General features: G+C 49.5%; 104 protein-coding genes (1 of these 104 running past the window's edge). 83 read left to right on the plus strand and 21 right to left on the minus strand.

Annotated features, from left to right (window positions below):
* Positions 1–324: 324 nt before the first annotated feature.
* Both POF51_RS16300 and POF51_RS16305 read left to right on the plus strand, forming a co-directional pair.
* Positions 325–993 (plus strand): MBL fold metallo-hydrolase, encoded by a 669-nt coding sequence (locus tag POF51_RS16300; protein ID WP_069849101.1) that lies wholly within the window; start codon positions 325–327, stop codon positions 991–993.
* 66 nt (positions 994–1,059) lie between these two features.
* Entirely contained in the window at positions 1,060–1,641 is a 582-nt protein-coding gene (locus POF51_RS16305) for a hypothetical protein (protein WP_069849099.1), read from the plus strand.
* An 83-nt stretch (positions 1,642–1,724) separates the two neighbouring features.
* On the opposite strand, the gene POF51_RS16310 is transcribed toward POF51_RS16305, so the two are convergent.
* Complete coding sequence (locus tag POF51_RS16310) at positions 1,725–3,002, minus strand: erythromycin esterase family protein (protein WP_069849096.1); 1,278 nt, start codon at positions 3,000–3,002, stop codon at positions 1,725–1,727.
* 143 nt (positions 3,003–3,145) lie between these two features.
* Positions 3,146–3,721: a GNAT family N-acetyltransferase gene (locus tag POF51_RS16315; protein ID WP_069849094.1), complete on the minus strand. Its 576-nt coding sequence runs from the start codon at positions 3,719–3,721 to the stop codon at positions 3,146–3,148.
* Between the two features lie 116 nt (positions 3,722–3,837).
* Between POF51_RS16315 and pdxR the strand changes: the two genes are divergently transcribed.
* From pdxR to POF51_RS16400, 17 genes are all read left to right on the plus strand, one after another.
* Positions 3,838–5,259 carry a MocR-like pyridoxine biosynthesis transcription factor PdxR gene (pdxR, locus tag POF51_RS16320; protein WP_069849091.1) on the plus strand — a complete coding sequence of 474 codons (1,422 nt, stop codon included), beginning with the start codon at positions 3,838–3,840 and terminating at the stop codon, positions 5,257–5,259.
* Between the two features lie 91 nt (positions 5,260–5,350).
* Positions 5,351–5,920, plus strand: coding sequence for a TetR/AcrR family transcriptional regulator (locus tag POF51_RS16325; RefSeq protein WP_069849089.1), 570 nt, complete (start codon positions 5,351–5,353; stop codon positions 5,918–5,920).
* 14 nt (positions 5,921–5,934) lie between these two features.
* The gene (locus tag POF51_RS16330; RefSeq protein ID WP_017251610.1) at positions 5,935–6,297 is read left to right on the plus strand and encodes a DMT family transporter; all 363 of its coding nucleotides are present in this window, start codon (positions 5,935–5,937) and stop codon (positions 6,295–6,297) included.
* Positions 6,294–6,716 carry a YvaD family protein gene (locus tag POF51_RS16335; RefSeq protein ID WP_069849087.1) on the plus strand — a complete coding sequence of 141 codons (423 nt, stop codon included), beginning with the start codon at positions 6,294–6,296 and terminating at the stop codon, positions 6,714–6,716. The genes POF51_RS16330 and POF51_RS16335 overlap by 4 nt, the downstream gene beginning before the upstream one ends.
* 216 nt (positions 6,717–6,932) lie before the next feature.
* The gene (locus POF51_RS16340; protein ID WP_069849084.1) at positions 6,933–7,763 is read left to right on the plus strand and encodes an MIP/aquaporin family protein; all 831 of its coding nucleotides are present in this window, start codon (positions 6,933–6,935) and stop codon (positions 7,761–7,763) included.
* A 54-nt stretch (positions 7,764–7,817) separates the two neighbouring features.
* Positions 7,818–9,317 carry a glycerol kinase GlpK gene (glpK, locus tag POF51_RS16345; RefSeq protein ID WP_069849081.1) on the plus strand — a complete coding sequence of 500 codons (1,500 nt, stop codon included), beginning with the start codon at positions 7,818–7,820 and terminating at the stop codon, positions 9,315–9,317.
* A 147-nt stretch (positions 9,318–9,464) separates the two neighbouring features.
* Complete coding sequence (locus tag POF51_RS16350) at positions 9,465–11,135, plus strand: glycerol-3-phosphate dehydrogenase/oxidase (RefSeq protein WP_069849079.1); 1,671 nt, start codon at positions 9,465–9,467, stop codon at positions 11,133–11,135.
* 13 nt (positions 11,136–11,148) lie between these two features.
* Positions 11,149–11,703 carry a glycerol-3-phosphate responsive antiterminator gene (locus POF51_RS16355; protein ID WP_017251605.1) on the plus strand — a complete coding sequence of 185 codons (555 nt, stop codon included), beginning with the start codon at positions 11,149–11,151 and terminating at the stop codon, positions 11,701–11,703.
* A 276-nt stretch (positions 11,704–11,979) separates the two neighbouring features.
* A complete protein-coding gene (locus tag POF51_RS16360) occupies positions 11,980–12,120 on the plus strand; it encodes a hypothetical protein (RefSeq protein ID WP_170831602.1) in 141 nt (46 codons plus the stop codon).
* 348 nt (positions 12,121–12,468) lie between these two features.
* Positions 12,469–14,844 carry a DUF7408 domain-containing protein gene (locus POF51_RS16365; protein WP_271755738.1) on the plus strand — a complete coding sequence of 792 codons (2,376 nt, stop codon included), beginning with the start codon at positions 12,469–12,471 and terminating at the stop codon, positions 14,842–14,844.
* The gene (locus POF51_RS16370; protein ID WP_017251603.1) at positions 14,841–15,767 is read left to right on the plus strand and encodes an ABC transporter ATP-binding protein; all 927 of its coding nucleotides are present in this window, start codon (positions 14,841–14,843) and stop codon (positions 15,765–15,767) included. Before POF51_RS16365 ends, POF51_RS16370 begins: the two co-directional genes overlap by 4 nt.
* Positions 15,764–16,624 carry an ABC transporter permease gene (locus POF51_RS16375; protein WP_069849074.1) on the plus strand — a complete coding sequence of 287 codons (861 nt, stop codon included), beginning with the start codon at positions 15,764–15,766 and terminating at the stop codon, positions 16,622–16,624. Before POF51_RS16370 ends, POF51_RS16375 begins: the two co-directional genes overlap by 4 nt.
* A gap of 3 nt (positions 16,625–16,627) precedes the next feature.
* Positions 16,628–18,367, plus strand: coding sequence for a hypothetical protein (locus tag POF51_RS16380; protein WP_271755739.1), 1,740 nt, complete (start codon positions 16,628–16,630; stop codon positions 18,365–18,367).
* Positions 18,368–18,397: 30 nt separating this feature from the next.
* Positions 18,398–19,381, plus strand: a complete 984-nt coding sequence (locus tag POF51_RS16385) for an AAA family ATPase (RefSeq protein WP_017251600.1) — start codon at positions 18,398–18,400, stop codon at positions 19,379–19,381.
* Complete coding sequence (locus tag POF51_RS16390) at positions 19,378–20,259, plus strand: DUF58 domain-containing protein (RefSeq protein WP_173622833.1); 882 nt, start codon at positions 19,378–19,380, stop codon at positions 20,257–20,259. The genes POF51_RS16385 and POF51_RS16390 overlap by 4 nt, the downstream gene beginning before the upstream one ends.
* Positions 20,260–20,275: 16 nt before the next feature.
* Positions 20,276–22,150: a vWA domain-containing protein gene (locus tag POF51_RS16395; RefSeq protein ID WP_271755740.1), complete on the plus strand. Its 1,875-nt coding sequence runs from the start codon at positions 20,276–20,278 to the stop codon at positions 22,148–22,150.
* Positions 22,140–24,983: a VWA domain-containing protein gene (locus POF51_RS16400; RefSeq protein ID WP_271755742.1), complete on the plus strand. Its 2,844-nt coding sequence runs from the start codon at positions 22,140–22,142 to the stop codon at positions 24,981–24,983. The genes POF51_RS16395 and POF51_RS16400 overlap by 11 nt, the downstream gene beginning before the upstream one ends.
* A 57-nt stretch (positions 24,984–25,040) precedes the next feature.
* Here POF51_RS16400 and POF51_RS16405 read toward each other — a convergent pair whose 3' ends face one another.
* The gene (locus POF51_RS16405; protein WP_069849064.1) at positions 25,041–27,170 is read right to left on the minus strand and encodes a multicopper oxidase family protein; all 2,130 of its coding nucleotides are present in this window, start codon (positions 27,168–27,170) and stop codon (positions 25,041–25,043) included.
* A 292-nt stretch (positions 27,171–27,462) separates the two neighbouring features.
* On the opposite strand from POF51_RS16405, the gene POF51_RS16410 reads away from it, so the two are divergent.
* Both POF51_RS16410 and POF51_RS16415 read left to right on the plus strand, forming a co-directional pair.
* On the plus strand, positions 27,463–28,227 hold the full coding sequence (locus POF51_RS16410; RefSeq protein WP_069849061.1) for a class I SAM-dependent methyltransferase: 765 nt from the start codon (positions 27,463–27,465) through the stop codon (positions 28,225–28,227).
* A gap of 210 nt (positions 28,228–28,437) precedes the next feature.
* Positions 28,438–30,162 (plus strand): methyl-accepting chemotaxis protein, encoded by a 1,725-nt coding sequence (locus tag POF51_RS16415; protein ID WP_069849058.1) that lies wholly within the window; start codon positions 28,438–28,440, stop codon positions 30,160–30,162.
* A 114-nt stretch (positions 30,163–30,276) separates the two neighbouring features.
* Here POF51_RS16415 and POF51_RS16420 read toward each other — a convergent pair whose 3' ends face one another.
* Positions 30,277–31,416, minus strand: coding sequence for an ABC transporter permease (locus POF51_RS16420; RefSeq protein WP_069849055.1), 1,140 nt, complete (start codon positions 31,414–31,416; stop codon positions 30,277–30,279).
* A complete protein-coding gene (locus POF51_RS16425) occupies positions 31,413–32,156 on the minus strand; it encodes an ABC transporter ATP-binding protein (protein WP_017251592.1) in 744 nt (247 codons plus the stop codon). The genes POF51_RS16420 and POF51_RS16425 overlap by 4 nt, the downstream gene beginning before the upstream one ends.
* A gap of 218 nt (positions 32,157–32,374) precedes the next feature.
* On the opposite strand from POF51_RS16425, the gene POF51_RS16430 reads away from it, so the two are divergent.
* The 6 genes from POF51_RS16430 (at position 32,375) to POF51_RS16455 (ending at position 37,070) form a co-directional block, all read left to right on the plus strand.
* A complete protein-coding gene (locus POF51_RS16430) occupies positions 32,375–32,794 on the plus strand; it encodes a hypothetical protein (protein ID WP_017251591.1) in 420 nt (139 codons plus the stop codon).
* Positions 32,795–32,903: 109 nt separating this feature from the next.
* Positions 32,904–33,548 carry a SurA N-terminal domain-containing protein gene (locus POF51_RS16435; protein ID WP_069849050.1) on the plus strand — a complete coding sequence of 215 codons (645 nt, stop codon included), beginning with the start codon at positions 32,904–32,906 and terminating at the stop codon, positions 33,546–33,548.
* A gap of 142 nt (positions 33,549–33,690) precedes the next feature.
* On the plus strand, positions 33,691–35,199 hold the full coding sequence (locus tag POF51_RS16440; protein WP_069849047.1) for a spore germination protein: 1,509 nt from the start codon (positions 33,691–33,693) through the stop codon (positions 35,197–35,199).
* A 35-nt stretch (positions 35,200–35,234) separates the two neighbouring features.
* Positions 35,235–36,416, plus strand: a complete 1,182-nt coding sequence (locus POF51_RS16445) for a Ger(x)C family spore germination protein (RefSeq protein ID WP_069849045.1) — start codon at positions 35,235–35,237, stop codon at positions 36,414–36,416.
* A gap of 28 nt (positions 36,417–36,444) precedes the next feature.
* The gene (locus POF51_RS16450; protein WP_106834650.1) at positions 36,445–36,672 is read left to right on the plus strand and encodes a hypothetical protein; all 228 of its coding nucleotides are present in this window, start codon (positions 36,445–36,447) and stop codon (positions 36,670–36,672) included.
* Positions 36,673–36,719: 47 nt separating this feature from the next.
* Positions 36,720–37,070 carry a DUF2512 family protein gene (locus POF51_RS16455; protein WP_017251586.1) on the plus strand — a complete coding sequence of 117 codons (351 nt, stop codon included), beginning with the start codon at positions 36,720–36,722 and terminating at the stop codon, positions 37,068–37,070.
* Positions 37,071–37,129: 59 nt separating this feature from the next.
* Here the strand turns inward: POF51_RS16455 and POF51_RS16460 are convergent, their stop codons facing one another.
* Entirely contained in the window at positions 37,130–37,966 is an 837-nt protein-coding gene (locus tag POF51_RS16460) for an oxidoreductase (RefSeq protein ID WP_069849041.1), read from the minus strand.
* A 336-nt stretch (positions 37,967–38,302) separates the two neighbouring features.
* Between POF51_RS16460 and coxB the strand changes: the two genes are divergently transcribed.
* The 32 genes from coxB to POF51_RS16620 all read left to right on the plus strand — a co-directional run bounded on the left by coxB (position 38,303) and on the right by POF51_RS16620 (position 67,293).
* Positions 38,303–39,331, plus strand: coding sequence for a cytochrome c oxidase subunit II (gene coxB, locus POF51_RS16465; protein ID WP_069849039.1), 1,029 nt, complete (start codon positions 38,303–38,305; stop codon positions 39,329–39,331).
* A gap of 71 nt (positions 39,332–39,402) precedes the next feature.
* A complete protein-coding gene (gene ctaD / locus POF51_RS16470) occupies positions 39,403–41,247 on the plus strand; it encodes a cytochrome c oxidase subunit I (RefSeq protein WP_017251583.1) in 1,845 nt (614 codons plus the stop codon).
* Entirely contained in the window at positions 41,247–41,873 is a 627-nt protein-coding gene (locus POF51_RS16475; RefSeq protein WP_017251582.1) for a cytochrome c oxidase subunit 3, read from the plus strand. The genes ctaD and POF51_RS16475 overlap by 1 nt, the downstream gene beginning before the upstream one ends.
* Before the next feature lie 3 nt (positions 41,874–41,876).
* Positions 41,877–42,194 carry a cytochrome C oxidase subunit IV family protein gene (locus POF51_RS16480; protein WP_007723383.1) on the plus strand — a complete coding sequence of 106 codons (318 nt, stop codon included), beginning with the start codon at positions 41,877–41,879 and terminating at the stop codon, positions 42,192–42,194.
* Between the two features lie 596 nt (positions 42,195–42,790).
* A complete protein-coding gene (locus POF51_RS16485) occupies positions 42,791–43,090 on the plus strand; it encodes an EthD family reductase (RefSeq protein ID WP_007723387.1) in 300 nt (99 codons plus the stop codon).
* Between the two features lie 2 nt (positions 43,091–43,092).
* Entirely contained in the window at positions 43,093–43,554 is a 462-nt protein-coding gene (locus POF51_RS16490; protein ID WP_017251578.1) for a PaaI family thioesterase, read from the plus strand.
* Between the two features lie 93 nt (positions 43,555–43,647).
* Complete coding sequence (locus POF51_RS16495; RefSeq protein WP_016741459.1) at positions 43,648–44,049, plus strand: PaaI family thioesterase; 402 nt, start codon at positions 43,648–43,650, stop codon at positions 44,047–44,049.
* Positions 44,049–44,834, plus strand: coding sequence for an enoyl-CoA hydratase-related protein (locus tag POF51_RS16500; protein WP_170831601.1), 786 nt, complete (start codon positions 44,049–44,051; stop codon positions 44,832–44,834). The genes POF51_RS16495 and POF51_RS16500 overlap by 1 nt, the downstream gene beginning before the upstream one ends.
* Before the next feature lie 56 nt (positions 44,835–44,890).
* Positions 44,891–46,219 carry a phenylacetate--CoA ligase PaaK gene (paaK, locus tag POF51_RS16505; protein WP_069849037.1) on the plus strand — a complete coding sequence of 443 codons (1,329 nt, stop codon included), beginning with the start codon at positions 44,891–44,893 and terminating at the stop codon, positions 46,217–46,219.
* Positions 46,220–46,252: 33 nt separating this feature from the next.
* Positions 46,253–47,026, plus strand: coding sequence for an enoyl-CoA hydratase-related protein (locus POF51_RS16510; protein ID WP_069849035.1), 774 nt, complete (start codon positions 46,253–46,255; stop codon positions 47,024–47,026).
* A 9-nt stretch (positions 47,027–47,035) separates the two neighbouring features.
* Positions 47,036–47,815 (plus strand): enoyl-CoA hydratase-related protein, encoded by a 780-nt coding sequence (locus POF51_RS16515; protein ID WP_069849033.1) that lies wholly within the window; start codon positions 47,036–47,038, stop codon positions 47,813–47,815.
* Positions 47,816–47,837: 22 nt separating this feature from the next.
* Positions 47,838–48,695, plus strand: a complete 858-nt coding sequence (locus tag POF51_RS16520; protein WP_069849031.1) for a 3-hydroxyacyl-CoA dehydrogenase family protein — start codon at positions 47,838–47,840, stop codon at positions 48,693–48,695.
* The gene (locus POF51_RS16525) at positions 48,679–49,434 is read left to right on the plus strand and encodes a 3-hydroxyacyl-CoA dehydrogenase family protein (protein ID WP_069849028.1); all 756 of its coding nucleotides are present in this window, start codon (positions 48,679–48,681) and stop codon (positions 49,432–49,434) included. The genes POF51_RS16520 and POF51_RS16525 overlap by 17 nt, the downstream gene beginning before the upstream one ends.
* A complete protein-coding gene (locus POF51_RS16530; RefSeq protein ID WP_069849026.1) occupies positions 49,431–50,630 on the plus strand; it encodes a thiolase family protein in 1,200 nt (399 codons plus the stop codon). The genes POF51_RS16525 and POF51_RS16530 overlap by 4 nt, the downstream gene beginning before the upstream one ends.
* Positions 50,631–50,664: 34 nt before the next feature.
* Positions 50,665–51,864, plus strand: coding sequence for a thiolase family protein (locus POF51_RS16535; RefSeq protein WP_069849023.1), 1,200 nt, complete (start codon positions 50,665–50,667; stop codon positions 51,862–51,864).
* 27 nt (positions 51,865–51,891) lie between these two features.
* Positions 51,892–52,317, plus strand: coding sequence for a thioesterase family protein (locus tag POF51_RS16540; protein WP_069849021.1), 426 nt, complete (start codon positions 51,892–51,894; stop codon positions 52,315–52,317).
* Positions 52,318–52,486: 169 nt separating this feature from the next.
* Positions 52,487–53,314: a phenylacetic acid degradation operon negative regulatory protein PaaX gene (gene paaX, locus POF51_RS16545; RefSeq protein ID WP_017251568.1), complete on the plus strand. Its 828-nt coding sequence runs from the start codon at positions 52,487–52,489 to the stop codon at positions 53,312–53,314.
* 134 nt (positions 53,315–53,448) lie between these two features.
* Positions 53,449–54,327 (plus strand): branched-chain amino acid ABC transporter permease, encoded by an 879-nt coding sequence (locus tag POF51_RS16550; protein WP_017251567.1) that lies wholly within the window; start codon positions 53,449–53,451, stop codon positions 54,325–54,327.
* Positions 54,324–55,355, plus strand: a complete 1,032-nt coding sequence (locus POF51_RS16555; RefSeq protein WP_238144536.1) for a branched-chain amino acid ABC transporter permease — start codon at positions 54,324–54,326, stop codon at positions 55,353–55,355. The genes POF51_RS16550 and POF51_RS16555 overlap by 4 nt, the downstream gene beginning before the upstream one ends.
* Complete coding sequence (locus tag POF51_RS16560; RefSeq protein WP_069849016.1) at positions 55,352–56,113, plus strand: ABC transporter ATP-binding protein; 762 nt, start codon at positions 55,352–55,354, stop codon at positions 56,111–56,113. Before POF51_RS16555 ends, POF51_RS16560 begins: the two co-directional genes overlap by 4 nt.
* A 22-nt stretch (positions 56,114–56,135) precedes the next feature.
* Positions 56,136–56,879, plus strand: a complete 744-nt coding sequence (locus POF51_RS16565) for an ABC transporter ATP-binding protein (RefSeq protein ID WP_017251564.1) — start codon at positions 56,136–56,138, stop codon at positions 56,877–56,879.
* A gap of 50 nt (positions 56,880–56,929) precedes the next feature.
* On the plus strand, positions 56,930–58,117 hold the full coding sequence (locus POF51_RS16570) for an ABC transporter substrate-binding protein (protein WP_069849014.1): 1,188 nt from the start codon (positions 56,930–56,932) through the stop codon (positions 58,115–58,117).
* Between the two features lie 84 nt (positions 58,118–58,201).
* Entirely contained in the window at positions 58,202–59,029 is an 828-nt protein-coding gene (locus tag POF51_RS16575; protein WP_069849012.1) for a methyl-accepting chemotaxis protein, read from the plus strand.
* A 115-nt stretch (positions 59,030–59,144) separates the two neighbouring features.
* Positions 59,145–60,113 (plus strand): 1,2-phenylacetyl-CoA epoxidase subunit PaaA, encoded by a 969-nt coding sequence (gene paaA / locus POF51_RS16580; protein ID WP_069849009.1) that lies wholly within the window; start codon positions 59,145–59,147, stop codon positions 60,111–60,113.
* A 10-nt stretch (positions 60,114–60,123) separates the two neighbouring features.
* Positions 60,124–60,456 (plus strand): 1,2-phenylacetyl-CoA epoxidase subunit PaaB, encoded by a 333-nt coding sequence (gene paaB, locus POF51_RS16585; RefSeq protein WP_015893218.1) that lies wholly within the window; start codon positions 60,124–60,126, stop codon positions 60,454–60,456.
* Positions 60,457–60,473: 17 nt separating this feature from the next.
* Positions 60,474–61,307, plus strand: a complete 834-nt coding sequence (gene paaC / locus POF51_RS16590) for a 1,2-phenylacetyl-CoA epoxidase subunit PaaC (protein WP_271755749.1) — start codon at positions 60,474–60,476, stop codon at positions 61,305–61,307.
* Positions 61,308–61,323: 16 nt separating this feature from the next.
* The gene (gene paaD, locus POF51_RS16595) at positions 61,324–61,827 is read left to right on the plus strand and encodes a 1,2-phenylacetyl-CoA epoxidase subunit PaaD (protein ID WP_069849005.1); all 504 of its coding nucleotides are present in this window, start codon (positions 61,324–61,326) and stop codon (positions 61,825–61,827) included.
* A gap of 24 nt (positions 61,828–61,851) precedes the next feature.
* The gene (locus POF51_RS16600) at positions 61,852–63,294 is read left to right on the plus strand and encodes an NAD-dependent succinate-semialdehyde dehydrogenase (protein WP_069849003.1); all 1,443 of its coding nucleotides are present in this window, start codon (positions 61,852–61,854) and stop codon (positions 63,292–63,294) included.
* Positions 63,295–63,849: 555 nt separating this feature from the next.
* Positions 63,850–64,722, plus strand: a complete 873-nt coding sequence (locus POF51_RS16605; RefSeq protein WP_069849001.1) for a cytochrome c oxidase assembly protein — start codon at positions 63,850–63,852, stop codon at positions 64,720–64,722.
* Between the two features lie 43 nt (positions 64,723–64,765).
* Complete coding sequence (locus tag POF51_RS16610) at positions 64,766–65,224, plus strand: DUF420 domain-containing protein (protein ID WP_069848998.1); 459 nt, start codon at positions 64,766–64,768, stop codon at positions 65,222–65,224.
* A 96-nt stretch (positions 65,225–65,320) separates the two neighbouring features.
* Positions 65,321–66,256: a heme o synthase gene (gene cyoE / locus POF51_RS16615; RefSeq protein ID WP_069848996.1), complete on the plus strand. Its 936-nt coding sequence runs from the start codon at positions 65,321–65,323 to the stop codon at positions 66,254–66,256.
* 122 nt (positions 66,257–66,378) lie between these two features.
* Positions 66,379–67,293, plus strand: a complete 915-nt coding sequence (locus POF51_RS16620) for a COX15/CtaA family protein (RefSeq protein ID WP_017251554.1) — start codon at positions 66,379–66,381, stop codon at positions 67,291–67,293.
* A gap of 494 nt (positions 67,294–67,787) precedes the next feature.
* On the opposite strand, the gene POF51_RS16625 is transcribed toward POF51_RS16620, so the two are convergent.
* The gene (locus POF51_RS16625) at positions 67,788–68,537 is read right to left on the minus strand and encodes a hypothetical protein (protein WP_271755752.1); all 750 of its coding nucleotides are present in this window, start codon (positions 68,535–68,537) and stop codon (positions 67,788–67,790) included.
* Between the two features lie 172 nt (positions 68,538–68,709).
* On the opposite strand from POF51_RS16625, the gene POF51_RS16630 reads away from it, so the two are divergent.
* The 8 genes from POF51_RS16630 (at position 68,710) to POF51_RS16665 (ending at position 85,264) form a co-directional block, all read left to right on the plus strand.
* A complete protein-coding gene (locus POF51_RS16630; protein ID WP_017251552.1) occupies positions 68,710–69,951 on the plus strand; it encodes an exonuclease SbcCD subunit D in 1,242 nt (413 codons plus the stop codon).
* Positions 69,948–73,598, plus strand: coding sequence for an AAA family ATPase (locus POF51_RS16635; protein ID WP_069848991.1), 3,651 nt, complete (start codon positions 69,948–69,950; stop codon positions 73,596–73,598). Before POF51_RS16630 ends, POF51_RS16635 begins: the two co-directional genes overlap by 4 nt.
* Before the next feature lie 15 nt (positions 73,599–73,613).
* Complete coding sequence (gene addB, locus POF51_RS16640) at positions 73,614–77,111, plus strand: helicase-exonuclease AddAB subunit AddB (RefSeq protein ID WP_069848989.1); 3,498 nt, start codon at positions 73,614–73,616, stop codon at positions 77,109–77,111.
* Positions 77,080–80,913 (plus strand): helicase-exonuclease AddAB subunit AddA, encoded by a 3,834-nt coding sequence (gene addA, locus POF51_RS16645; protein ID WP_069848986.1) that lies wholly within the window; start codon positions 77,080–77,082, stop codon positions 80,911–80,913. The genes addB and addA overlap by 32 nt, the downstream gene beginning before the upstream one ends.
* A gap of 563 nt (positions 80,914–81,476) precedes the next feature.
* Positions 81,477–81,944 carry a DinB family protein gene (locus tag POF51_RS16650; RefSeq protein ID WP_069848984.1) on the plus strand — a complete coding sequence of 156 codons (468 nt, stop codon included), beginning with the start codon at positions 81,477–81,479 and terminating at the stop codon, positions 81,942–81,944.
* Positions 81,945–82,060: 116 nt separating this feature from the next.
* Positions 82,061–83,482, plus strand: coding sequence for an amino acid permease (locus tag POF51_RS16655; protein WP_017251547.1), 1,422 nt, complete (start codon positions 82,061–82,063; stop codon positions 83,480–83,482).
* Between the two features lie 118 nt (positions 83,483–83,600).
* On the plus strand, positions 83,601–84,119 hold the full coding sequence (locus POF51_RS16660; RefSeq protein WP_069848982.1) for a DUF402 domain-containing protein: 519 nt from the start codon (positions 83,601–83,603) through the stop codon (positions 84,117–84,119).
* 242 nt (positions 84,120–84,361) lie between these two features.
* Complete coding sequence (locus POF51_RS16665) at positions 84,362–85,264, plus strand: Ig-like domain-containing protein (RefSeq protein WP_069848979.1); 903 nt, start codon at positions 84,362–84,364, stop codon at positions 85,262–85,264.
* 338 nt (positions 85,265–85,602) lie between these two features.
* On the opposite strand, the gene POF51_RS16670 is transcribed toward POF51_RS16665, so the two are convergent.
* From POF51_RS16670 to POF51_RS16685, 4 genes are read right to left on the minus strand one after another with little or no spacing between them, the layout of a single operon-like run.
* The gene (locus POF51_RS16670) at positions 85,603–86,010 is read right to left on the minus strand and encodes a hypothetical protein (RefSeq protein ID WP_244521781.1); all 408 of its coding nucleotides are present in this window, start codon (positions 86,008–86,010) and stop codon (positions 85,603–85,605) included.
* Between the two features lie 25 nt (positions 86,011–86,035).
* Positions 86,036–87,130, minus strand: a complete 1,095-nt coding sequence (locus POF51_RS16675; protein ID WP_244521780.1) for an MFS transporter — start codon at positions 87,128–87,130, stop codon at positions 86,036–86,038.
* The gene (locus POF51_RS16680; RefSeq protein ID WP_069848977.1) at positions 87,127–87,567 is read right to left on the minus strand and encodes an SRPBCC family protein; all 441 of its coding nucleotides are present in this window, start codon (positions 87,565–87,567) and stop codon (positions 87,127–87,129) included. Before POF51_RS16680 ends, POF51_RS16675 begins: the two co-directional genes overlap by 4 nt.
* A 13-nt stretch (positions 87,568–87,580) precedes the next feature.
* Entirely contained in the window at positions 87,581–88,069 is a 489-nt protein-coding gene (locus POF51_RS16685) for a MerR family transcriptional regulator (RefSeq protein WP_069848975.1), read from the minus strand.
* A 203-nt stretch (positions 88,070–88,272) separates the two neighbouring features.
* Here POF51_RS16685 and POF51_RS16690 point away from each other — a divergent pair, with 203 nt between their 5' ends.
* Positions 88,273–90,471 carry a DNA topoisomerase III gene (locus tag POF51_RS16690; RefSeq protein ID WP_069848973.1) on the plus strand — a complete coding sequence of 733 codons (2,199 nt, stop codon included), beginning with the start codon at positions 88,273–88,275 and terminating at the stop codon, positions 90,469–90,471.
* Between the two features lie 66 nt (positions 90,472–90,537).
* Here the strand turns inward: POF51_RS16690 and POF51_RS16695 are convergent, their stop codons facing one another.
* Positions 90,538–90,915 carry a VOC family protein gene (locus tag POF51_RS16695; RefSeq protein ID WP_069849146.1) on the minus strand — a complete coding sequence of 126 codons (378 nt, stop codon included), beginning with the start codon at positions 90,913–90,915 and terminating at the stop codon, positions 90,538–90,540.
* Positions 90,916–91,232: 317 nt separating this feature from the next.
* Between POF51_RS16695 and POF51_RS16700 the strand changes: the two genes are divergently transcribed.
* The 5 genes from POF51_RS16700 (at position 91,233) to purU (ending at position 96,026) form a co-directional block, all read left to right on the plus strand.
* Positions 91,233–92,423, plus strand: coding sequence for an HlyD family secretion protein (locus POF51_RS16700; protein ID WP_069848971.1), 1,191 nt, complete (start codon positions 91,233–91,235; stop codon positions 92,421–92,423).
* Positions 92,420–93,178 carry an ABC transporter ATP-binding protein gene (locus POF51_RS16705; RefSeq protein WP_069848968.1) on the plus strand — a complete coding sequence of 253 codons (759 nt, stop codon included), beginning with the start codon at positions 92,420–92,422 and terminating at the stop codon, positions 93,176–93,178. The genes POF51_RS16700 and POF51_RS16705 overlap by 4 nt, the downstream gene beginning before the upstream one ends.
* Positions 93,175–94,314: an ABC transporter permease gene (locus tag POF51_RS16710; RefSeq protein ID WP_174231672.1), complete on the plus strand. Its 1,140-nt coding sequence runs from the start codon at positions 93,175–93,177 to the stop codon at positions 94,312–94,314. Before POF51_RS16705 ends, POF51_RS16710 begins: the two co-directional genes overlap by 4 nt.
* 18 nt (positions 94,315–94,332) lie before the next feature.
* Complete coding sequence (locus POF51_RS16715) at positions 94,333–95,013, plus strand: TetR/AcrR family transcriptional regulator (RefSeq protein WP_007728114.1); 681 nt, start codon at positions 94,333–94,335, stop codon at positions 95,011–95,013.
* 116 nt (positions 95,014–95,129) lie between these two features.
* On the plus strand, positions 95,130–96,026 hold the full coding sequence (purU, locus tag POF51_RS16720) for a formyltetrahydrofolate deformylase (RefSeq protein WP_069848962.1): 897 nt from the start codon (positions 95,130–95,132) through the stop codon (positions 96,024–96,026).
* A 75-nt stretch (positions 96,027–96,101) separates the two neighbouring features.
* Here the strand turns inward: purU and POF51_RS16725 are convergent, their stop codons facing one another.
* A complete protein-coding gene (locus POF51_RS16725; RefSeq protein ID WP_069848960.1) occupies positions 96,102–96,995 on the minus strand; it encodes a LysR family transcriptional regulator in 894 nt (297 codons plus the stop codon).
* 124 nt (positions 96,996–97,119) lie between these two features.
* On the opposite strand from POF51_RS16725, the gene POF51_RS16730 reads away from it, so the two are divergent.
* Positions 97,120–98,352, plus strand: a complete 1,233-nt coding sequence (locus POF51_RS16730) for an MFS transporter (protein WP_069848957.1) — start codon at positions 97,120–97,122, stop codon at positions 98,350–98,352.
* Here POF51_RS16730 and POF51_RS16735 read toward each other — a convergent pair.
* The 3 genes from POF51_RS16735 to POF51_RS16745 form a co-directional block, all read right to left on the minus strand.
* Entirely contained in the window at positions 98,330–99,094 is a 765-nt protein-coding gene (locus POF51_RS16735) for an alpha/beta hydrolase (protein WP_083261668.1), read from the minus strand. The genes POF51_RS16730 and POF51_RS16735 overlap by 23 nt on opposite strands.
* A 101-nt stretch (positions 99,095–99,195) precedes the next feature.
* Positions 99,196–99,852: a CoA transferase subunit B gene (locus POF51_RS16740; RefSeq protein ID WP_048034676.1), complete on the minus strand. Its 657-nt coding sequence runs from the start codon at positions 99,850–99,852 to the stop codon at positions 99,196–99,198.
* A gap of 46 nt (positions 99,853–99,898) precedes the next feature.
* On the minus strand, positions 99,899–100,591 hold the full coding sequence (locus POF51_RS16745) for a CoA transferase subunit A (protein WP_015893185.1): 693 nt from the start codon (positions 100,589–100,591) through the stop codon (positions 99,899–99,901).
* 265 nt (positions 100,592–100,856) lie between these two features.
* Here POF51_RS16745 and POF51_RS16750 point away from each other — a divergent pair, with 265 nt between their 5' ends.
* From POF51_RS16750 to POF51_RS16770, 5 genes are all read left to right on the plus strand, one after another.
* Positions 100,857–102,104: an efflux RND transporter periplasmic adaptor subunit gene (locus POF51_RS16750; RefSeq protein WP_069848953.1), complete on the plus strand. Its 1,248-nt coding sequence runs from the start codon at positions 100,857–100,859 to the stop codon at positions 102,102–102,104.
* Complete coding sequence (locus POF51_RS16755) at positions 102,097–105,345, plus strand: efflux RND transporter permease subunit (protein WP_069848951.1); 3,249 nt, start codon at positions 102,097–102,099, stop codon at positions 105,343–105,345. The genes POF51_RS16750 and POF51_RS16755 overlap by 8 nt, the downstream gene beginning before the upstream one ends.
* A gap of 110 nt (positions 105,346–105,455) precedes the next feature.
* Complete coding sequence (locus tag POF51_RS16760) at positions 105,456–105,959, plus strand: VanZ family protein (RefSeq protein WP_271755757.1); 504 nt, start codon at positions 105,456–105,458, stop codon at positions 105,957–105,959.
* Between the two features lie 62 nt (positions 105,960–106,021).
* Positions 106,022–107,140: an acetate/propionate family kinase gene (locus tag POF51_RS16765; protein WP_069848947.1), complete on the plus strand. Its 1,119-nt coding sequence runs from the start codon at positions 106,022–106,024 to the stop codon at positions 107,138–107,140.
* A gap of 127 nt (positions 107,141–107,267) precedes the next feature.
* A complete protein-coding gene (locus POF51_RS16770; RefSeq protein ID WP_007718541.1) occupies positions 107,268–107,681 on the plus strand; it encodes a S1 RNA-binding domain-containing protein in 414 nt (137 codons plus the stop codon).
* A 55-nt stretch (positions 107,682–107,736) separates the two neighbouring features.
* Here POF51_RS16770 and POF51_RS16775 read toward each other — a convergent pair whose 3' ends face one another.
* Positions 107,737–108,123 (minus strand): rhodanese-like domain-containing protein, encoded by a 387-nt coding sequence (locus POF51_RS16775; protein WP_069848945.1) that lies wholly within the window; start codon positions 108,121–108,123, stop codon positions 107,737–107,739.
* 120 nt (positions 108,124–108,243) lie between these two features.
* Here POF51_RS16775 and POF51_RS16780 point away from each other — a divergent pair, with 120 nt between their 5' ends.
* Together POF51_RS16780 and POF51_RS16785 are read left to right on the plus strand one after the other, a co-directional pair.
* A complete protein-coding gene (locus POF51_RS16780; protein ID WP_069848943.1) occupies positions 108,244–109,131 on the plus strand; it encodes a LysR family transcriptional regulator in 888 nt (295 codons plus the stop codon).
* A 5-nt stretch (positions 109,132–109,136) separates the two neighbouring features.
* On the plus strand, positions 109,137–109,937 hold the full coding sequence (locus POF51_RS16785) for an alpha/beta hydrolase family protein (protein WP_069848941.1): 801 nt from the start codon (positions 109,137–109,139) through the stop codon (positions 109,935–109,937).
* On the opposite strand, the gene POF51_RS16790 is transcribed toward POF51_RS16785, so the two are convergent.
* Positions 109,934–111,754 (minus strand): sensor histidine kinase, encoded by a 1,821-nt coding sequence (locus POF51_RS16790; RefSeq protein ID WP_069848939.1) that lies wholly within the window; start codon positions 111,752–111,754, stop codon positions 109,934–109,936. The two genes, POF51_RS16785 and POF51_RS16790, sit on opposite strands and share 4 nt — an antisense overlap.
* Before the next feature lie 5 nt (positions 111,755–111,759).
* On the minus strand, positions 111,760–112,770 hold the full coding sequence (locus POF51_RS16795) for a BMP family ABC transporter substrate-binding protein (RefSeq protein WP_069848938.1): 1,011 nt from the start codon (positions 112,768–112,770) through the stop codon (positions 111,760–111,762).
* A gap of 167 nt (positions 112,771–112,937) precedes the next feature.
* Here POF51_RS16795 and POF51_RS16800 point away from each other — a divergent pair, with 167 nt between their 5' ends.
* Positions 112,938–113,129 carry a hypothetical protein gene (locus POF51_RS16800; protein WP_069848936.1) on the plus strand — a complete coding sequence of 64 codons (192 nt, stop codon included), beginning with the start codon at positions 112,938–112,940 and terminating at the stop codon, positions 113,127–113,129.
* A gap of 119 nt (positions 113,130–113,248) precedes the next feature.
* Positions 113,249–113,602 carry a response regulator gene (locus tag POF51_RS16805; RefSeq protein ID WP_017251521.1) on the plus strand — a complete coding sequence of 118 codons (354 nt, stop codon included), beginning with the start codon at positions 113,249–113,251 and terminating at the stop codon, positions 113,600–113,602.
* A 66-nt stretch (positions 113,603–113,668) separates the two neighbouring features.
* Here POF51_RS16805 and POF51_RS16810 read toward each other — a convergent pair whose 3' ends face one another.
* Positions 113,669–114,655 (minus strand): ornithine cyclodeaminase family protein, encoded by a 987-nt coding sequence (locus POF51_RS16810; protein WP_069848933.1) that lies wholly within the window; start codon positions 114,653–114,655, stop codon positions 113,669–113,671.
* A gap of 17 nt (positions 114,656–114,672) precedes the next feature.
* A protein-coding gene (locus tag POF51_RS16815) for an MFS transporter (protein WP_069848930.1) crosses the window boundary here: on the minus strand, positions 114,673–115,343 show its 3' portion. It continues 631 nt past the right edge of the window; only the last 671 of its 1,302 coding nucleotides appear in the window; its start codon lies off the right edge, out of view — the gene reads right to left on this strand; it ends in the stop codon at positions 114,673–114,675.

Raw genomic sequence — 115,343 nt, forward strand, 5'->3', positions numbered from 1 at the left:
GAATGAATAATGAATGAAGAAGCCATTCCTTAAAGGAATGGCTTTTTTTATGATAGGTTTGGAAACAAACACGTTCACCGTATTCACTGGAATATAGACTAAAAGCGTTAGATTCAATGCGATTCATTAAACTAACGGGCTTGTTCCCTGTTTTTGAAATAGGATTTTACAATGGTGATTGTATCTAATTTGGCCGAAGTTCGTTTCTTTTGGATTGCTATCTCGAGCTCTTTATACAGAAGACGTTTACAGATGTTGACAACAACGAAACTAACGTAATAATATAATCTTACGTAAAAAATGAATTTTACGGAGGTCTGATTGATGGAAATTTCAAAGGGAGTAGAAATGCTTCATCTAGATTTTCATGGAAATATCATTCACCCCGTTCTTTTGTGGGATCGAGACATGGCTGTTTTAATAGACACAGGATTCCCAAAGCAAATGGAAGATTTACGCGTGGCGATGGAAAAGGTAGGAGTATCGCTCGACAAGCTAAAAGCTGTGATTTTGACGCATCAGGATGTGGATCATATCGGCAGTCTTCCTGAGATTTTGCAGGAGTGCGGGGATCATGTTCACGTTTACGCACACGAACTGGAGAAACCGTATGTCCAAGGGGAGAAGCCGCTTTTAAAAGACGGGCACCTTGAGAATCCTCCCAAAGGCAGAGTGGACTATACCGTGAGTGACGGTCAGGAACTGCCGTTTTGCGGCGGGATTCGTGTCATCCATACTCCTGGACATACTCCTGGTCATATCAGCCTTTATTTAACGAAAAGCAAGACTCTCATTGCCGGGGATTCGATGTACAGTGTGAACGGGATTCTCGCAGGAATTCATGAACCGACCACACCGGATATGGATGCAGCTCGTCTCTCTATAAAGAAGTATGTAGACCTCGACATTGCCTCTGTGGTTTGTTACCACGGAGGATTCAGTCATGGAAATGTTAAGGGTCAAATAGTAGGACTCAGTCAGGGGTTACGCTAATTTCGTGACAAAACCTCTCTTTTCCCCGTCTTATTGAAAAGCTGGAAAAAGGAAGGAGCTTTATTCGTGAAAAAATGGAATTATATCTTAGCGGGTGTTCTTAGTTCTACTCTTATTTTTGGGGGAACGCCAGGCTTTGCAAAAAATAAAACGGAAACCAATCAAGGTACGAATTCAATGTCAACCGACAAGCCTATTGGACACGGCTTACATCTATGGAGCAATCCTGGTTTCCAATATACGCTGGAAGATCGGTCGAACGGCATGAAATTTCCCATTCCTGTCCCAAAAGAATTAGAGGGAAAAAGTAAGGGACAGGAGCCTATTACTCCTGCACTTCCTCACTTGGACTTTACTAGTGACGATTCTAAATACGAGTTTTATATGTTTCATACTGGAACCGAACGCGAGGTTTTCCTACAACTTCTTCAATATGGAAAAGGGAAGCTTAGCTCTATGGGAGCTATAAAAGTAGCAGAAGATGTTCCAAATCGTATTTATGGCTTCTACAACGATGGGCGTAATTCCATCTATGTCCTTACGTTAAATAAAGAGGGTGAGTTGGATAGCTCGGCCGAGTACGTGTGGGATAATGAGACTAAGATGATCATAAAAGTATCGGAGCTCAAAGCCTCAAAACCTGACTGATGAAAATACTGAAGAATCACAGAAAACGGCAGCCTGTTTAATCGGCTGCCGTAATTTTATAAACAGGCAAATGTACTCACCCGTTAATCCTTAATCATTACCGAAGGAGTAGCCGTTCGTACGAAGATGATCGCATCAAAAGCTTTTGCCGGAACCATCTGCAACGTATACAGCTTCTCCATTTTTCCATACCATCCACTAAAAACATCACCGATTGCACTGATGGACTGCGCTTTATTTAGATAGGTGTAAAAATCCTGATGATGCTTTGCCTTTGCAAAATCTAGGAATCCATCCGCCATCCCTGTCTGTGCAAACAGAACAGCTAGCCGATCTTTGCCACTATTTTTTACAGTAAACGCTTTGCGCTCATTGGTAGAGGCGTCATTTGCAAGGAAGGTGCTTTCGTAGAATTCACTTCCGATTGCGTAATATTGGTCCCCCAAGGCTTTTACGAGATGTGCCCCCATGCAGGTTGTCATTCCTACGGAAGTAGAGGTCTTTTCAATGTGTCCATTATGTCCAGCGATGAACATGTTCTTGCGACCGTACTGTTTCTTTTCAAAGGATAAAATCCACATCACTTTGTCCGCCATGTAGCGATCACGGGTGTTGCTGTAGTTCACATTTGTTCCGCGCAGTGTAGCGTTTTGCTTGATGGATTCTGCGAAGGCAGTAGCCAGCTCATATGCTTTCTCAGAGCTTTTCGCGATGTAAACGGATTGGTTTTGTTTCATCTGATCCATCAAGCTTTTTATGTGGGGGATCGCTTCCTGTACGAGGGCGACCTTTTGATTATACACCGTCTTATCATTCAGATTCGTAAGTAGCTTCTCATACTTGGATGCGAGTGTCGGATCGACTTTTTTCAAATAGGAGAATAGCCCGTTTTTGTTATGGTCATAGCGTTGCATGTCAAAGCCGTAGAAATGAATTTGATCTTTGGCATCTCGCTTCTCATTAAAGGCACGCATCCAAGAGAGAAGGGCGGCCATTTCTTCTGTATGGTAAATCGTAAATCCGATGGCTTTTGCGGCATCCTGAGCAGTTCCGCTGCCGCCTAAAATGTATTCATTGACCTTTTGTCCACCGCCAAAATCACCTTCGATAGCAAATACGCGATAGCCTTGTTTTTCTACCAAATGCTTAAAAATATCTAACTTCAGCGTAGTGAATTGCTTGTTGCCATGCGTAGCTTCTCCAAACCCGATGATGGTTTTTGCAGGAAGCTCCATTTTTGAAACAGGGACAAGGTTTGCTTGTAATGACTGTTGCAAGGTGTTGGCTGATGCGGGATGGAACCCTGTCAATACACTCAGGATGATGAACAAGCTGATAGTGAATAGGAGTTTTCTCTTCATGTCACTCTCTCTTTCTTGCGCTGATCTTTTGTTTGTAAGTGGTTTTTCTTACCATTTTCCCTATTATACTCCTTTATGAAGTCGTTTACCTAGATTAAAAAAACACACCTGGGTTTGAGATTCCCGGGTGCATTTTCTCTTTGTTACTTTACATATTTCGCCCGATATTCATCTGCCAGCATGGACATAAGAATAGAGTCGTGATAGGTGTGGTTGTAATAAAGGGCTTGTCGCTGTACGCCTTCACGCTGGAATCCGAGCTTTTCATACGTGTGGATGGCACGTTCGTTAAAGGCGAATACGTTTAGCTCGATGCGATGCAGATTGAGGATGCCAAAACCATAATCGAGCAGCAGCAGGAGGGCTTCGCTGCCGTAGCCTTTACCTTGATGGGCATTTTGGTCAATCGAAATTCGGATAAAGGCGTTGCGATTATTCCGATCGATATCCCCGATCTGGACGTCGCCAATCACCTGATCATTTTCACACAGGCAGATCATTAAGAGGACACTGGAAGAGTCCTGGCCTTTGTTCTCGATGTACTGGTGGATTTGCTCACGCGTGAAATGCTTTTGGGTACCAGTCAGCATACGCGTTTCCTTGTTGAACAAGGAGCGGAAGTATAATTCGGTATCTTCTGTGCCAATCGGTCGTAAAAAGACGCGTTCCCCTTCCAAAAAGCGAACCGCTGCACGTGTATTCTCCTGTGTCATAGACATAGTCGTTGTCCTCCTGTTCGTTCAAAACTTCTTTTTCTTAGGATAACGAGCAAGTGTATACTTGAAAATGTGCAGTTTTGTAAAAATGAAAAGGACAGATGGAGGGGGAAATCGAGATGCTCTTGACCCCAAAATGGCAGGAAAATGACAACGAGCCGCAATACGTACAGCTATATGCTTATTTGAAAAAGGAAATCGTCGCAGGACGCTTGGCGGTGAGTAGCAAGCTGCCGTCCGTTCGAAAGCTGGCTGACTTGCTGGGCTTAAGCACAACACCCGTGGAGATGGCATACCAGCAGCTGCTGGCGGAAGGTTTTATCCAAAGTAAACCGCGCAGTGGGTATTACGTGGAAAAATTGCCTGATCCTGAAGTGAAACCGGGTAATGGTGCGAGCGCACAAACTATCCGTCGGCCCATGGTGCGTGACGAGCGGGAGTACGTCTATGACTTTCATCTCTCCCGCAATGATTTTTCGTTATTTCCAACCATGATTTGGCGTCGTTTGTACAATGAGACGCTTCACATAGAGCAGCAGGAGAATCTTTTTTATGGAGATCCGCAAGGGGAGGCTGGACTCAGGAAGCAAATCGCTGACTACTTGCACAGGTACCGGGGTGTCGCTTGTTCGCCAAATCAAGTGGTGATTGGGGCGGACCAGTTTGGCTTGCTGTCCTTGATCTGTTTGATGGTAAAACCACAGTTCCAACGCATCAGCGTAGAAAATCCGGGGTATTTGCTGTTTGCCAATACGTTTCGCCAGCACGGATACGACGTGGTGCCGATCTCACTGACAGAGGACGGAATTAGCGTCAGTGAGCTATATGAGTCAGGGGTTGGACTGGCTGCCGTTTCTTCGGCTCATCAATACCCACGTGGGATGATCATGCCCATATCCAAGCGGCTGCAATTGCTCGAATGGGCCAAGAATGTGGGAGGATACATCATCGAAGACGATTATGACGGAGAGTTTCGTTATCATGGCAGACCGATTCCGTCCATGCAGGGTTTGCTCCCGGATGCGAATGTGATCTATATGGGGAGCTTTGCGCAGGTGTTGGCGCCAGCAATCGGCATATGGTACATGGTCTTGCCAGAATCTCTGCTGGATACGTACCACAACCTGCTGCGCGAGACACTGCTGGAACCATCTTCATCCCGACTGCATCAGCGGACGATGGAAGCCTTTATGGAAAAAGGATACTTCGAAAAGCATGTCCGAAAAATGCGCAAGCTGTACCGCAAAAAGCATGATGCGCTGCTGCTGGCTGTGCAAAAGCATTTTGGCGATAGAGCGACAGTCATCGGAGCCGATGCGGGGTTTCACGTCCTACTGCGGGTAAACAGCGAGCGAAGTGAGGAGGAGTTGAAAAAGCGGGCGATTCAGGCAGGCGTGAGAGCCTCGGCTGCATCGTTTACATGGCTGGTGCCACCTAATCCCTTGCCAAAAGAGTTTTTCCTCGGCTTCGCGGGTATTCCATTGGAAAAAATCGAACCCGGTATCGAAGCGTTGAGCCAAGCGTGGTTTGGCGATTGTTGACAATGCATGAGTACGCCGTTATGCTAAGAGTACCTTTTGGAAAATATGAAAAACAAAATATTTTCCTTGTTTTCGAAAGGAGGGCAAGAACATGCAGGAGCGAATCCTACAATGCGCCTATCATGAGATTGAGACCAAGGGCGTCCGTTTTACCATGTCCGATTTAGCTCGGCGCGCAGGCGTTAGTACCAAGACGTTGTATGCGAGCTTTCCTTCGAAAGAAGCCTTGATCACCAAAGTCATTGAAGAAAACATCGAGGATTTGCGTAAAGCGGAGGATCAGATTTTACATGATCTTGACCTCGATTTGGTAGAGAAGATGCGACAACTCCTGGCACTGGTCCCGAACAACTTCTCACGAACGGACCTGCGCGTGTGGTACGAGCTGAAGCGCTACTATCCCGAGCAATGGAAGCTGATCGACGAGTTCAATCAACAGGAGTGGGAGCATGTTCGGATCATTCTGGAGCAAGGGGTTGAGAAGGGCGTGTTTCGTCGTATCCAGCTTCCGATCCTGATTCAGATGTATACCGGGACGCTTAACCAGCTGATTGATCAGCAGTTGGCGAACCAGCATCAAGTGACGATTGGCGATGCGCTGAATGCAGTCATCGATATTTTACTAGGTGGCATCGTAGATTCTTCGTCTTCAAACAAGTAAGTAGGAGGAACATAATGAGTTGGGTCTATCTATTAATGGCCATTTTGCTAGAGGTGGCTGGAACAACATCGATGAAGCTGTCTGACGGGCTGAGCAAGCCTGTCCCTAGTGTGATGATGTTTATCTTTTATATTTTGTGCTTCTCGTCGCTGAGCCTGGCGCTCAAGGAAATGGAGGTCGGGACCGCCTATGCCATCTGGTCTGGTCTCGGCACCGCGATCATCGCGGTCATTGGTGTGGTGGTCTTCAAGGATGCCTTCACTGTCAAAAAATTGATTGCTGTCGGACTGATCATTGTGGGCTGTGTGCTGTTGAATCTGGGAGACACCTCCCACGCGCAATCTTCTAAAGAGACAGGAGTAGCTGAGGCGAAATGAGTGAGAAAAATGCAAGAGCAATGCTAGTGTTCTTCTGGATCACCGATGTTGCTTTTGTCGTATACTGGCTTGTTACATTTTTGGAGCTTCTCCCTGTGGAATATCTGTATCAGGATTACTACAACCCCAATTTGCTTGCATGGAACTTGTCCTTTTTTCCATTGGATATTTTCATTTCCATCACGGGCTTTGCCAGTCTGTACGCCTATCGCAGAGGACGGTACATCTGGAAGCCGCTTGCCATGTTGTCGCTCGTTTTGACATCCTGCTCGGGTTTGCAGGCGATCGCTTTTTGGGCGTTCAAGGCAGATTACGATTGGTCCTGGTGGATTCCAAACCTGTACCTGCTGATATATCCGTTATTCTTTTTGCCGGGCTTGATGCGAGAATTGGCAAAAGTGAAGGAAAGGGATTCTTGACAAATTTTGAGCGGTGGCTATATAGTAGGTCTTAAGTTAATAGTGCTGTGGAGATTGGGAGATCAGCTAATATTTGCAAAATGAGGGCATTGGCTCTTGTTTAGCGAGTATTAGCTTTTTTATTTTCTCTCCAGATAAACCACAAAGGAGTTAGCGTATTGTAAGCGCTTAACAGGAGTAGGTTTATGTTTTTTCCAAAAAGGGGGAGGATGGGGCATGTCTATTTATGTAGGGGAATTGATCGGGACGATGATCTTGATCATTTTGGGGGCAGGTGTTTGCGCCGGACAAAACTTGAAAAAGGCGTACTCCCAAAACGGCGGTTGGATTGTAATTACGCTGGGGTGGGGTCTGGCAGTTGCGTGCGGAGCGTATGCAGTAGGAAGCATTAGCGGAGCGCATTTGAATCCGGCACTTACGATTGCACTGGCAAGCATCGGTCAATTTCCGTGGGAGCATGTTCCGGGCTACATAGCGGCTCAACTGATAGGGGCATTTATGGGAGCGACGTTCGTCTGGATCTTTTATTACCCGCATTGGCGTGAGACGAATGATGCAGGAGCCAAATTGGGGGTATTTGCAACAGGTCCCGCGATTCCCAATACAGTCGCGAATCTGTTCAGTGAAATTTTAGGTACGTTTTTCTTGGTGCTCGGTCTACTGGCGATCGGAGCGAATAAATTTGCAGAAGGACTGAATCCGTTTATCGTCGGCTTCCTGATTGTCGCAATTGGTTTGTCTCTTGGTGGTACTACTGGTTATGCGATCAATCCGGCCCGTGACCTGGGACCTCGTCTCGCTCATGCTCTATTGCCCATCCACGGCAAAGGAAAGTCCAACTGGCGCTATGCATGGATTCCTGTTGTTGGACCTATCATTGGAGCAGTAAGTGGAGCGTTTTTTTACAAATGGACGTTTACAGATCATTCGCTGACAGGTGTAATAGCATTAGCGGCTTTCATGGTGATTGCCATCGTGGTCGGAATGACAACCAAAAAATCAATCGGCAGCAAGGAGCGACTCGCATCCGAGAGTGCGCGTTCCTAGACATAAAGGTAAGAATGAAGGCGATTTCATATGAGTGAAGGAGGAACAGTTGTCATGGACAATAAATATATGCTTTCCCTCGATCAGGGAACCACGAGCTCTCGCGCTATTTTATTCGATAAATCAGGTGCCATTATCGGTGTGGCCCAGAAGGAATTTACGCAAATCTATCCGAAGCCGGGTTGGGTGGAGCACAATGCCGAGGAAATCTGGGAATCGCAGCTGGAGGTTTTGAAAGCGGTTTTACTGGAGAATCATGTGAAGCCGGAAGAAATCGCTGGAATCGGGATTACCAATCAGCGGGAAACAACCGTGGTATGGGATAAGCACACGGGTAAGCCGATTCACAATGCGATTGTATGGCAAAGCAGACAGTCCATCGATATTTGCAACCAGTTGAAAGAGCAAGGCTATGAGCAAATCGTTCGTGAAAAGACAGGATTGTTGATTGACGCCTACTTCTCCGGGACAAAGGTAAAATGGCTGCTCGAACATGTCGAGGGAGCACGGGAGCGAGCCGAGAAAGGCGACCTCTTGTTTGGAACCATCGATACGTGGCTGATTTGGAAGCTGACCAATGGCCTTGTGCATGTGACCGACTATTCCAATGCTTCGCGCACGTTGATGTTTAATATTCATTCCCTGGAGTGGGACGACGAGCTGTTGAACATGCTGCAAATCCCGAAAGCTATGCTGCCAGCTGTCCGTCCTTCCAGCGAATTGTACGGCTATACAGACGAGAAGCTCTTCGAATTCCAGATTCCGATTGCCGGGATTGCCGGAGACCAGCAAGCCGCTTTGTTTGGTCAAGCGTGCTTTGCGGAAGGGCAGGCCAAAAACACATACGGAACAGGTTGCTTCATGCTGATGAATACCGGAGAAAAGGCAGTTGCATCCAAAAACGGGTTGTTGACGACCATTGCCTGGGGAGTGGATGGCAAGGTAGAGTACGCCCTGGAAGGTAGTATTTTTGTAGCTGGTGCGGCGATTCAATGGCTGCGTGACGGACTCAAGCTGATTGAAAAATCATCGGATTCGGAAAAACACGCACTGGCTGTTGACAGCACAGATGGTGTTTATATGGTTCCAGCCTTTGTTGGATTGGGAGCACCGTATTGGGATATGGAAGCAAGAGGCGCGATCTTCGGCTTGACTCGCGGAACGACGGAAGATCATTTGATTCGGGCAGCGCTGGAGTCTCTGGCTTATCAGACACGGGATGTGCTTGAAGCGATGGAGGCTGATTCTGGCATCCGGCTGCAAAAGCTGGCGGTAGACGGTGGAGCCGTGGCGAATAACTTTTTAATGCAGTTCCAGTCTGACATCCTGAATACAGAGGTTGAGCGTCCGCGTGTCAATGAAACGACCGCGCTGGGAGCAGCTTACCTGGCAGGGCTTGCCGTCGGGTATTGGGGCAGCAAGGAAGATATTGTGAATAACAAAGTGGTGGAGCGCTCCTTCTCACCAGATATGGCGGAGGAAGTGCGCCAGGAGCTGTACGCAGGCTGGAAGCAAGCTGTTACGGCAACGATGGGTTACAAGATTAGGCATTGATTTTTGTGTAAAAGAGGTCTAAAGTTAAAGATAAGTTAATCATGCTGTGGAGACTACGGAGACAGCCAGTATCAGAAGAGCAATGACATTGCATTGCTTCTTTTGGATATTGGCTGTCTTTTTCTTTTAGAGAGGATGAGAAGAACGATGAACGATCAACATGCATTATCATCAAGTCAACGCCAGGCTTGTCTGGATAAAATGGCAACGAAACAACTCGATCTTTTGGTTATTGGCGGTGGGGTGACGGGAGCAGGTATTGCCCTCGACGCAGCCGCGAGAGGTCTGAGTGTCGGACTCGTGGAAAAACAGGACTTCGCTGCGGGCACTAGTAGTCGCTCTACCAAGCTCGTTCATGGAGGATTGCGCTATTTGAAGCAGGGCGATGTGCAGCTGGTGCGGGAAGTAGGCAGGGAGCGAGCTATTTTGTATCGCAATGCGCCACATATCGTCATCCCGGAAAAAATGATTTTGCCCATTGTGAAAAATGGTACCTATGGCAAGCTGGCAACCTCTATTGGTTTGTATGTTTACGATGTGTTGGCTGGAGTCGAAAGAAAAGAACGACGCATCATGCTGAACAAAGAGAGAACTGTGGAGGCAGAACCGCTTTTGCGCCGCGATATTCTCAAGGGCGGCGGGCTTTATTTCGAGTATCGGACAGATGATGCTAGACTTACGGTTGAGGTCATGAAAACAGCAAGCTCGCACGGAGCGCTTTGCGTGAACTATACCGAAGCCACTGGCTTTATTTATGAAAACGGCAAAGTCATCGGGATTAGCGCGAAGGATTTGCTTACGGGCACAGAGTACTCCCTCCATGCCAAAAAAATCGTCAACGCAGCAGGTCCTTGGGTGGATCAGCTTCGAGAAAAGGACCACTCCCTGTATGGCAAGCGCCTCCACCTGACAAAAGGTGTCCACCTGGTCGTGCCATATAACAGACTGCCTTTGAAGCAGGCCGTTTATTTCGATGTATCCGATGGGCGCATGCTGTTTGCCATTCCGCGCAATAACAGTACGTATATCGGTACCACTGACACGAATTACAAAGGTGTGCTGGAGCGGCCAACAGTGACGAGAGAAGACATGGAGTATGTATTGAATGCCGCGAACGAGATGTTCCCTTCTGTGAAGCTGACGGAACAGGATGTCAGCTCCAGCTGGGCAGGACTCAGACCACTGATCCATGAAGATGGCAAGTCCCCATCCGAATTGTCACGCAAGGACGAGATTTTTTATTCCAAAAGCGGGCTGATTACGATCGCAGGTGGAAAATTGACGGGCTTCCGCAAAATGGCCGAGCGCATTGTGGATGTGGTGGCCAAGCAGTTGACCGAAGAAGAGGGCAGAGCATTTGAAGCTTGTCGGACAGACAAAATCGTCCTCGCTGGCGGAAAATTTGACTCCGCAGCCAAGATTCCTGTATTTGTGAAAGCACAGGCAGAGCGACTTCGCCAATGGGGAATCACCGAGGAACAAATCCGCGTTCTGGTCGGAAAATATGGAAGCAACAGTGAGGAAATCGTAACAATGTGCCTGGAGTTTTTGACACAAAATGCTCAAAATGTGTCTCCAATCGAAGCACTGCTGAAAGCAGAACTGCGCTACGCTGTAAAGGAAGAAATGGTCATGACCATGAGTGATTTTCTGATTCGTCGTAGTGGCAGACTATTCTTCGAGAGGGATACACTGGAGCCTGTGTATCGAATGGTGGGAGAAGAGCTCGCTCATGAGCTGCAATGGTCGGATGAGAGGAAAGAACATGAAATAAAAGCGTTTGAAGAGGAATATCATCTTGCGAAAACATTTCAATAGGGGTGATTCGTGATTGGCAAACCTGATCAATCAAAAAATACTTCCTGCCGCCCGGACATTAAAAGAATTTGATGAACTCATGGAAAGCTGCTACGAGCGCATTATTTTGCTGAATGCTCATGTTGCGCAAGTAAAGCCACTGGGAAAACGGGCCAGAGCATTCGGGAAAAAACTGCTGATCCATGCTGATCTCATAGACGGCTTGAAGTCTGATGAATATGCGATGGAGTTTCTTGCGCAAGAAGCCCAGCCCGAAGGAATCATCACCACACGGAACAGTGCCGTTCTTGCCGCCAAGAAAAAAGGGCTCATTTCCATCCAACGACTGTTTCTCATTGATACGATGGCATTAGACAGCAGCCTTACCCAGCTTGCGAGAACCAAACCGGATTACGTCGAGGTTTTGCCAGGAATCATTCCCCACCTGATCGAAGAAATTACTGTACGAACCAGCATTCCGGTTATCGCTGGAGGATTTATTCGTACAAAGGAAGATGTGGATCGCGCTATTCTTGCCGGTGCGACATCTGTAACCACTTCTCGCAGAGAGCTGTGGACGAAATCATAAGGACATATTAGGGTAGTCAAAAGCCGGTCATTCCTGTTCGTAGGAATACCGGTTTTTTTGATAGGTAGATACCCTTTTATTTATAGGGATGTCAGTAGTCTATGCGGATGAACGCCACCGTGCATATACACATATAGTCAGCAAAAAATAAGAGGAAAGAAGGCGGTTGCGTGAATTATCAAAGCTCTCAATGGCAATCATCGTATTCTTCGCGGGAAGGACATTCTTCTTATTACCCTTGGCAAAGAGATCGAGAACGGCCACCAGGATGGGATCGTGGAAGGGACTGGGACCACGGTAGAGGAAGAGGGGAGCATAGGCCTTTCCGGAGTTGGGAGTTTGACCATAGAAGGAGATGCCCGGATCACTGTCGTTGGTGCCCTCCTGGCTGCTGCGGACGCTTTCGCTAACAGATAAGTAATAGACTAGAGCCAAATCTTGAGATGTATGCGAGATTTGGCTCTTTCTTTGGGTAATAGAAAAGGAAGGCGACACTTAATCGCCAATAATACACCTGATCCTCTTGACCCCTTCTTCGATCTGTTCCTCGGTAGTATTGCCGTATCCGAGAATGATTTTATCCGTAGGATTACGAAAAACGTCAGAGCACAATCCTGACGTTTTTTCTTTTTTTCACGCTTGCACTTTGTGACCAATCGACTTCATTTTGAAAAAAATGTAGCTATTTGTCTGGAAATAACGTCAATAACTGTATGAGAAGAAAAGATAGGAAGAAAAAGAATGGTCCGTGGAGGTTATGAACGAATGAAAACGGCGCAGTGTAAGCGATGGCTCCTGGCCTTCTGTGCGTTCCTCCTGTTGGTAGCGGGTGTTCCTTTAGGATTAACGGGGACAGCCTTGGCAGAAGGAAACATTCAGTTGGGAGTAACAGTCGGAATTGAAGGAAAGTACAGGGATACGGGGATGGTACCCGTTGTGGTAACGGTGAGAAATGGAGGGGCGGATATTGAAGGGGAGCTGTTTGTCGCCACTGGGGAACAGGGAGACAGACGCTTCGCAGTTGCCAATTATCAGCCGGTTTCGATTGCAAGCGGAGTGACCAAGCAGGTAACGATTCTCGTTCCTGGATCAGAGCTGCATGGCAATTCTTTTGTGGCCTTAATGCAAAATGATAAGATCATCGCGCAAACTCCGGTAACAGGCGTTTCATACAGCGAGGATACGTTGATGATCGGCGTGTTGGCAGAAAATCCCGACACAGCTAACTTCCTTGGAGTACTGCCGAAAGGCTCTATTCATAACCCTGTCCAGCTCTTGACGATGAAGGCAGACAATATGCCTGTGACAGGTACTCAGCTCCAGATGATCAATATGCTCGTTATCAATAATTTTGCTTTGGATTCATTGAATGAACAGCAGATCAAGGCGATTCGGGATTGGACGAATTCTGGCGGGATGCTCATTTTAGCTGGAGGAGCGCAGTACAAGAAAGCCGGAGGCATTTTGGCTGACTTGTCGCCAGTAGAAGTGACTGGAGTGACGAGTGTACAGACACTCTCTAGTTTAAAAGTGGATAAGACCAATCCGATTGCACTGACATCACCCTTTACTGTAAGCAATGGGACATTGAAGGCAGGGAAGGTTCTGTACAGCGAAGGCAATATTCCGCTGATGGCTGTCCATAACGTGGGAGCCGGAAAAGTAATGTACGTCGCCTATGATTTGGCGGCGGAACCAGTAGCCAGCTGGGCAGGAAACAGTCGCTTTTGGGCAGATACATTAGTAAAGGCCTTTGGTTCTTTCATGAACGCTTCAAATAGGAGCATGATCGACAACGTATGGCCGCTTCGGGATGCTGCTGATCGAGTCCCATCCTTGAAAATTCCAGAGGTTGGCTGGTTCGCCGTATTTTTTGGAATTTATGCCCTGCTTGTAGGGCCAGTTCTTTTCTATATTTTGCGGAGACGCCGCAAGCAAAGCTACATGTGGGTGATCGTCCCTGCCCTTTCGGTGTTGGCGGGAATCGGAATCTTCTCGATTGGTGCCATCCAGCGGGGTGTGGGTGTAAAGCTGCACCAGGTAGGTTATATTGAGCTGCAAAACAACGGACAGGCAAATGCGCTGAGTGTAACTGCATTATTCGTACCTAGTAATGACGACTATCGTTTGACGATAAAAGGAGAGGGTATAACCCAACCCGTCACTGAAAGAGATTATATCGATCAAATTCCGAAAACGTGGATTTCCATACAGCCAGATCAGACTCATATTGATTTCCGCGATGTAGAATTTTGGTCGATGCGCAAGGTTGCAACGGAGCAAACCTTATCGGACGTAGGAAAAATAGAATCGAACCTGTCGTATGAGAATGGCGCACTGAAAGGAACTGTGACAAACCATACGAAGTACTCGTTGCGAGATGTGACGATCTCGACAGGTATAACGGTACAAGAGTTTCCGCAGTTGGCGGCTGGCAGCAGTATCGAAGTGAACTTGCCGTTTGCCTCTCAACATCAAGCAAGGCGGAACCAACATCGGATGAATACGGGGAATGCACTGCCGCAGTATATGCAATCGAATGGCTATGACAGACAAACGCGCGAGCAAGTCATCGTGGAAATGCTCGACATGATGGACAGACGTGGTGGTCAGTCTGAAGTGGTAAAACTCGTGGGCTGGACCGACGAGCAAGTTGTTGAGGCTGTTGTACCAAACGAAAATACGGAGAACAGCAGCCTTGCGATGGTCACTTCGACACTGCAAGTGAATCCATCGAAGGACGGACACATTTATTATCCGACGGGATCATTTGATGTGACGATGTCGGGTAGCTCTGTTCCGGTAGATGACTATGGAGATGGCTTTAGACTGCCTGCCGGGGATATTACCTTTGACATCAATCTGAATCAGGAAGGACAGGATCTTACCATCAGCAATTTGTATCTGTACACCTGGTCAGAGGACAATACGACATTTGAAAAAGAGGTTTACAACTGGAAGACAAAAGCTTTCGAACCATTTGAAAAAGCATTCATGAACAACGTGATGACAAGCGACAAGACCACTACTTATGTTTCGGGCGACGGCATTGTCCGCATCAAATTTGCCCACCAGTTTGAGGATGATCGCCACATTGGGGTTCCAAGTGTCAGTGTGGAAGGGAAGGTGAGCAAGAAATGATCCAGATCCAAAATTTGCGTAAGCGCTACGGCAAAATGGAAGCGTTGAAAGGACTTTCGCTCGAAATTGACAAGGGGACCGTTTTTGGTTTCGTCGGTCCGAACGGGGCAGGAAAATCGACGACGATGTCCATTTTGGCGACTTTATTGGAGCCGACCAGTGGGAAAGCATACGTAGGCGGCTACGAAGTGACCAAGCATCCAAAGGAAGTACGCAAGCTGATTGGCTACATGCCTGACTTTTTTGGTGTCTACGACAATTTGACAGCAGAAGAGTACCTCGATTTTTACGGCGCGAACTACGATATTCCGGCAACTGAACGAAAACAAATCATTCCGCAGTTATTAGAGCTGGTGAATCTCACGCACAAGCGGGATGCCTACGTCGACTCGTTGTCGCGGGGGATGAAGCAGCGTCTCGGGCTGGCTCGCTCGCTGGTTCACAATCCGGAAGTGCTCATTTTGGACGAACCAGCTTCTGGGTTGGACCCGCGTGCACGCATCGAGCTGCGGGAGATTTTGAAGGAACTGCGGGACATGGGCAAGACGATTATCATTAGCTCGCACATATTGCCTGAGCTAGCGGAGATGTGCGACGTCATCGGGATTGTGGAGGAAGGCAATCTGGTTGCCTTTGGACGAGTCGATGAGATTTACTCGAAAATGCAAGAACAGCGGGTATTGCGTATCCGTCTATTGGATCGGGTTGATGAAGCAATGACGCGCTTGCGTGAGATGCCCGTCATTACAAGGGTGACACGTGAAGGAAACTGGGTCGTTGCAGGCTTTTCAGGCAATGACGAAGAGCAGGTTGAGCTGCTGCGGGAGCTTGCGGTGTCAGGCTATCCTGTCGCCGCGTTTAATGAGTCAGTTGGTGATTTGGAAGAAATCTTCCTAGAAATTACGAAAGGGGTGGGCTCATGAGCGACTTGAGACGATTTCGCAACCCTGTCTTGTTCAATGAGTGGAAAATGCGGATGCGGACCAATCGGTCACCGTGGATCATCCTGCTCTATTTGCTTGTTTTGGGCGCAATGACGCTCACGCTGATTTTCTTTATGACAAACGGTGGCAGCTACTATAATCCGAATGATACACGGGAGCTGTTCATGATGCTGTCTGTGTTTCAGCTCGGGATGATCTGTTTCGTCGTGCCGGGACTAACGTCAGGTGTGATTTCCGGTGAGCGCGAACGCCAGACATTGAGCGTACTGTTGACCACGAATGTCAGTGCCACACGATTGATTTTAGGCAAATGGCTGGCGTCGCTCAGCTTCATGACCTTCTTAGTTATTGCGACTATCCCGCTCTATGCCATCGTCTTTTTGTATGGAGGAATCTCACCTGCACAAGTGATCAAGGTGTTTGGCTTTTACGTCATTACAATGTTTGGCATCGGCAGTATTGGTGTGCTCATGTCCACGCTGATCAAGCGGACAGGTATCGCTACGGTCGTTACTTATGCCGTGGTGTTTGGATATGCGATTGGATCGAGCATACTGGCGGAAATTATCAGGGAGTTCATTCGGTACCAGCGCCGATCGGGTGGAATGTCATCCGCGACCATGCCGGACTGGCCAGATCTCCTGCATAATTTCAACCCATTGTTTGCGATGTTAAACATTTTTGAAGAAGGGCCGCAGCTCAGGATTGGGAATGTGGACCCGTACGCAGTTTACTGCCTGTTTTTCGGGATCATTACACTGTTCTGCCTTTTACTCGCCATCTATCTCATTCAGCCAGTGAAACCGAGATTTCGCAAAGTAAAAGAGGAGCAATAAGCCATGTTTACCTCTAAATCGAACGACGAGCTGAAGTCACTGCTTGCGCCTATTCGAAAGCAACTGGGCTTGCGTGTATGGATACAGCAGCTAACGGTCTATGTTTTGTGGGGAATGGGGGCGAGTCTGGTGCTCCTCCTCCTTGCCCGCATCTGGCCGATTCCGTTTTACCAATGGATCGCGGTTGTGCTGCCAGTGCTTGTTATCATCACGGGTCTGGTGCGTGCGCTTTGGATGCGCCCTACCTGGCTCCACTGTGCGCAAGTGGCAGACGGTAATGGTTTGGCTCAGCGAGTCGTCACAGCATGGGAGAATCAAGAGAATCAGTCGATGGTAGCGGGTATGCAGAGGGAAGACGCCCTGCAGCATCTGCGAAAAAATTTGCCGCAAATCGTAGAGAGCGTCCGCATCTGGTCGCTGGTCCAAAGAAAGGTGTATGTCACAAGCAGCTTGCTATTGGTATGCCTAGTGCTGTTTCTTTGGCCGAATCCGCAAGACTTGCGACTGGCCCAGATAGCAGAGGAAAAGAAAGCAATCGCGCAGGTCGAGGAAGAAGTAGAGGAAATCAAACAGGACGTGAAAAAGAATACAGGCTTAACCGACGCGCAGAAAAAGCAGCTGGAGGAAATGCTGGAGCAGGCAAAAAAGGCTCTGGCGAAAGCAGACGATCCGGCAGAACGTCAAAATGCATTGCGTGCTGCGGAAAAACAATTGGAGAAGGTCAAAGATGCAGAGCAGCACAAAGAAAAAGCGCTGCAAGCACTCCAGCGCAGCTTGGGTAATCAAGAAGGGACCAAATCCTTGGCTGGCGCGATGGAAGCGAAAGATCGACAAGCGATGACCGAGGCCCTGGCACAAATGGCAAAAGCCATGGAAAGCATGCCGCAAAAAGAGCGGGAAGAGATCGCCCGCGAACTCGCAAGTGCAGCAGAACAATTGAAAAAAGAGGCAGAGTCTGCCGACTCGAAGGAGCTGGAGGATATCGCCAAACAACTGGCGGAGGCAGCCCAGCAAACAGCACAAGGACAAATGCCTCAAGCGATGACTGCGCTCGAGAACAGCTTGATGCAAGCGATGACGGGCATCCAGCAATCTCAGCAAGCCATGCTCGCAGCTATACATGCCGCTGCTTCGCTCAATCAGTCGCAAATGACGCTTGCCAGTGCAGGCGCACAAGTAGGAAATGCTGGAGCGAGTGGAGATGGGGCAGGTACGGCGGCAACAGGCCAGGCGACTCCAGCATCGGGGACACCCGGGAATCAGCCAACTGCGGCAACACCGGGAACAGGTACCAATCCCAATCAAGGGACGAACCCGGCAAACCAGTCCGGGAATGGAAATAATGGCTCGGGGCAAGGGAATGGCAACGGAAACGGAAACGGCAACGGAAACGGAAACGGCAACGGTAATGGAAATGGAAATGGAAATGGAAACGGCGGTCAAGGAAGCGGTCAAGGTGGCGGGGCCGGGTTAGGAAAAGGCAAACACGAGCTCGTTACCGTCCCGGCAGATCGCATAGGTGGAGATAAAGGACCTGTTGATACAGTCGGAGGCACACTCGGGTCAGGACCTTCCCAGTCGCAGCAAAGCGGAAACACACAAGTCTCCTCCGGTGGAACACTGCCGTATGAGGAAGTGTACGGCCAGTATGAGCAATTTGCCCGTGAAAGTATGGAAAAGGGCAGTATTCCCGGCGATTACCAACAGATCGTAAAGGATTATTTCAGCAAAATTGAGCCTTAGATCATTCAACAACAGGAAGGGGACACGGCGATGGCGCAGCAAACGCTAGAGGATTGCTTGCAGCGAGTAGAGCTTGTCAGGCAGGAGATTGGAAAGGTATTGGTAGGACAAAAAGATGTGGTCGAGCAACTTCTGTGGGCCGTGTTTGCAGGTGGACATGCGCTTTTGGAAGGTGTACCCGGATTGGGCAAAACGCTGCTTGTTCGGACACTGTCTCAAGCCTTCGAGCTGTCGTTTCAGCGTATTCAGTTCACACCGGACCTGATGCCGACAGACATTACTGGAACGAACATCCTGTTGGTCGACGAGAAGGGTCAGCAGTCTTTCCAATTCCAACATGGTCCGATCTTCGCTCATGTCGTGCTGGCTGACGAAATCAACCGGGCGACGCCGAAGACGCAAAGCGCCCTGTTGGAGGCCATGCAGGAGCGAACCGTTTCTGCCGGCGGTGTGACTCGTCAGCTGCCGGCGCCATTCTTCGTTCTCGCGACACAGAACCCGCTGGAACAGGAAGGGACATACCCGTTGCCAGAAGCGCAAATGGACCGCTTTTTATTGAAGATCGACGTGCCGTATCCGACGGAAGAAGAACTGAAAATGATCGTGCGACAAACGACTACGAGCCAGGTGATCACCGTGGAAAAAGTGGCTTCAGCCGAGCAAATTGCTGAGATTCAGCAGGCAGCGCGTGAAGTGCTGGTTGCCGATGCGGTACTAGATTACGCCGTGAAGCTGCTTTTAGCGACGCATCCGGGGGAACAGGCGATTGCTTCCGTGAACAAATATGTGCGCAACGGTGCAGGTCCACGTGGCGTGCAGGCGATTGTCTCCTTGGCAAAGGTACGTGCGTTATTGGCTGGCCGATACAATCTGGCATACGAGGACGTGACAGCAGTTGCTCTGCCAGCGTTGCGCCACCGCATTTTCCTTAATTTTGAAGGAGAGGCAAACGGCATCCGACCAGACCGCGTCATTATGGATATTTTGGACGAACTGGGGACGCAGAAAGTATGAATCAACACCTGCTTGATCCGTCATGGCTCGCCAGACTGGAGCGAATGCAGATGGCTAGCCGCAAAGCGGTCAGCGGTAGCCAGGCAGGCAAGCGAAGGGCGAGACAGCTGGGCAGCTCCATGGAGTTCGCGGACTTTCGGGCGTATGTTCCCGGCGATGATTTGCGGCAGCTCGATTGGAATGCGTATGCCCGTTCAGGCAAGCTGTTTTTGAAAAAGTACTTGGATGAAACAGAGCTTCATGTGAACTTGTATATCGATTGCAGTCGCTCGATGAGCTACGGGCAACCGAACAAAATGGCCCGAGCTGTCGAGATTGCCGCGGCTCTTGGCTATTTGTCCCTGTGCCATCTCGATCATGTGTCGGTCTATGCATTTGACAGCCGCATTACGGCAGCACTTACCGGGCTGCAAGGAAAGAGTCAGGCACATCGCTTGCTTAGCTTCCTATCTTCCCTGCAAGAAGGGGAAGCAGGTGATATTCAAACGGCAATGCGCCAGCCTGGGGCTGTCAGCGGCAAAGCTGGCACATCTATCGTGCTGTCGGACTTTTTGTTCGAGTCAGGTTATACAGAAGGCATCGCGTATTTGCAGGCGGCCAAACAAGAGGTGACGCTGGTTCAGGTGCTTTCCAAAGAAGAGCTTGCGCCCGAGTATGCGGGAGAGCTGCGGTTGATAGATTCAGAGACCGGGCAAGCAAAAGAAGTATCCCTGACCAGCCTTTTGATGGAAGAGTACCACAAGAGCTTGCAAGATTATCAACAAGAACTGTCCGCGTTTGCATATGGAAGAGGGATCGCCTTCGTGTCTGTAGAGGCGGAACAATCGCTGGAATCGATTGTCTTCCATGTCTTTCGTCAGGCCGGCTTGATTCGCTAGAGAGGAGAGAGACTACATGCAGTGGATGGGTTTGGGCAACTTGTGGTTTGCGCTGATTATCCCGGCCATCATCGTCCTCTACCTGCTCAAGCGAAAAGTAGAGGATCGTGTCATACCAAGTACACTCCTGTGGCAGCGCACGATGCAAAACTGGGAAGCGGTGAAACCGTGGGAAAGGCTGCGGCGTAACCTGTTGTTGCTGCTGCAACTGCTCGTTGCCTGCTTGCTCGTGCTGGCTTTGATACGACCGGCCGTTCCCACTGAGGGAATCACATCCGACCATACGATTTTGGTCGTAGATACATCAGGGAGCATGATGACGAAGGAAGGGAACGAGACGCGGCTAGAACGAGCCGTTTCACAGGCAAAAGCACTCGTAGAGAAGCTGGGAAGTAGCCAGACAATGACCCTCATCGAGGCAGGGCGTGAGCCGAATGTTTTGGTTTCCAAAAGTGCAGACAAAGAGCCGCTCTTGCAAGCCATCGAAAAGCTTGCGCCTTTTTCCGGGACATCCGATCAAATCGCTGCGTTGTCATTAGCGGGAGCTATTGCAGAGAATGAACCAGGCAGTGGAGTGGTTTGGATGGGGGACGGAAGCGGGGAACGCAAGCTGGATGGAGGCCCAGTTCCTGCTTTTTCCGGGAGCTTTCAGTTTATGCAGATGGGAAGCACCCGCGAGAATACCGCAATCGGTGTTTTTGTGACCCAGCCGACGGAAAAAGGGGTAGAGGGACTGCTGCGGGTGGACAATCACGGCAGTATGCCTGCGAAAGGAAAAGTCACTGTTTTTGATGAGCAAGACAAGTTGCTAGATACCGATTCTTTTGCGATTGGGGCAGGCAGCTCCCAGACATTTTCGTTTCAGAAGCTGGCGATGTCTAGTGTCTATCGTGCAGTCATCGAACCGGAGCAGGACGGACTTTCCCAGGATAATGTCATGTGGAGCGTGCCATTCGCTGCCGGGAGGGGAAAAGCAGCGTTGTATTCGCCAGAGGGGAACCGCTTCCTCCATCAAGTATTGCAGACAGTCGGAAGTCTTGAGGTGGAAACGATTCAGCAGGCACCGGTTACAGCAGCGGCTGCGCGTGACTTGTGGGTTTTTGACGGAGTCGTGCCAGACCAGCTGCCAAAAGGAAACATTTTGTTGATTGCTCCGAACAAGAAAACAGAGTGGTTACCGCTTGCTGGGGAAAAAGAACTGGATCAACAGCCAAGGCCAGTTTCCCCGGATGACCCTCTGCTCAAGCACGTAGATTGGCGGGATGTGCATGTCGCCAAAGGATACGTATTGGACGAGATGCCTGGTATGAAGCCATTGGTACGCGCAGGCGATGTCGATCTGGTCAGAGCCGGGATCATAGACGGTCGTCGAATGGTCATCATCGGATTTGATTTGCATGCATCGGACTTTCCTCTACGTCCTGCTTTTCCGATTTTCATGCAAAATATCGTCAATTGGCTGTCACCTGGTCAAACAGCCCCAATCCCCACGGCACATCCGGGAGAGGTCTTGACCATCCCACTCTCACCAGGAGCGACAACACGTACCTTGACGTATCCGAATGGACACCAGCAGTCTCTTACGGACGACGCCACGTCGAAAACGATGCAGCTACCAGAGCTGACCGGACTGTATCGTCTTGACGAAGGGGGAGATACCGGGACCAAAAGTACGTATTTTACTGTCCAAATGAATGAGGAAGAATCGAATATTACACCAAAGTCTGTGAGCGTTGCCCGGAAGAATGCCGAAGAACAAAAGGAGAGTGAGGAAGCAACAGCGACTGACACAACAGGAGCACTGGGAACGAAGGAGTTGACCTATTGGTTGGCGGCGTTTGCTCTCTTGGTGTTATTGGTGGAATGGAGGGTGTATCAGCGTGGGTATTAACTTTATACAGCCGCTATTCCTGTTGTTATTGCTTCCCGTTGCGTACCTCATCATCAGCTGGTGGCGACATCAAAAGCAAATGCCAATCGCCAGAAAGGCGACAATTGCAACTATTCGCTCGCTCTTGTTCCTCCTTCTGGTGTTGGCGTTGGCAGGGACACAGCTGTTGACACCTGTTCAGGCGAAAACGATTGTGTTTGTTGTAGATCGATCCGCTTCTATGAAGGACGATCCGCGGGTTCTCTCCTTTCTGCGCGAGGCGATCGGGCAAAAGCAAGCAGCAGATAAGTATGCTGTCATTGCAGTAGGTGCAGAGGCAGCGGTTGATCAACCGTTGACGATACGCCAAGAGGTACAGCCCTTGGGCGTGGATGTCAACCGGAATGCAACCAATTTGGCAGAAGGAATCCGATTGGCGTCTGCCATGATCCCTACCAATGCCAGAGGAAAAGTCGTCTTGCTGACAGATGGTCAGGAAACAAACGGAGATGCGGCACGGCAGACGAGACTGGCGAGGGAGCGAGGAATCGCTGTAGAGGCTGTTTCCTTACAGCAGCCACACGGGGATGACGTCGTTCTTTCATCTGTACAGGTACCGCAAAGACTGTATGCGGGAGAGGAATACGGCATCACCGTTGATGTGGAGAGTACAATAGCAACCGAGGCAACCCTACGCCTGTATGAAGGCAATCGCGAGGCGGGCCAGCAAACGGTACAGATCGGTAAGGGCAACAATCGCTTCGTTTTTTCGCAAAAAGCGATGCAGCAGGGCTTCCATCGCTATCGCGTGGAAATCGAGCCGCGACAAGATACCGTAGCGGCGAACAATCAGGCTACTGCCTATACACAGGTAGCCGGGGCACCAGTCGTGCTCGTAGCCGAAGGGCATCCAGGTGCCGCCAGCAACCTCATTCAAGCGCTGGAAGCGGGCAATATCAAGGTGGAGCTGCGCGATCTTGCACTGCTGCCAAAGGAGCTTGAGGGCTACAAGCAATTTGCCTCCATCGTACTGGCAGATGTGCCTGCTACCAGCATGACTGATGCGGATATGGAACGGATGCGGACCGCTGTACGTGATTTGGGCATTGGTTTGATTATGACAGGGGGTAAAGATAGCTTCGGCATGGGTGGCTGGTTCCAGACACCAATCGAAGAGGCATTGCCCGTTCACATGGATTTGAAAGGGAAGGAACAGCTCCCTACGCTCGGGCTTCAACTGGTCATAGACAAATCGGGCAGTATGAGTGCCGATGCCAGAGGTGCGGATAAGATGGCGCTGGCTAGAGAAGCCGCAATTCGAGCGACAACCATGATGAATGCACAGGACTACATCGGGGTGATCGCATTTGACGATGCGCCATGGGATGTCGTAGCGCCACAATCTGTCACGAAGCTGGATGAAATCCAACAGCAGATCAGCAAAATCCAAGCGGATGGCGGGACCGATATTTTCCCTGCCTTACAGCTGGGCTACGAACGTGTAAAGGCGATGAACACCCAGCGCAAGCATGTTATTTTGCTCACAGATGGGCAGTCTGCAATCGGCGATGATTACGAGGGCCTGCTACAACAAATGACGGCTGAAAATATTACCGTTTCAACTGTGGCGCTGGGTGATGATTCGGATAGGTCGCTGCTGGAGATGATTGCCGAGTTAGGAAAGGGCAGATATTACTTTGCCAACGATGCCGAATCTATCCCGAAAATCTTCAGTAAGGAAACAGCGTTAGCCAGTCGCACGTTTATTGTAGAGAAGCCCCAAGTACCAGGCTATACAGGGATGGGAGCATGGCCTACGCTGAAGCAGACATTGCCTCCAGTGCGAGCGTATATAGCAACAACACCGAAGCAAACAGCTGAATCATCCTTGATGAGTGCTGACGATGATCCGATTCTCACCCGCTGGCAGTACGGCCTGGGGCGTTCTGTCGCCTGGACGAGTGATCTGGAAGGGAAGTGGTCACCGGACTGGGTGGCTTGGGGAGGAAACAGCCGTCTGTGGAACGAAATCGTGGCATGGACTTTCCCACAAATTACAGAAGGCACTTGGAAGACGACTACGAGCGTGAACGGTGCAAAAGGCAATGTGAGGGTTACGATGCCAGCTGGTGGAAGCATGCCTCAAGAGATGGAGGCAGTGGTTCTCGATCAAGAGATGAAGCGAGAAGTCATCAAGCTTAAGCCGGTTGCGCCAGGCGTTATGGAGGGTGAATTCGAGACAGCTGATCCGGGCACTTACATGATTCAGATCTCACAAAAAAATCAAGGCCGAGTCATGGCGAGCCAAACGACTGGATTGACCGTTTCCTATTCACCCGAATACGGAATACATGCCGATGGAGAGAAAGAACTTCAAGAGTGGCTAAGTGCCGGTGGAGGGAATCAGATCACCAAACCGGAAGAAGCTTTTGGCGGCACGCTTCCTGATAAATGGGACACACAGTCAATCAGTGAGTGGTTGCTGATGTTGGCGGCTTTGCTGCTGCCAATCGATATCGCCGTTCGCCGTTTGCAGTTGCCGGATCAATGGTGGGCAAGGCTATCTAGTCTATGGAGATTGCGCAAGTCCACGTCTGCCGATTCTGAACAACAGGCAGTATTGTCTCGCCTCGGCGAGAAGCGCTCTGCGACAAGACGGACACGTGAAGAGCGGATAGATGACCAGAAAGTCGTATCTGCTCCCCATATTCATCCGGTAGGGACGGCTGGAAATCGGGTGAAGCCAGCAGCAATCAAGAACGAGCAGGCAAAAGAGAAGCAGGAGAAGCAAACACAGCCTGACGAAACGCTAAACAGACTATTGGCGGCCAAGAACCGGAAAAAGTCTCAGTAACAGACAAAAAAGAAAGCAGCAGCCTGGCGAAAATCGCTACGGACTGCTGTTTTCTTTTTAGAGATGCTCTTCATACACGAGCGGGATTGCTATACCAAAAGCAGTGTCACCTTTAGGCAGGCTCTCTTCCATTGATGCATCAGGATTATTCGCGCGGAAAGCAACTTCATAGGTTTCACCTGGCGCTACCTGGAGAGTGTCCGTCCACCATGGACTTCCTGTCACCTTTTTGCCGTCTCGACTCAAGATGAGCATGTGATGACCATGCAGATACATCGATTGATCCTGGAAGCTGCGGTTGACGAAAGTCAGCTTTATGAGATCCCCCTCTTCCATCATCATTCGTGTCTCAGGAAGCAAGTCGCCATTTACCGTCGACAAACGCTCGAATTGACCGTCATAAAATCCGTACTGACCATCAATGAGCAGTTGATATTCCCGATCAAAATGGGAAGAGAGATCAAAAGGAAGCGCAATCGGACTGCCGTAACGTGCAGGGTCAAAGACAGAAAGCTCTGCATCTAAGAAGGGCACAGCATCTTCGGACCCATCTGGACGTAAGAGTAGCCCTTTGTCTTGCTGGTTTGTAGCTGGAGCAAATAGCACGGGACGATTAGGCATCGTAAACTGAATGTCGTATCGACCGCCTGCCCCCGGCTGCAAGACTTGATTGGCAATCAAATTCGGTTCGTTTACCTCGGTTCCGTCAATCGCTACTACCTGAAAAGGAGTTCCTTGCAGCAAATAGGTGACAGGAGCATTTTCTGCGTTAATAAAGCGAAGGCGAACCGTTGTGCCAGGAGTAACTGTTTCGATTTTTCGTGTATGTGAGCCGTTTAACATCGCGCCTGCCTTTTCGTCCTTGTGATGAATCATGGCGATGTCGCGGATGGGTGCGCCTGTAGTCGTAGCCTCGGCTGGCTCGATCACAAGGGCGCCGAACAGTCCGTTCACTACTTGCGCAGGAATTTGCTGATGAGAATGATACCAATACGTTCCTGTTTGTTCTGCGCGAAAACGATAAACAGATTTTTCTCCTTTTGCAATGCGATCATAGCTAGCGGGAGTCTGCATGCCATGCCAGTGGATGTCTATCCCTTCGGAAATATCCTTGTTCAAAAGGATGATTTCGACGAGCTCCCCTTGCTTCATACGCAGCTCAGGCCCGGGATATTGTCCATTCAGGGTCCATGCTTCTACGGTTTTTCCTGATGCTTGAAGGATGGTTGTTTTCTGTGCGTTCAGCGAAATCGTTCGATCAGGGGGTTCTTGTTTTGGTTCTGTTGGCCCATCGACACTTCCACGTTTCCCTGTGGAAGGCATCGAATGGGCACTCGCCTTTACAGGGAAAACGAAATCGGGGAAAGCGTGATCGTCCTGATTCTGACCTCCCAAAGGTGAATGATCGGGAAGGCGACTCGCTATCATCGCTTGATTTCCCCAGATCGTCGCAAGTAAAGCAGTCATCAGAAGAAACGCGGCAAAACGGATAAAGCGATGCAGGCGACGTGGTTTTACCCAAATTTCCGCAGTGGAATGGTATTGATGCTGCCACGATTGCCGAATCCAGAGCAGGGAGACCCCGGCTAATAATACGCCCCAAGCGAGAAACAAAATGGACGGTTCCAGTGTAACAGCCGGAAAAAAGACTTGAAGAAAGAGTGCGATCAGACAACTCAAGACGCTAGCTTGTAGCGGAACGAGCAATTCGGGGCAAGATGCGTCTCCTCGCCACTCTGCATCTAATGCGTCGTTTAGATCTGGCGAGTTTGCTTTTGCAGACCTAACATTTTTCTCTTGTAACAAAATGCGGGTATAATCCGTATCTACTTGTGACTGCCTTGACTCTCTGCCGCCTTTCCCGGTCAACTCCCACAATCGTGGAAAAGTAGAGAGAAGGCAAAAGAGCAATGGAACAAAAATAAAAGGTAAAAAGCCAAGCAACGTATCCTTTATGTAAAGCCAACCAAAGGATTCAAACAAAACCCATGTCATCACTAAATGCCCCGCAAATACAAAAAGGGCCGACCATGAAAAACATAAAGTGATGCGAGCACTGCTTATGAAAGCCCGTTTCGTCGGACGGAAAACGAGCTGGTTTGCCATGATTGTTGGGACCAGCATGACGATGAGAAGGACCAGAAACAATCCTTGATGAATCCCGGCAAGCACTTCAAAATCAGCCATGATCAGTTCCTCCTGTTTACTAGTTCGATACTAATGATATAGAGAAACGGCTGAAGACCAAACGTACCGAGGCAGTATTTTCACTCCGCCTTAAGTCGGAGAAGTGCGCTTGATCTACATACAGGATATACATTACAATTTTAGTAATCTTTTTCGGATTATCAGAATATTGGGAAGGCGGCTTTTTCTCATGTCCTTTGATTTTGTACAAACGTAACAACGCGCTCGAGCTCCTCCTGCCTCGTCTGGTTTGGAAATGAACAGACTGGTATAAATGAGAGGAGAAGCAGAAATGGAAAATAAGGATTGGATCAAAAGCTTTCAAGAGGAAGTGGAGGCACCATTCGCTGGGTGGGATTTTGCCAGATTGACTGCGACAGGCAGGATGCAGGATGCACCACTTGGCTGGAACTACGTAAATATCGTGAAAAAGAATATGCTTGGGATTCGCTCTATGCTGGAAATGGGAACAGGCGGTGGAGAACTGTTTTCTACGCTTGCGCCGTTCCCAGTGGAGACGTATGCGACAGAAGGCTATGAGCCGAATGTAGCGGTGGCAAAAGCCAATCTGGAGCCCTTAGGTGTTCGTGTGTTTCCAGTAGACGGGGAAGAAATATTGCCTTTTGAGGATCAGTCACTCGACTTGATTATCAATCGACATGAAGCTTATTTGCCGTCTGAAATGAAGCGCCTGTTAAAGCCAGGGGGCACATTTGTCACTCAGCAAGTAGGCGGTCAAGACAATCTCGACCTGAATCGATTGCTGGGCGCTCCAATTCCGCCTGATTACTTGCACTGGAATCTTGCCTATGCAGTGAACGAGCTGGAGGAAGTCGGTCTTACGATTGTGGAGCAAAGAGAGGAAATGAGCTTTTCGCGTTTTTACGATATCGGTGCCATTGTTTACTACTTGAAGGTGATCGAATGGCAGATTCGCGACTTTACTGTAGAAAAGTACGCGGATGCCTTGCTCGACCTGCACCAAAAAATCGAAGCGGTTGGGTATATCGATATTCCTACCCATCGATTTTTCCTGATTGCCCAACAAAAGTCCTAATTAAATCACTACCGATTGTCGATAAGACTGGTAGGGAGTGTTTAGGAAAAGCACCCTTTTTGGGTGTTTTTTTTATCGAGTATCACCGTGTGAGAACAACAATGCTGATCCTTTTACGAAAAGGCAAAACCTCCCGCAACAATGCGTCCGCTCCCAGGTGGGTGGTCCGCAATACACATATCGTAACCGGCGAAGGAGAAGTGAAACAGGATGAGTAAGAGCTTGGCAACACGGGTCGTTGCTCTTGTAGCGGTGATCATTGCCGTCATGATGGCAATCAATATTATCATGATTTACGAAAATAGCGTAACTACTGTTGAAAAGACACTCTCGCGCTCAAGCATCAACACAGCCTTGCATATCTCCCAAGGGCTTGACTCAGAGAAGATAGCGAAATTTATATCTCAGCCACAAGAATCTGACGACTACTGGTCTATCCGAAATTTGTTGCTTGATTACACCGAAAAAACAGGTGCCCTTTATGTTTATATTCTTCATGCAGATGGTGAAAAGGTAAGGATTATGGTGGATGGAACGGCGAAAGGAGCAAAGGGAGCATCTGAAATTGGTCAAGAGACGACCTCTACTGGCATGGCTGACATTGCTCCTGCTCTGGAAGGCGGATCGAACAGTACGCCAATCGTCAAAGACCCTGTGTTCGGGGACTACCTGAGTGCATTCGCACCGATTGAAGATCCATCTGGTCAAGTAATTGCGGTGCTAGGTGTAGATACTGCGGCAGACAAAGTGGAACTGATTAATGATCAGGTTTTGGATGAGACCATGCCACGGATCATTCTCTCTATGATTGTCGTAACGATTATTGCTTTGGTTGCTGTATTCTTTTTGATCAAGAAGATGCTGCGTCCACTGCAAGTTGTACAAGAGGCGTCTATGCGCATTGCTTCTGGTGATCTCACGTCTACAGAGATTTCTGTTTCCAACAAAAAAGACGAGATTGGCCGAATTGTCGTTGCTTTTGGTGAGATGACGACACAGCTGCGTCAAATCATTGGCGGTGTAAAAGAGACAACCGAGCATATCGACAGCATGGCGAATTCCATTCGGGAAGGTGCCAACTCTGTCCGCGAGCAAAACAAAAATATCGTGGTTACCAGCCAAGAGATTGCGCAGGGGAATGAGCAGACAGCAACTGCGATGGAGATGACGGTGCAAACGGTTCAAGAATTCTTGAGCGAGCTGTCTGAATTGAATACGGCGATGGACGAGATGGATGCAGTATCCAATCGCGTGTCCGATATCGGAGAGAGCAGCTACAAAGTATTGCAAGAGTTTTTGGCAGATGGAACAGAGACGAACAAACAATTTCATGAAGTGCAAAATACAATGGCGATTCTTGAAGAAAAATCGAGCCGAATTAACGACGTGATTGAAACGATTCAGCAAATCGCCGGACAGACCAATCTGTTGGCGTTGAATGCAGCCATCGAGAGTGCGCGTGCTGGCGAAGCGGGCAGAGGCTTCGCTGTGGTAGCGGGAGAAGTTCGCAAGCTGGCTGAACAGACAGGTGCGGCAACCCACGTTATTCAGGAGAGCATCAAAGACATTCAAGATCAGGTAAGACAAGCTACGGAAAAGACGAATGCGACGCTGGATCGCTACAACGCGGGTACAGAGCGTTTGGATTCCGTTACACAAGGCATTACGGCTCTGTCTGACATGACGCATACCTTGAAGACGTCGCTTGCGAATGTCATGGCAAGCGTAGAGACGATGAAGCAAGGTCAGAACAAGGTGAATGAATCCGTGTTGACGGTTACTGCCATCTCGGAACAAACAGCAGCAGCTACTGAAGAAGTATCTGCTACGATGCATGAGGTCAGTGGAAACGTTGATCAGTTCGTGTCTGAAACGGAGCAGGTGACAGACAGCATTCAGGAGCTGCGCAGCAAGGTGGATACGTTCCGACTGTAGACAAATTACTTTATCAATAAATAAAAAAGCAGCTCTTCTACTGATGAAGAGCTGCTTTTTTTGTGGCTGTAGTGGAGGGAAGAAGCGGCTTTTCATGTAAAAGGGAAGCTTACACTACAAAATTCCAATGAGCACAAGAACTACACCGTGAAAACCCAACAGAATCATGCGCAGCCAGCTAAATGACTGTTTCAACTGACTATCCCGAATCGGAAAAATCGCATACCCGTTTCGCTTTTGCTGGTGGCGCCACAGGGTGCCGATCTGGCTGGCAGTCATGAAGAGAAAGAGCAGGCCGGCAATGATTTTTGCATATGGGCCTGGCAAAATCAGGACTAGGAAGGCGGATAGAAGGATAAGCCTGAAGTATATGCCCGCAAAGTCACCAGATCGAATAAATTTTTTGGTAAACAAATGACGTCCTGCTGTTGATTGACGGTAAGGAAGCAGCTTCGTCAGGGCAATGAGCCACGAGCGTGACTTCACCTGGTGCTGCATGGCAGGGACATCCCGGAAGTTATTCATGAACTGATAAAAGCGGTGACGCAAGCCGCTCTCGATGGCCAGCAGGCGATACCATTGTATGGAATGTTTTTTCTTATAGGTCAACATTCGCGAATGGAGCCAGATCAAGAGCGCAGCGCAGATCAGAACACCAAATGGGATCATACCCACGCGTAAGAATTGTCCTTCACTCAATACCCAAGCGAGGAGGATATACGAAAAGGCAAATCGAGCGAGCGTATAGAATCCGATCTTCTTCTGATCTGGCAAACGTAAGAACGTCCAACTGCTGTAAACATTCCACCCCTTCAAGAGCAGGGGAATGCACCAATAAACCCACAGCTGCACGCCTTGTGCACCTACGACCTCTGTATACATAGGCATGAGCAGGAGCAGGACGATAAACACCACGATGCTCTGAGTGGCAAAATTGTAGACGAGCGCCTTCCGGAAATAGCGATCCAGCCTTACTTCGTGCGGAGTCAAAAAAAGCAAATCCGCTTCCAATAAAAACGTGCGTAGGGGGCTTCTCACAACGACAAAAGCAATTACGAGAGCCATGGCATACGGCAAAGGGAACCAGGGTGGGATCATCGCGATGATGCTGCGGTAGTAGAAGGCGAGCAAGCCCATCAAAAAGATCGCGACGAACATCAGGCCGCCATTGGCCATGTACTGGGCATATCGAATGAATTCGACTGAAAAGGCATGGAACCGTTTGCGAAATAATTGATCTACGTCTATTTTCACTGGCCGTCATCCTCTACGATATGCAAGTATATGTCGTCCAAGGAGCTATCTGGGAGCCCTGTAATACCCCGAAGCTCTTCTAGCGTTCCTTGGGCTCTAATCTCGCCTTTGTGCAAAATGATGAATCGGTCACAATGCTTTTCGGCGGTGGCCAAAATATGTGTGGACATCAGAATGCCAGCCCCTTGCTCCTTGCAACGGTTTAACCACGTGAGAAGAGAACGAATCCCCAGAGGGTCCAGACCCAGGATCGGTTCATCCACGATGTACAGAGGCGGTTGTACGAGCAGCGCCATCATGATCATGAGCTTTTGTCTCATGCCTTTGGAAAACTGCTGGGGAAATCGGTCTTTCATTTCTTCCATGCGGAATTCTTTTAAGAGAGGACGTGCCCGTTCATAAAACACTTCCTGGTCCAGCCCATGGCTCATGGCCATTAACTCGATATGCTCCCACAGCGTAAGCTCTTCGTAATAAATGGGTGACTCGGGAATATACCCGTAAGACAAACGATAGTTTTCAGGGTCTGATTGAAAGGTCTTCCCCGCAATGCTGATTTCGCCTGCGTTTGGTTCCAAGAGTCCTAAAATATGCTTGATGGTCGTGCTTTTGCCTGCGCCATTCAGCCCGATTAGCGCTACAATTTCCTTTTCGCGTATGTGAAAGGAGACGTCTTTGATTACAGCGTGGTTGTAAGAGTACCCACCCGTTACCCCTTTTACCTCCAACAAGGTTGTCATGGTATCCTCCTTTATGAATAAACGGTCATGTCCCCGTTTATTTGAGAGAAATGCTAGATAGTCTTCCATCTATTTTAGCTGAATTCAGGATTTGGAAATACATTTGTTTGCCGCCTTTTTTTACACGAGACTGAACAAAGAGGGATAACCGTACAAGCAATGCTTCTCTCCGCTACATAAACAAGTAGTATAAAGGACGGACGGGGGAGGTGGAATCTATGACAGCGGGACCATATGAAAATCAGAGAAATATAGATCAGCATATACAGCGCATCTATTTGAAATTAGACAAATTCGAAGAACGAATCGATCAGCTTGAGGGACAAATGATAGTAGTCACGAAGTGGTTGGAACGAATTGAACATCAATTGGGGCGCATGGAGGATGTGCGTTATGATGTACTGCAAGTTTTGAACAAGTTGCAAACCGAGTTAGAAATGAAAGCAGAGAAGACGGAAAAAGACAAAGATATTATCCTGCAATTACTGGAGAACGATACTCGGGACAAGGAAGCACTCGCTCAGTTCATGGAAGTAGAAAAAGACAGGAAACAAGAACGCTTTTTACAGGTTTGGGCAGTTTTAGGTCCTGTCATCGCCTCCGTTCTCTCCTCTTTTTTTACCCGATTTTTTATGTAGCGCATAATATGTTTAGAATGTGGAAAAGTTGTGTAATACGCTTTCCATTTTTCTACCGTAACTTCTTTCTATACTTGGAGGGCAGATTATAGAAAGAGAGGATATCCAAGTGAAGAAGTTTGATCTTTCCATGCTTTCGGTTGCCATATTATTAACGGGGTTAGCTGTTTTAGGGTTTTATCAATCATGGGCAAAAGGCAATGACCCTGTATTGGTAACGGCTGGCGATACCTCCATTACACAAAATCAGCTTTACAGTGAAATGAAAAAAATGTACGGAAAACAAACGATACATGAACTTGTTGCGGAAGCGTTAATCAAGCAGGAAGCCAAGGCGCAAAACGTCGCGGTGACGCAAGAAGATATGGATAAAGAGATTGATTCGATGAAACAACAGGTAGGTTCACCTGAGGCATTCCAAAACTACTTGAAGAGTATGGGAATGACCGAGGCCCAGTTGCGGGATAAGTTGAGCGTGCTCATGACACGGGATAGGTTGTTGGATAAAGCATTCCCGGTTACCGAGGAGCAAATCAAAACCTACTACGATACAAATAAAGAACAGCTGGGGGCACCGGCACCTGAGTTTGATAAAGTCAAAGATCAGATCAAGATAATGCTGACTGACCAAAATCGCAGTCAGAACTACGGTACCTGGTTAAATACGCTTCAGGAAAAACATAAAGTAGAATGGCACGACCCATCCTTTGACGATGCACCAGTGCCAGGTGATGCACAAACACCTGCTCCATAGTGTAGAACATATACCAAAAGACCTTGTCCTCTTAAATGAGTGCGAGGTCTTTTTCTGTGAAAACGGATAGGAGCGTTTTGTTTAGTAATGGGAGCAATCGGAGAAACTGTGTTCATAATTGCCGATGTGAGGAGCAATCCGAATGGCTCAGATTGGTTGCAGCTTAGACGACAACGTTCACTATATTAAAGAATCGCTCGGATACAGCAATGATATTGTGATTCGAGAGGTAGTCCTAAATAGCCTAGAACCCATTCGGGCAGCTGTCTTGTATGCGGATGGCATGGTTGATTCGTATTTGGTACAAGCCGTATTAATCGATAGTCTTTTATACAAGACGCGTTTGAAGGAATGGGAAGGGATACGCGAGGACGAGTTCGTTCCCTTTTTAAAAGAATCGGTCCTGACCGTTGGGGATATGGGCGATTTATTCGACTTCCCCACATTGTTTACAGCATTGCTGTCCGGCTGTGTCATCATTCTCATAGATGGCTGCTCGCAAGGAATTCATATTGGTTTGCAGGAGTGGAGGGATAGAGGAGTCACTGAGCCGTCATCCCAAACAGTCATTCGTGGACCGCGGGAAAGCTTCACGGAGACACTCCGTACGAATATTACATTGCTACGGAGACGGATTTCCAGTGAAAAGCTATGGATTGAATTCAACAGAATTGGCGAGGAAACCAAGACAGAAGTCGCGGTTGTGTATATGAAAGGGATTGTAGAAGAGGGTGTTGTAGAAGAAGTACGCAATAGACTGGATCGAATCAGCATCGATGGCATCATGGAAAGCGGAATGATTGAGGAGTTGATCCAGGACGAAGCTTACACGCCTTTCCCCACGATCTCAAACTCGGAGCGCCCGGATGTGGTGGCTGCGAATCTATTAGAGGGACGCGTAGCGATTCTTGTAGATGGGACTCCCTTTGTTTTGACCGTGCCCTCTCTCTTTGTTGAGTTTTTTCACTCAGCGGAAGACTACTATCAGCGCTTTGATTTTAGTACGTTGATTCGCATGCTGCGGTTTGCCTGTTTTTTAATCGCGTTGCTTGCTCCCTCCCTCTATATCGCCATTACGACCTTCCACCAAGAGATGCTCCCGACACAGTTGCTAATTAGCTTGGCGGCACAGCGAGAAGGAGTGCCCTTTCCAGCCTTTATTGAGGCGATCATGATGGAAGTGGCTTTTGAGATATTGCGAGAGGCTGGAATCCGCATGCCGCGTGCAGTAGGTCAAGCCATTTCCATCGTGGGAACACTGGTTATCGGACAAGCAGCGGTGGAAGCGGGGATTGTTTCGGCCGCGATGGTCATTGTGGTCTCGATTACCGCAATATCCAGCTTTATTTTCCCAGCGAGCAATATGTCGATTACCGTGAGGATTCTTCGTTTTCCCCTGATGGTTCTGGCTGCTTCTTTTGGCATATACGGGGTCATTGTAGGGATGCTTGCCTTAGTGTTGCATTTATGCAGTCTGCGCTCATTTGGCGTACCGTATATGGAATCGTTTGCCCCGTTTTCCTTGAAAGAGCAAAAAGACACGATCCTTCGCTTGCCTCGCTGGGCCTTGGACAAACGGCCTGAATCGATTACCAAAAACAATTTGCGTCGCCAATCTAAAGGGATAAAGCCATTACCACCCCAGAAGTAAGCGGCTTTTCACAGCATGTAAAGGAGTGGGCACTAGTGAAAGGGATAAAAGTTCTTCTCTGCATCGTGCTCGTTATTATCCTAGCTGGTTGTTGGGATCGCAAAGAACTAAACGATTTGGCGATTGCTGTCGGGATCGGTATTGATAAAGTGCAAGGAGGTTATCAAGTTTCCGTTCAAGTTGTAGACCCGGCAGAGGTCGCAGCCAACAAAGGGAAGCCTGGACGTTCGCCCGTTACGCTCTTTACCATGAACGCTCCGACCATCTTTGAGGCTGTGCGTAAAATGACCACGGTATCTCCGCGTAAAATATACATGGCGCACACCAGGATGCTCATATTTGGCGAGGAGGTGGCCAGGGAAGGGATCTCTCCAATCACTGATTTTGTCTCACGCGACCATGAGTTTCGAACTGATTTTTATATCGCCGTAGCTAGAGGAACAACGGCCCGCAATATCTTGAAAGTGATCACACCGCTTGAACAAATTCCTTCCACAGAAATGTTTGCTTCTTTGGAGACATCTTCCAAAGTATGGGCGCCTACCGCAGCAATTACGATGGATCAATTGATTACCGACTTTACCAGCAAGGGAAAGCAAGCAGTATTGACAGGTATCCGCTTGTCTGGGCCAGGAAGTGAGGGAGACGAACGAAAAAATGTCGAAGAAATAGATACACCTGTCCTGCTTCAATACACGACATTGGCTACGTTCCGGGGGGATAGGCTGATCACTTGGCTGAGTGAAGCGGACAGCAAAGCGTATAGTTACATTACAGGCAAAGTAAAAAGTACGGTTGGAAGCATGCCTTGCAAGGGGGGAGGCCTCTTGACGATGGAAGTCATGCACGCCGACGCTAAAATCGAGGCTACCATGAAAAATGGCAGGCCTGAAATCATCGTTCGCATCGATTTGGAAAATGATATTGGGGAAGTGCAATGCAAACTCGATCTGACTGACATGGATACGATCAAGGACCTGGAAAAAGAGGCGGAAAAATCAATGGAAGTATTGGCGACAAAAGCAATTGCCAATGCCAAGAAAAATGGCGTAGATATCTATGGATTCGGCGAAGCGATCCATCGAAAATATCCGAAAGTATGGAAGAAGATAGGGGACAATTGGGAAAAGGAATTTACCAAGCTGACTGTACATGTCAAAGCTGATGTGAAAATCAGACGTTTAGGAACCATCAATAATGCCTTTGACGAAAAGTGATTGTGCAACAGGATCAGGGGGAGTTTGTATGTCGACATTTACTGTCATCGTTGTATCCATAATCGTTTGTGCATACGAGCTACCCCGATTGATTCGGAAGCGGCAGCGCAAAGAGATCGCTGTCTTTCTCGGGTTGCTTGTCATCAGTGTGGGCTTGTACGCAGGAGCCGAAAAAGGGGTTGTCCCCAATCCTGTTTATTGGGTGGAAATGGTTTACAAGCCGGTATACGACGGAGTCATGACATGGCTGAAGTAAACGAGGGGCATACTGAGTACACCCCCAGTAAAGGAGAGTAAATAGACGTGGACGGTCTTTTGATGAAGCTGCTCGTTAGTCCGGTGTTGGTCGTTTTGGCAGATGCTCTCTTTCCAGAAGTGAATTTCGCAAATCTATATCAGTCTGTCGGAGTCGGATTTGTCTTGGCAGTCGCCGGATATTTTTTGGATAGGGCGATTCTTACATCAGGGAGTCTTTGGCTGACGACCATGTTTGACTTGATTATCGGCTTTTTGATCGTTTATGGAAGCATTGTGTTTTTGCCGACGGCTCAAATCGCTGCAATCGGGGCCGGTTTTGTTGCGATATTTTTTGGCGTAGCTGAATATATCCAACATGTTTGGCTGATACGCACAGGACGAACGGAAAGTGTATAGTGTTCAGTGTGCAAACACACTCCTTACGGGGGTGTGTTCTTTTATGCATAAACAAAACATCACGATCGCTTTGTCACGATTCGCTCAATCCATGACCACGGAAGCCAATTTTTTACGGCGATCGTGAGCGCCACGCCTCGGCCAACCGGGTAGCGGAATCGTGGCTTGGGAGTGGTGGCTGCATGGACAATCGTCGAGATGACTGCGTCGGGAGCAGGTGCCTTTTCTATGATCGCTTCTACGTGACGCATCAGTTGTTTCATTTGGGAGGCGTATGGAGAGGTTTCTTCAAGCTGTTGGTCTTGCATGCCTTTCTCCCAGATTGCTGTACGAAAGGAGCCGGGCTCAACAAGGACGACTTGAACTTGAAAGGGTAGCATTTCAAGGCGAAGTGATTCACTGAAGCCTTCGACTGCATGCTTGGATGCGGCATACGGCGAGAGACCGGGGAATCCAAATCGCCCACTGATGCTACTTACGTTAATAATTCGTCCAGATTGTTGCTGCCGCATATAAGGCAAGACTGCCCGAGTGACGTCGATCAGTCCGAACACATTTACATCAAACTGCTTGCGCCATTCCTCAGAAGAGACTTCCTCCGCAAAGCCGCCCAACGCGTAGCCGGCATTGTTCACCAACAGATCAATGCGCCCATGCTTTGCAATGATGGAGGAGATCGCATCCTGAATTTGTTCCGGAAGCGTAACATCAAGGGAAAGGACTTCCAGATGCTCAGGATCTATATGCAAGCTTGCCAATTTGTCAAGAGGGTCTCTTTTTGCTAGATCACGCATAGCAGCAATTACCTGAAAACCAGCCTTGACTAAAGCGACTGATGCGTGCTTGCCAAAGCCACTTGAGGTACCAGTGACTAGTGCAATTGGTCTTTTTTGCATGGAATTCTCCTTTGATTTGGATGTTATGGTAGAATTTAACTGCAAAGTTCACAAATTTGTTCATAAATTTGTTAACAAAATCATAACAAATAGCCTTTGTATTAAGGAAAATTTATGTATACTTAAATGGTTACCACGCTTGGGTAGAAGTGTGCAATACTGCCCCTTACTTTCCTGTTTGTTTTTGGAATTGCTGCTAATACTTTTCCTGTTTGGGCATTATAGTTGTGGAAAGTATTGAATGCGATTTCTTCATTCAGATAGAAAAGTACGAAAACTTCTAGTTGTAGGCGTGGCTAGAACGTTACCAACACGAAGAAAGAGGGGTTCATTGGTATGAAGGGTTGGCAACAGTATTGGCGTCAGTTTTCCCTGTTTGCTCTGCTGGCGCTAGTGTTAACCGGGTGTGGCAAAGATGAGCTCTCAGCGCTCAAGCCCTCTGGTCCGGTAGCTGCGATGCAGTTTGACCTGATGAAGCTGTCCTCCGCTATCATGATCGGCGTCTTCATTGTCGTTATGACGATCTTTACGTACGTCCTTATCCGTTATCGTAAGCGTCCCGGACAGCAAGGTATTCCTAAGCAGGTCGAAGGAAATCATGCACTTGAAATTCTTTGGACGGTAATTCCTTTCTTGCTCCTGATCATCATGGCGATTCCAACTGTTACTACCGGTTTCGCACTGCACAAGGAGTTTCCGAAAGAGGAAGCAGTTCAAGTAAAGGTTACCGCTCACCAATTTTGGTGGGAATTCGAGTATCCTGATCTTGGCGTATCGACTGCACAAGACTTGGTATTACCAGTTGGCAAAAAGGTTCAATTCGTATTATCAGCGTCTGATGTTAAGCACGCATTCTGGATTCCTGCATTGGGCGGTAAAATCGATACGAACCCAGGGCAAGAAAACAAATTGTGGCTGCAAGCAGACAAAACAGGCATTTACTACGGTAAATGTGCGGAGCTCTGTGGAGCGTCCCATGCCTTGATGGACTTCAAGGTAGAAGTAAAGGAACAAGCAGATTTTGACACTTGGGTAGCTAACATGAAGGGCGTTCAGGCAAAAGAGCCTGTAACGGCAACTTCTCCACTGGCTGCAGAAGGTCAACAAATCTTCGATAAGAGCTGTTTGGGATGTCACGCTGTGGCAGGTAAAGGCGGTAAGATGGGTCCAAACCTGACTAACTTTGCAGATCGCGAACGTGTAGCAGGTATCAAAGCACATACGCCTCAAAACATTGCAGAGTGGCTGAAAGATCCGCAAAAAATGAAGCCGGGCAACAAAATGCCTAACCTCAATCTCGAAGAAAACCAAGTGAAAGCGCTTGTAGAGTACATGGAGACATTGAGCGTAAGCGAAAAAAAGTAAAGTAAAGCCTCATAAAACTTATTGCATTGACAATCGTCATAGGCAGTGACGCTTAAAAAGGAGGTAAACCCGTGTCTGCACATGCTTCTCATGCACCAAATCGCTCGGGGCTGTGGGATTATCTTACGACAGTGGACCATAAGAAAATTGCGATCCTGTATCTGATTGCAGGTGGAATTTTCTTCTTGGCCGGTGGTTTGGAAGCCCTGCTGATTCGTTTGCAGTTGATGTACCCAGAGATTCAATTGGTTGGTGCCAAGACGTTTAACGAATTAATTACGATGCACGGCACCACGATGATTTTCTTGGCAGTTATGCCGATCATTTTTGCTTTGATGAACGCGATTGTTCCCCTTCAAATTGGTGCACGCGACGTAGCATTCCCGTTTGTTAACGCACTCGGATTCTGGCTATTCTTCTTCGGGGGAGTGCTACTGAACACAAGCTGGTTCTTGGGTGGCGCACCTGATGCTGGTTGGACATCGTATACAACTTTGGCTTTGAATCAATACAGTGGAATCGGCGTAGACTTCTACGTACTCGGTTTGCAAATTGCCGGTCTCGGAACGCTGATTGGTGGTATTAACTTCTTGGTTACCATCATCAACATGCGTGCTCCAGGTATGACATTCATGCGTATGCCAATGTTCACCTGGTCGTCCTTTATTACATCCGGTTTGATCCTCTTCGCATTCCCTGCGATTACGGTTGGTTTGGTTCTGTTGATGTTTGACCGTTTGTTCGGCGGAAACTTTTTCAACCCTGACGCAGGTGGTAATGTTGTTATCTGGGAGCACTTGTTCTGGATCTTCGGTCACCCCGAAGTATACATTTTGATTCTCCCAGCATTCGGTATCATTTCTGAAGTGGTTTCTACATTCTCAAGAAAGCGTCTGTTTGGTTACAGCTCCATGGTATTTGCAACTGCGCTGATCGGTTTCTTGGGCTTCATGGTGTGGGCTCACCACATGTTCACAACAGGTTTGGGCGCAATTGCCAACACGCTGTTTGGACTTGCAACCATGTTGATTGCTGTTCCTACAGGTATCAAAATCTTTAACTGGCTGTTGACCATGTGGGGCGGTCAAATCCGCTTCCCTACCGCAAACCTGTTTGCAGTAGGATTTATCCCGACGTTCACAATCGGTGGTATGACAGGGGTTATGCTTGCGGTTCCGCCAGCTGACTACCAATATCATGACAGTTATTTCGTAGTTGCTCACTTCCACTACGTTATCGTAGGGGGGCTCGTATTCGGTCTCTTCGCTGGTCTTTACTACTGGTGGCCGAAAATGTTCGGTAAAATGCTGAACGAAACAATCGGTAAATGGAACTTCTGGACGTTCTTCATTGGTTTCCACCTTACCTTCTTTCCGCAACACTTCCTGGGTCTGATGGGGATGCCGCGCCGCGTCTTTACATACCTCAAAGATCAGAACTTGGATATGGGGAACTTTATCAGTACGATTGGTGCATTTGGTATGACGATCGGTACCATCCTATTCTTGATCAACGTAGTCGTTGCAGCGAAAAGCTCCAAACGCGCTCCTGCAGATCCATGGGATGGACGTTCACTCGAATGGGCGATTCCTTCGCCGCCACCAGAATACAACTTTGTTCAAACCCCTCTCGTTCGTGGTCTGGATGCGTTGTGGGTTGAGAAGATGGCTGGTAACAAAGGTATGACACCTGCAGAACCAATCGGTGACATTCACATGCCATCACCATCGTTCCTGCCATTCTTGATGTCTCTCGGTCTGTTCATTGCAGGTTATGGCTTTATCTACCACAACTACGTGGTCGTAGTTATTGGATTGCTCTTTACACTGGGCTGCATGTTTACCCGTTCTGTGAAAGACGATCCAGGTTATCACATTCATGAGGATGAACTCGACGAGAAAGGGGTAAAGGCTTAATGGCTAACCATCATGCACATGCAGTATTGCCTGACGAACCGGAAAAAGCCACCCTTGAAGGCAAGAATAAGGTTCTTGGCTTCTGGCTCTTCCTCGGTGGAGAGACAGTTCTCTTCGGTTCCTTGTTTGCAACATTTATCGCTCTTCGTGATCAGGCAAATGGTGGACCGACATCCCAATCGTTGTTTGACATGAATCTCGTTGCCGTGGCAACACTTCTCTTGCTTACCAGCTCGATGACAAGTGTTATGGCTACGCTGGCTCTGCACAAGAAAGACCTGAAGAAGATTCAGCTTTGGCTGACCATCACTGTATTGCTCGGTCTCGGCTTCCTTGCTTTGGAGATTTACGAGTTTGTACACTATGTGAATGAAGGACTGAAAATGTCAACAAGTGCATTCTCATCTGCCTTCTACACCTTGGTTGGATTCCACGGAGCTCACGTAGCGTTCGGGATTAGCTGGATCATCCTTTTGCAAGTATCTGCGACGAAAAAGGGCCTGACGGTAGTAACTGCACCGAAGTTCTATCTGGCATGTCTGTACTGGCACTTTATCGACGTTGTATGGGTATTCATCTTTACCGTGGTATATCTCATGGGTATGATCGGTGGAAAGGTGGGATAATCTATGGGAGCACAAGCTCATAATGAAGAGGTACGCAAGCCGAAAGTCAAACACGAGGGTCCGAAAAGACACCTAGTTGCTTTCATCGGATCTCTCGTATTGACTGCACTGGCATTCATTGCAGTGGCGTATGAAGCAATTCCATCAGGTTTTACCGTACCATTCATCGTTGCTTTGGCCTTCGTTCAAGCGTTTTTCCAGCTGTATGTCTGGATGCACATGGATCAAAAAGGTCATGAGTTTGCACGTATCAGTATTTTTGCAGGGTTATTCGTAATCCTGTTGGCAATTTTCGTCTTTATTTTCTGGGTTTGGATCTAGGAAGTGGAGCGAATAGAAGAGGACAGACATTGGGTCTGTCCTCTTTTTTGCGTTTTAAGGAGCTGTAGTGGAGGGGAAGAAGGGAATTTCCAGTCTACGCTTCGGCCTACGCCCTGCAAGGGGTCGAACTGAACTGTCCGCTCCGGAGGCGCTTGACTGGAAATTCCCTTCTTCCCACGTGGCTTTTATTAAGCATGGAAAAAGTTGATTCAAGGAAGTCTCACTGAAATACCCCCAACAAGTACTTTGAGAAATCGAAGGCTGTTCGAAAGTCCTGTCACATGTTTGGAAGGAGACTGCCCGAACGAAGAGAGGATACAGGCGACTGGAAAACATGTGGCAGGGCTTCCCCCGACCACAAAAGATGGAATTGATGGAATTCACCCCATCGAAGCATATTCTGTCAGCCTTTTCCCAGTCATAAACATGAAGAGAAGGAGGGAAAACAATTCGGCAGAGTTTTCTTGCTTTTTGAAAAATACTTGCACCTGTCACAAAGGCTTTATATAATAAAAATATTAACATGCGTTAAAATAACGTTATATGAATTAGTCGTCACACATTACAACTATAATCTGAGGAAAGCAGGGATCATGATGGTGAAATTGGTAGCGATTTATCGCAAGCCCGAAGATATCGATGCTTTTGACAAGCACTATTTCGAGGTACATGGCCCATTGGCAGAGAAAATGCCTGGCTTAATCAAAATGGAAGTGAGCAAAATCTATGGAACACCAATGGGAGAATCCGACCTGCATCTGATGGCAGAAATGTACTTTGAATCAAAAGAAGCGTTGATGGAAGCGTTGTCATCGCCTGAAGGTCGCGCAGCAGGAAAAGACCTGCGTGGCTTCGCTGGACCAATTGTGTCCATGCATTTTGCAGAAGTAGTTTAATCATGACCACGAAAAGATTGATAGACGAACAAGCGATCCATCAGAAGCATTACACAGAGATTTGTGAGAAGCTAAAGCAAGATCCATTTGCGCAATTTTTAGGCATCAAGCTGATTGAGCTGGGAGAAGGAACGGCGACTGCGGAAGTCACAGTTGCCGAGCATATGCTGAATGCACATGGCACCGCTCATGGCGCAATCATCTTCTCCCTGGCAGACTTTGTTTTTGCAGCGGCCTGTAATTCCTATGGCAAAACGTCTGTAGCACTGTCGATGAACATCGGATTTTTGGCTGCTGCCATGAAAGGGAATCGCTTGGTGGCAACCGCGACCGAAGAGAAGAAAAACAATCGAACAGCCTGGTACCGTATTCGCGTAGAAACGGAGCATGGATTGGTAGCGACACTGGATGCACTGGCTTACCGGAAAAGTGATTACTTCGTCGAAATCGACGAAAACGAATAACTGACAGCGAAAATAAAACGGAGAAAGGATGCCAAAAGCCACGTGCTTAGGCTCCTTTCACTGTTTCAAGACGATACGAGAAAGGGGGCAAAGATGTCAGTGGAGATCCGTAATCGATTCAATCACTACCTGGGCATAGAAGTTGTGCACCGAGATGAACAGGGCTGTAAGGTAGCACTGAAAATTCGCCCCGAGCTGTTCAATAGCATCGAAGGTGTCGTACACGGAGGTGTTACGGCGACATTAGCCGATGTGGCAATGGGGCATGGGGCAGCACCTCATGTGGATGGTGTACAGCAATGTGTGACGGTGGAGAGCAAGATTCAATACCTGCACCCAGCTCGCGGTGAGGTACTCGAGGCACAATCCCATGTATTGAAACAAGGAAAAAGCTTGATCGTGATGGAAGCACGCGTGACTTGTGATGGCAAGCTTGTGGCTTTTGCTACCGGAACGTATGCACGGGTTAACCCGCCTGCACAAGGAGGACGTTGATGATGGAAGAGAGCGTTCGATTTGAACGTGAAGGACATATAGGACTGATTACGCTGAATCGCCCAGATGAGTTGAATGCGCTGAACTACGATACATTGGAGCGCCTGGGAAACTTGATTGAGCAGGTACGTCTGGATGCAAAAGAGATTCGCGTGGTCATCGTGAAGGCAGAAGGGCGAGCATTTAGCGCAGGGGCAGATTTGAAGGAGCGCCGTACACTGACGGAACAGCAGGTACGCCGCAATGTCCGCAAAATCCGCGATGTATTTACTGCGTTGGAGAGGCTTCCGCAGCCGACGATTGCCATGATTAACGGATTTGCGCTTGGCGGGGGGTTTGAACTGGCGCTGGCCTGTGATTTCCGCTATGCCGTTGCAGATGCCAAAATGGGTCTAACAGAGGTAAGCTTGGGCATCATTCCAGGTGCGGGTGGTACGCAGCGGTTGTCTCGCTTAATCGGACCCTCCAAAGCAAAGGAGCTGATCCTGACTGCCAGGCGCATCCAAGCGCAGGAAGCGTATCAAATCGGTTTTGTAAATGCTGTTGCAAAAGATACAGAGGAGCTGCGTGAGCTGGCAATGGGGCTGGCAGACGAGATTTTAGCAAATGCTCCGCTGGCTGTGTTTCAGGCAAAATCAGCCATTGATCGCGGAAGCAGTGTCGATTTGCAGACAGGTCTAGATATCGAAACAATGTGTTATGAAGTGATTATTCCCACGACAGATCGTTTGGAAGCATTGGAAGCCTTTCGCGAAAAGCGAAAACCAGTTTTTAAGGGTGAGTAACATTTTCAAACAAGTACTCCTACCGAGTCATAACGCAAGGGGATGAGGGAAGCGACATGATCTTTAATACAGAAATGGAAACGCTAACAAGAGAGAAAATGACGGAACTGCAACTGGCACGCTTGAAAGAAACGGTCAAACGCGTATATGAGCGCGTCCCTTTCCACACAAAGGCGTTCAATGAAGCTGGTGTGAAACCAGAAGATATCCAATCGATCGAAGACATACAGAAGCTTCCATTTATGAAAAAGACAGATTTGCGAGAAAATTATCCATTCAATCTGTTTGCAGTCGAAATGAAGGAAGTAGCACGCATTCACGGTTCATCCGGGACAAAAGGAAAACCGACTGTTGTCGGCTACACCAAAAAAGACCTGGAGAATTGGGCGGAGATCGTGGCGCGCGCCATTTGCTGTGCGGGCGGAGAGCCGGGAGACATTTTCCATAACGCGTATGGCTACGGCCTTTTTACAGGCGGATTGGGTCTGCACAACGGCATCGAGCACATGGGCGCAGTTGCAGTGCCAGTATCCGGTGGCAATACCTCCCGTCAAATTACGTTGATCGAGGACTTCAAGCCACGTGGCATTGCAGCAACGCCATCCTATGTCCTCAACATCGTGGAAGAGATGAAAAAGCAAGGAATCGATCCGCGTGAGACGAGTGTCAAATACGGGATTTTTGGTGCAGAGCCGTGGTCGGAAGAAATGCGCGTACAACTGGAGCATGAGCTCGACATTAAAGCGGTGGACATTTACGGGCTGAGCGAAGTGATGGGGCCAGGTGTTTCCATTGAATGTCATGAAGGGCAGGATGGCCTGCATATCGCAGAAGACCATTTCTACGCAGAAATTATCGATCCAAGCACTGGAGAAGTGCTCCCATATGGACAAGAAGGCGAGCTCGTATTCACGTCACTGACGAAAGAAGCATTCCCGGTTGTGCGCTACCGTACGGGTGATATCGCTTCCCTCAATTCTGAGCCCTGTAAGTGCGGACGGACAACCATGCGTATGTCGCGCATCAAAGGGCGTGTAGATGACATGCTCATTATTCGCGGGGTCAATGTGTTCCCGACAGAGATCGAGTCCGTTTTGCTTACGTTCAACCAATTGGCTCCACACTACCAGGTCGTCATTGAACGCGACGGTGCCCTCGACCGTTTTGAGGTGCACTGCGAGCTGACACCAGCATATGCAAATGAGATCAGTGGAAATGACAGCTCTGCTCTCTCGCCATTGGTGAAAGAAATTTGCCATCAGATCAAAAATACGTTGGGCGTGTCCGTGGTGCTGCGGGTGCAACCGCCGAATTCTTTGACGCGCAGCGAAGGAAAAGCGATTCGTGTCGTGGATAACCGGAACAAATCACAGGCAGCTATTTAAACCAGCTCCTGTAAAAAAAGGGTGTGACAGTTCATGGCCTATGAATATATTAGCGTAGCCAGTGAAGATGGTGTCGGTATCATTACGTTGAATCGACCGAAGATTCTAAACGCACTGAATTTGCAGCTCGTCGACGAATTGGTTGAACAGATGGAGCAAATGGACCGCGACCCGGATATTCGGGTGATCATCCTGACTGGCAACGCGAGGGCGTTCGCAGCGGGTGCCGACATTAATGAAATGGCGGAAGCATCAGCCATCGACATCATGAAGCGCAATCAGTTCGCGGTTTGGGATCGCATCTCGCTTATCTCCAAGCCAATTATTGGTGCCGTCAGCGGCTTTGTGCTCGGTGGTGGCTGTGAATTAATGATGAACTGCGATATCGTGATCGCTTCGGAGACAGCCGTCATTGGTCAACCGGAAATCAAGCTTGGAGTCATGCCTGGGGCTGGTGGTACACAGCGTCTGACGCGTGTGGTAGGTGAGCGAAAAGCATTGGAGATGCTGCTCACAGGTGAACCGATTTCGGCCAAAGAAGCGTTGAAATACGGACTGGTCAATCGGGTAGTGCCAGTGGAGGCGTACTATCAGGAAGCGCTCAAGCTGGCGAAGCAAATCGCCCAGCAACCGCCGCTCGCGGTACAGGTAATCAAAAAAGCTGTGTACAAAGCTGGTGATCTCCCCCTTCAAGAGGGGATGGATTACGAGCGAAACAGCTTTTATCTTCTTTTGGCAAGCGAAGATCGAAAAGAAGGCATGCAAGCTTTTCTGGAGAAGCGCAAACCCCGTTTTACGGGAAATTAGGAGGCGGCCATGTACGAAACGATTCTTTATGAAGTGTCAGAAGGCGTAGCAGTAGTGACCTTGAACCGTCCGGACAAATTCAATGCGTTTACAGCTGTCATGAACAAGGAAATCACCGATGCATTGAAGCAAGCGCAGAAGGATGCGGATGTGCGCTGCATCTTTCTTACCGGAGCAGGGCGGGCCTTCAATGCCGGTCAGGATCTCAGTGACGTTTCTGGAGGGGGAGATGTGGATTACGGTGGTTTCTTGCGGGATCGCTATAATCCAATGATCCTTCAGTTTCAAAAAACAGAGAAGCCGATCATTGCAGCAGTAAACGGTGTAGCAGCAGGTGCAGGCATGAGTGTTGCGCTAGCGTGCGATATTCGCCTGGCATCGGAAAAGGCATCCTTCGTCAATGCTTTTGTCAACATCGGGCTCGTTCCTGATTCAGGAGGCTGCTATTTCTTGCCACGCATCGTCGGGATCGGCAAGGCGTTGGAGCTGGCGATGACAGGGGAAAAAGTATCTGCTGAGGAAGCAATGCGAATTGGATTGGTCAATCAGGTGTACCCTGCGGAGAGCTTCATAGAGGATGCGTTGGCGTATGCGCGCAAGCTGGCGTCACTGCCGACGAAGGGGATTGGTTTAATCAAGCGCACGATGTACAAAGGGCTTGAGATGGGGTTGGAAGAGACCTTGGAATATGAAGCTTTTGCACAAGAGGCGGCTGGCAGCACAGCGGATCATAAGGAAGGGGTCACCGCTTTCATGGAAAAGCGTGCGCCTCGTTTTACAGGCCGTTAGAGGCGAAGGGAGGCAAGCCCAAGTGAGTATAAAAACAGTAGGCGTCATCGGGGCGGGAACGATGGGAGCGGGGATCGCTCTCGTTTGTGCTCGCAAAGGACATCAGGTCATGCTGCTGGATGCAAATCAGGCGGTGCTGGACAAAGCGCTTGTCTATTTGGAATCGATCCTGACAAAAGACGTGGAGAAAAGCAAAATCAGTGAACAAGAAATGGCAGAGACGCTAGAGCTGGTCCATCTCGTATCGGAAATAGAGCAATTGGCAGACTGCGATATCGTCATCGAAGCGGTGCCAGAGCGTCTTGATTTGAAAAAAAGCATTTTCAGCCAGCTTTCTGTGATTTGCAGAGAGGATGCCCTTTTACTAACGAATACTTCCTCCATCTCGATTACGGAGATTGCAGGAGGGCTTTCGCATCCCGAGCGCATTCTCGGATTTCATTTTTTCAATCCGGCACCCGTCATGCCCTTGGTTGAGGTTATTCGCGGGAAAAAATCGAGTGAGGAAAATGTGGAGGTGGCGTATCGATTTGCGCAAGAGTTGGGCAAGGTGCCTGTCCTGGTGACGGACACCCCAGGCTTTATCGTCAATCGAATCGCGCGGCCTTACTATAATGAAGCATTGCGTATCATGGGCGATCATGTGGCAGGTGTGGAACAGATTGACCGCATTATGAAGCTGGCTGGCGGATTCAAAATGGGACCGTTTGAGTTGCAAGACATGATCGGCATCGACATCAATTTTGCCACCACCAAATCGATCTATACCGACTTCTTCCATGAAGGACGATTTAAGCCTAGCCGGATTCAGCAACAAATGGTTCAATCCGGCAGCTTGGGCAGAAAGACGGGGGAAGGCTTCTATGATTACAACCAATAAGGCTGTATTGCTCGTGGGCACAAGCCCGCTGTACGCAGAGTTGAATCATTTGATGGTGGAAAGAGGTTACCAGGTGCTTACGCTTGCAGAAGCGATGGCTGAACCTGAGCTGATTGAATTGGCTGTGGAAGTAAATAGCGTCGATTTGCAGGCGAAAAAGAGGCAGGTACGCGAGCTGGATGACCTATTGCCACCAAACGTACCGATTATCACGACTTCGCTCGCAATTACAGCGACGGAGGTAGCGTCATGGACACAGCATCCTGAACGTGTTTGCGGATTTGGAACGCTCGTGCCCTTGGTTGAACGGGAGCTGATCGAGATTGCCCCTGCCCTGCAAACGGAGCTGGATACGATTCAAGCAACGGAAGGCTTCTTTCAATCACTCGGGAAAGCAACGGAGACCGTAAATGACGAGGTAGGTCTCGTGTTCCCACGCATTTTAACACTCATTATCAACGAGGCTACCTTTACGCTGATGGAAAAAGCGGCAACCGCTACCGATATCGATATCGCGATGAAAAAAGGAACCAACTACCCATATGGCCCTCTCGAATGGGCAGATCGTATCGGGTTGGATGAGATTTTTGCGATATCGAGAGGCTTGCAGCGCGACCTGGCCGAGGAGCGTTATCGCACAGCGCCGCTATTACGCAAGCTGGTGCTGGCAGGGCGTGTCGGCGTACGCAGTGGGCAAGGCTTTTACACGTACGAAGAAAAAGTAGGTGTAGAGGCATGAGCTTGACTACCAAGAAGGTGTACATAGCAACAGCAGTACGTACACCAATCGGCAAGCTGGGCGGAAGTCTGAAGAACACCCCCATCGACGACCTGACAGCCATTGTCTTGAATGGAGCGCTTGCGAAGGCAGGACAATCCGGTGAGATTGTTGATGGGGTCATCATGGGTAACGTCATATCGGCAGGACCGTTTATTAACATTGCGCGCGTTGGTTTGTTGAAAGCAGGGCTTCCTGACACCATACCTGGACTGACTGTGAATCGGGTGTGTGCATCTGGGCTAGAGGCAGTCAATTTGGCTGCGCAGTCTATCCAGGCAGGACATAGTCAGGTCATGCTGGCAGGCGGTGTAGAGAATTTGACTCGTTCACCGTACATCATGGAAAAATTCGAGCAGCCGTATCAACGTGGGGGACAGATGCTGATCGAGTCCTTTGGCGGACCTCGTTCTGCTCCTGTCTCGCTTTATGGCGATCTGACCATGGGAGATACAGCGGAAAACGTGGCGGAGCAATTTGGCATCAGTCGCGAGGATCAGGATCGTTTTGCAGCAGAGAGCCAGTCTCGGGCTATCAACGCAATAGAGGCAGGTCTGTTTCGCGATGAGATCATTCCCATCAAGTTAACTGGGAAAAAAGGGGAAGAAACGCTGTTTGATACGGATGAATTCCCAAGAAGGGATTCTAGTGTGGAGTCATTGTCCAAGTTGCGACCTGCCTTCCGAAAAGATGGTAGCGTCACAGCAGGCAACTCCTCCGGTATCAACGATGGCGCAGCGGCCTTGCTGCTGATGAATGAAGAAATGCTGTTAAAGACAGGCATCGCTCCTTTGGGGCGCATTGTTCATTTTGTCAGTGCTGGTGTTGATCCGCGCATTATGGGCATTGGGCCGGTCGCTGCGATTCGTAAGCTGCTCGCAGAAACGAACATGACCGTAGATCAAATTGATCTATTTGAGTTAAATGAAGCTTTTGCTTCCCAGTCACTCGCCTGCATGCGCGAACTGGGACTGGACCCTTTGAAAACGAATGTAAACGGTGGAGCAATCGCGTTGGGTCATCCACTCGGAATGAGCGGTGCCCGACTGGTAGGTACGATACTTTTCGAGCTGAGACGTCGCCAAAAGAAATACGGAATCGTTTCTTTGTGTATAGGCGGCGGTCAAGGATTGGCCACGTTAGTAGAAGCGCTATAGAAACAAAGCCCTCGTGCATGGGAGGAGTGGAAGAATGAGTACACCTGTCATCATAGATGCTGTGCGCACGCCAATCGGACGTATTGGTGGTGCGTTGAAGGATGTGCGCCCGGATGACCTGGGCGCATTGGTGATTCAAAAGCTGCTGGAACGCAACTCCATCGATCCGAAGACGATTGATGATGTCATCATGGGTTGTGCCAATCAGGCTGGGGAAGATAACCGCAATGTCGCGCGTATGTCACTTCTGTTGGCGGGACTACCTGTCGAAGTGCCGGGAGTGACAGTGAACCGTCTGTGCGGCTCAGGTCTGGAGGCTGTGAACCAAAGCGCGAATGCAATCAAAGCCGGAGTAGGTCATGTCTATATCGCGGGCGGGACAGAGAGCATGACACGCTCTCCGCTGGTGATGATGAAGCCAGGCACGGCTTTTCAGCGCGGCAATCAGCAGTTGGTCGATACGACATTGGGCTGGCGATTGGTTAACGAAAAAATGAAAGAGATGTATCCGCCGATCAGCTTGGGGGAAACAGCGGAGAAGGTAGCGGAGCAATACGGCATTAGCCGTGAAACGCAGGATGAGTTTGCTTTGCGCAGTCAGCAAAATTACGCACGTGCCTTAGCAGAAGGAAAGTGGGATGCGGAGATCGTTCCCGTAGAGCTGAAAGGGCGCAAAGGCGAGGTTACATTGTTTGAGAACGATGAACATGCACGTCCAGAGACGACCATCGAACAGCTCCAAAAGCTGAAACCAGCATTCCAAGCAGATGGCAGCGTCACAGCAGGCAACTCCAGCGGTCTAAACGATGGAGCCTGCGCTCTGCTCATCATGGAACAGGAAGCGGCTCTTGCAGCCGGCTTGAAGCCTCGTGCAAGAATCGTTGCATCCGCAGTCGCAGGTGTCGATCCATCCGTGATGGGAATTGGACCTGTACCTGCTACGCGCAAAGTACTGAAGCAGGCAGGCTTGTCGCTTACGCAGATGGATCTGTTCGAATTCAACGAGGCTTTTGCGGCGCAGGCAGTAGCGAGCGTACGTGAGCTGGGGGTCAACCCTGATCTGGTCAACGTAAATGGCGGAGCAATTGCTTTGGGCCATCCTCTCGGGTGTAGCGGAGCGCGCATCCTTACTACTCTTCTGAATGAAATGGAGCGTCGTGATGCTCGTTACGGGCTGGCTGCGATGTGCATTGGAGTTGGACAGGGAATTGCGACGATTATCGAACGTGTGTAGCTTGGGTAGATAGGGAGGCAGGTACTCTTGATAGATAGACTGCAGCCAGGTACGACGGAAGAATTTACTGTGACAGTGACAAAGGACATGCTGCCTGTTTTTGAAGGCCAAGTCGTGCATCCCGTGATGTCGACAGTCAGCATGATTTATTACATGGAATGGGCGGGAAGACGCGTCATTTTACCGTACCTGGAAGCTGATGAAGAGGGCTCGGGATTTGCTGTAGACATCAAGCATGTCGGCCCAGCAGTGATTGGTCAGGAGGTCACATTCCGGGCTACCTGCGTGCAGGTTACCGAAAAACGCGTAGTGTGCGAGGTTACGGCGGACACTACGCGTAATCGTGTAGGACTCGGTACGTTCGTCCAAGCCATCTTCAAAAAGGACGAAATCAAGCGCCGATTTGAGGCCTTGCAAGCAGAGATCAACCAGGAAGTAAATGGGAAATCATAAATATGACAGAATAAATTGACTCTTTTAAAATGTTTTACTATAATTACGTTTAAATTACGTTATACGATTTTATCGTCATATACTCTCGATCGATTCACGCACTTCCTACAGAATATGGTACAATTTCACACAGCATATAGGTATGAATCGATTTGGGGGTAGAAGAAACGTGAAGCCACAATCCATGCTTTTTACAATTTACGGGGAATACGTCCGCCATTATGGAAGCGAAATCTGGATTGGTAGTCTGACCAAGCTGATGGGGGAATTCGGACTGTCGGAGCCGGCTGTTCGTGCAGCAATCTCCCGGATGCTTCGCCAAGGCTGGCTGGAATCGCGAAAAGTAGGGAACCGCAGCTTCTACTCGGTATCCGAGCGCGGCAAAAAGCGGCTGGAAGAAGCAGCGGCACGTATTTATAAGGTCGAGACAGATGTGTGGGACGGCAAGTGGTGCATTGCCAGCTACAACATCCCAGAGGAGCGTCGAGCGCTGCGTGATCAACTGCGCAAGGAGCTGGGCTGGATGGGCTTCGGGATGCTGACGACCAGCACATGGATCAGCCCGAATAACCTCAGTGATCGCGTGAAGGACCTGACGGAAGCACACGAGATTACAGAGTATGTCGAGATTTTTACATCAGAGCATATGGGCTGGAGCGATCCGAAGCAGCTCGTGCAGAAATGCTGGGATATCGATGAAATCAATGAAAAATACAAGGCCTTCATCGATGCCTACCGAGGTGAATACGAGCAGCTTTCAGCAAAACTTAGCAATGGGGAAGAAGTTCCAGACAGCCATTGCTTCGTGGAAAAGACAAAGCTCGTCCACCAATACCGCAAGTTCTTGTTCATCGATCCTGATTTGCCGCAGGAATTGTTGCCAGAGCTGTGGTTGGGCAAAGAGGCGGATCAGTTGTTCCAAAATTACTACCAGTTATTGAATCCAGGGGCAGTACGATTCTTCGAGACCGTGTATGAAGCTGCGCCATCCGCATAGGCGATAGCTGCGAAGGAAAGGCCCTAGCACGTCTAGGGTCTTTTTCATTCAATTTATTTTCCATTATTTAAAATGTAAGCGTTTTACTTGGGTGTAGTTTAGTGGACGCGAAACAAAGGGGGTACAGCACGAATATGACGGAATTGCTACAGTACGTTGCAAACGGCCTCGTCAGTGGCGGGATTTACGCGATCGTAGCGGTTGGTTTCATCACGATTTACAACGTAAGCAAGGTCATTAATCTGGCACAGGGTGAATTTTTGATGCTGGGCGGAATGGTCACAGTTGCCTTAATTGGCATGAATCTTCCATATGGGTTGGCGGCATTGCTCGCGATCCTCCTGGTCACCTTGATCGGTGTTTTGATGCAGAAATACGTAATCGCTTACGTCAAAAAGGCTAATCCAATTAGTTTGATTATTTTGACGATAGGGATTTCGACACTCATTCGCGGCATTGCCAGCTTTATTTGGGGAAAAGATGCGTTTGCACTCGAACCGATTACGAGCAATGAGCCGATCTCGATCGGCGGCGTGATGATCGCGCAACAAAGTATCTGGATTTTGGCTGCTGTTCTTATCATTCTTTTTCTACTTTGGTACTTGATGGACAAGACGATTCTCGGCAAAAAAATTAACGCCTGTTCGGTCAACCCAATGGCAGCTCGCTTGATGGGGATCAGCCCGACAAAGATGAGTATGCTGGCCTTTGCCATCAGTGGAGCGACAGGAGCGATAGCAGGAATCGTGATCGCGCCGCTTTCCGTAACCTCCTACGATATAGGCGTGCTGCTCGGAATCAAAGGCTTTTCCGCAGCCATTCTAGGCGGACTGGGGAATCCATTGGGTGCAGCCGTAGCCGCCTTTTTACTCGGGATCGTCGAGTCGCTAGGAGCTGGTTACATCAGCTCGGGTATGAAGGACGCGATCGCCTTTCTGGTGTTGATCGGCATGCTGTTGATTAAGCCATCTGGCATCTTTGGAGAACGTAGCGTTGGAAAAGGAGGGCTATGATGAAGCAGATCATCGATAAGTGGGGCAAAAGCATAGGAATCTACCTGTTTTTGATGATTCTTTTCCCATTCGTTATGCCAGATGAATACTATCGATCTGTCGGAATTATTATCGGTCTTCAAGCAATCGTAACCATCGGGCTATGCCTCGTGATGGGGCTGGCTGGACAAATTTCGCTGGGGCAAGCCTCGTTTTGGGGGATAGGCGCCTATACGTCGGCTGTATTGACGACGAAGTACGGTCTGCCGCCATTTGTCGGTCTCATCGCCGCTGCGGTTGTTCCAGGGTTATTCGCCTTTATCCTCGGGCGAGCGATAGCGGGGCTGCAAGGCTACTACCTCGCGATGGCAACTCTCGCATTTGGCTACATCGTCCAGATCGGGATTACGGAATGGGAGTCGGTCACAGGGGGAGCAAACGGGATGATCAGCATTCCGCAGATGACTTTCTTCGGTGGAAGCGAGCTATCCATGTACTTTCTGATTTGGGGAGTCGTCACCTGTGTGCTGCTCTTCTCACTTAATCTCTTGAATTCACGCGTCGGCAGAGCGTTTCGGGCGATTCACAAAAGTGAAATTGCCGCGACCTCGATGGGAATTGATGTCCGCAAGTTCAAGCTGAATGCCTTTGTAGTAAGCGGCATGTTCGCTGGTATTTCTGGCGGCTTGTATGCCCATTACATGGGAATTCTTGATCCGCAGCCGTTCGGACTGCACGAGTCGATCAAGTTTCTGACGATGGTCGTCATCGGCGGGATGACAAGCATCTGGGGCGCTTTGATCGGGACGATCCTGATTGGCTTTATCAGTGAAGGGCTGATCCTCTTGGGTGAAGTGGTGCCGGGTTTGCAGGGGGATGTGGATACGATTGTGTTCGGTGCGATTCTCGTGCTGATCATTATGTTCATGCCAGAAGGATTGGTTCCGCGCATCCGGGCTGCTTTCGAAAAAGGGCAGGCGAAAAAGGCGAAGGCCATGGCTGACGACGCACAACGAAAGCAGCAGGTGGAAAGGAAGGCTGCAACATGACAACACTTTTGGATGTGCAAAAGCTCTCTCGTGATTTTGGCGGCGTGCGGGCAGTGAATCAAGTAGATTTTCAGGTGCGAGAAGGAGAGATCCTCGCGCTGATCGGTCCGAATGGCGCTGGAAAAAGCACGGTGCTCAACATGGTGTCGGGTGTGATCTCGCCTTCGGAAGGAGAGATTCGCTTCAGCAACCAGCCGTTGACACGTGTGCAAGGCTACGAATATGCCGGATTGGGCATCACCCGAACCTTTCAAAACCTCCAAACCTTTGACGATATGACCGTCTTGGAAAACGTGATGGTCGGCATGCATACCAAGACAAGCGCGAGTCTCTTTTCCTGCGGCATGAATCTGGCAAAGTCCCGCAAGGAAGAGAAGATGATGCAGGAGCAAGCACAGACGTGGATAGAGAATGTTGGCTTGGCAGAGGAAGCGTCCTTGCTGGCTGGGAGCTTGCCATACGGGAAACTGCGGCTGATGGAGATTGCCCGCGCAATGGTAGCCCAGCCGCGGTTGCTCTTGTTGGATGAGCCTGCTGCGGGTCTGAATCATACCGAGACGGCGGAGATGAGCCGCATGTTTTGCGAGATTCGCGACAACGGAACGGCTATTTTGCTAGTGGAGCATGACATGGATATGATCATGACGATTGCAGACCGCATCGTTGTATTGGATCAAGGATCAAAAATCGCAGAAGGTACCCCGCGTGAGATTCAGGAGAACCCGCGAGTGATTGCGGCGTATCTGGGTGCAGAATGAAGCGCGAAAGAGGTGAACAAACATGGGGAAGGCAGTCCTTACAGTAGACAACATCACGGCTCGCTACGGTCCGGTGGAAGTGTTGCACGGGATTACTTTACAAGTGAACGAAGGCGAGATCGTCTCTCTGTTAGGTGCAAATGGGGCAGGCAAAACGACGCTTTTGAACTGTATTTGCGGTCTGCACGGCGACAAGGAAGGCAAGATTTGGTTTCGTGACGCGGACATTACGCGTGTTCCTGCGGAGCTGGTAGTACCGCGGGGCATGGCGCATGTACCGGAGCGCAGACAAATTTTTTCGACGCTGACCGTAGAGGACAATTTGTGGCTGGGTGCTTCGCATCGGATGCCCAAGACGAGCAAAAAGGAAATTGCCAAAGAAATGGAGACGGTGTATGAACGTTTTCCCATTTTGGCAGAGCGGAAATGGCAGCTCGGGGGAACGCTTTCCGGGGGGCAACAGCAGATGCTCGCCATTGGCAGAGCGCTCTTGTCTCGACCGCAGCTTCTCTTGTTGGACGAGCCTTCGCTAGGATTGGCTCCATTGATTGCCAAAGAAATCCTGACGATTGTGCAGGAGATTCGCTCGGAGTGGGGCACCACGGTGCTGTTGGTCGAGCAAAATGCTCGCGCAGCGCTCGCTATTTCCGACCGGGCTTACGTACTCAGTACAGGAACCGTCATGCTGGAAGGGAAGGCAGACGAGATTAGCAATGACCCGCGTGTGCAATCTGCTTATTTGGGAAGCTCCCACGAGGCAGTGTAGCCAATAGCAGTTTGACTAAGATAGACACATACATTTGAGGGGGTACACCCATGAAAAAACGAACATTCAAAAAATGGCTATTTCCAGCAGCAGTCGCTTCGCTCGTTTTCTTGAGTGCCTGTGGAGGCGGCGCTACGCCAGCGGCAGAGTCGGGCACTGGTGGCGCCAGCAAGGACCCGATCAAGGTCGGCGCTATTTTCTCGCTGACTGGTCCGAACAGTCCGCTCGGCGTACCAGAGAAGCAAGCGGTAGAGTTGTTGGTAAAAGAAATCAACGGCGCTGGCGGAGTAGAGGGTCGACCGTTGGAAGTCATTTTTGAAGACGACAAGTCTGACAATACGGAAGCAGTAAAAGCAATCAAAAAGCTCGCTTCGAAAGAAAAGGTCGTAGCTGTACTCGGTTCCTCGGGCAGTGGTCCGTCTCTCGGGATGGCTGAGTATGCCGCAGCAGAAAAGCTCCCGCTGATCTCGATGGCAGCGGCAGACCAAATCACCAATCCAGTTCGTGCAGGCATCTACAAAACGCCGCACACGGACGTACACGGAACGAAGCGCATCTTCAAATATTTGAAGGAAAAAGGCATTACGAAAATTGCTACGCTCAATGACAGCAATCCATATGGAAGTGGCTGGACCACGCAATTGCAAAAATATGCGCCTGAATACGGCATCACGATTGTAGCCGAAGAAAAGTACGGCACAAAAGATCCGTCTATGAGCTCCCAATTGACCAAGATCAAAGGGACTGATGCGCAGGCACTGATTGTGGCAGGTACGAATCCTGGACCCGCTACGATTGTGAAGGAAGCCAAGCAACTGAACCTCACGATTCCGATCATTAGCAGCCATGGCTCTGCGAATAGCAAATTCCTCGAACTGATTGGAGACGCAGGTGAGGGTGTCCTGATGGTAGCTGGAAAACTGCTCATTCCTGAACAAGTAGCGGCAGACGATCCGCAATCTGCCATCATCAAAAAATTCGTGGATGGTTATCAAGCTGCCTACAATACACAGCCAGACGGCTTCGCGGGATACGGATACGACGGCTTGAATCTGCTCGTGGAAGGCTTGAAGCAAGCAGGCGGCGACACCTCTAAACTGGGCGAAGTATTGGAAAAGGCGAAATACGTAGGGGTAACCGGAGAATTCAAGTTCACGGCTGATGATCATAACGGTCTGACAGAAGACAGCATGATCATGGTTGAAGTGAAGGATGGAAAATTCCAGCTCGTTAAATAAGAGAAAGAAGTTCGTTCCCTCCGCGTCGTGAAGAAGAATGCGGGGGGAATCGTTGTTTTCAACACAAGGGTAGGAGGATCATGCATGTCTCAATTGCTGAATAGCGTCTTAATGGTCGCACCGATTTTACAAAAGGCGTTTTTGTCTGAATGTATGGTAGGAGTCACCGACAAAGAGAAGTTTCTCGCCTATTATCCGGCACAGGGCTTGAACCTGGGGATTCGAGTAGGAGACGAATTGCGCCCGGGGAGTATCAATGCGACGGCGGTAAAAGAGGGCAAGCGGGTCGTGAAGAAGATTTCCAAAGAGCTCTACGGCATTCCTTATATCGCAGTCGGTTATCCGCTTGTAGAAAACGGGCGTGTAGTTGGTTGCTTGGCGACAGGCGTGACGACCGATCAAGAGGATCGTTTGCACGGTTTGGCTCAAAACTTGACGGACGCGCTGGAAAATATCGCTCAGCATACAGAAAGTCTGGCAAAGGACGCGGACAATTTGGCACAAGCTAGCCATACGCTTAGTGATGCAGCTGGTCAATTAGGGCTGAAAATTGCAGAAACGACCCAAATCAACGAATTGATCCGCAATATCTCGACGCGCTCCAATGTACTCGGCTTGAATGCCGTCCTCGAAGCGGCACGGGCAGGTGCTGCTGGTCGCGGCTTTTCCGTGGTCGCAGAGGAAATTCGTCAGCTTTCCCAGACGACCGCTACTTCAGCGAAAGGTATTTTCCATCTATTAGATGAAATGAATGCACTCGTCGGGACGGTAACGGGCGAAATGGAGAAGACGATGAATCACAGCGTGCAGCAGTCAACGCGAATTCAGGAGCTGGATGCAGTAATGCAGGAGCTGAGGCAAATGGCCGAGCAATTGAAAAAGGCAGCAGAAATAACTGGGCGCGGAGAATAGTAGAGTCTCAATGTAAGCGTATTGCAAAAACGTATGACGTTATGATATTATTGCGTTATAAAAACGTATTATAATTTTAACATAATGCATATCTGATAAAAGGAGGGCGTTCTCCATGCAAATGAGGCTCGAACATGCCGATCTGACTGAAAACGAAAAGTTGGAAGCGTTTTTAGCGAGAATCGAACGCGGGGAAAAAATAGAGGCAGACGATTGGATGCCAGACGACTATCGCAACCAGTTGATCAAGCTGATTTCGATGCATGGCATCAGTGAGATCATGGGTGCCTTGCCGGAAAAAGAATGGGTACCAAAGGCGCCGACACTGCGCAGAAAGCTGGCAATTATGGCGAAGGTCCAGGACGAGATGGGGCATGGTCAATTGCTTCTTCGCGTCGCAGAAGACTTGCTTGAGCCATTGGGCAAGACGCGCGAGGATATCATGAATGATTTGTTTACAAAAAGACTGAAATTTCACAATGTATTCCACATGGAGGCGCCTACCTGGGCTGATGCTGGTGTGATTGGCTGGCTGGTTGACGGCGCGGCTATCATTACGCAATCGATGTCCCTCGATACATCTTATGCACCTTACGCCCGTGCTCTGCATCGGATCTGTGCGGAAGAAAAGTTCCACGCCCAACACGGGGAGAGCATCGTCTTGGAGTTGGCAGAAGGCACCGATGAACAGCGCCAAATGCTGCAAGATGCTATCCATCGTTGGTGGCCAGCGCTCTTGATGTTTTTCGGACCGCCGGAAAACGGCAACATTACGAGCAATCAGGAATCCAACATGCGCTACAAGATTCGTACACAGACCAATGAAGAATTGCGCCAAGTATTCCTGAAAAAGTATTTGCCGCGTATTTTCCACCTTGGCTTCACAGTTCCAGACGATACGATTTACTTCGACGAGGCAGAAGACAAATGGGTCTACCAACAGCCTGACTGGGAAGAGTTCAAGCAAATCGTCAAGGGGAACGGACCACGCTCCGCTCATCGTCTGAATCTTCGGGTAATGTCTTATGAAGAAACCAAATGGGTGCGTGACGCGATCATGTCGTACGGCCGACAAGTAGGGTAGGTGAATGTGGATGAGCAACGAAAACTTTTTCATATATGAAGTATTCAGCCAAAAAAGCGTAAATGCTCCGTTCGTCCAACAGTTCAGTTTGTTGGCACCCAATAAAGAAGTCGCATTGAGCATGGCGAGGGAAAATTTCTTGCGCCGCGAGCCTTGTTTTAATTTGTGGGTAGTCAAGCGCGACGACATTTTTGGACTACCGCCAGAGGAGCGTCCTTTCCTGGAAAGACTCGACAACAAGAGTTATCGAGAGACCAAAGGATACGGCGACTTGCAGTCGAGATGGCGTCACCATCGCGAGCAGTACGAAGAAAAACAGAAGCATGCAGGCAACGGCAGTTAAGCAGGAGGGATTCAATCATGGGCGACCGTTTACATGTAGAAACAGTGGAAGTAGCAAAACAAAACCCGGCATTCGCAAAAGCGTTAACCGACCTGTTGTTCCAGCTTGCTGATGACGATTTTATATTGGCGTATCGTGGATCGGAATGGCTTGGGCTTGCTCCGCATATTGAAGAAGATGTGGCCTTTTCTTCGATGTCCCAGGACATGATGGGCCATGCCGTGATGTTTTATGAAATGCTGGAGCAACTAGGGGTAGGAAAAGCAGACGATCTCGCACAGCTGCGCGAGGTGAAGGCGTTTTCCAATGCGATCTTGGTAGAGCGTAAAAACGGCGACGGCGAATACAACGATCATCCTCATTACGATTGGGCTTATGCGATTGTTCGCAGCTATGTGTACGGCTTATACAAGCAGGTTCGCTTGGAGGCACTTACGCAGTCGTCATACGCACCACTCGCGCTGGTCAGTCGCAAAATGATGACAGAGCATCGCTATCATCTGATGCACTGGCAAGTTTGGCTGAAGCAACTGGCGAACAGTACGCCTGATGCGCGTCAGAGGCTGGAGGCAGCCATTGCAAAAGTTTGGAAGGATGCCGGGGAGCTGCCTCATCTTGGACCAAACGAGGGCGCTATCGTTCAATTTGGCCTGATTGCAGAAGAAGAGCAACTGAAACAAAAATGGCTGACACTGACCAAAGACATTTTCGAAAAAGCAGGACTCGAATGGCAGGGTGAGCCAGGAGTTCCACAAGAGCGCGGTCGTCACGGTGAACATACTGCTGATCTGGTGCAAGCTTTGGCTACCTTGTCTGAAGTGTATCGCATTGATCCGGCTGCAGGCTGGTAAAAGGAGTGATTCTCTCATGGCGCAAGAAGAATTGCAACTGCATGAAGGGCTTGAAGCGACATGCTGGGAACTGCTGCAGCAAGTAACAGATCCCGAAATTCCGGTGATCAGCATGGTAGAGATGGGGATGATTCACAAAGTGCGCGTCGAGGCAGACGTCGTACACGTCGAGGTGCTCCCTACCTTTGTCGGCTGTCCGGCACTCGAGATCATGAAGAAGAACATCACAGAAAAGCTGGTGGAGGTAGAAGGAATCAATCAGGTTCAGGTAGCGTTTGTCTATGATCCAGCCTGGACTTCTGATCGTATCGCCTTGGATGCTCGTGATAAGCTGAAAAGCTTTGGCATCGCGCCGCCACCGCTTGACTTCAAACAGGGAGATACATGGGAAGTGGCATGTCCCTACTGTGATTCCCCGTATACAAAAATGGAAAATTTGTTTGGCCCTGCTGCTTGTCGAAGTATTTTGTATTGCCGGCACTGCAAAAATCCGTTTGAGGCCCTAAAACCAATCTATTGAGAGAGATTGAGAGGAGCGAATGTCATGGGAGAGTACAAGCAAATGTTTATTAATGGAGAATGGGTGACTGCCGAGAGTGGCGAGTCCATTCAAATTACGAATCCTGCTACAGGCGAAACAGTTGGAACAGTAACCTTCGGCGATGGTCGTGATGCCAACAAGGCCATCGACGCTGCTCATCAGGCATTTGCAAGCTGGTCTCGACTGACTGCTCGCGAGCGCGCCAAATATTTGTACAACTTGTCCGAGCTGGTGAAAAACAATCGGGATGAACTAGCGGGCATCATTTCTGCTGAAATGGGCAAGCCTTTGGGCGAGGCAAAAGGCGAAGTGCTGGGTGCCGCTGATAATTTCGTTTGGTACGCAGAAGAAGCCAAACGTGTCAACGGAGAAACGATCCCATCCTCCGTTGCGAACAAGCGCATCATGGTGCTACGTCAGCCTGTAGGGGTGGTAGGGGCGATTACCCCGTGGAACTTCCCGGTGAACATGGTTGCACGCAAGATCGCTCCGGCATTGGCTGCGGGCTGCACGGTGGTTTTAAAGCCAGCAGAAAGCACGCCGCTGTCTGCGATTCGTATGTTTGAGCTGATTGAGCAGGCTGGTTTTCCAAAAGGCGTCGTAAACCTCGTCATTGGAAATCCTGAATCGATTGGGAAAGAGTTCATCGACAATCCGAAGCTTTCCAAAATCGGATTTACAGGCTCCACTCGTGTCGGCAAGCTGCTGATGGAGGGCGCGGCGAAGCAAGTGAAGCGCGTCAGCATGGAGCTTGGTGGTCACGCACCGTTCATCGTATTCCCGGATGCCGATCTGGATGCAGCCGTAAAAGGTCTGTTTGAGAGCAAATTCCGCAACTCCGGTCAAATGTGCATTTGCACGAACCGCCTGTACGTCCACGAGGATGTCGCAGATGCGTTCACAGAAAAACTGGTAGAGCGTCTGAAGCGTGCGAAGGTAGGAGATGGTCGCCAGAAAGAGACAGAGATCGGTCCACTGGTGAACGAGCGTGCCTTGAACAAGGTGCTCGAGCATATCGAGGACGCCAAGGACAAAGGCGGGCAAGTGGTATACGGCGGAAATCGTTTGCTTGAAGGTGATTATGCGAAGGGCTTCTATTGCGAACCGACCTTGATTGCTGGCGTTACAACGGATATGAAAATCTCCTTTGAGGAAACGTTCGGTCCAGTCGTTCCACTCGTGCGTTTTACAGAGGAAGCGGATGTTGTACAGATGGCAAACGACACACGTTACGGCTTGGCTGCTTATGTGTACACCCGCGATAATCAGCGTTGCTTCCGTATGGCTGAGCTCCTCGAATACGGAATCGTAGGGATCAATGATGGTTCTCCTACGCAGACGCAAGCGCCGTTCGGCGGATTCAAAGAAAGCGGAATCGGCCGTGAAGGTGGCCGCTACGGAATGGATGAGTATTTGGAAACCAAGTTCGTTTCCTTTGGACTGTAAGATAAGAAGAGAAGAAGAGTTCAGACAAGATCTGGACTCTTTTTTATTTTCATATAGGAAAGATTTTAAAAGGTACCGATGAACAAACAAAGCTGGTGAGAAGAAAAAGCACAGGGCTCGTAGACCTTGACACCGCCAACCCAGTCGGAACTTCAAAAAGGGGACCCGCTTGTCGAACACTTCTTCCCTGAGAATCTTCCGCCCGTAGGGTGGCTTTGGCTCGACGGTCCCCTTTTTTAAGTGGAGACGGCCAGTGAATCCCCCTTGCGGGCGTGTCAGAGTCGAAGAGAACTGTGCTTTTTCTTCTCCTCCACTATGCTGACTCCACTCATAAGGAGTTTTTTTATGTAAATTTTGTGAATTGTTTTGTTCAACACTTTGTTCATTTTTATCTACAAAGAAAAAGGGAATCAACGGTATAATGGAGATTGGATCAAGGGCAACATTTAATAGATAAAAATTGGTATTTCATATTGACACAATATGTACATATGACGACGCCCAGCAAGAGTGGTATCGTCCAAGATTTTACATTTTGGAAGGGAGGATATAAACATGGGAAATGAACATCAAATGCACGAGATGTCACCGGCTGCCGGAACCGCAACCTTTTCAGATTTATGGAGTCCGGATGTGATGCTTTTGTCGTTACTCGTGACTACTGTCTATTTTCTTGTAACCGGTCCTATGCATAAACGTTTTGAAAACGCTACACCGGCGACTGGCAAGCAAAGATTACTTTTTGTGTTGGCAATCGTGTTGTTTTACACCGCACAAGGAAGCCCTATCAGTTATTACGGCCATCATTACATGTTTAGTTTGCACATGCTCCAACAATCGATCTTGTACTTTGCCCTGCCACCGCTTATGCTTCTCGCAATGCCTGAATGGCTTTTGGCCAAGATTTTCCGTCCGAAAGCGATGAAGTTCATACTAAACTCTTTGACACACCCGTTAGTGGCAGCGCTGTTGTTCAACTCACTGTTTTCGTTTTACCATGTTCCATTTATTTTTGATGCCGTCGCGATTAACCATGAGTGGATGACGTTTTATCATGTCATTCTCGTGATTGCCGCATTTGCGATGTGGTGGCCGATTGTGAGTCCGTTGTCTGATAACAAGCGACAACTGGCTGGATTGAAAAAACTGTCGTACGTTTTTGCAAACGGTGTCTTGATTACGCCCGCCTGTGCGCTGATTATTTTTGCTTCGGAACCGCTGTACGCTACGTATATAGCTGCGCCACAGCTATTCCAAAGCCTCGACGCGTTTAACGATCAGCGTCTTGGCGGAATCATTATGAAGCTGGTACAGGAGCTTGTTTACGGCTGTGTGCTGGCCTATGTCTTCTACCATTGGTACAAGGCAGAGAAGCAGGACGACATGCCGATGGATCAATCTTTCGGTGCTGAAAAGCCGACTTATTAAATATGCGCGAACAGCAGAAACGTTTGTTGAATGAGGTGAAAAAATGGGGCTCATATTGCCTACGGTAAGTACGGCTTTTATCGTGATTAGCGGAATTCTCGTTGCGATTGGCTGGTACGCCATTGCGAAAAAGCAAGTAGAAAAGCATATGAAGATTATGAAATGGGCTGCGATCTGTGCCACGATTTTCTTTATCACTTATGTATCCAGAACGGCCTTTGTCGGAAACACGCATTTTGGCGGACCAGACAGCATCAAGCCAATCTATCAGACGTTCTTGTTTTTCCACATCATCCTGGCAACAGTCGGTGGTGTGATGGGTCTGATTACACTCAGATACGCTTACAAGAAAAACTATGCTTCTCATCGTAAGATCGGTCCTTGGACGTCCATTGTGTGGTTTGTCACTTCCATTACAGGAGCTGCGGTTTATTTACTGCTGTACTGGATTTATCCAGGTGGAGAGACGTCTGGCGTACTGGATGTAATTTTTGGTAAGTAATCGTTTTAGTAGTTTTTTGGGCATTGGATACAATGTAGTTAGTTTATCCAGTCATGATTCGGATGTTCAGATAGAAGGAAACAGGAGGTACAAAACGTGGACCAGCAAATGCCGATGCAGGAATCGCTTGATGCCGATGCTGCTTTGCAGACACAGCCGGTAGGGCCAGCTACCTTTCAGGATTACGTACAACTGACGAAGCCTGGTATTACCCTGTCAAACTTGATGACCACTTTTGCTGCTTTATGGTTAGCGTCCTACGGTTATCCGAACTGGAAACTGGCTTTATTCACCATGCTAGGAACCGCTTTGGTCATTATGTCGGGTGCGGCTTTAAATAATTTCTACGACCGTGATCTGGACAAAAAAATGAAGCGGACGCAAAATCGTGCGGTAGCGACGGGAAGAATTTCTGCACGTAACGCGATCCTCTTAGGGATTGGCCTGCTGTTGGCAGGGGTTACTGTGTTGGCTGTATATGCGAATCCCTTGGCGGCGGTTTGGGGATTAATCGGTCACATTTTTTACGTGTTGATTTACACGCCGCTGAAAAGAGTAACAACTCTCAATACGGTGATTGGTGGTATTTCAGGTGCAGCTCCTCCAGTGATTGGGTGGGTAGCAGTAACAGGCACCATGGACATGACGGCTTGGCTGTTGTTCCTGGTCTTGTTCTTGTGGCAGCCTCCCCATTTTTTGGCGTTGGCCATGCTGAAAACAGAAGAATACCGTGCAGGTAATCTGCCGATGCTACCGGTAGTAAAAGGCTTTGCCGAGACGAAGCGACAAATGGTGCTGTGGGGTTCGGTGTTGTTCCCGGCTTCTTTGCTGCTGTTCGTCCACGCTAGCCTAGGCTATGTGTATTTGCTCGTCATGGGCGTGATGGGGATTGTGTACATGGTTCTGCTTTTACAGGGGTTCAAAACCAAGGATGATCTTACTTGGGCACGCAAACTGTTCGGCTATTCTATCCTTTATTTGACCGTGTTTTGTGCAGCGATCGTCATTAGTACCATGGTCAACTATTATTGACACGAAACACTCACTAAATGTTCACGGAACATCCCTTGCTTAGCAGGGGATGTTTCATTATCGTAAAAGAGGACATAGAACGAGGTGTTGTTTGATCCTCACAAGAAACAGGGTGAATTACTATGGAAAAATGGCTGAAGCCGTTAGCTTTTCTTGCTACCTTGATCATGTTTATCGTGATGGTAGCCGGTTCGCTTGTTACCAAGACAGATTCAGCACTCGGCTGTGGAAATGACTGGCCGCTGTGCAACGGAAAATGGGTTCCGGAATACACGTTGGCATCCATTATTGAATATTCTCATCGCCTGATTACAGGTGTTGCCGGTATTGTTGTCGTGATTTTTTCTGTACTTTGCTGGCGCTATTACAAAGGCAACCAAGAAGTTCGCAATCTCGCTATTTTTGGTTTGTTTTTCATCGTAGTGGAGTCCATTCTCGGCGCTTCTGCCGTCATTTGGCCACAGTCCTCATCTGTTTTGGCTCTGCACTTCGGATTCTCCTTGCTTGCTTATTCAGGCGTGTTCTTGTTGAGTGTGTTCGTTTATCAGCGGGAAAAAACGCAAAGCTTGGTGAAAACGACCGTCTCAAAAGGCTTCCGCAACTGGATGTGGTTCGTCGCAACTTATACGTACGCTGTTGTTTATCTCGGAGCGTATGTCAGACATACGGGTTCAAGTATGGCATGCAGTGACTGGCCGCTGTGTCAGGGACAGATTATCCCAGAGTTGTACGGACAGACTGGTATTCATTTTGCCCACAGAATCGCTGCGATGGTGTTGGGATTCTTGTTGTTGGGGACAATGATTTACTGCATACGTCATTTCAAGGAAAAACGGCGTGACTTATACGGTGCGAGTATCCTGAGCTTTATTCTTTGCATCGCGCAGGTGTTCAGCGGTGGCTTCGTCATTATTTACAAGCTTCACCTGTATGCTACACTGACTCATTCCATGATTATCACCATTTTGTTCGGGATCATCTGCTACATGTGCTTGCAGACGTTGAAGTCACCGACAAATGAAAAGCTGAGAAGATAAGAGGAAAGCTGCGCTCCTGATTTGTGGAGGGCAGCTTTTTTTATATGATGTGGCTGTGGTGGGGAAGAAGTGCATTTCCAGTCTACGCTTCGGCCTACGCCCTGCAAGGGGGATTCACTGTCCGCTAAGAAATAAATGGCGGGAGCGCTTCAAACCAGAAAACGTGACAGCGTTTATGTATGTGATAAAAGCTGAAAACCCCCGCCATTCATTTCTACGCTAGGTAGGGCTCCAGAGGCGCTTGGACTGGAAATGCACTTCTTCCAACGCGACTTTCGATAAAACCAATTGCGAGTGGATTCAAAGATGCTTCATGTCCTACTTTCACGATGGTGTAAACGTAGCGGAGCAGATACACAGCTGTTGGGAAGTCCTGTCACATGTTCGGAAGGAGACCGCCCGAACGAAGAGAGGAAAAAGGCGACTGGAGAACATGTGGCAGGGCCTCGCCCCCACCCCAACCGATTGAGGACATCGAATTACAGACCGTCAGGCTATTGCCCAGACGGTTTTTCAACATTCACCGGAACAAAAACACCATTTTCCCAACGATACATTTGCAAAGCAGTCTCAGGCTTGCCCGGCAGCAGTTCAGCTGTATCCGGTTTTAGCTCCTGCTTCGTTTGCCAGTGGTAGAGCAGTGGGTTTGCTTCGTCATCATGTACGATTTGATAACTGCCGACAGTACGAAAAAGTTGACCACCCGGCACGGAAACCGTTTCCCGCAGCAGTCCTTCCCATGCTTTGACCAAACGACCTTTGTCCAAATACCACAGATTCGCCTCGTAGACCGATATGCCTGATCCGCCAGTATGCTGGACGGTTTCAAATACTCGTTTTTCTGCGAGTAAACGCGGTTCAACTTCAGTGTTCTTATCAATCTCGGAGTAATTCACTTCACGCGTATAGTCCCAATGATCCAATTGCAGGCGCGGTGGATTCCATTCCTCTTCCGCGATGAGGGCATACGTACGATCAGGTTTTTGATCCAAAACGTAAAAATTCCCGATATGTACGCTGCCGTTATGCTTGGCGACAATTTCTGGTTCCGGGTCATCATCGAGATTGACGAGTTGAAAATCAAAGTTGTCGGTAACAACTGGATTTTTGGCTTGCTTGTCAATCCAATCCATTACTTGGGTCTTGGTAGGCTCTCTGGAGGCAAGGGAAGAGGGGGCAGTGAGGACGAGACTGGAGACGGTAAGTCCTACTGTCAGGGTGAGCAACAGGCGGGAATTACGCAACGGTAACGAGCTCCTTTCCGGGATGAGATCGATCAATCGCGACCTTTTCAGTTGGAAGACGAGCAGTCAGGAGTAAAAGTTACGGGGAAGTGGAGTAAATTTCAACCGCGAACCGCGCTGTCTTTTGTTACAATGAAAAGCAAACACATGATCGTGGAGAGTGATAGTAGATATGCGGATATTACATACAGCCGACTGGCATTTCGGGCGGCAGCTGGAAGGGCGGGACCGACGGATAGAACAAACAGCTTTTGTGGACGAGCTTTGTCACATCGCTGATGAGCGGGAAGTGGATTTGGTGCTCATTGCTGGGGATGTGTACGATTCGGTCAATCCGCCTGCTTGGGCGGAAGAGCTTTTTTATGATGCATTGGAGCGCTTGTCTTCGGAAGGTAGGCGAGGTGTTGTCGTGATCGCGGGGAACCATGACCAGCCTGAGCGGGTGCGGGCAGCAGCGCCGCTTGCCACAAAGCACGGAATTGTTTTGTTGGGGTTGCCGAAGGAAGCGCCACTGCTGACGCAGGAAGCATCGACTGATCGCGTGCAACTTGTGCAGGGAGGCCCTTCTTGGCTAGAAATGAAGATTCCTGGCTGCGCAGCGAATGCGGTCATTTTGGCTTTGCCGTATCCTTCTGAATCGCGATTAAAGGAGCTGTTGAGCGAAAGCTTTACCCAGGAGCAGATGCAGCTTGCTTTTTCCGAGCGCATTGCACAATTGCTTGCTGATCTGTCTGTTCATTTTCGTGAGGATACGGTCAACCTGGTCACGAGCCACTTGTTTGTCATGGGCGGTAAGGAAACAGATTCCGAGCGACCGATTCAAATTGGGGGAGCGTTGACTGTATCACCGCAGGCTTTTCCGAAGAACGCTGATTATGTGGCGCTCGGCCATCTCCATCGACTGCAAAAGCTCAGTGACAAGCCGTTGGTGCGTTACAGCGGTTCACCGATTTCGTACAGCTTTTCCGAAGCAGGTCAGAGCAAGGCAGTCGTACTGGTCGAGGTGGAGCCAGGGCAAGAAGTGCGTGAGGAGATCATTTATTTGACGAGCGCACGGCCATTGGCACGTTGGAGGGCGACGGAGGGAATCGAGCAAGTCGAGCGCTGGTTGGAAGAGGGACGAGATGCAGGGGCGTGGATTGACTTGGAGCTGCATGTATCTGGCGTGATCGACCCGGCAGAATTTCAGCGTGTCCGCAAGCTTTCGGATGATTTCTTGAAAATACAACGTGTTGTCGTGAGGGAAGAGCGTGAGGAGGAAGAGGAACAGCGAGTCGAGCTGACAGAGCTGACGTCCGATCAATTGTTCAAACGCTTCTATGAACGGAGACGGGGAGCAGAGCCGGATGAGCAGCTGGTGGCCTTGTTCCAGCGTCTATTGGCAGAAACCGGAGGAGAGGGGGAAGAAGAGTGAGACCGATACGATTGAAGCTGGCAGGGATGCACAGCTACAGAGAAATGCAAGAGGTCGATTTCGAAGTGCTATGTCAGGCGGGACTGTTTGGGATATTCGGTCCGACTGGAAGCGGGAAATCGACAATCTTGGACGCGATCACGCTAGCGTTGTACGGGCAGGTCGTCCGGTTGGGCGGGGGAAACCATCCGAAAGAAGTGCTGAACCAGCTGGAGCAGCGCGTATTTGTGTCCTTTACCTTTGAGCTGGGGACTGGCGATGAGCGCAAGCAATATACGGTGGAACGGGAATTTGGCCTGGATAAAAAGGGGAACAAGAGACAACCGGAAGTAAGGCTGATTCAGTCGGGAGCCTTGACCGGAGAGCCGGATGTCGTATTGGAATCCAAAGCCACGTCCGCGACTGCCGCGATTGAGGCGCTGATTGGTCTCACTTTGCAGGACTTTACCCGGGCGGTCGTTTTGCCACAGGGGCAATTTTCCCGTTTCTTGACGCTGAAGGGCAGTGAGCGCAATGAAATGCTGCAACGAATGTTCCGCCTACATATTTATGGGGAAAAGCTGAGCGAGCGCGTACGCCACGCGTTGGAGCAGGTCAAGGAACAGATGCATCGCTTGCAACTGGCGAGTGCAGCTCTGGGTGACGCAGGTCCGGAAGCCTTGGAGCTGGCGAGACATACATGGGAGGAAGCTGCGCAAAAAGAGCAGGAATTCACCCAGCAAAAACAGGAGCTGGCCGGGAAGCTAAAGGAGCTGGAGCAGCTGAACCAGTGGCATCAGGAGCTATTGCAAGTCCAGGTGCAACTACAGCAGCAGGAAGCAAATGAAGCGGAAATGGCATCCCTAACCGCGAAGATTCGCGAATGGGAGTCGAGTATTCGATTGTGGCCATTACTCCAGCAATATGAGCGTTTGGATCAGGAATGGCATGCGACCGGTACGGCATTGGAACGCAGCCGCGAACAACAGGAGAGTGCTCGTTTGGCCGTAGACGAGGCAGAGCAAGCGTATCAGAAGGTTCATGCCGAGTTGGCTGTACAGGAGCCGTTACTGATTCAGCAAAAGGGCAGGCTGGTACAGGCACAGGAGTGGGAAGAGGAGCTAAAGGCGATCCGGGAAGAGTGGACAGGTCTGGAGCGAGAGTGGAATGAAGTGTCAGTCGCCTTGACCAACATAGAACAACAGTTGGAAAAGGATGAAGCCGAATTAAAAAACTGGGAGCTAGCGTGGGCGGATCTGCAAGAACAGATGAAGCAGGTCACGATCTCTCCTGAATGGCGAGCACAAATAGCGGCAGCCAGAGAAGCGAAGCAGCAGTGGGAACGAGACTATGCCAAGGTACGTGAGCTGGAAAAAGAACAACTCGCAGCACAGGAGCACATCCAGGCGGCAACCCATACGGCCGATGAGAACAAGCGCAGCTGGGAAGCGTGTGCGAATCGGTTGGCACAAAAAAGAGAAGAGCTGGCAGCACCTACCGACTCGGCTTTGATGAGCGAAGCAGAATGGGAGAAAGCAAGAAATATACTGGCAGACATGAAGCAGGTAGGTCGCCAGTGGCGGGAAGTATTGCAGGCTTTCTCATCATGGCAGGAGAAGTCGCAACACATCGTCCAGGAGCGTAAGCAGTTGGATGAGCGCAATCAAGAGCTGACTCGGGCAGTAGAGACAAGCGAAGCACTTGTGAAGAGTCAACTGGTCCAACGAGATGAGCTGCGCCAAGAATGGGAACGCTGGCAGCAGGAAAACATGGCGCGATTTTTGCGCGAACGTTTAGAGGAAGGCAAGGAGTGTCCGGTATGTGGTTCCGAACACCACCCACACGGGCACCAGAACCATACAAAAGCGTCTGAAGTGGGGACGGAGGGTGATGCCCTGCGTGCCCGAATCAAAGCGTCAGAAGAGGCTTTGCGTGCGGCTGAGCAAGAAGCAGGCAAGACCAAGGAAGCCTGGTTGGCAGCGAAGGGAGCGCTTGCTGCTTTTGATGAGCGCCTAGCAAGCGTAAAGGCTGAACAGGAACAGCTGGAAGCGCGCTTGGAAGCGATCAAGGCAGAGTGTCGCGGGTACGGACAGCCTTGGATCGTGGATTCTTTTGAAGAGCTACTCGGAGTCTATCAGCGCGAGGAAAAAGAACGGATCGCCAAGCAAGCGGAAAGAGAGCGACTAAAAGCAGAGCGTGAGCAATTGCAGCAGCAGCTGGAGGCCTTGCGTGAGGAAGAAGCGGAAAAGAAACGCTTGATGGAGCGGAGCACGCTGTTGCTCGAGCAGGCACAGAAGGCAATCAATGACAATAAAGCTCGCCTGGACGCTGCATCCATGCAAGAAAAGCAATCCAGAGAAGAGCTCGACGCGAAGCGCAATGAGCTTCCCATCGAGGAAATCGAACAGCGGTACGAGGAAATCGGAAAATCAGATCGCCGTTTAGCAGAACTACAGCAGGTACGATCCGAGAAAGAAACGCTGCGCGGAAAGCTGACGATGCAAGTAGAAGCCGCCAAGTCGCGCAAGGTAGAGGGCAAATCACGGGAAGCGGCGCTGAAGGAAAAGCTTGAAGATAGAAAGCGCATGTGGGAACAAAAACATGCTCAATGGCTGGAACGCACGGGAGGACTTACTGCGCAGGAGTGTCTGATGCGGGTAGAGGATTCTCTCCTCGGTTTGCGTCAGGCAGTCACGTTGGCAGAGACAAAGCGCAAAGAGACCGCCGAGGCGCGGGAAACGGTGCAAAACAATCTGGTCAAATATTCGGAGACGTTGGCCATCCTCACACGGCAACGCACGGAAGCTCACGAGACATTGTACCAAGGCTTGCAAGAAACAGGTCTCGGCACTGTCGAGTATGTACGGGAGCGGTACGCAGAGCGCGAGCAATTGCCACAGGCACAGGAACAAGTCGAGGCTTACACGCGAATCGCAGGGCAGCTTCGTTACGAAGAAGAAAGACTACAGCAAGCAGTAGCAGGCCGTTCGTTTACGCAAGAAGAGCTCACCACTGCAAAAGAGGCATGGGAGCAATGGGAGCAAGCCTTCCAGGAGGCGCAAAAGCAAGTCGCTGTCGCCAAAGAGCACGTGGATCGCATGGAAAAAAATCATGACAAATGGCAAGAGCTTCATAAAGAGATGGTACAGCAGCAGGATGAGCAGAGCCGCTTGGAAGAGTTGAAAAAGTTGTTTGAAGCCAAGGCGTTTGTCCAGTTCATTGCGGAGGAAAAACTGGTATCAATCGCCAGAGACGCTTCGTATCACCTGAAGCGGATGACCGCCAATCGTTACGGGCTGGAAATCGGCGACGAGGGCGAATTTGTTTTGCGAGATGAAGGTGCTGGAGGAATGCGCCGTCCAGTAAGCACATTGTCTGGCGGGGAAACATTCCTGACTTCCTTGTCGCTGGCTCTTGCCCTGTCGATGGAGATTCAAATGCGTGGCGGCCGCCTGGAGTTTTTCTTCTTGGACGAAGGCTTTGGGACACTCGATCCGGAGCTATTGGAAGTCGTTATGGATGCGCTTGAACGACTGCGCATGGACGATTTTACCATCGGGGTCATTAGCCACGTCCCGGAAATACGTGTGCGCATGCCGCGTCGTCTGGTCGTGACACCAGCAGAACCGATGGGAAAAGGCAGCATGCTGCATCTGGAAATGGAGTAGGGAAGGGGAAAAATCATGGCAGTCCAATTTATACTGGGGCGGGCAGGAACGGGGAAGACAGAATCGATCCATCGGCAGATGCAAGCCCGGCTACGGGAAAAGCCGTTGGGTTCGCCTATGATTCTGCTCGTACCGGAACAGGCCAGCTTTCAGGAAGAGTATGCGCTCGCCACACTGCCAGAGCTAGGCGGTGTGATGGGGACACAAGTGCTCAGCTTCGGTCGATTGGCTCACAGGCTCATGCAGGAGCTGGGCGACCTGACTACCGTGCCTGTTGACGATCTGGGCAAGCATATGGTTTTGCGCATGCTTTTGGAGCGGCATAAGGAAGAGCTGAACGTATTCGGGCGCTCGGCGACACAGCCTGGGTTTGCTTCTCAGCTCGGTCGCTTGATTAGCGAGTGCAAATCGTATGGGGTATCCTTCACCGATTCCGAGAATCTGGAGTGGGGAGGAGCCAATCTCAATCAAAAAATACATGACCTTCGCTTGATTATGAATGCGTACGAGGCTTACTTGTCGGAGGGGTATTGTGATGCGGATGACATCCTGAACCGAGTGGCCACAATGGTACGTGATTCCATGTACATCAAGCAGGCTGAAATATTTATCGATGGCTTTACCGGGTTTACGAATCAAGAGCTGCGCTTGATCGAACAGTTGATGCAGCACGCCAAGCAGGTGACGATTGCACTGACGCTTGACCCGAATGAACGGGACGCCTCTGTGGATGAACTGGGGCTGTTCCACCCTACACTGCGAACATACCAAGCCTTGACACTGATGGCGCGTGAATCGGGTGTCTCAATCGCCAAGCCGCTTTTATTGGCCGAGGCACAGCGATTCAAGAGCAGTCCATGGCTTCGTCAGGTCGAACAAGTGTATTTCCAATGGGGAGACCCGCCAATCCCGGATCAGCCCGGACGTTCGGACGAAGTGACGATGCTCTCAGCAGTGAACAGGCGAGCAGAGGTAGAGGCTGTGGCGCTGAAGCTCCTGACTCTGTCGAGAGAAGAGGGGTATCGCTGGAAGGACATGGCGATTTTGCTTCGGGAAATTGGTACGTACGCTGACGAGATTTCGGCTGTATTTAACGAATACGGCATCCCGCACTTCTTAGACCAGAAGCGCTCTGTCATGCACCATCCCTTGGTCGAGCTGGTGCGCTCGGCATTGGAGGTCATTGTCACAAAATGGCGCTACGATGCTGTTTTCCGCTGCTTGAAAACAGACCTGCTCCTGCTGGATATCACCGATGAGCATACAGCTCGGAAGGAAATCGACCGACTGGAAAACTACGTGCTGGCTCATGGTGTCTTTGGTTATCAATGGGCAGAAGAATCTGCTTGGCATTTCCGCGGGCAAGCTGGCGCTGAGGAAGACGCGAAAATCGATGAGTTGAGACGCAAATACGCAGCGCCGCTCCTGTTCTTTGAAAAAGAGATGAAGCAAGCAACGGGCAATAACGTACAGGAAATGACTCTTGCCCTGTACAACCTTCTGATCGCGCTGGATGTGCCTAACAAGCTAGAGAATTGGCAGCGGAAGGCAGAAAATGACGGTGATCTCGATGCAGCACAGGTGCACGGACAAGTATGGACGGGATTGATCGAGCTGATGGATCAGGTCGTGGAGGTCATGGGCGACGAGAGCATGGATCTGGCGACATTTGCTCGTGTGCTCGACAGCGGTCTGGAGACGATTGAATTGGGACTCGTTCCCCCGGCGCTGGATCAGGTGCTTATCGGGGCCATGGAGCGCTCCCGTCAACCGGATGTCAAAGCTCTGTTTTTGCTTGGCGTAAACGAGGGCATTATTCCGTTGCGTCCAAAAGAAGAAGGAATTCTGGATGAGGCGGAACGTGAGCGACTGACTGAAATGGGAATGTCTCTGGCACCGAGTGCAAAGCAACGGCTGATGGCTGAGCCTTACCTGCTGTACCAAGCGATGACGAGACCATCGGAGAGACTGATCCTGAGCTGTGCGTTGGCAGATGAAGAGGGCAAGGCACTGCTGCCCTCCTCCGTGTTTACACGCATCCGGGAAGTGCTGCCGGATATCCCGCATCAGGTGTTTTATAACGAACCAACCGGGCAGCACGAGACCGATGCATTCTTGCTCGGTCATCCGAGACGTGTGTTCCGCCACCTGTTGACGCTATTGCGATCTATGAAGAAAACAGGAGAGCTGCCAGATTTCTGGTGGGAGGTATACGATTGGTATATTCGTACCTCTTCCGATGTCAAACGGGAGCAGTGGCTGTTGTCCGGCTTGCGTTACTTCAATCGACCGCAGGAGCTGGATTTAGAAACGAGCACGGCCTTGTACGGCAAACAACTAAAAATGAGCGTGTCTCGTCTGGAGCGGTTCCAGTCATGTCCGTTCTCGCATTTCTCTTCTCACGGTCTCAGATTGGCAGAGAGAACGATGTACAAGCTGGAACGTTTCGATGTGGGAGAGCTGTTCCACGCATCACTCAAGCGAGCCGTTGAAAAAATGAACGAAGACAATCTGGAGTGGAGCAAGCTGACGGAAGACAATAGCATGCAGCTTGCAAATGTGGTTGTAGAAGAACTGGTTCCTGCGACTCGCAGCAGCATTTTGACGCGGACCGCCCGGTATCGTTATTTGTCCGGCAAGCTGAAGCGTGCAGTTGGCCGCGCGATTTACGTACTCGGGGAGCATGCGAAGCGCAGCCGTTTTGCACCAGTAGGACTGGAGGTTTCGTTTGGGCCGAGTTCAGATTTACCGGGATTGGCTTTAACGCTTGAAAATGGCGTGGAGCTTCAGTTAATCGGACGAATTGACCGCGTTGACCAATCACTGGATAGTGAGGTCCCGTATTTGCGCGTGATTGACTACAAGTCCAGTCCCAAGCAGCTGTCTCTCTCCGACGTGTGGAATGGCCTGAACTTGCAACTGCTCGTCTATCTGGATGTCGTCGTGGCAAATGCGGAGGAATGGCTGGGGAAAAAAGCCGAAATGGGAGGCGTTTTCTACTATCAGGTAGCCGATCCTTTTGTGACGGCAAAACGCTTGCTAACGGCTGACGAAGCGGCAAAGGAGCGGGCAAAGCGCTTGCGCATGAAAGGCTTGATGCTCGCAGACCCAGAGCTGGCACGAATGATGGATGGCTATGTAGAGCAAGGGGCGTCAGAGCTGGTGCCATTTGAAATCAAAAAGGACGGAACGCTTTCGTCGCGATCATCTGTGGCAACAGCCGAGCAATTCCAAGCCTTGACCTCCTATGTTCGCGATACCGTGAAGCAAATCAGTACGCGCATGACCAACGGGGAAATCCAGATCGAACCGTACACAAATGGGACGATGACTGCTTGCGATTACTGTTCGTACAAGCCAGTATGCAAGTTCGATGGAGATGCAGGCGGGAATGAGCACCGACAGCTTGCCAAGTGGAACAACAAGCAAATATGGAGCATGCTGGCAGAACAGCAGATGGCAGGAGAAGGAGGAATGACCGATGGCGGATCAACAATTGCAGGCCAAGCCTGAACAATGGACGGACGAGCAATGGCAAGCGATTATCCAGCGCGGGAATAATCTCCTGGTGGCAGCGGCAGCAGGCTCAGGGAAAACCTCTGTTCTGGTTGAGCGGATTATCCGACGGATCATGGACGAGAAGGACCCGGTTGGTGTCGATCAGCTGTTGGTGGTGACCTTTACCAATGCGGCAGCGGCTGAGATGCGTCACCGGATTGGCGATGCATTGCGAAAAGCATTGAAAGATGACCCGCACTCTTCTCATCTGCGTCGACAACTGGCTCTACTCCAGCGGGCGACGATTACGACACTTCACTCGTTTTGCTTGGGGATTTTGCGCCAGTATTACTATCTGATTGAACTCGATCCTGATTTTCGCATTGCCGATCAGATGGAAGGCGAGCTTTTGCGGCAGGATGTCTTGGAGGAACAGCTGGAGAGCTGGTATGAGAATGACGTGGATTTTCATGCATTAGCTGATGTGATGCTGGACGGTCAGGACGATCATGCTCTCACCATTTTGCTGCTCAGGCTGTATGAGTTTTCACGCAGTCATCCGGCACCAGAACAATGGCTCGGGGAAGCGGCTGGAATGTTTGCGGTTCACGATAAAAACGGTCTGGACGGACTGGAGTGGACCAGAAGCGTGCTGCGTTCTGTGGAGCTGGCACTCGGTGGAATGATGGCTAAGATGCGCAGGGCAGTTCTATTGGCAGGCTCACCGGAAGGGCCTGCTGGCTATTTACCTTTGCTTGAGGCGGAAGCAGCTGCCCTAGAGCGTGCTGGAGCGGCTTGCATAGATGGCTGGGAAGCGACTGTCGGAGCTGTCCGAGGAGTTGTATTTGCCAAGCTGCCTCCAGTGAAAGGTACAGATCCGCTCGTGAAGGAACAGGTGCAAGACCTGCGAAACAGCGTGAAAAAGGAACTGGCAGAGCAAATCGAGCAATACTTTTCTACGACAGCCGAGCAGTACGTTGCGGATTTGCAGCGGATTGCTCCTCACATGCAGACATTGGCAAGACTGGTGACAGCATTTTCGGACGCATTTCAATTGGAGAAGCGCTCGCGTGGCTTGGTCGACTTTGGCGACTTGGAGCATCTTGCTCTGCGCGTTTTAACCGAAACGAATGAGTCTGGGGAGACTGTTCCTTCGTCTATCTCGACCCAATTGCGTGAACAGTTCGCGGAAGTGCTGGTAGACGAATATCAGGATATCAACCTCGTGCAGGAGACCATCTTGCAAATGGTTTCCCGAGACGGAGCGGATGGTCAGCCAGCGAATCGCTTCATGGTGGGTGATGTGAAGCAGAGTATTTATCGGTTCCGCTTGGCAGAGCCGAAGCTGTTTCTCGAAAAATATGTAACCTATCAAAAAGATAGGGACGCTGACGAAGCGTGCATCGGACGGCGTATTGATCTGGCGGCAAACTTCCGTAGTAGAAGAGAAGTCGTAGATGCCGTTAACTTTTTGTTTCGTCAGATCATGTCTCACGGGGTAGGTGAGATTGGTTATGATCCTTCGGCGGAGTTGATCAACCGTGCGTCTTATCCTGAAGCACAGCCAAACCGTTTGCAGGCAGAGATGCATCTGATCGACCGGAATACAGCGATAGCAGAAGAAGGTCAGGTGGTTGTTGCCGAGTCGACAGATGAGGGCGAAGCAAGTATTCCCGAGACAGCAGGAGAGTCCGCAGAGGAAGCGAGTGTAGCACAGCTGGAAGCGCGACTAATCGCCAGCCGCATTCGACGTTGGATGGAGCCAGGCGAGGGAGAAGAGCCACTCCTCGTTTTCGATAAAAAGGCTGGGGGAATGCGTCCGCTGGCCTATCACGATATCGTTATTTTGCTTCGTGCGACCTCAGGCTGGGGGCAGACAATGCAAGAGGAGCTGCACGCGGCAGGAATTCCTGTGTATGCGGAGCAGACTGCGGGTTATTTCGCGGCGACTGAGGTAGAAACGATGCTCTCCTTGCTGCGTGTCATTGACAACCCGCTCCAAGACATTCCATTGGCAGCTGTTTTGCGGTCTCCTATCGTCGGCTTGCGGGAGGAGCAACTTGCTCAAATCCGCATTCATTACGCGACAGGGCCGTTTCACCAAGCCGTACTCCAATATGCAGAGGAACGCCCGGTCCAAGAGTCGTGGGAGAGAAGGCTGCGACAGTTTTTTGGCCGATTGGATCTATGGCGGACAGAGGCTCGCAGAGGTGCTTTATCGGAACTGCTGACGATGCTATACCGGGAGACGGGCTATCTCGATTATGTGGCGGCTCTGGAAAACGGTCAGCAGCGACAGGCCAACTTGCGTGCGCTCTATGATCGTGCGAGACAATACGAAGCTGGCTCCTATCGAGGTTTGTTCCGCTTTTTGCGCTTTGTCGACCGTCTGCAAGAAGCGGGCAATGATATGGGTGAAGCACGAACCATCGGAGAAAACGAGGATGTCGTACGCATCATGACGATCCACAAAAGTAAGGGGCTGGAGTTCCCGGTTGTTTTTGTGGCGGGTATGGGCAAGCAGTTTAATACGATGGATTTGAAAAGCCAGTTTTTGCTGCACAAAGATCTGGGCTTTGGCCCGATGGCAATCGAGCCCTCCATGCAGCTGCGCTATCCGAGTCTGGCTGCGCTAGGCATCCGGCAAAAGCTGCGTCGGGATATGCTGGCAGAGGAAATGCGTGTGCTTTATGTGGCTTTGACGCGTGCACGCGAGAAGCTCATTCTTGTTGGTTCATCGAGGGATCTCGCAAAAAGTGTGACGGACTGGGGCAGACAGGATGACAGCGAGCGGCTCAGTGACGAAGACTTGATTCAGGCAAAAGGATACCTGGATTGGGTAGGGCGTGCGATGCTGAGACATCCTGGCGCAGGATTACTGCGGGCATATCCAGAGCAACAAGGATCAGGAGATGTCGTGAGAGTCAGAAGTGTGCTGGATGATTCGGTTTGGTCGTTTCATTTCTATCAGGCAGATGAGCTTCGTGCTCAAGGAGAGTCAACCAACGACGAGGCGTCTCTGTGGGAGCGCATGACCAGACGAGAGGCGATTGAGGAACGACCGTCTGATGACACGTTGCGAGAGATTGTCGACACGAGGTTAGGATGGCAAGACCCGCATCCCATTGCGCCACGCGTCGCTGCGAAATGGAGTGTCAGCGAACTCAAGCGACATGTCAAAGTCAGCAAAGGCGGACAGCCACTCACACTGCCGTCGATTACGGAAAAGCCAAAGTTTTTGTCTGATCAAAAATCAAATCGACTGACAGCAGCAGAAAAAGGGACAATTACGCACTTAGTGTTCCAACATCTCGATTTGAAGCGTCCGCTGGATGAAGCGGATATTCGGGAGCAGGTGATGGCACTCGCGGCACGTCGCTTTTTGACTGACGAGCAGGTACAAGCAGTAGATGTTCCACAGATCGCCCGATTCTTCGCTGATCCTTTGGGGCAGCGAATGAAGTCGGCGGCGGTCGTGCATCGTGAATTACCATTTACCCTCGTGCTTCCTGCTTATGAAGTAGAAGCGGAGTTGGGTGAAGAGAGCAACGAGCAGGTTGTCGTTCAAGGGGTCATTGATTGCCTATTGGAGGAACAGGATGGAAGCCTCGTCCTGATCGATTTCAAGACAGATTGGATGGCAAAAGAGGCGACTGCCATAGCCATCGAAGAGATGAAGAGAAGATACGAAGGGCAGATCAGGCTATACGTCCGGGCGATCAAGCAGATCATCAAGCCAAAAGGGAACGTGTCTAGTTATCTTTATTTACTCTCAGGTGGATTCTCTCTTTCGTTTTCGGATGAAAGCATGGACTAGTATGTTGGACCGTCAGGGTTAATAGCTCTGGCGGTCTTTTTGTATAGGACAGCATCTGTGGTGGAGGAAGAAGCGCATTTCCAGTCTACGCTTCGGCCTACGCCCCGCAAGGGGGATTGACTGTCCGCTCCGGAATAAATGGTGGGAGCGCTTCAAACGTAGAAGTTTCGAGGAGGTAATCCATAAGTGAAGCTGAAATTCCCCGCCATTTTTCCTGCGCTAAGGTGGGCTCCAGAGGCGCTTGGACTGGAAATGCACTTCTTCCTACGCGGCTTTGGTTAATAAGTCCGAAAGTAAATTCGAGGAGGCTTCTTTGAACGGTCACCATTATTTATCTAACAGCTGGAAGAGATCAAAGCTACACGAAAGCACTGTCACATGTTTGGAAGGAGACCGCCCGAACGAAGAGAGGATACAGGCGACTGGAAAACATGTGGCAGGGCTTCACCCGACCACTACGGTTAGAAGAAAACCCCTAATGGTTTTACGAAACGGGAACATATGTGCTATAATTAGTTAAAATTTTCCTAATCTACATAATGATCAAACAAGGAGAGAATCCAATGAAAATGTTTTTCCAGTATAACTGGCAGGTACGGGACGAGTGGATGGGATGGTGTAAGCAGCTGTCGTCAGATGAATTGCTCCGCGAGCGTACAGGTGGGGCTGGCACGATTTTGTACACGCTGTTTCACATTACAGATGTGGAGTATAGCTGGCTTCGAGGTGTACAGGGGAAGCCGGATATTCAGGTATCGTATGAAGATTACAAGTCTCTGGAAAAGGTAAAAGAACTATCAGATGCATGGCGCATAGAATTGCGTGATTTCATCGAGAATTGGTCAGACGAGATGGAGAACGAATCGGTAAAGGTCGCCTGGGATGATGAAGTGTACACGAAGGGGGAGCTGCTTCGCCATGTCATCGCCCACGAGATTCATCACATGGGACAGTTGTCCATTTGGGCGAGAGAGCTTGGGATTACGCCAGTTTCCGCCAATGTCATTGGGCGCGGATTAGCAAGTAGGTAGCCCTGACAAAATCCGCCCAAACTGCACATGTGCATAATTTTCCTCCAAACGGATCATACTCCAACTGTTTTCAATCACAGTTGGAAGTGAATGACCCGCTTGGGAGGTCGCACATGATGTCATGGAAAAATCAATTGCTGAGGAAAAAGTCAGTTGCACAAATGCTGGAGCAGGTGGATAAAAACGAAAGCTCTCTCAAAAAGTCACTAGGTGCTTTTGACCTCACGATGCTGGGCATCGGCGCGATCATGGGAACAGGGATTTTTGTGTTAACGGGAGTTGCCGCTGCCTTGCACGCTGGGCCAGCACTTGTTTTGTCTTTTGTTATTGCGGCACTTGCCTGTGTGTTTGCCGCACTCTGCTATGCGGAATTTGCTTCGACTGTTCCAGTGTCGGGAAGCGCATATACATACAGCTATGCGGCATTTGGCGAGTTTGTCGCCTGGATGATTGGGTGGGACTTGATTCTCGAATACGGAGTGGCTTGTGCTGCGGTGGCAAGCGGATGGTCGGGGTATGCACAGGGATTGCTAGCCGGGTTTAACATCCACCTGCCGCATGCGCTCACGAGTGCGTTTGATGCATCGAAAGGAACGATCATCGATCTACCTGCGGTCCTCATCATTGTCATCATTACAGCTTTGTTGATGAAGGGAACGAGAGAGTCAGCGAGCTTGAATACCATCATGGTGTTAATAAAAATAACGGTAGTTGTCCTGTTCCTCGTCGTTGGGGTCATGTATGTCAAGCCGGAAAACTGGAGTCCATTTATGCCGTTTGGTTTTGCGGGAGTAGCGACTGGTGCCGCAACGGTGTTTTTTGCTTTTATCGGGTTTGATGCGGTGTCCAGTGCGGCCGAAGAAGTGCGCAATCCCCAGCGCGACATGCCAATCGGGATCATCTCGTCCTTACTCGTGTGCACGATTTTGTACATTGCTGTCTCGCTGACATTGACAGGGATTGTTCCGTACAAATTGTTGAATGTCAAAAATCCGGTAGCGTTTGCGCTCAGTTATGTCAATCAGGACTGGGTAGCCGGCTTCATTTCGTTGGGTGCTATCGTCGGGATCACGACCGTTTTGTTAGTCATGATGTATGGACAAGCCCGGATGTTTTTTGCGATGAGCCGAGATGGCTTGCTCCCTGAGCTCTTCTCGCACGTACATCCCCGCACACAGGTACCACAAAAGAGCACGCTCGTCGTGGCAGTATTAGTTGCAACCTTCGGTGGATTATTGCCCCTCTCTAGCTTGGCCCAGCTCACTAACATCGGAACGCTGTTTGCTTTTATTTTGGTCTCGATTGGACTAGTTGTACTGCGCCGCACTCACCCGCAATTACCGCGGGCTTTCCGGGTCCCGTTTGTTCCGCTTGTTCCCTTGCTTGCGGTTCTCTTTTGCGGATATCTCGTTTTCAACCTGCCTACGCTGACCAAGATCGGTTTTCTCGGTTGGCTGTCGGTCGGAGCGATCGTCTATTTCCTTTATGGGCGCAAACACAGTCGATTGGCAGCAAAAGACGACTCCTCCCAAACATAAGTGGCAGGTTCATCCGTTTAGGCATGTTCTACGTGAGCATGTCTTTGTTTGCTATCTGACAAAGCGATCCCATTCATGGTAGAGTAAAAGCAACCAAAACGACGAGGGAGAGCAGGCTATGAAGCGAAAACGAGCAGATCGACCTGGTTGGAGACGCGTGAAGCGATTGGGCTACCAGCAAAAGTGGGTAGAAGCTTTATCTTTCTCTGGGTACACTGTCCGTCTGACTTTGGACGAAGTAAGTGAGCCTGCTTACATGCCTGTCGGGGATAAAACTCTGTGTGTGGGCGATCGAGGATATGTGTACTTGCAGTATTTTCCCCATGGTCAAGCTTATGCCGTTACGAAAATGATGGATGCGTTAGGGAATACGGTGCAATGGTATATCGATATTTGCCGGGGACATGGCAAGGATGAGAACGGGCATATCTGGTATGACGATCTGTACCTCGACATCGTGGTACTGCCGACAGGAGAAGTATACCTGCTTGATCAGGATGAGCTCGATGAGGCATTGAAAAAAGGCGTTATCACGAGCGAGGATCACCAGTTTGCCTCCGAGACCGCTGATCTTTTATTACGAAATATTTTGGCGGACAAACGGGATGATTTTGACTTTCCGAATTTTTTTGCATAAACGTATGAAAGAACGAAGGCGGTTGTTGCTTTCGTTCTTTTTTTGGTCGACGTACCGCTTTTTGGAGTGGAGACGGAGGCCTGGAGCTTGCTCCGAGTTTTCTAATTTAGGAAGGTCACGATGGATGAAAGAGATCTTAGTCCAAAATAACCGTATTTTTATTTCGTGTAAAAAACTGTATGTTACGCCTTAAAAATGAAATACGATTTTTATGAACAAACAAACCATTTTGGAGGAGAAGTATGAAGAGTTTATTTCAAGCCTTACTCGCAGTAACACTCATGTTCAGTCTAACGCTAAACAGCAACAACGTATCAGCAAAATCGGAGCAAGAAGAGCTTGGTGTACCGAATCAGTTCCTTGATGATGAGCAGCTAGAGGAAATTGACGCGAAATTCGAAAGTGAATACCAGCTCAATAGCACGTATATTTCCGACAACCTAATCAGTTATCCAAAACCTGGGGATGTGTTCGTATCAGTTTCTAATCCTATTATTGCGCAGACAGATGTTCCTACAAACATTCAACCTGCGCTAACATTCTCGGTGCCAATTGCTTTTGACAATGATCCGTCAACAGTAGTATCTCTCTATAAGGTTGAAGGAAAATCACCAGTCAGCGGAAAATTGGAGATTAAAAATAACACACTCTATATTCGTCCTGACAAGACGTTGAAATCAAATACGAAATATGCGATCGAGATCGACAAAGGAGCAATTGTAAGCACCACTGATTCTACTAAATCGATCGATAAGTATTTATCTCAGTTTGTGACCAGCAACAACCAAGCGCCTATAGTAATCGATGTAGTGCCGTATGAAGAGGAAACAAAAGTGGATGTAAATGCGGTGATTAAAATTAAGTATGATCGCAAAGTGAAAAGTGGAACAAACGAATTCTTATTAATGGATGAAAATGCTGCGGAGGTTCCTGCAACTTTTATCGTCAATAATGACACGGTAACGATCAAACCGAATGCACCTTTAAAAAATAATGCAGAGTACTACTTAGCGGTAGTCCAAGGAGCAGTTAAGGATACATCAGGGAATGAAAGCTATAAATATCTTTCCGTGTTTTCAACAGGCACCCCATCTGATGGAGGGGATGATCTAGAATTAGGTGACCTCTCAACAGAGGTTGAGTAGAAGAAATCGTGAAGCATCTTTCTTTGACACCTCTGTTGCGACTGCTACAGGAAAGGGCGACAAGTGTATAGGGTGAAATGTAAAGATAGAAGGGTTGTCCCTATTCCAGAGACGGCCCTTTTTTCATTCATTCCTGCATCCGATTTCCCCTCCTACGGCTTTTTTGTTTACAATCGTTACAGGGATGTTTGAATTGCCGATTGGTGCGCTTGCGTTTATGAAAAGGTTGTCTCGCATCCATGAGACAGCCTTCGAACTATAGGTTTTAGATAGATCCTGCTAAAAGAGACATGGGCAGCCTAGGACGAGAAAATAAAGTCCTAGACTGCCGCAGACAATTACATCTCACCTGGTGTTTTCTGCCCGATGCGGGGGATATGCCGAAGCTTGATCACGGTGAGTATGGCGATAGCGATCATGAGCCCGCCACTAACGGCCACAACAGCATGCATGCTGTCGGTAAATGCTATCTGGGCGCCATGAAGAAGTGTTGAACCAATAGGTTCGGGTAAAGCTTTAGCTGCCGAGACTGCCCCAGCGAGACTTTCGCGGGAGGCTGCGGATGTGGAGGTCGTTACATCTCCCGGTATGAAGCCGGCAATTTGAGTGCGGTACACGTATGTTCCGATGCTGCCTAATACAGCGATACCCAGTGCGAATGCGAATTCACCGCTCGTTTGCAGCAAGGACGCCGCCGAACCCGCCTTCGCAGGAGGGGCTGAGCCGATAATTAGATCGCTGGACAAGCTCGCAAACGGGGCTGCTCCCATATTAAAAAAGATATAACCGACGATCAGGGTAGAGAGTCCGGATCCCGCTCCTACCTGGGACAGTAGAATACAACCAGTCGCCGAGACGGCAAGGCCTGCCCCGATAAGGAGCGACGGTCGGCGACAACAACATGCCTGCCATCGACGCAACCACTCCCGGGAGCATGCACATCGCTGCCGCAAACGGCGATAGTCCTTCCACGAATTGAAGATGCTGTGCGATGAAGAGCATGGAAGCGCCTGTCAATGTGATGCCGAACATGCCGCCCAGTGCTGTGCTGAAGGCGGGGGTTGCGAATAGGCGCAAATCCATTAGCGGACTGTCCAACCGTTGCTGCCGTCTTACGAATAACGTCCCGAAAACAACACCTGCCACGATGGCAATGAGCGGCAAGATATGTAGACCTTGCTTAGCGATTTCCTTTAGGCCGTATATTGCCGGTAGAATGGTGCACATCGACAGCATGACGCTAGTCATATCCAAATGACCAGGTGCGGGATCCCGATATTCGGGCAGAAGATGGGATGCAGTCAACAACAGCAGCGCCATGACTGGAACGCCGAGTAGAAAAATCGAACCCCATGAAAAATGCTCCAGCATCATCCCGCCGACTACTGGGCCAAGCGCCATGCCTCCCATGGAGCACATGAACCATATGCCTATGGCGAGGGAACGCTGCTTATGATCGCGGAACATATTGCTGATCAATGCCAGGGACGAAGGCGATATCGACGCCCCGGCTATGCCGAGTAGCGCCCGTGCTGCAATCAACATTCCAGAGGTGCTGGAGTAAGCGGCCAACACCGAAGCCGAACCGAATGCCGCTGCGCCGATCATTAGTAACTTACGGCGGCCGAGCCGATCTCCGAGCGAGCCCATCGTGATCAGACACCCCGAGAGCATGAAGCCGTAAATGTCCATGATCCATAGCTGCTCTGTACTGTCAGCGCCGAGAGAGACGCTTATGTGAGGAAGTGCGAGAATCATGACGGACAAGTCAACCGAAACGAGCAAGGCAGGCAAAGAAAGCACGGCAAGCCCAATCCATTCGTTCAAACCGGCCCGGATATTTGATTCAATTGCAGCCTCTTTCATTGGCCGTCCAGAACCTCTCCGAGCCGATCTAACATCACCTTTGTTCCGTGCTCACGCTGTTCAGCCGTATCGAGATCGTCAAGAAAAACGCCCTGCTCGGTATAGATCAAGCGCGTGCCGCCTTCCACGGAATCGAATTCCACCGTCGTCACGGAGACAGACATCCGCTTGTCTTCCATGTCCAGCGTATATGAGTATACAAGTCGCCTATTCTGAACGATCTCCTGATAGCAGGCATCGAATGTGTAAACGGGTCCCCCAGGCGGACCACCGCGATTGAATTCGCGTCCGCCGACGCGGAAGTCGAACTCTTCGGCTTTAGGAAACCAGCCGGCTTTGGCTGCTTGACCCGCCCATGCAGCGAATACACGGGCAGGGGCATGTTTATAGTTCCTTTCGATAACAAATGTGGAATGTTTGGCAGATCGTTCACTCACAGTCGAAACCTCCTTATCCGGGGTCTTCCGGATGCTCGTCTAAATATTCACCAAGTCGGTCGAGGTGGTGATCCATACTCGATTTTCTCTCGGCGAAAAATTTCTCATGCTTCATTCTCATCGTCCGTATGATGTTCATGAAATGCTCAACGGTAAACGGTTCGTTCCTTTGCATTCGGCTCGATACAATCTCAAGCTCATGCAAGAGTTTCTGCTGCATGCGGATACTTTCTTTCAGGCTATCTATTTGAATGGTAACAATGTCTGACAGGCTGAGTTGGTCTCCGGCCATAACGGCTTTAATCTGCTCCAGCGATAGCCCCAACTCCTTTAAGGACAAAATTTGCTGTAGACGTGAAATGTCCTTTTCAGTGTAGAGTCTGTATCCGGATGGCGAATAGCCGGATGGTGAAAATAAGCCTATCTGATCGTAAAAACGCAAAGTTCGTATCGTAATACCCGCCATTTTCGCAAGTTCTCCGACTTTCCACTGTTGCTTCATGATCAGCCCCTTTCTGGGTCGCTAGCGTTTCACCGGTGACTTCACTATAAACCGTTACGTTACGTAATGGTCAAGGAGCCTTATGAAGTTTTTTCCAATTCGTCTAAAACTTTATGATCTCGGAACATTTAAAAGCCCCTTCTTCCTGCTTTTTTGTTTACAATGGATACAGATTGTTGAATTGGTTTGAAAGGATGTCGTACATGAGTAAAACAGTTGTACTGGCAGAAAAGCCTTCGGTTGGACGCGACATTGCCAAAGTATTGCAGTGTCACAAAAAAGGAAATGGCTTTTTTGAAGGAGATAAATATATCGTAACGTGGGCGCTTGGGCATTTGGTCACTCTCGCTGACCCTGAAGCGTACGGGCAGCAATTCAGCTCGTGGCGAATCGAGGATTTGCCGATTATGCCGTCCCCATTGCGTTTGGTCGTGATCAAGGAAAGCAACAGGCAATTTCAGGTCGTCAAACAACAATTGAGACGCAACGATGTCGGGCAGATCGTCATTGCGACGGATGCAGGGCGTGAAGGAGAGCTCGTTGCCCGGTGGATTCTCGAGCTGGTTCACGTGAATAAACCAATCAAGCGTTTGTGGATTTCCTCGGTGACAGACAAAGCGATCCGAGAAGGCTTCCGCAATCTAAAGGACGGCAAAAACTATGAAAACTTGTTTGCCTCCGCCGCTGCTCGTGCAGAAGCAGACTGGCTCGTAGGTATCAATGCCACCCGCGCTTTGACGTGCAAGCATAACGCACAGCTCTCATGCGGTCGAGTCCAGACGCCAACACTCGCTATTGTGGCATCGCGAGAAGAGGAGATTCGTCGCTTTACACCCAAGCCATTTTACGGGCTGTCTGCGGTGGCCCAAGGTCCGATTCAGCTCCAATGGCAAGATCAGCAAACGAAGGATGTCAAAACGTTTTCCAAGGAGAAAGCGGATCAGCTCACAGCTTCTCTCAAACAGGAGAAAAGCGCAGAAGTCATCGAGATTACTCGTGCACACAAAAAGACGTATGCTCCACAGCTGTACGATTTGACGGAGCTGCAACGGGATGCCAACCGGATGTTTGGCTACTCACCAAAGCAGACGCTGTCCATCATGCAAGGGCTATATGAGCATCACAAGGCAGTGACGTATCCACGAACGGACTCTCGCTATCTCTCTGCTGATATCGTCGAGACGCTGCCGGATCGAATCAAGGCTGTCCAAATGAAGCCATATGCGCCTCTCGCTGCCAGAATCCTGCGTGCGCCGATCAAAGCGAACAAATCGTTCGTGGATGACAGCAAAGTATCGGACCATCATGCGATCATCCCGACAGAGCAAGCTGTTTTTCTCGGTGATTTGAGCGATAAGGAGCGCAAGATTTTTGACCTCATCGTGAAACGCTTCCTGGCTGTTCTGCTGCCTGCCTTCGAATACGAGCAAACGACCATCCAGACGAAAATCGGGAATGAAACGTTCCTGGCAAAAGGAAAAACCGTGCTCTCCCAAGGCTGGAGAGAGGCGTATGACCACGATGTAGAAGTAGACGATGCGAAGGATGACGTAAAGGAACAGATTCTGCCTTCTCTAGCCAAAGGAGATCGCCTGCACATCCAGTCGATATCCCAGACTAAGGGCGAAACGAAGCCGCCAGAGCCTTTCACAGAAGCGAGTCTGCTGTCTGCGATGGAAAATCCGGCGAAATACATGGCGAACGAGAGCAAGGATTTGATCAAAACGATTGGGGAAACGGGCGGACTGGGTACGGTAGCCACCCGCGCGGATGTGATCGAGAAGCTGTTCAACAGCTTTTTGCTAGAAAAGCGCGGCAAGCATCTTTTTGTCACCGCAAAAGCTAAGCAATTGCTAGAGCTCGTCCCAGATGAAATGCAGTCGCCGACCTTGACCGCCCAATGGGAGCAAAAGCTCGGTGCCATCGCCAAGGGAAGCTTGAACAAGCGAGCGTTTATCGAAGAGATGAAATCGTACGCCAAAGAAGTCGTCCAACAGATCAAGAACAGCGATCAGACTTTCCGGCACGACAACCTGACCAGAAGCAGGTGCCCGGAGTGCAATAAGTTTTTGCTGGAGGTAAACGGAAAGCGCGGCAAAATGCAGGTGTGCCAGGATCGGGAATGCGGCTATCGCAAAAGCATTGCCAAGCAGACCAATGCCAGATGTCCAAAATGCCACAAAAGATTGGAGCTGCGCGGAGAAGGGGAAGGGCAAACCTTTGTCTGCGGTTGTGGGCACAAGGAGAAACTGAAGACCTTCCAGGAGCGTCGCGATAAGGAAAAGGGCAGCAAGGTTTCGAAGAAAGAAGTAACCAAGTATTTGAAGGGGCAAGACAAGGAACAGGACGAAGGAATCAACTCAGCGTTGAAAGACGCCCTGTCCAAATTAAAGTTCGATTAAAGAGGCATGAAACAAAAGCATGAAACAAGAGGCGGCCGACTATTCCTGTCAGCCGCCTCATTATATTTACTTTTTCTCCAGCACAGCAAAGTAATTTTCTTCATCGTCTGCGAAGTTAAAGACGCGGCCCGAAGGCATCGTAACAATGTCTCCAACCTTCACATTTTTATTCATGAGGTCGTTACGCAATTCCTCGATATTTTCCGAAAAGAGTAGGAGCGAAGGAGTGCCAAGATTCATTCCGGGTGACATTTTCGCAACCCATTCTTTATTGTGCAGAACGATGCTTGTTTCAGCGCCTTGTGCGGGAGCAATTTCAATCCATCTCATTTCACCGTTCTTCTCTTCTGAAACAACACGAAACCCTAGTTTTTCTGTCCAAAAGCTCACTGCTTGATCCTGGTTATTGACATACAGCATGATTTGACCGACTTTGCTAATCATCATAGCCATTTTCCACTCCCTACATGGTAGTTAAAAACCCGATGCTCCTAATCCTTTCCATCCCGACGGTATCTGATACACGATGCCAACGGACTTGTCTTCATCATAGCATGAATAATCAGACAGGGTTTCTTTTCGATTGCGCATTCTAGAAAAAGGAATTGCATTTCGTAAAAGAGGAGCATATACTCACAATTAAAAGTGAGTAATCACTCGCTTATTAAAAAAGTCATTTCGATCCTTGTTCTGTGGCTTGTTTTTTTAACATAAAAGGAAAGTGATTACTCACTCCAATACGTAGGTAGGGGGAAGCGTTTATGAAACCAGTTGTTCGCTCTATATGTATCGGGGGACTGTTACTGGCATTGTCGGGCTGCAATTGGACATCCGAAAATCATCCGTCTCTGTCCGGCACAATCGAGGCCATCGAGCTGCCGATCGTAGCGGAAGTAGGCGGATTGGTGACAAACGTTACGTCAGAAGAGGGAAGTGCAGTAAAGAAAGGACAAGTGCTAGCCCAAATCGATAAACGAAGCTACCAAATTACTGTGGAAGAAGCACAGGCAGCATTGGACCAAGCGACAGCCAGACTAGAAGAGGCGAGGGCTGGTTCACGCGACACGACGATTCAAAGAAGCATGGCCAACGTCCAGCAAGCAAATGCGAATATCCAACTGGCACAAGCGAGAAAAAATCAGGCGGAAGCAGGAAAAGCCCGAGCGACTGAGCAGATGACGCAGGCAGAATCGCAATGGCAGGGGGCGCAGCAGACCCTTTTGTATCAACAAAAAAGACTCGAGGAAGCAACAGCGCTCTTCGAAAAAGGAGCACTCTCTGCCAAAGACCTCGACACGCAAAAAGAAGCAGTGAACCAGGCAAAAACGCAGGCAGATCAATGGGCGGCACAAGTAGCTCAGACACAGGCACAGTATCGCTCTGCACAAGAAGACATCGCTGCTGCTGTGGCCCAAATCGGTACAGCACAAGCCGCGCAAGCCGGAGCGCAGGCGGATCTCGATCAGGTGAAGGAAGGAAGTACCGATTACGCAATTCGGGCACTGCTCGCCACCCAGCAGCAGGCAAAAGCGAAACTGGATCAAGCCTTATTGCAGTTGGAAAAGTCCAAGATTACTGCAACAGACGATGGTACTCTCTTGCGCTCCTCTATCGAACAGGGGGAAGTAGCCAAAACAGGCGCTACCTTGTTTACGATGATGAAGCCAGATCTGCTCGAGCTCGTCGTGTACATCCCGGAAGCACAATTGAATCGGGTGAAAAAAGGGCAAGAGGTTGGCATCAAGGTGGATGCCTATCCTGAGGAGACCTTTACGGGAACGATCAGTCGCATCTCAGAAAAAGCAGAGTTCACGCCGAAAAATGTACAGACGCCAGATGAACGCACCAAGCTTGTGTTCGCTGTTACGATACACATCACAGAAGGACTCGACAAAATCAAACCTGGCATGCCTGCCGATGTGCTGCTGGCAGACGAGGAGGGAGGTCAATGAAGGCCGCTATCCAATGCGAGCAATTGACGAAGCGTTTCGGAGAGCGAGTAGCTGTGAACAGCTTGACGCTGACGGTTCCGAGAGGTTCGATTTACGGTTTTTTGGGTCCGAATGGCTCAGGGAAATCGACCACAATCCGGATGCTTTGCGGTTTGTTGACCCCGACGACGGGAAAGGGGACGGTACTTGGGTTCGACGTCATGACACAGAGCGAGGAAATCAAGCAACGGATCGGGTATATGTCACAAAAGTTCAGCCTGTATGAAGATTTGACAGTAGAAGAGAATCTCGATTTTTATGCCGGAGTTTATCAATTAAACAGCGCAGAACGTAAGCAGCGGAAAACGGAACTGATTGAGATGGCAGGCTTGACCGGCAGGGAAAAGCAGCTTGCGGGTTCGCTTTCAGGGGGATGGAAGCAACGCCTCGCGCTCTCCTGCGCTCTTTTGCACAAGCCGGAGCTGTTGATTTTGGACGAACCGACAGCAGGAGTCGATCCTGTTTCCCGCCGGATTTTTTGGGACGTCATTCATGAGCTGGCGAGACAGGGGATCACGGTGCTGGTGACCACACACTACATGGATGAGGCGCAGACATGCGATTGGATTGGCTTTATCTTTTTTGGCAATCTGCTAGCGGAAGGAACTCCCCAAGAATTGATTGATCGCTTGGGAGTAGGCAATCTGGAGGATGTCTTCATTGATTTGGTTAGGCAGGAGGAAGCCAGACAGGTGGCGGAGGAGGGAGTCCGATGAGGCATTTTGTCTGGGAGCGTTACTGGTCTGTCGTGAAGAAGGAAGTCATCCAAATCAAGCGAGATCGTCCCAGTCTGGCGATTGCACTGGTCATGCCGCTGATGCTGTTGTTTTTGTTCGGATATGCGGTCAACACAGACGTCAATGACATCCAAATGGCAGTCTGGAATCAAAGCCCTTCTGCTGCCAGCCGAGAGCTGGTGGATCAGTTCGTCAATACACGTGTATTCGAGGTGGCAGCCCATGTAAGTGGCTACGAAGAGATCGAAGCCATGTTAGACGATGGCTCCGTAAATGTAGCGCTCATTATCGGGCCAGACTACACCCGCAAGCGTGATCGCAACGAGCCGGTAGATGTGCAGATGCTTATTAATGGTTCCGATCCGAATATCGCCCGGACTGCCACTTCTCAAGCTCAATTGATCGTTCAACATCAAGCGATCACGTTGCAGGAAATAAAGCTGCAAAAACAAGGCTTGGGGGAGCTGGAACAGCCACTCGGCTTGGATACACGCGTGCTGTTTAACCCCAATATGGAGAGTATTGTCTTCAATATTCCCGGCCTGATCGGCTTGATTATGCAAAACGTCACGATGATTCTGACGGCATTTTCCCTCGTACGAGAGAAGGAGCGGGGAACGATGGAGCAGTTAATCGTGACTCCGATACGCCCATTGGAGCTGATGCTCGGCAAAATTACCCCCTATGTAGGTGTAGGCCTCTTTTCGTTTTGTCTGGTGCTATTGGTTGGAACGTATTGGTTCGGGGTTCCGGTCAAAGGCAGCATTTCGCTTCTGGTGACGTTGTCTGTCTTGTTTTTGGTGACGACGCTTCTCTTGGGCATTTTCATTTCTACGGTGGCAAAGACCCAGCTTCAAGCGATGCAAATGGCATTCGCCTTTATCCTGCCCAGCGTGCTTCTCTCCGGCTTTATGTTCCCGCGCGATTCAATGCCGCTCGTGATACAATGGTTAGGCGGGCTCGTCCCGTTGACCTATTTTCTGGAAATCTTGCGGGGGATTTTCTTAAAGGGCGTGGACATCGATGCGCTCTGGAAGGATGTCGTCGGAATGAGCAGCTTTTGTCTCTTGATCCTGACCGTCGCGATCCTGCGATTCCGCAAGAAGATCGAATAAGAGGAGCGTAATAGAAGGATGAACAAGCCGCCAACATTTGTAGAAGGCCTGTTGCAATATGTAGAAGAGTTGAAAGACGAGAGTGAGATGACGGAGAAGCAGCGCAATATTTTGCGTGCATCAGTGAAGCTGTTCGCCGAAAAAGGCTTTCATGCCAGCTCAACCTCTGAAATTGCCAAAGAAGCAGGAGTGGCAGAGGGAACGATTTTTCGCCACTACAAATCGAAAAAGGATATTTTACTTGCCGTCGTAGCACCTGTGTTGGTCAAATTCGCGGCACCGTTTATTTTGAAGGATGTCCGTGAGATCTTCAAAGAGCAGAATAAAAAAACATTCTCCCAAATCGTGACAGAGCTATATCGAAACCGGATCGACTTGGTGCTGGCGAATGAAAAGCATATTCGCATTTTGCTGCAAGAAGCCTTTTTCCACGACGAAATCAGAGAAGCACTGATCGCTACAGTTTTTACAGGTGTGAAGGAGATGGCAAATAAGCTGATCGAGGCAAAGGTAGAGGTGGGCGAATTGCGTCCGCTCCCGACACAGGCTGTCTTTCGGGCGATCCTGTCCTCGATGATCGGCCTCGTTTTGTTCCGGCAAGTTTTGGATACCGATGAATTTACACAGTTCAGCGACGACGAGCAAATCGCCCTGACCGTAGATATTTTGCTAAACGGGATTGGAAATCACTCTATCTAAAATTTTTTATCGATAAGTGAACATTTTTCTCTCGATTTGGGTATAGAAATCCCTTCTGGGAATGGTATAATTGCAAACAACTTTTTGCTGTTTTTTATGATGGAGGAGAGTAAACCATGCAATTGTTATCAGAGAGAGAATGGCTCGCGTATCGAGAGAAAAACAAAGATCGTGCGCGCATGCTGATTTCTTGCCCGGACCGCGCGGGTATCGTCGCGGCGGTGTCGAACTTCTTGTTCCAACAAGGAGCAAACATCGTTCAATCTGACCAGTACACGACCGATCCGGAAACAGGCCGGTTTTTCATGCGCATTGAATTCGATCTCATTAATCTGGACGAGCGCTGTGAAGAGATCAAGAAAGCATTCATCCCTGTAGCCGAGAGCTTTGGCATGGAATGGTCCTTGGTCGAAGCGAACAAGCGCAAGAAGGTCGCGTTGTTTGTTTCCAAAGAAGATCACTGTCTTTTGGAGCTCTTGTGGCGCTGGAAGTCCGGGGAGCTGTTCGCGGATATTGCGGTTGTCGTCAGCAACCATCCTGACATGCAGGAGACTGTCGAGTCCTTCGGTATTCCGTATCGTTGTATCCCCGTTACGAAGGATAACAAGCCGCAGGCAGAAGAAGCGCAGCTGGCAGCAGTAGAGGGCGTTGATCTGATCGTTCTGGCTCGCTACATGCAGATTTTGTCTCCGCGCTTTTTGGATGACTACGCGATGCGGATTATCAATATCCACCATTCCTTCCTCCCAGCCTTTGTCGGAGCGAAGCCTTACGAGCAGGCGTATCGTCGCGGCGTGAAGCTGATCGGGGCGACTGCTCATTACGTCACAGAAGAGCTGGACGCAGGGCCGATTATCGAGCAAGACGTTCAACGTGTATCGCATCAGGAGGACGTCGAGGCACTGAAGCAGCTGGGACGTCAGGTAGAGCGTACAGTGTTGGCGCGTGCAGTTCGTTGGCATCTGGAGGATCGGGTGCTGGTGTACGGCAACAAAACAATTGTGTTCCCATAAGCATTGCGGATAAGAAGAGGCTATTCCTTGGAGGAAAAGCCTCTTTTTTGCATGTTTTCTGGAAGAAGGCTGCACTCACGAAGATCTCTCACGCTTTAGCAAATCCAAAAACTGAGCCACAACAGGCCGCTGATCTGTCTCACCGTCACGCGTGCAGACATACAGGGGACGCTTGATCTCTACGCCTGGCACGGTTACTCGACCGACCTCCCCACGCTCTACCATTTCCCTAACGGCCAGAGCAGGAGCCAACATCGTCCCATATCCCGCCCGGACGGAGTGGATAGATTCGACCAGACCGTGATACTGCATACCGACCTGTGGACGTTTCACACCGTGCTCGCGACAGAGAGCAAAAAGCCAATCGCGGGTAGAACTGCCTTGTTCCCGCAACAAAAACGGCTCCTCCACGAGCTGCTCCATACTGATCTTTTTTCCTGCAAGCGGATGGTGAGCAGGCAATATAAACCAATAAGGCACATCCATCAGATGATGCCGATTGATAGGGAGCTCATCCCACGATTCCTTGATAATAACGGCCACGTCGACCTCACAGCTAAGAAGCAGTTCAATGGATTGCATGGAATTGCGCGTGCGAATTTCCACATCCACTCCTTCAAAATCGCGCTTGTACTGAGCCAGCCACTGTGGCACGAGATAATGCGAGGGGAGAAAGGTAGAAGCAATGCGGAGCTTTCCTTTCTTTCCTTGCTTCATCTCTGTCAGCTGTGTTTCGATTTCGCGTTCCCAGTCGTAAATACGACGTGCTTTTTCAAAAAGAAAACGCCCCTCATAGGTGAGAGAAATGCCGCGACCATCCGGGACGAGCAAGGTCATGCCCAATTCATTTTCGAGCTTGCGGATTTGGGCACTGACGGCAGGCTGGCTGATCGAGAGTGCGATTGCTGCCTCGGTGACACTACCTCGTGACGCTACTTCTACAAAAATGCGGAGTGCATGTAAGTTCATTCTGTACCTCGATTCATAACTTTTGTTTATGAGTTGTAGATAAAGATGTATTAGAAATGATGAGTGATTGCGCGTAAGGTATAGCTCAGAAAGACAGAAAACGAGTAGAGAGAAGGATCAGGAGATGAGAGAGGTCAGTGGAAAGACACAAGTCGTGGCAGTCGCACTGGTGACAGCATTATGTATGATAGGAGATTCGATGCTGTATGTGGTGCTTCCTCTTTTCTGGAAGGAGGCGGGGTTAACTTCGTTGTGGGAAGTAGGGGTATTGCTGGCGGTGAACCGCTTTATCCGTGTACCACTCGGGCCCCTTGTTGGAAAATGGTATGAGCGCTCAGGAGGACGTACGGGTTTGATTTTGGCAGTGGGGCTGGCTTTTCTAACGACGCTTTCGTACAGCTTGGAAGGCTTTTGGCTGTGGCTTGTGATGCGATGCTTGTGGGGAGTGGCTTGGACATTTTTAAGGCTAGGTGCGTATTCCTTGATCGTGACTGTTTCCGAAGGGCATAATCGCGGGCAGCTCATGGGCTTGTACAACGGATTGTATCGATTAGGGAGCCTCGGGGGTATGTTGGTCGGAGCAATTCTGGCTTCTTGGTACGGGCTGTCTGTTGCTTCCATCGCTCTCGCGGTGCCTTCCTTGTTTGCGGCGATTCTCGTTTTTCGCTATATACGGCCTTCCTTTACCAGTCAGGATCAGACAGGCGTGAAGCGGATGGTAACAGGAAAACGTATGTGGAATCAGGGAGCGGTGCTGATGACGATGATTACGGCACTACTCGTCACGATGGTGTATCAAGGGATATTTACCTCCACATTAAGTAGAGTGGTCGAAGTGCGCGATCCATTTATTGTGGTCGGCGGAGTCGTGTTAGGGGCAGCAGTCATTGCGAGTCTGGTACAAGGCATACGCTGGGGATGGGAACCATGGGCTGCCCCGTTAGTTGGTACATTGTCTGACAAGCATGGCAGGACGAAAATGTTCATCGTGACTTTGCTTGTCGCTTCGTTTCTGTTTGCTGCGTTGCAGGGAACGACACGCCTGCAAGGAACGAACGCACTCTTGATATGGTTTGCCATTTTATTCGGCATTCAGTTGACCGCGACGATTATCACGACTGTGCTGGATACAATCGCGGCGGATGTAGCAGCGAGACAGGCCAACAGCCATGCATGGATGACACAATATTCAGTCGTGAGCGATCTGGGCGCGGCGTTGGGGCCGCTCCTTGCCTTTTGGCTGGATGAACATGTAGGACTGAGTGTGATGTACATCGGAATTGCTATTGTGCTGTTTATGCTTGCACTCGCCTGGTTGGGACGACCGAAGCTGATCAAGATGGAAAACGTCTCTTGATCGTGGCCATGACGTGGGCAATCGCAGCCTCTTTATCAGGACCATGCAGCAGCATATGATTGGAATTCTCGTACCAAGAAATGTGCGGGGAAGCTGCTTCATCCACACTGGTCGCGAGTATTTGTGCACTCACGGCGTGGACAGTATCATCCCGCCTTGCTTGCAGTAGGACGTATGGCGTCGTAATTTTGGACAAAAGTGGCTTCGTTTCTGCCAACAGCCTGCGAAATTGCAGCATGCTGCTAAAAGGGATTCTGCCGATGCCATGTATGTAGCGTTTGGAGTGGGTAGAGAAATCCTCACGCAAATAGTGCATCGCCTCTTTGACATCCCAATATTTATAAGGAGTGTTGAGGGTAAACAGCAGGGCGACGGGGTATTTCGTCGTCAAGTGAAAGGCGAGCAGTCCCCCCATGGAAAATCCGATGACCACGATGGTGTCAGCGCGCATGGCCAGTCGCTTGTAGCCTTCTTCTGCCGAGCGGAGCCAGTCGTGGCGGGTGCTTTTGGCCATGTGACGACGAGTAGTCCCATGACCCTCCAAGGTAGGGCATTCCACGTGATAGCCAGCCTCGCGGAGCTTTTTGGCGAGTGGGAGTATGTCGTTGATGTCTCCGGCAAATCCATGGATGAGTAAGCAACCGACTGTTCCTGACATGGAATCTCTTCCTCTCAGATACTGGGAAATTTGATGGATCATCCATATTATATACGAAAAGGTGAGAAGGAGGCGACTGCGCAAGTGTGCGCACATCAAGCAAAAAAAGGAAAGAAAAAGCGACTTCACGCAGCTGCGATGAAGTCGGCTATTTTACTAACGGGGTTCTGTACCTGAAAAATAGGTTACAGCCCAATTGTTTTCAGTTCTGGAGAGATAAGTAGAGTAGGTTGCGTGCAGGCTTGGATATCTTCCGCTGTATAGCCTTCTGCTACTTCGACGAGGACAAGTCCGTCTGGTGTTACGTCCATGACAGCTCTGTCCGTAATGATACGGTTGACAACCTTCTTGCCAGTAAGCGGCAGGGCACATTCATTCAAGATTTTAGTCTCACCATGCTTGTTGACATGATCCATGATGACGACGATTTTTTTCGCGCCGTGGACGAGATCCATGGCACCGCCCATGCCCTTGACCATTTTGCCAGGAATCATCCAGTTAGCGAGATCGCCCGCAGCAGAAACCTCCATCGCCCCCAAAATAGCGAGGTCGATATGGCCGCCGCGAATCATCGCAAACGATTCAGCACTGGAGAAGTAGGCCGCACCTGGAATAGCCGTAACGGTTTCTTTTCCGGCGTTGATTAGATCAGGATCGAGGTTTTCCTCTGTCGGGTAAGGGCCAATTCCGAGCAAGCCGTTTTCCGATTGCAGAACGACCGTTTTTCCTTCCGGGATGTAGTTGGCGACGAGCGTGGGCATTCCAATCCCCAAGTTGACGTAAAAGCCATCTTCTATTTCCCCGGCGGCACGAGTGGCGATTTGCTCACGTGTAAGCGACATCTGTGTTTTCCTCCCTTGAATGTAATCCGGTTCTCTCTTTTGCTGTTTACGAGCGGACAGTGCGTCGTTCGATGCGTTTTTCGAACGAAGGTGCCTGTATCACACGTTGCACATAGACACTTGGTGTGTGAATATGCTCAGGGTCCAGTTCACCTGTCTCTACGATTTCTTCCACTTCGACGATGGTGATTTTTCCGGCTGCTGCCATCATCGGATTGAAGTTTTGGGCTGTTTTGCGGAAGACGAGATTACCCATTTTGTCAGCTTTCCACGCTTTAATGAGTGCGAAATCACCCGTGATACCATATTCAAGCAGGTACTCTTTTCCTGCAAAATCGCGCGTTTCCCGTCCTTCAGCGATAGGTGTGCCGACTCCAGCTGGGGTATAGAATGCTGGAATGCCAGCTCCGCCTGCACGAATTCTCTCCGCCAGCGTCCCTTGTGGTGTCAACTCAACTTCGAGCTCACCGGACAGAAATTGACGTTCGAATTCCTTATTTTCTCCCACATAAGAGGAGACCATTTTTTTGATTTGCTTTTCGCGTAAAAGGAGACCGAGTCCCCAATCATCTACCCCACAATTATTTGAGACGACTGTCAAGTTTTTCACTGCTTTGTCTCGCAGGGCGATAATCAGATTCTCCGGAATTCCTACCAGTCCAAACCCGCCCACTAATAAAGTGGCACCATCGTGAATATCAGCCACGATGTCCGTGTACGAAGTGTAAATTTTGGCCATGACGATCACTCCCACCATGAAAAAATAAAGGATTTGTGTAAGCGCTAACAATAGGAGCAATGCAGTTGCCCCGTTTTCCTGCCCTTCTATCATACAAGATACGAGTTACAAACAAGTGACGAGACATTTGGATTATAAAAAATAATGTAAAATGACAGAAAAGTAGTACAACTATACCATTTTTTTCTGTAAAATATATTTTGTCAATATTCGTCGTTTCTTTGTCAGTATAGGAAGATTCAGGGGGAAATGTGGGGTTGCAGGAATGAAAAATACGAATAAATGGATAAGTCTCACGGTTGTGGTCCTGCTACTCGTAGGGTGCGAAAAGCTAAATGAGGATGTTTCAAGTCTGAAACGAACAAAAGAAGAAACGGTCATCAAGGTAAAAACGGTAAGTGCGTATACGGTGGAGAATGGCAAGGATGAGCGACTGATGGAAGTCGCAGGTGTAGTGGCACCGCGTCAGGAGCTGGCTTTATCGTTTGGCGCCTCAGGCAAAATTTCAGGCATTCTTGTTGAAAAAGGAGCCACTGTCAAGGCGGGGCAGACGTTGGCGACATTAGATGGAACGGCCCTGCAGCAAGGAATTCACGCAGCCCAAGGACAGGTAGCAAGTGCTGCAATCAAGCGGGAAAAGGCCGCCAAGGGACCGGAGAGTCATGAGGTGCAGACCAAGAAGCTACAGGTAGAAAAAGCGAGAGAACAGATGCAAAAAGCTCGCGACGAGCTCTCCAAAGCGGAGGTTCTGTATGCGAATGGAGCCATCTCGAAAGATGAAAAAGACAAGCTGGCCTCGGCACTGCGACAGGCCGAGCTGAGTCTGGAAGAAGAGCAAGTTGCGTACAACAACCTGCTGACGGGCGCCGATCCACTGGATATCGAAGAAGCGAATGCAAGCGTCCAGCAGGCCAATGTCCAATTGAGCCGCGCGAAGCAGGAAGCGGCTGATGCGGTGATCAAAGCTCCGTTTACAGGTGTGGTAGCTGCGATCTCCAAGACAGCGTCGGAGCAAGCAGGACCTGGGACAGAGGTCATTCGGATGGTCGATACGAGCTCTTGGCTTGTCAAGCTACAGGTAGAAAGGGAGCAAATAGCCCATTGGCAGGCAGGTAAAGTGGTAAAGGTGAAAGCTCCGGACGGCAATGAAGCAGAAGGAAAAGTGACGTTTGTCTCACCTGTTATGGATACCAGCTTAGGGTCTTATCCAGTCGAGGTGACCGTAGACGGCAAGAATGTAGCGTGGAAAGGTGGCATGACTGTCACTTGTCAGTATCAGCTGCCAGCGTCAAATGTTGCGCTCGTTCCTGTTAGCAGCATCAGTGTCTCTGATGAAGAATATTACGTCATGAAAATCAATGAAAACTCAGTGGAAAAGACGTTTGTCAAAGTGGGGGCATTGCAAGGAACCTTCTATGAGGTAGTGGAAGGTCTTGTGCCTGGTGACCAGATTGTTGCGGCAGGCTTGTCGTATGTAGTGGATGGTGAGGCGGTGAAGGTGGCGGATGAATAACAAGACATTTTTATCGATTGTCCCGTCCTTTACCCGCATTCTGGTGGTCATTTGCTGTCTACTTGCGGTAGGAGCTTGGTTCGGTCTGGATATCAAGACTTTTCCGGATCGGTCTGTGCCTGAATATACAATTAGTCTCTCAGCACCCAAACTCTCCTCTGCGGAAGTAGACGAATCAGTCGCGAGAAAAGTAGAGGAAGCGGTACGTTCATTGGGCAGTGTGCTTACGATTGCTTCCGAATCTCGGTCGGGGTCGGCGGTTATTACTGTAAAAACATCGGAACAAATCGGTTCGGATTACAAGGAACGATTGGAAAAGAAGCTGGGAGAAATCACGAAGCAGCTGCCAGTACAGGAATGGAGCGTCAGTCAAAGCAATCTGGCAGACAGCAAAATTGGCTTTTATGTGCTGTACGGCACGGACTTGCAGACCTTGTCTGACGTTGCCCAAAATACCGTCTACGACAAACTGATCAATCTGCCAGGGATCGCTCGCATCGAAATGGACAAGCAAGCCTTGAAAGAGCAGGTAGATATCATTTTCCGACCGTCCATGCTACTCGCCTACGGGCTCACACCTGCTGATGTTTTGTCGCAACTGCCGACAGATGTGGTTGGGGAAGAGGTAGGCTCTGTTGGAGCTGATAAGGATCGAACCATTATTCAATGGACGAGTAAATCGGAAGGGCTGCAAGATCTGGGTAAGCACTTGATCCCCACCGATAAAGGATACGTACCACTACATACGTTGGCTGACATTCGTGATCGACGCGGGAGCAAAGGCGAACAAATCGGGATGTATCGAGGCTCGCCTGCATTAGGAATCACGGTGTATGCAGCAGATGTTGGGCAAGTGCCTGTAATCAGCAAGCAAGTAAAGGAAGCGGTTGCCGAGTTGAATCAGGCTTCAGGCGGCAAGTACCGCCTCGATTTGTTTCGTGACGACGCGCAGACAATCACCGCTGCATTGAGGCAGCTTGGGGCATTGGCTGTTCTAACTGCTGTCATCTGTTCGCTCTTTTTGTACTTGAGCCGAAAACAATGGGCAGGGGCTGTACTTGCGCTTTTTGCAAACGTACTTGCGGTCGGCATTGTTCTTGGGGGCATGTGGCTTTGGGGAATCCCATTGACGCTCTCCACGCTTGGGCCACTCGTGTTGTTTTCGCTATTGTTCACAGGAGCAGGCTCTGCGTTGTTTCATCAGTTTTCTCGCCTGCCCTCGTACTCGTTTGTTCGTTGTTTGCAAATGGCGTGGGGGTTGATGAAGCCGTTTTTACTCACGGTTGTCGTAGTGGCAGCCTGTTGGACAGGTGTCGTATTCACTGATTTCCTCAAGGCAGAAGACAAGGTTGTCTTGTACGATGCTTGGCCCGTTCTTTTGCTGGGGACGTTTGCTCTTATTCTTGTCTATGGATTTATCACACCTGTACTGACAGGAACGTGGCTGGAAGCTTCCGAACGAGTAGAGAAGGAAACACCACGGGCCTCCAATAAGGTGACAAGTTTTTTTCAAGATCGCTGGGAACGACTGGTGGAACAAGGGTATTTGCCTTATGGAATCACACTGGTTGCCTCGCTTGTCTTCGTCTTTTTGCTCAAGTCGTTTATTCTTGTAGATCCGTACGCCAAGCTTGATTATGGGGAAAAGTCGCTTTCTTTGCCAATGGTGCAGGGAAGCAGCATCGATGAGGCCATGCGGGCAGCACAAATAGCCGAGGAGCGTTTGCTCGCCATTAACGAAGTCCGAGATGTCTACACGATTGCTTCCGAAGAAAATCTGAGTTTTCAACTTAAGCTCGTGGACAAATACGATTGGACGCAATCAGTCTCGGAGCTGGAAAAAGTACTGGACAAAGAGCTGCGAGATATTCCTCAGACAGATCCGTATGCGCTGGTCATTAATAAAGATAAGGCAACCCGTCTCGTCTTGACGATCATGGGGCCATCCTTGCAAACGACGCAGAACATTGCCAATGAAGTATTGGCATTCATGGAAAAACAGAGTGCGAAGGATAAAGAGGGGCGAGAACTTGTAACAGATGAACGAATCGGTCCAGGTGCAGAGGGGATCTTTATCGACATTCGTCCGAAACAAGAGATGCTGGCACGTTACCGGATTACGCAAGAGGAGATCAAGAGACAACTGGAGAGCTATTTGGGAGAAAAAACAGCTGGCAGTGTCTATTGGAATGAGCGTCAGGTACCGATCCACGTCCGATTCCCTGACGGGTGGATGGACTATCCGGATCAAGTGAAAAATATATTGATTCGAACATCACAAGGTACGGTGCGGTTATCTGAGCTGGTAGATTGGTCGATCGGCAGCGAACCGCCCACTTATCAAAGGGAAGACGGACTGTATGTCTTCAAGGTAAGCAGTGCCGTCTCAGACCAAAGTCGAATTGAGCTATGGTCTTACATCATTCCATATTCCATGCAAGAAAAGGTGACGATACCCGAAGGCTACACGGTATATAACAACGATGAGCTGAAGAAATTGGAGGAGAAAAAGCTCAACAAGGTTGATTGGAGCAGCCGATTCTTGACGATTGGCAGTCTGATTGCCCTCGTACTTATCATGAGCTTGCTTTTGCAACGCAGAACGCGCGATGGATTATTTGCCCTCCTTCTCTTGCCTGTCTTGTCTGGAGGCTTTGCGCTGGGATTGCTGTGGCTGGATCGACCGATGAACGTGATGAGCTTCTATGGTATGGTTGCTGTCATTGCCGTCATCATTTTGCAGGCACTTCTTGCGCTGGATGAGCTGTACAAGGCCCAAGCCGAACAGGAACGAGTTTGGGACGGTATCAAGCTGGGGGCCAAACGCACCATGCTTAATCAAGCGGGGATATATTTGGCGATCGCGTTAGCCAGTCTTCCGCTAGCTGGGGGCTTGGGGAGTGGGAATGATTCGTTTGCGTCCTTTGCCAGCGTATTGTTGCTTGGCGTTCTAATGGGGGCTTTTGCCACAATGGCACTTCTTCCTGGTATGCAACATGCAGCTGTTCAAAGACAGGCTGCCCATTCTGAGATGTCCTTGCCGATCCTTGCTCGTCATTTGCGGATTTGGTGGGAAAATAACCAAGTACGTCGCCACGATTTCAAAGAAAGAAAACGGGAACAGGCTCGCTCACAAAAAAAAGGGCAAGTCGAAGTCTCGAACCACGATTCCCGGGAGTATGTACCTGTACAAGAGGACTTCCTGCCACTTTCTTCTTCTACACATGACGCCAACCGCTAAAATAGGTTGGCGTTTTTCTTTTTCAATCGTTCACGTAGCTGTAACCGACTAACTAGGTATACGTCATGGTAAGATAGGAAAGAGAATCGAAAGCAGGGGGTAGCAAACACGTGCGTCGATATCGAAAAGTATGGGATTACTTGCTTTTGATTGGCATTCTACTCGGGTTGTTCATTTCTTCTTCACAGCCATACGCCAAGCAAGACATGCGAGGGACGATAGACAAGCTAGTAGGTGAACAGAGCTTACAGGACCGTATAGGCGACATATCCATTCCTTACGGAGGCAAGGATGTGAGCTTGGAAGAAAAGGGAGCGGCTGGTTTTATAGAGTTCTTGATACGAAAAGGGACACACTTTACTGTTTTTGCCCTCTTGGCTTATAGCTGGTATCGCGTGTTTTCGCATCATCTCTCGTTTGGGCAAGCAATGCCCTGGAGCGCTTTTTGCAGTGTGATGACGGCTGTTTTGGATGAATGGCACCAGACGTTTACACCGGATCGAACCGGAATGGTACAGGATGTTTTGCTCGATGCATCTGGATCTGTCACGATGTTGTTGATAATTGCTCTCAATTACCTGTATTCACGGAGAGCATATCGTTATAAAATGTAGGAAGCCTATCCATCCTAGTAGGAGAGAAGGCTGTGATGAATGATTGGAGAGTGGATTAGATCGTGGTAGAAAAAAAGAATGTCCTTGTACTGAACTGCGGAAGTTCTTCGGTGAAGTACAAGCTGTATGAAATGCCTTCCAAAACATTGATTGCACATGATTATTTGGAGCAAATCCAGCGTGACCAATATGAAGATGCTATTCGGGGAGTGTTTGAATCCCTCAAACAATATTCGATAGATATCGTTTCCCATCGTGTTGTCCACGGCGGCGAAGCATTTAAGCAGTCCGTTATTATCAATGACCAAGTAAAAGAAGAAATTCGTAACCTGTCCCGTTTCGCCCCGCTGCATAACCCCATTAACTTGACCGGGATTGAAGTTGCTCAAAGTCTGTTTCCTGATTTGATTCACGTTGCTGTTTTTGATACAGCGTTCCACCAAACAATGCCACCATCCTCGTATTTGTACGCACTGCCTTATGAATACTACGAGCAATACGGTATTCGCAAATACGGTTTCCATGGAACGTCTCACCGCTATGTAATGGGCCGTGCAGCAGAAATGATGGGTCGCTCGAAAGAACAGCTTCGTCTGATCAGCTGCCACATCGGAAGTGGGGTTAGTATCACAGCGATCAGAAATGGTGAATCGTATGATACATCGATGGGGATGACACCGTTGGCTGGTTTGTCCATGGGTACGCGCAGCGGAAACATTGACCCAGGTATCATCCCGTATATTGAGGAAATTGAAAAGACCGACACGGCTGGCGCTATTAAGATTCTGAATAACAATAGCGGTCTCATGGGCGTATCGGGTGTATCCAACGATTTGCGCGACGTTATGAAAAAAGCAGAAGAGGGACATCTCCGTAGCAAGTTGGCGCTGGAATTGTTTACCACTATTCTGCATAAGCATGTGGGACTGTACCTTGCTCGACTGAATGGAGTAGACGGTATTATCTTCACGGCAGGTGTTGGAGAGAATAGTGCTGCCGTGCGTGATTTGGTATGCTCTGGTCTCGAATTTGCCGGGGTAAACTTGGATCGTGAGGTAAACCGCACTAGCAAAGGTGAGGCATTCATCAGCACGAAATACTCTCCGGTAAAAGTCATGGTAATCCCGACAAATGAAGAACTTGTAATGGCGATGGATGCATTCGCACTGGGCCATAACTAGCTTGGAGTATGCGCCTAGAAAGAATAGGCTTTTCAGTATTGGAATTTCTCTGCTATACTAAGAGAATGAGGCTTCTGGTTTGAGGTTCTCACCATTTTTCTGAAAAAATAAAAGGAGTGCAAACTGGATGGCAGTACAAGTGGGAAGCATCATCGAAGGAAAAGTGACAGCGATTAAACCGTTTGGGATGTTCGTAGCAGTCAGCGAAACCGAGCAGGGGCTGGTCCACATTTCCCAAGTAGCAAACGGTTTTGTTAAGGATATCAATGATCACTTTACCGTGGGGGCACAAGTAAAGGTAAAAGTACTCTCCATTGATGATGCAGGTAAAATCTCGCTTTCGGTTCGCGCAGCACTCCCAGCGCCTGAGCGTCCGGAACGTGAAGAGCGCCGTGGTGGTGGATATCGTGGAGGCGACCGCGGAGGGAATGCAAAACGAGAAAGCGGAGCTTCTTTCGAAGATAAGATGAAAAAATGGATGAAGCACAGCGAAGAGAACCTTGCGACAATCAACAAAAAGAACGCAAAACGCGGCTACTAAGCCTTGCGATAACGTAAGAAGGACGGGATATAGCTCCCGTCCTTTTTTGCGTTTCCTATTCGAGAGGATTCCCCTCTTTTTCCCAGTATTCAATCCCGCCGAGCATCTCTTTTACTCGAAAGCCGAGAGCGGCCAGTTTCGCGCAAGCCTTTGCAGCACCGTTGCAGTTGGGACCCCAGCAGTAGACGACCATGAGCTTGGTCGGGTCCAGAATAGCCGTCGTTTCAGCGGAAATAAGCGAATGGGGGAGATTCAGAGCCCCAGGAATATGACCGTCCCGATACGCTTTCTCGCTGCGAGCATCCAGGATGTAGAAGCCTTCTACTCGGTTTTGGATGTCATTCCATACATCAGCGACATCTGTTTCGAGAGAAAGCTTGTCGAGAAAATGAGTGCGGGCTACTTCAGAAGACGCGGCGGGTGTTTGCAAAACAAGGGACATATCAAAATCCTCCTCGTACCGTGTGATGGTTTATGTCCAAAGCATAGCATTGAAGCAATCATCACAGTTATCTATACTATTTAATGAGCATCATTACTAATTTCTATGGGAGGAAGCGGGATGGAGCTGGTCTATTTACATACTTTTCGCGAAGTAGCCCGGTATGGGAGCTTTACACGGGCAGCAGAAGAACTGGGCTATGCTCAACCGACGGTAACGGCACAAATGCAAAAGCTGGAGCAGTCGTATGGAGCCCCGCTATTTGAAAGATACGGACGCAAGCTGCGACTGACGCAAGCAGGAGAAGCCTTGCTGCCGTACGCTCGGGAATTGATTCGTCTGTATGGGGAATCTAAAGAAGTGATTAAGCAACAGACGACAGGTCCGATTGCCATTGGAACGATCGATACATTGGCGGCGTTCTTTCTGCCGCCGTATTTGCAGGCTTTTTGTCAGCAATATCCTCAGGTTGATTTAGTATTGCGGACGGCTGGGGAAGTAGAAATTGTACAACAGATCAAGGATGGCTATCTCGATATCGGGATCATTTTCGACCGACCTTTTACAGAACCTGAGCTAGTCACCCATGTTATTCGCGAGGAAGAATTGGTGATCGTCATGCCACCTGCCCATCGATTTACGACAGCAACAGCACTCACTGTCCATGATTTGGGCGGAGAGCCACTTGTATTGACTGAAGAAGGATGTACGTATCGGGGCATGCTGCTGGAGGCTTTCGGAGAGGCTGGGATGAGGCAGCGAATCGCCTGTCAATTCAGCAATCCGGAAGCGATCAAGCAGTGTGTACGCTGTGGCTTGGGTGTAGCTTTGCTGCCGCACATGGCGGTCAAGAGAGAGCTCGCAGAAGGGGTGCTCACAGCCATACCGTTTCAGTCAGATAAGCCGCCTTTTTCCATTCAGCTTGTTTATCATAAAAAGAAATGGCTATCACCTTCGATGGTGACGCTTGTGGATACGATTACGAGATCACAGAGAGAGGAATCGTGAGCAGGATGCAGCTAGATACTTCACCATTTGTTGCATGTACACCTGAGGAGACAGTCCATCCGGGAGTGCGGGTCTATACCGTCAGCTACTACAGTCAAGACTTGCTGGTAAAAGCTGCATTGGCTGTACCAGAGACCTATTTTCAGGAGGGAGCATGTCTGCCGGCTCTCCTGTATTGCCGAGGCGGGATAAAAGGAGTGGGACGCGTCAGACCCGAGCGAATCAGTCAAATGGCCGCCTTTGGCTACGTGATCCTCGCTCCTCATTACCGTGGCAACGAAGGCGGAGAGGGCCGGGATGAATTCGGTGGGGCAGACAGGCATGATGTGTTTGCCGCATTTGAATTGCTCCGCAACCTGGAGAAGGTGGACAAGGGGCGAATCAGCGTCTACGGTTTTTCACGCGGTGGCGTCATGGCCTTGTTTGCTGCAATGGAGTGCAAAGGCGTGCTGTCTTGCGTCGTATGGAGTGGCGTCAGCGACATGTTTTTGACCTATGAGGAGCGGGTTGATCTGAGAAGGATGCTGCGCAGAATCATCGGTCACCCGCGCAAGCAGGAGGATGCCTACCGCGATCGGACGCCTTTGTATCGGATAGACGAGATTTCTTGCCCTGTGCTGATCATACATGGAACGGAAGATGAGAATGTGGGAGTGGAGCATGCTCATAAATTGGCAGATGCACTGACGCGGGCAGGCAAACCCTATGAAAAATGGCTGGCGCAAGGGGCCAGCCATCTGTTTGTCGGAGAAGATATGGAGATGTATACGCGCAAGATGTTCGCTTGGCTGGATGCGCAAGCCTAATCTTCTTTTGGTGTAAGCGGGAGCGTGATGATGATTTCCGTTCCTTTCCCCAGCTTACTGTTCACGTGCAGATCCCCACCGTGGTTTTCGACCATTCGTCGGGAAATCGGCAGCCCCAGTCCTGTTCCATCCTCTTTTAAGGAGAAGAACGGATCGAATATGCGGACCAGATACTCTTGGGAAATGCCTTCTCCCGTGTCTGTAACATGAATATGGACAGCTTGATCGTCCAGGCGGCTTTCGATGGAGAGAACGCCGCCGTCTTTCATGGCTTCAATGCTGTTTTTCATTAAATTTAACAGGATTTGCTTTAATTGCTCGACATCGACGTGAATGCGAATGTTCGGATCGCAGCGGTCGACGATTTGAATCCCATGCAGCATAGCCTCGGCATTCATCAACGGAAGAATCGAATGAACGACACCGGTTAGCGCAACCTCGCGATAATCGGGCTTGGACGGTTTGGAGAGCATCAACAACTCCGTCACGATGCGGTTGACCCGTTCAATTTCCTGCAAGATTAAGGGTAAGTAGTACAAATCGCGCTCTTGATTCGATAAACGCTGTTCCAATAGCTGAATAAAGCCGTAGATGACCGTTAGCGGATTGCGAATTTCATGAGCGGCTCCTGCTGCCAACTGACCGACCATGGCCAGCTTCTCGGATTGATTCAAGTACTCTTGAATTTGCTCCTGCTCCGTAATGTCCAAGAAGGCGAACATCCACCCGGTTTCCTGATCGTGGTGATGATTGTGCAAAGGGATGTAGGAGACCAGGGCAATGAATGGCGTGTCGTCTTTTTTGTACAAGGTCATTTTGCGATTGACGAACCAGGGAGTCGGCTCATTGCGTGTGGGTGCTTCAAAGGAATCCTTGGACACGGGGTAGCCGTGATCGTCGAGCTTGACCAAATGCTGTGCCAACTGGTTTACATGAAGACCAACTGTCGCATGGGAATGGGTAATAATCCCAACAGGCAGAGAGTTTAAGATTTGCTCCCGGATGTTTTTTTCTTCGGTCAAAATTTGCCGTTGTCTTTCATCTTGTGCGAATAGATTGGCGATGCTGCTCGACATTTTATTGAACTCCTGCGCCAACTCAAGGAATTCATCTTGATGGGTATAGACGATTTGCTGACCGAATGTTCCTTTCGATACTTCACGTGCTTGCTGCATCAGGGACTGGATCGGGCGCAACAGCTCATTGCGGAAGTAAAACGTACAGAACAGCCCAAACAAGATAGAGGCTACGGAAACCGAATACGTCAGGATCAACGAGACTTTGATGCTCTCATTCGAATTCTGAAACTCTTTGTTCGTCTGATACTCTAGCTGATTGAGTGAGAAAGAGAGATCACGTTCCAATCGATCGAGCAAGGGCTTTACTTCGTTGTCTAGTACATAACTGACGGCTGGAACGTTCCCTGCTTGCAGCAACGGATTGATTTTGTTCAAAAAGATAAAGTCCAGTTGGGATATCGATTCAATAATGGTAAATAAGCCACTGTTCGCCTCGGTTTTGGGAAGCGAGGAAAAGCGAGCCGTATCGATCAGATTTGTATAGTATTGATCCAAATAAGACTCGTCGCGTGTCGATGTATACATGTTCAACGCATATGTCTTGGTGTATATCTGGTTTTTGACTTCTAGTAAGGCGCTCGTTTGCGGCAAGAGGTTTTGCGTCAAATACACTTCATCAGAGGTGACCTTGGTCATTTGATAGCTGAACAGGGTCGTCACGCAACCGATGAGAAGCATCATTACGAGATAGCTGAGCATGATTTTTTTCTGAAATCCGAGATTGCTGAAAAGGGGCATGCTGATTAACCTCCATACGAGCCACGGGAAGGAATGAGATTTTGCAATTCCCGTTCTAAATCTTCACGTACATTTGCTGGCACCATGTGACCGAATTGACTGAGATGGTTGACTCCTTCGGCAAGTCCGTACATGACTTTTCCATTCGGGAGATCCCCTTGAATAAACTGTTCCATGATGATGCGGTAGCATTGACGAACATCCTGCATCATGGAGACCAGCACGTAGTCTGGAGCGATGTAGCGCTGATCGGCAATGTATCCGATGGTGAATACGCCTGCGCGCTGCGCTTCTGTAATCACTTCGAGATTGAAGCTGTCGCCTGTGGTGTAGATGACATCCACACCTTGAGATATCATGTCGCGAGTTGTGCGAATGGCTCCCTCAATATCATTGAAATCAGGAACTTTTCCCACGACGATAGACGTGTTGGGCGATTCCTTTTTCACTCCCTCGATAAAGCCTTCTACTTGCAGGAGCTCTGTGGGCTTGTCTACCAAGATGTATCCAACTTTATCCGATTTCGACATCTTCGCCGCAAGTATGCCGACGAGCTTGCCAGCAGGTTTCATATCGTAACGAATCGTTGTCTGATTCGGATGCGGAGCCTCTCCGTTAAAGGAAACAAAGTGTGATTTCGGATACCGAAGCGCCACGTCTGTAAAAGGATCAGAGAAGATGAGGCCATGACCGAGTATGAGATCATAGTCGTTGGCTGCATATTTCTCAGCCACCTTCGTGATCTGCTCCGGTTTTATATTATTGGCGATTTCGAGTGAAAAGTTAAATCTTTTTTGCAGTTCTGTCATACTCTCCAGTGCACTGCTATTCCAGCCCTGATCATAAGTGGGGCCCTCCAGCAACAGGGCGACACGCACTTTGTCAGAAGAATGGCTGCTTTTATTTATGACTTTATCGAGATGCTTCATGCTTGTAACGAATTGACTGGTAATGAGCAGAAGCAGCCCGACTACCAAACCGGTAAATAAGACGGGAAATGGCAGCAGCTTTGGCATGCGGGATTCCTCCATAGAAAAAAGCATAAACCACATGAAAATATAAATACATGTCATGCCTATTATATCGGTTCTCTGAAGGTTGTGCATGGAAAAAAGGGATACGGACAGGCTAATCGTGTGGAGAACATCCTGCCAAGCGGAAACAGAAGGGAGGCGTACACGCGATGGAAAACGATAGGGTGGAAATCCCCCAGATTCATATTCCTGATGAGGTAACACAGGTCGATCGACCGGAGATTGGTGAGACCACTCCACACCCGAAACCAGATAGCCCTCTGGCGTCGAGCGGGACAGTTGAACCCGTCAGCGACAATGTTTCGAAAGAGAGCAGCGAGCGAATCGGCTTTATTTCATAAAACCGATCGGAGTTGGCGCTATTCGACAAAAGAAGTCATTTTCTCTCGTGGACAAGGCTTGCGATTTCTGCAAAAGTAGGAAGTAGAATAGCAAGCGAGATGCGAGGGGATAAGACTGCATGGCCCGATTGCTGATAGTAGATGACGCAGCCTTCACGAGAAGGGTGCTGGCGGATATGCTAGGCGAACAACATGAAGTTTGTGGAGAAGCGACGAATGGCTTGGAGGCAATTGAAAAGTACAAGGAGCTCAAGCCAGATATTGTCACGATGGATATTACCATGCCGCACATGCACGGGATTGAAGCCATGCGTCACATCTTGGATTTTGACCGTGATGCCAAAATTTTGATCTGCTCGGCAATCGGGCACCGGCAGAAGGTGCTGGAAGCGATGAAAACAGGAGCGAGTGATTTCGTCGTGAAGCCTTTTCAAAAAGAGCAGATACTTGATGCAATCGCACGACTTTTGTAGACAGGAAAAAGCAAACAGCCGCCAAATCCCGGGTGGGAAGGCGGCTGTTTTTCTATAAGCCAAGATTTACAAGCTGATTTCTGTTCCAATGCCGTTTGCTTTCGCACGTTCATAAACCGTTTTGGCAACGGCTGTGTCCAAATAGGCAACACCCACGGATTTGTACAGCGTGATTTCTTCATCATTTTCTCGGCCAGGCTTTTTCCCAATTAGAATGTCTCCCAGCTCAGCGTGCATTTGTTCAAAGCTCCATTCGCCGCGCTCAATCGGAATGAGCAGATCGCCTGCTTCGTGCCGGGCTCCCTCGAGTGTATCGACCACGACTTTGCTGCTTTGTACGGTAGTTGAGTCGACTTCCTGCATATCCGGAAGAAAAGCACCGATGGCATTGATATGCGTACCAGGACGCAAGCGTGATCCATCAAACAACGGGCTGGTAGCCTTGGTGCTGCAAATCACGATTTCGGCATTCGCCACCGCTTCATTGGCATCATCCATAACCGTGATTTCGCCTTGCCACTCCGGATAGAGGGAGAGGAGTGTTTGTTTCATTTCGTCCGCTTTCTCACGTGTGCGGTTATAGAGATAAATGTTTGTCAGCGGACGGACTTCCATGACGGCTTGAATTTGTCCGATGGATTGTGCCCCGCATCCCAATACAGCGCAGCTTTGCGCATTTTCTTTTGCCAAGTATTTGGTTGCAACGCCACTGCTTGCACCTGTGCGCATAATCGTCAACAGGCTCGCGTCCATCATCGCCACATGCTGTCCTGTTTTTGCTTCGGTCAACACGATTACACTTTGGAGTGCTTTGATATCGTGCTTGTGATTCTCCGGGAAAATGCTGATGATTTTTACTGCTACGTAATCGTCCGTTTCCAAATAGGACGGCATGTATAGACTGGTCGCTCCGTATTTCGGATGGTCAATAGCAGTACGAACAGGGGTGCTGACGTTTCCTAGCATATGCTCTCGGAAGACGTGTTCCACATCTTTCAAGCAATCTTTCATCGTATAGATTTGTTCAATGTTTTCACGGCTTAATAGTAGCATCTCATTCTTCCTTTCCATCAGGATTCGTCCAAATCCAAATCCTTTGTTTCCTTCGTTGCAGAAACCGCAATGAGAGAAATAACCCCGGAAATTACGATGTACAAAGCGATTGGCACCCAGGAGTTAAAGGAGCTTAACAAGGCAGTAGCGATCAGCGGAGCAGTACCACCCGCCAAAGCAGCACCGAGCTGGTAGCCAACCGTTACACCAGTATAACGTACATTCGTGCTGAAAATCTCCGAGAACATCGTACCCAATACAGCTGTGACAGGAGCCCAGAGAATCCCGAGTCCGATGACTGTAGCGACGGTAAGCCAAAGGGCTGATTTCAATGACAGCATATAAAAGTAAGGGAATGCAAACAGCATCATCGCTACAGTCCCTGCGATATACAAAGGCTTTCTGCCGACTTTATCTGACAGCATGCCCATGTACGGAATCGCGATGGTTGTCACCAATGTGGCGATCGTCACGGCATTGAGTACCGTTATTCGGTCGTAGCCCAAGTAATTCGTCGCGTAGGCAATAATAAACGTCGAGAAAATATAGAACGGCGCCGTCTCTACCACTTTGGCTCCGACGGCAATCAGAACAGCTTTCCAGTGATAGCGGAATGTATCTACGATGGGAACTTTCGCAATGTTCCCCGTCTTTTTTGCTTCTTGAAAAGCTGGCGTTTCATCAATGC

Source organism: Brevibacillus sp. AG (assembly GCF_028369215.1).
GTDB classification, from domain to species: Bacteria; Bacillota; Bacilli; order Brevibacillales; family Brevibacillaceae; genus Brevibacillus; species Brevibacillus porteri.

Coding starts and splice junctions, on each gene's coding strand:
- POF51_RS16620 (WP_017251554.1), top strand. CDS start 66,379: ATGGAAAAATGGCTGAAGCCGTTAGCTTTTCTTGCTACCTTGATCATG.
- POF51_RS16705 (WP_069848968.1), top strand. CDS start 92,420: ATGAAGGCCGCTATCCAATGCGAGCAATTGACGAAGCGTTTCGGAGAG.
- POF51_RS16495 (WP_016741459.1), top strand. CDS start 43,648: ATGTCAGTGGAGATCCGTAATCGATTCAATCACTACCTGGGCATAGAA.
- POF51_RS16430 (WP_017251591.1), top strand. CDS start 32,375: ATGACAGCGGGACCATATGAAAATCAGAGAAATATAGATCAGCATATA.
- POF51_RS16730 (WP_069848957.1), top strand. CDS start 97,120: ATGAGAGAGGTCAGTGGAAAGACACAAGTCGTGGCAGTCGCACTGGTG.
- POF51_RS16335 (WP_069849087.1), top strand. CDS start 6,294: ATGAGTGAGAAAAATGCAAGAGCAATGCTAGTGTTCTTCTGGATCACC.
- POF51_RS16390 (WP_173622833.1), top strand. CDS start 19,378: ATGAATCAACACCTGCTTGATCCGTCATGGCTCGCCAGACTGGAGCGA.
- POF51_RS16740 (WP_048034676.1), bottom strand. CDS start 99,852: ATGTCGCTTACACGTGAGCAAATCGCCACTCGTGCCGCCGGGGAAATA.
- POF51_RS16490 (WP_017251578.1), top strand. CDS start 43,093: ATGACCACGAAAAGATTGATAGACGAACAAGCGATCCATCAGAAGCAT.
- POF51_RS16500 (WP_170831601.1), top strand. CDS start 44,049: ATGATGGAAGAGAGCGTTCGATTTGAACGTGAAGGACATATAGGACTG.
- POF51_RS16795 (WP_069848938.1), bottom strand. CDS start 112,770: ATGCCAAAGCTGCTGCCATTTCCCGTCTTATTTACCGGTTTGGTAGTC.
- purU (WP_069848962.1), top strand. CDS start 95,130: ATGCAATTGTTATCAGAGAGAGAATGGCTCGCGTATCGAGAGAAAAAC.
- POF51_RS16480 (WP_007723383.1), top strand. CDS start 41,877: ATGGGAGCACAAGCTCATAATGAAGAGGTACGCAAGCCGAAAGTCAAA.
- POF51_RS16510 (WP_069849035.1), top strand. CDS start 46,253: ATGGCCTATGAATATATTAGCGTAGCCAGTGAAGATGGTGTCGGTATC.
- POF51_RS16325 (WP_069849089.1), top strand. CDS start 5,351: ATGCAGGAGCGAATCCTACAATGCGCCTATCATGAGATTGAGACCAAG.
- POF51_RS16800 (WP_069848936.1), top strand. CDS start 112,938: ATGGAAAACGATAGGGTGGAAATCCCCCAGATTCATATTCCTGATGAG.
- pdxR (WP_069849091.1), top strand. CDS start 3,838: ATGCTCTTGACCCCAAAATGGCAGGAAAATGACAACGAGCCGCAATAC.
- paaK (WP_069849037.1), top strand. CDS start 44,891: ATGATCTTTAATACAGAAATGGAAACGCTAACAAGAGAGAAAATGACG.
- POF51_RS16810 (WP_069848933.1), bottom strand. CDS start 114,655: ATGCTACTATTAAGCCGTGAAAACATTGAACAAATCTATACGATGAAA.
- POF51_RS16805 (WP_017251521.1), top strand. CDS start 113,249: ATGGCCCGATTGCTGATAGTAGATGACGCAGCCTTCACGAGAAGGGTG.
- POF51_RS16630 (WP_017251552.1), top strand. CDS start 68,710: ATGCGGATATTACATACAGCCGACTGGCATTTCGGGCGGCAGCTGGAA.
- POF51_RS16450 (WP_106834650.1), top strand. CDS start 36,445: ATGTCGACATTTACTGTCATCGTTGTATCCATAATCGTTTGTGCATAC.
- POF51_RS16485 (WP_007723387.1), top strand. CDS start 42,791: ATGGTGAAATTGGTAGCGATTTATCGCAAGCCCGAAGATATCGATGCT.
- POF51_RS16690 (WP_069848973.1), top strand. CDS start 88,273: ATGAGTAAAACAGTTGTACTGGCAGAAAAGCCTTCGGTTGGACGCGAC.
- POF51_RS16785 (WP_069848941.1), top strand. CDS start 109,137: ATGCAGCTAGATACTTCACCATTTGTTGCATGTACACCTGAGGAGACA.
- POF51_RS16660 (WP_069848982.1), top strand. CDS start 83,601: ATGAAGCGAAAACGAGCAGATCGACCTGGTTGGAGACGCGTGAAGCGA.
- POF51_RS16790 (WP_069848939.1), bottom strand. CDS start 111,754: ATGCCCCTTTTCAGCAATCTCGGATTTCAGAAAAAAATCATGCTCAGC.
- paaB (WP_015893218.1), top strand. CDS start 60,124: ATGAGCAACGAAAACTTTTTCATATATGAAGTATTCAGCCAAAAAAGC.
- addB (WP_069848989.1), top strand. CDS start 73,614: ATGGCAGTCCAATTTATACTGGGGCGGGCAGGAACGGGGAAGACAGAA.
- POF51_RS16300 (WP_069849101.1), top strand. CDS start 325: ATGGAAATTTCAAAGGGAGTAGAAATGCTTCATCTAGATTTTCATGGA.
- POF51_RS16375 (WP_069849074.1), top strand. CDS start 15,764: ATGAGCGACTTGAGACGATTTCGCAACCCTGTCTTGTTCAATGAGTGG.
- POF51_RS16685 (WP_069848975.1), bottom strand. CDS start 88,069: ATGAAGCAACAGTGGAAAGTCGGAGAACTTGCGAAAATGGCGGGTATT.
- POF51_RS16725 (WP_069848960.1), bottom strand. CDS start 96,995: ATGAACTTACATGCACTCCGCATTTTTGTAGAAGTAGCGTCACGAGGT.
- POF51_RS16650 (WP_069848984.1), top strand. CDS start 81,477: ATGAAAATGTTTTTCCAGTATAACTGGCAGGTACGGGACGAGTGGATG.
- POF51_RS16775 (WP_069848945.1), bottom strand. CDS start 108,123: ATGTCCCTTGTTTTGCAAACACCCGCCGCGTCTTCTGAAGTAGCCCGC.
- POF51_RS16755 (WP_069848951.1), top strand. CDS start 102,097: ATGAATAACAAGACATTTTTATCGATTGTCCCGTCCTTTACCCGCATT.
- POF51_RS16380 (WP_271755739.1), top strand. CDS start 16,628: ATGTTTACCTCTAAATCGAACGACGAGCTGAAGTCACTGCTTGCGCCT.
- POF51_RS16555 (WP_238144536.1), top strand. CDS start 54,324: ATGATGAAGCAGATCATCGATAAGTGGGGCAAAAGCATAGGAATCTAC.
- POF51_RS16610 (WP_069848998.1), top strand. CDS start 64,766: ATGGGGCTCATATTGCCTACGGTAAGTACGGCTTTTATCGTGATTAGC.
- glpK (WP_069849081.1), top strand. CDS start 7,818: ATGGACAATAAATATATGCTTTCCCTCGATCAGGGAACCACGAGCTCT.
- POF51_RS16385 (WP_017251600.1), top strand. CDS start 18,398: ATGGCGCAGCAAACGCTAGAGGATTGCTTGCAGCGAGTAGAGCTTGTC.
- addA (WP_069848986.1), top strand. CDS start 77,080: ATGGCGGATCAACAATTGCAGGCCAAGCCTGAACAATGGACGGACGAG.
- POF51_RS16700 (WP_069848971.1), top strand. CDS start 91,233: ATGAAACCAGTTGTTCGCTCTATATGTATCGGGGGACTGTTACTGGCA.
- POF51_RS16525 (WP_069849028.1), top strand. CDS start 48,679: ATGATTACAACCAATAAGGCTGTATTGCTCGTGGGCACAAGCCCGCTG.
- POF51_RS16550 (WP_017251567.1), top strand. CDS start 53,449: ATGACGGAATTGCTACAGTACGTTGCAAACGGCCTCGTCAGTGGCGGG.
- POF51_RS16715 (WP_007728114.1), top strand. CDS start 94,333: ATGAACAAGCCGCCAACATTTGTAGAAGGCCTGTTGCAATATGTAGAA.
- POF51_RS16665 (WP_069848979.1), top strand. CDS start 84,362: ATGAAGAGTTTATTTCAAGCCTTACTCGCAGTAACACTCATGTTCAGT.
- POF51_RS16560 (WP_069849016.1), top strand. CDS start 55,352: ATGACAACACTTTTGGATGTGCAAAAGCTCTCTCGTGATTTTGGCGGC.
- paaA (WP_069849009.1), top strand. CDS start 59,145: ATGCAAATGAGGCTCGAACATGCCGATCTGACTGAAAACGAAAAGTTG.
- POF51_RS16675 (WP_244521780.1), bottom strand. CDS start 87,130: ATGAAAGAGGCTGCAATTGAATCAAATATCCGGGCCGGTTTGAACGAA.
- POF51_RS16780 (WP_069848943.1), top strand. CDS start 108,244: ATGGAGCTGGTCTATTTACATACTTTTCGCGAAGTAGCCCGGTATGGG.
- POF51_RS16365 (WP_271755738.1), top strand. CDS start 12,469: ATGAAAACGGCGCAGTGTAAGCGATGGCTCCTGGCCTTCTGTGCGTTC.
- POF51_RS16405 (WP_069849064.1), bottom strand. CDS start 27,170: ATGGCTGATTTTGAAGTGCTTGCCGGGATTCATCAAGGATTGTTTCTG.
- POF51_RS16695 (WP_069849146.1), bottom strand. CDS start 90,915: ATGATTAGCAAAGTCGGTCAAATCATGCTGTATGTCAATAACCAGGAT.
- POF51_RS16600 (WP_069849003.1), top strand. CDS start 61,852: ATGGGAGAGTACAAGCAAATGTTTATTAATGGAGAATGGGTGACTGCC.
- POF51_RS16530 (WP_069849026.1), top strand. CDS start 49,431: ATGAGCTTGACTACCAAGAAGGTGTACATAGCAACAGCAGTACGTACA.
- POF51_RS16475 (WP_017251582.1), top strand. CDS start 41,247: ATGGCTAACCATCATGCACATGCAGTATTGCCTGACGAACCGGAAAAA.
- POF51_RS16425 (WP_017251592.1), bottom strand. CDS start 32,156: ATGACAACCTTGTTGGAGGTAAAAGGGGTAACGGGTGGGTACTCTTAC.
- POF51_RS16415 (WP_069849058.1), top strand. CDS start 28,438: ATGAGTAAGAGCTTGGCAACACGGGTCGTTGCTCTTGTAGCGGTGATC.
- POF51_RS16370 (WP_017251603.1), top strand. CDS start 14,841: ATGATCCAGATCCAAAATTTGCGTAAGCGCTACGGCAAAATGGAAGCG.
- paaC (WP_271755749.1), top strand. CDS start 60,474: ATGGGCGACCGTTTACATGTAGAAACAGTGGAAGTAGCAAAACAAAAC.
- POF51_RS16565 (WP_017251564.1), top strand. CDS start 56,136: ATGGGGAAGGCAGTCCTTACAGTAGACAACATCACGGCTCGCTACGGT.
- coxB (WP_069849039.1), top strand. CDS start 38,303: ATGAAGGGTTGGCAACAGTATTGGCGTCAGTTTTCCCTGTTTGCTCTG.
- POF51_RS16410 (WP_069849061.1), top strand. CDS start 27,463: ATGGAAAATAAGGATTGGATCAAAAGCTTTCAAGAGGAAGTGGAGGCA.
- paaD (WP_069849005.1), top strand. CDS start 61,324: ATGGCGCAAGAAGAATTGCAACTGCATGAAGGGCTTGAAGCGACATGC.
- POF51_RS16515 (WP_069849033.1), top strand. CDS start 47,036: ATGTACGAAACGATTCTTTATGAAGTGTCAGAAGGCGTAGCAGTAGTG.
- POF51_RS16570 (WP_069849014.1), top strand. CDS start 56,930: ATGAAAAAACGAACATTCAAAAAATGGCTATTTCCAGCAGCAGTCGCT.
- POF51_RS16770 (WP_007718541.1), top strand. CDS start 107,268: ATGGCAGTACAAGTGGGAAGCATCATCGAAGGAAAAGTGACAGCGATT.
- POF51_RS16460 (WP_069849041.1), bottom strand. CDS start 37,966: ATGCAAAAAAGACCAATTGCACTAGTCACTGGTACCTCAAGTGGCTTT.
- POF51_RS16330 (WP_017251610.1), top strand. CDS start 5,935: ATGAGTTGGGTCTATCTATTAATGGCCATTTTGCTAGAGGTGGCTGGA.
- POF51_RS16535 (WP_069849023.1), top strand. CDS start 50,665: ATGAGTACACCTGTCATCATAGATGCTGTGCGCACGCCAATCGGACGT.
- POF51_RS16350 (WP_069849079.1), top strand. CDS start 9,465: ATGAACGATCAACATGCATTATCATCAAGTCAACGCCAGGCTTGTCTG.
- POF51_RS16310 (WP_069849096.1), bottom strand. CDS start 3,002: ATGAAGAGAAAACTCCTATTCACTATCAGCTTGTTCATCATCCTGAGT.
- POF51_RS16575 (WP_069849012.1), top strand. CDS start 58,202: ATGTCTCAATTGCTGAATAGCGTCTTAATGGTCGCACCGATTTTACAA.
- POF51_RS16440 (WP_069849047.1), top strand. CDS start 33,691: ATGGCTCAGATTGGTTGCAGCTTAGACGACAACGTTCACTATATTAAA.
- POF51_RS16710 (WP_174231672.1), top strand. CDS start 93,175: ATGAGGCATTTTGTCTGGGAGCGTTACTGGTCTGTCGTGAAGAAGGAA.
- POF51_RS16395 (WP_271755740.1), top strand. CDS start 20,276: ATGCAGTGGATGGGTTTGGGCAACTTGTGGTTTGCGCTGATTATCCCG.
- POF51_RS16605 (WP_069849001.1), top strand. CDS start 63,850: ATGGGAAATGAACATCAAATGCACGAGATGTCACCGGCTGCCGGAACC.
- POF51_RS16745 (WP_015893185.1), bottom strand. CDS start 100,591: ATGGCCAAAATTTACACTTCGTACACGGACATCGTGGCTGATATTCAC.
- POF51_RS16315 (WP_069849094.1), bottom strand. CDS start 3,721: ATGTCTATGACACAGGAGAATACACGTGCAGCGGTTCGCTTTTTGGAA.
- POF51_RS16750 (WP_069848953.1), top strand. CDS start 100,857: ATGAAAAATACGAATAAATGGATAAGTCTCACGGTTGTGGTCCTGCTA.
- POF51_RS16340 (WP_069849084.1), top strand. CDS start 6,933: ATGTCTATTTATGTAGGGGAATTGATCGGGACGATGATCTTGATCATT.
- POF51_RS16655 (WP_017251547.1), top strand. CDS start 82,061: ATGTCATGGAAAAATCAATTGCTGAGGAAAAAGTCAGTTGCACAAATG.